Source organism: Natronococcus sp. JC468 (assembly GCF_012163165.1).
Taxonomy (GTDB): Archaea; Halobacteriota; Halobacteria; order Halobacteriales; family Natrialbaceae; genus Natronococcus; species Natronococcus jeotgali.
Genome location: NZ_JAAVUO010000016.1, coordinates 1 through 92185, shown reverse-complemented (window position 1 = coordinate 92185; position 92185 = coordinate 1). Strand labels below are relative to the sequence as shown.

At 67.7% G+C, this 92185-nt stretch carries 89 protein-coding genes, 1 tRNA gene and 2 pseudogenes; 46 read left to right on the top strand and 46 right to left on the bottom strand.

All coding sequences use genetic code 11. The annotated features are described in order from the left end of the window. Positions 1–1501 (bottom strand): annotated as a pseudogene (locus tag GWG54_RS11480) (RND transporter); the annotation flags it as partial. A gap of 174 nt (positions 1502–1675) precedes the next feature. Further along, on the bottom strand, positions 1676–2410 hold the full coding sequence (locus tag GWG54_RS11475; RefSeq protein ID WP_167937901.1) for an MBL fold metallo-hydrolase: 735 nt from the start codon (positions 2408–2410) through the stop codon (positions 1676–1678). An 89-nt stretch (positions 2411–2499) separates the two neighbouring features. Here GWG54_RS11475 and GWG54_RS11470 point away from each other — a divergent pair, with 89 nt between their 5' ends. From GWG54_RS11470 to GWG54_RS11460, 3 genes are all read left to right on the top strand, one after another. Continuing rightward, positions 2500–3561 carry a zinc-dependent alcohol dehydrogenase family protein gene (locus GWG54_RS11470; RefSeq protein ID WP_167937900.1) on the top strand — a complete coding sequence of 354 codons (1062 nt, stop codon included), beginning with the start codon at positions 2500–2502 and terminating at the stop codon, positions 3559–3561. A 235-nt stretch (positions 3562–3796) separates the two neighbouring features. Then, positions 3797–6607 carry an ATP-dependent helicase gene (locus GWG54_RS11465; RefSeq protein WP_167937899.1) on the top strand — a complete coding sequence of 937 codons (2811 nt, stop codon included), beginning with the start codon at positions 3797–3799 and terminating at the stop codon, positions 6605–6607. A gap of 466 nt (positions 6608–7073) precedes the next feature. Next, on the top strand, positions 7074–7586 hold the full coding sequence (locus GWG54_RS11460; RefSeq protein WP_167937898.1) for an Lrp/AsnC family transcriptional regulator: 513 nt from the start codon (positions 7074–7076) through the stop codon (positions 7584–7586). On the opposite strand, the gene GWG54_RS11455 is transcribed toward GWG54_RS11460, so the two are convergent. Beyond that, positions 7583–8650 (bottom strand): mRNA surveillance protein pelota, encoded by a 1068-nt coding sequence (locus GWG54_RS11455; RefSeq protein ID WP_167937897.1) that lies wholly within the window; start codon positions 8648–8650, stop codon positions 7583–7585. The genes GWG54_RS11460 and GWG54_RS11455 overlap by 4 nt on opposite strands. Before the next feature lie 274 nt (positions 8651–8924). On the opposite strand from GWG54_RS11455, the gene GWG54_RS11450 reads away from it, so the two are divergent. From GWG54_RS11450 to GWG54_RS11440, 3 genes are all read left to right on the top strand, one after another. Beyond that, the gene (locus GWG54_RS11450) at positions 8925–9257 is read left to right on the top strand and encodes a hypothetical protein (RefSeq protein WP_167937896.1); all 333 of its coding nucleotides are present in this window, start codon (positions 8925–8927) and stop codon (positions 9255–9257) included. Positions 9258–9332: 75 nt separating this feature from the next. After that, positions 9333–11111, top strand: coding sequence for a nitrite/sulfite reductase (locus GWG54_RS11445; RefSeq protein ID WP_167937895.1), 1779 nt, complete (start codon positions 9333–9335; stop codon positions 11109–11111). Between the two features lie 213 nt (positions 11112–11324). Next, positions 11325–11609 (top strand): DUF6360 family protein, encoded by a 285-nt coding sequence (locus GWG54_RS11440; RefSeq protein WP_209438403.1) that lies wholly within the window; start codon positions 11325–11327, stop codon positions 11607–11609. Here GWG54_RS11440 and GWG54_RS11435 read toward each other — a convergent pair whose 3' ends face one another. Further along, positions 11610–11870: a hypothetical protein gene (locus tag GWG54_RS11435; protein ID WP_008423931.1), complete on the bottom strand. Its 261-nt coding sequence runs from the start codon at positions 11868–11870 to the stop codon at positions 11610–11612. A gap of 146 nt (positions 11871–12016) precedes the next feature. Here GWG54_RS11435 and GWG54_RS11430 point away from each other — a divergent pair, with 146 nt between their 5' ends. The 3 genes from GWG54_RS11430 (at position 12017) to GWG54_RS11420 (ending at position 15500) form a co-directional block, all read left to right on the top strand. Continuing rightward, the gene (locus GWG54_RS11430; RefSeq protein ID WP_167937894.1) at positions 12017–12553 is read left to right on the top strand and encodes a hypothetical protein; all 537 of its coding nucleotides are present in this window, start codon (positions 12017–12019) and stop codon (positions 12551–12553) included. Positions 12554–12626: 73 nt separating this feature from the next. Further along, positions 12627–14372: an asparagine synthase-related protein gene (locus tag GWG54_RS11425; protein ID WP_167937893.1), complete on the top strand. Its 1746-nt coding sequence runs from the start codon at positions 12627–12629 to the stop codon at positions 14370–14372. A 51-nt stretch (positions 14373–14423) separates the two neighbouring features. Further along, positions 14424–15500 carry a thiamine ABC transporter substrate binding subunit gene (locus tag GWG54_RS11420; RefSeq protein WP_167937892.1) on the top strand — a complete coding sequence of 359 codons (1077 nt, stop codon included), beginning with the start codon at positions 14424–14426 and terminating at the stop codon, positions 15498–15500. Between the two features lie 75 nt (positions 15501–15575). Here the strand turns inward: GWG54_RS11420 and GWG54_RS11415 are convergent, their stop codons facing one another. Continuing rightward, positions 15576–15890 (bottom strand): MTH1187 family thiamine-binding protein, encoded by a 315-nt coding sequence (locus GWG54_RS11415; RefSeq protein WP_167937891.1) that lies wholly within the window; start codon positions 15888–15890, stop codon positions 15576–15578. A gap of 111 nt (positions 15891–16001) precedes the next feature. On the opposite strand from GWG54_RS11415, the gene GWG54_RS11410 reads away from it, so the two are divergent. Both GWG54_RS11410 and GWG54_RS11405 read left to right on the top strand, forming a co-directional pair. Continuing rightward, positions 16002–17903: an iron ABC transporter permease gene (locus GWG54_RS11410; RefSeq protein WP_167937890.1), complete on the top strand. Its 1902-nt coding sequence runs from the start codon at positions 16002–16004 to the stop codon at positions 17901–17903. Then, a complete protein-coding gene (locus GWG54_RS11405; RefSeq protein WP_167937889.1) occupies positions 17893–19038 on the top strand; it encodes an ABC transporter ATP-binding protein in 1146 nt (381 codons plus the stop codon). The genes GWG54_RS11410 and GWG54_RS11405 overlap by 11 nt, the downstream gene beginning before the upstream one ends. 48 nt (positions 19039–19086) lie before the next feature. Here the strand turns inward: GWG54_RS11405 and GWG54_RS11400 are convergent, their stop codons facing one another. From GWG54_RS11400 to rqcH, 3 genes are all read right to left on the bottom strand, one after another. Next, positions 19087–19476 carry a hypothetical protein gene (locus GWG54_RS11400; RefSeq protein ID WP_167937888.1) on the bottom strand — a complete coding sequence of 130 codons (390 nt, stop codon included), beginning with the start codon at positions 19474–19476 and terminating at the stop codon, positions 19087–19089. Then, positions 19469–20227, bottom strand: a complete 759-nt coding sequence (locus GWG54_RS11395) for a hypothetical protein (protein WP_167937887.1) — start codon at positions 20225–20227, stop codon at positions 19469–19471. Before GWG54_RS11395 ends, GWG54_RS11400 begins: the two co-directional genes overlap by 8 nt. Positions 20228–21018: 791 nt before the next feature. Next, entirely contained in the window at positions 21019–23169 is a 2151-nt protein-coding gene (gene rqcH / locus GWG54_RS11390) for a ribosome rescue protein RqcH (RefSeq protein ID WP_167937886.1), read from the bottom strand. Positions 23170–23364: 195 nt separating this feature from the next. Here rqcH and GWG54_RS11385 point away from each other — a divergent pair, with 195 nt between their 5' ends. After that, on the top strand, positions 23365–24009 hold the full coding sequence (locus tag GWG54_RS11385; RefSeq protein ID WP_167937885.1) for a hypothetical protein: 645 nt from the start codon (positions 23365–23367) through the stop codon (positions 24007–24009). A gap of 307 nt (positions 24010–24316) precedes the next feature. Here the strand turns inward: GWG54_RS11385 and GWG54_RS11380 are convergent, their stop codons facing one another. The 4 genes from GWG54_RS11380 to GWG54_RS11365 all read right to left on the bottom strand — a co-directional run bounded on the left by GWG54_RS11380 (position 24317) and on the right by GWG54_RS11365 (position 28485). After that, the gene (locus GWG54_RS11380) at positions 24317–25033 is read right to left on the bottom strand and encodes a ferredoxin--NADP reductase (protein WP_167937884.1); all 717 of its coding nucleotides are present in this window, start codon (positions 25031–25033) and stop codon (positions 24317–24319) included. A gap of 91 nt (positions 25034–25124) precedes the next feature. Beyond that, on the bottom strand, positions 25125–25955 hold the full coding sequence (locus GWG54_RS11375) for a thioredoxin domain-containing protein (RefSeq protein ID WP_167937883.1): 831 nt from the start codon (positions 25953–25955) through the stop codon (positions 25125–25127). Between the two features lie 223 nt (positions 25956–26178). After that, the gene (locus GWG54_RS11370) at positions 26179–27201 is read right to left on the bottom strand and encodes an amidohydrolase family protein (RefSeq protein ID WP_167937882.1); all 1023 of its coding nucleotides are present in this window, start codon (positions 27199–27201) and stop codon (positions 26179–26181) included. Between the two features lie 51 nt (positions 27202–27252). Continuing rightward, positions 27253–28485, bottom strand: a complete 1233-nt coding sequence (locus GWG54_RS11365; protein ID WP_167937881.1) for an HD domain-containing protein — start codon at positions 28483–28485, stop codon at positions 27253–27255. A 107-nt stretch (positions 28486–28592) separates the two neighbouring features. Between GWG54_RS11365 and GWG54_RS11360 the strand changes: the two genes are divergently transcribed. Beyond that, entirely contained in the window at positions 28593–28844 is a 252-nt protein-coding gene (locus GWG54_RS11360; RefSeq protein WP_167937880.1) for a hypothetical protein, read from the top strand. 141 nt (positions 28845–28985) lie between these two features. Here GWG54_RS11360 and GWG54_RS21360 read toward each other — a convergent pair. The 3 genes and pseudogenes from GWG54_RS21360 to GWG54_RS11345 form a co-directional block, all read right to left on the bottom strand. Then, positions 28986–29255, bottom strand: a pseudogene (locus tag GWG54_RS21360) (RNA-guided endonuclease TnpB family protein); the annotation flags it as partial. A gap of 101 nt (positions 29256–29356) precedes the next feature. After that, positions 29357–30337: a C-terminal binding protein gene (locus GWG54_RS11350; protein ID WP_167937879.1), complete on the bottom strand. Its 981-nt coding sequence runs from the start codon at positions 30335–30337 to the stop codon at positions 29357–29359. Between the two features lie 74 nt (positions 30338–30411). Beyond that, positions 30412–31581, bottom strand: coding sequence for a Gfo/Idh/MocA family protein (locus tag GWG54_RS11345; RefSeq protein ID WP_167937878.1), 1170 nt, complete (start codon positions 31579–31581; stop codon positions 30412–30414). A 132-nt stretch (positions 31582–31713) separates the two neighbouring features. On the opposite strand from GWG54_RS11345, the gene GWG54_RS11340 reads away from it, so the two are divergent. Then, complete coding sequence (locus GWG54_RS11340; protein ID WP_167937877.1) at positions 31714–32859, top strand: zinc-dependent alcohol dehydrogenase; 1146 nt, start codon at positions 31714–31716, stop codon at positions 32857–32859. Positions 32860–32918: 59 nt separating this feature from the next. Here the strand turns inward: GWG54_RS11340 and ilvA are convergent, their stop codons facing one another. Together ilvA and GWG54_RS11330 are read right to left on the bottom strand one after the other, a co-directional pair. Continuing rightward, on the bottom strand, positions 32919–34151 hold the full coding sequence (gene ilvA, locus GWG54_RS11335; protein ID WP_167937876.1) for a threonine ammonia-lyase: 1233 nt from the start codon (positions 34149–34151) through the stop codon (positions 32919–32921). Next, entirely contained in the window at positions 34148–35467 is a 1320-nt protein-coding gene (locus GWG54_RS11330; RefSeq protein WP_167937875.1) for an amidohydrolase, read from the bottom strand. Before GWG54_RS11330 ends, ilvA begins: the two co-directional genes overlap by 4 nt. Before the next feature lie 123 nt (positions 35468–35590). Between GWG54_RS11330 and GWG54_RS11325 the strand changes: the two genes are divergently transcribed. Further along, on the top strand, positions 35591–36559 hold the full coding sequence (locus tag GWG54_RS11325) for a D-isomer specific 2-hydroxyacid dehydrogenase family protein (RefSeq protein WP_008423893.1): 969 nt from the start codon (positions 35591–35593) through the stop codon (positions 36557–36559). A 4-nt stretch (positions 36560–36563) separates the two neighbouring features. After that, complete coding sequence (locus GWG54_RS11320; protein ID WP_167937874.1) at positions 36564–39785, top strand: FAD-binding and (Fe-S)-binding domain-containing protein; 3222 nt, start codon at positions 36564–36566, stop codon at positions 39783–39785. 131 nt (positions 39786–39916) lie between these two features. Here the strand turns inward: GWG54_RS11320 and gdhB are convergent, their stop codons facing one another. Both gdhB and GWG54_RS11310 read right to left on the bottom strand, forming a co-directional pair. After that, a complete protein-coding gene (gene gdhB / locus GWG54_RS11315; RefSeq protein ID WP_167937873.1) occupies positions 39917–41200 on the bottom strand; it encodes a glutamate dehydrogenase GdhB in 1284 nt (427 codons plus the stop codon). A 1-nt stretch (position 41201) separates the two neighbouring features. Next, positions 41202–42380, bottom strand: a complete 1179-nt coding sequence (locus GWG54_RS11310; RefSeq protein ID WP_167937872.1) for a M24 family metallopeptidase — start codon at positions 42378–42380, stop codon at positions 41202–41204. Between the two features lie 135 nt (positions 42381–42515). Between GWG54_RS11310 and GWG54_RS11305 the strand changes: the two genes are divergently transcribed. The 4 genes from GWG54_RS11305 to GWG54_RS11290 all read left to right on the top strand — a co-directional run bounded on the left by GWG54_RS11305 (position 42516) and on the right by GWG54_RS11290 (position 44892). Beyond that, positions 42516–42875 (top strand): 4a-hydroxytetrahydrobiopterin dehydratase, encoded by a 360-nt coding sequence (locus tag GWG54_RS11305; RefSeq protein ID WP_167937871.1) that lies wholly within the window; start codon positions 42516–42518, stop codon positions 42873–42875. Between the two features lie 273 nt (positions 42876–43148). Further along, complete coding sequence (locus tag GWG54_RS11300) at positions 43149–43655, top strand: hypothetical protein (RefSeq protein ID WP_167937870.1); 507 nt, start codon at positions 43149–43151, stop codon at positions 43653–43655. Between the two features lie 178 nt (positions 43656–43833). Beyond that, complete coding sequence (gene pyrE / locus GWG54_RS11295) at positions 43834–44361, top strand: orotate phosphoribosyltransferase (protein ID WP_167937869.1); 528 nt, start codon at positions 43834–43836, stop codon at positions 44359–44361. A 27-nt stretch (positions 44362–44388) separates the two neighbouring features. Beyond that, on the top strand, positions 44389–44892 hold the full coding sequence (locus tag GWG54_RS11290) for an NUDIX hydrolase (protein ID WP_167937868.1): 504 nt from the start codon (positions 44389–44391) through the stop codon (positions 44890–44892). Between the two features lie 30 nt (positions 44893–44922). Here the strand turns inward: GWG54_RS11290 and GWG54_RS11285 are convergent, their stop codons facing one another. From GWG54_RS11285 to tenA, 4 genes are read right to left on the bottom strand one after another with little or no spacing between them, the layout of a single operon-like run. Then, positions 44923–45564, bottom strand: coding sequence for a class II aldolase/adducin family protein (locus GWG54_RS11285; protein WP_167937867.1), 642 nt, complete (start codon positions 45562–45564; stop codon positions 44923–44925). Next, positions 45561–46262, bottom strand: coding sequence for an HAD family hydrolase (locus GWG54_RS11280; protein ID WP_167937866.1), 702 nt, complete (start codon positions 46260–46262; stop codon positions 45561–45563). The genes GWG54_RS11285 and GWG54_RS11280 overlap by 4 nt, the downstream gene beginning before the upstream one ends. A 57-nt stretch (positions 46263–46319) precedes the next feature. Further along, entirely contained in the window at positions 46320–47075 is a 756-nt protein-coding gene (locus GWG54_RS11275) for a TenA family protein (RefSeq protein ID WP_167937865.1), read from the bottom strand. After that, positions 47072–47731, bottom strand: coding sequence for a thiaminase II (tenA, locus tag GWG54_RS11270; RefSeq protein ID WP_167937864.1), 660 nt, complete (start codon positions 47729–47731; stop codon positions 47072–47074). Before tenA ends, GWG54_RS11275 begins: the two co-directional genes overlap by 4 nt. Before the next feature lie 320 nt (positions 47732–48051). Here tenA and thrS point away from each other — a divergent pair, with 320 nt between their 5' ends. After that, positions 48052–50001, top strand: coding sequence for a threonine--tRNA ligase (gene thrS, locus GWG54_RS11265; RefSeq protein WP_167937863.1), 1950 nt, complete (start codon positions 48052–48054; stop codon positions 49999–50001). 16 nt (positions 50002–50017) lie between these two features. Here thrS and GWG54_RS11260 read toward each other — a convergent pair whose 3' ends face one another. Then, positions 50018–50629, bottom strand: a complete 612-nt coding sequence (locus tag GWG54_RS11260; protein ID WP_167937862.1) for an isoprenylcysteine carboxylmethyltransferase family protein — start codon at positions 50627–50629, stop codon at positions 50018–50020. Positions 50630–50827: 198 nt separating this feature from the next. On the opposite strand from GWG54_RS11260, the gene GWG54_RS11255 reads away from it, so the two are divergent. Both GWG54_RS11255 and GWG54_RS11250 read left to right on the top strand, forming a co-directional pair. Continuing rightward, positions 50828–51535 carry a helix-turn-helix domain-containing protein gene (locus tag GWG54_RS11255; RefSeq protein WP_167937861.1) on the top strand — a complete coding sequence of 236 codons (708 nt, stop codon included), beginning with the start codon at positions 50828–50830 and terminating at the stop codon, positions 51533–51535. A 96-nt stretch (positions 51536–51631) separates the two neighbouring features. Next, positions 51632–52342 (top strand): phosphoribosyltransferase family protein, encoded by a 711-nt coding sequence (locus tag GWG54_RS11250; RefSeq protein ID WP_008423875.1) that lies wholly within the window; start codon positions 51632–51634, stop codon positions 52340–52342. Here GWG54_RS11250 and GWG54_RS11245 read toward each other — a convergent pair. From GWG54_RS11245 to GWG54_RS11215, 7 genes are all read right to left on the bottom strand, one after another. Continuing rightward, positions 52339–52761, bottom strand: a complete 423-nt coding sequence (locus tag GWG54_RS11245) for a low molecular weight phosphatase family protein (RefSeq protein WP_167937860.1) — start codon at positions 52759–52761, stop codon at positions 52339–52341. The genes GWG54_RS11250 and GWG54_RS11245 overlap by 4 nt on opposite strands. 121 nt (positions 52762–52882) lie before the next feature. After that, a complete protein-coding gene (locus tag GWG54_RS11240) occupies positions 52883–53317 on the bottom strand; it encodes a universal stress protein (RefSeq protein WP_167937859.1) in 435 nt (144 codons plus the stop codon). A 164-nt stretch (positions 53318–53481) separates the two neighbouring features. Beyond that, entirely contained in the window at positions 53482–54072 is a 591-nt protein-coding gene (locus GWG54_RS11235; RefSeq protein ID WP_167937858.1) for a 50S ribosomal protein L15e, read from the bottom strand. A 237-nt stretch (positions 54073–54309) separates the two neighbouring features. Continuing rightward, positions 54310–54504, bottom strand: coding sequence for a hypothetical protein (locus tag GWG54_RS11230; RefSeq protein ID WP_008423861.1), 195 nt, complete (start codon positions 54502–54504; stop codon positions 54310–54312). 449 nt (positions 54505–54953) lie between these two features. Further along, a complete protein-coding gene (locus GWG54_RS11225; protein WP_312854279.1) occupies positions 54954–55703 on the bottom strand; it encodes a sugar phosphate isomerase/epimerase in 750 nt (249 codons plus the stop codon). A gap of 83 nt (positions 55704–55786) precedes the next feature. Then, a complete protein-coding gene (locus GWG54_RS11220; RefSeq protein ID WP_167937857.1) occupies positions 55787–56323 on the bottom strand; it encodes a hypothetical protein in 537 nt (178 codons plus the stop codon). 241 nt (positions 56324–56564) lie between these two features. Beyond that, entirely contained in the window at positions 56565–57467 is a 903-nt protein-coding gene (locus GWG54_RS11215) for a serine/threonine-protein kinase RIO2 (RefSeq protein WP_167937856.1), read from the bottom strand. A gap of 259 nt (positions 57468–57726) precedes the next feature. Here GWG54_RS11215 and GWG54_RS11210 point away from each other — a divergent pair, with 259 nt between their 5' ends. Further along, positions 57727–58560, top strand: a complete 834-nt coding sequence (locus GWG54_RS11210; protein ID WP_167937855.1) for a biotin/lipoate A/B protein ligase family protein — start codon at positions 57727–57729, stop codon at positions 58558–58560. 105 nt (positions 58561–58665) lie between these two features. Here GWG54_RS11210 and GWG54_RS11205 read toward each other — a convergent pair whose 3' ends face one another. Further along, positions 58666–58824: a hypothetical protein gene (locus GWG54_RS11205; RefSeq protein ID WP_167937854.1), complete on the bottom strand. Its 159-nt coding sequence runs from the start codon at positions 58822–58824 to the stop codon at positions 58666–58668. Between the two features lie 166 nt (positions 58825–58990). Here GWG54_RS11205 and GWG54_RS11200 point away from each other — a divergent pair, with 166 nt between their 5' ends. The 3 genes from GWG54_RS11200 (at position 58991) to GWG54_RS11190 (ending at position 62028) form a co-directional block, all read left to right on the top strand. Next, positions 58991–59863 (top strand): deoxyribonuclease IV, encoded by an 873-nt coding sequence (locus GWG54_RS11200; RefSeq protein WP_167937853.1) that lies wholly within the window; start codon positions 58991–58993, stop codon positions 59861–59863. Positions 59864–59926: 63 nt separating this feature from the next. Continuing rightward, positions 59927–60721 carry a class I SAM-dependent methyltransferase gene (locus GWG54_RS11195; protein WP_167937852.1) on the top strand — a complete coding sequence of 265 codons (795 nt, stop codon included), beginning with the start codon at positions 59927–59929 and terminating at the stop codon, positions 60719–60721. A gap of 110 nt (positions 60722–60831) precedes the next feature. Further along, positions 60832–62028, top strand: coding sequence for a nitrate/nitrite transporter (locus GWG54_RS11190; RefSeq protein ID WP_167937851.1), 1197 nt, complete (start codon positions 60832–60834; stop codon positions 62026–62028). Here the strand turns inward: GWG54_RS11190 and GWG54_RS11185 are convergent, their stop codons facing one another. Together GWG54_RS11185 and GWG54_RS11180 are read right to left on the bottom strand one after the other, a co-directional pair. Beyond that, positions 62029–62679, bottom strand: a complete 651-nt coding sequence (locus GWG54_RS11185) for a hypothetical protein (RefSeq protein ID WP_167937850.1) — start codon at positions 62677–62679, stop codon at positions 62029–62031. Between the two features lie 73 nt (positions 62680–62752). Beyond that, positions 62753–63226 carry a DUF4442 domain-containing protein gene (locus GWG54_RS11180; RefSeq protein ID WP_167937849.1) on the bottom strand — a complete coding sequence of 158 codons (474 nt, stop codon included), beginning with the start codon at positions 63224–63226 and terminating at the stop codon, positions 62753–62755. A 154-nt stretch (positions 63227–63380) separates the two neighbouring features. Between GWG54_RS11180 and GWG54_RS11175 the strand changes: the two genes are divergently transcribed. Both GWG54_RS11175 and GWG54_RS11170 read left to right on the top strand, forming a co-directional pair. Next, positions 63381–64100: an alpha/beta hydrolase gene (locus tag GWG54_RS11175; protein WP_167937848.1), complete on the top strand. Its 720-nt coding sequence runs from the start codon at positions 63381–63383 to the stop codon at positions 64098–64100. Positions 64101–64157: 57 nt separating this feature from the next. Continuing rightward, the gene (locus GWG54_RS11170; protein ID WP_167937847.1) at positions 64158–65132 is read left to right on the top strand and encodes a TIGR00269 family protein; all 975 of its coding nucleotides are present in this window, start codon (positions 64158–64160) and stop codon (positions 65130–65132) included. A gap of 348 nt (positions 65133–65480) precedes the next feature. Here the strand turns inward: GWG54_RS11170 and ftsZ are convergent, their stop codons facing one another. The 3 genes from ftsZ to GWG54_RS11155 all read right to left on the bottom strand — a co-directional run bounded on the left by ftsZ (position 65481) and on the right by GWG54_RS11155 (position 67547). Beyond that, positions 65481–66653: a cell division protein FtsZ gene (gene ftsZ, locus GWG54_RS11165; protein WP_167937846.1), complete on the bottom strand. Its 1173-nt coding sequence runs from the start codon at positions 66651–66653 to the stop codon at positions 65481–65483. Between the two features lie 2 nt (positions 66654–66655). Next, complete coding sequence (locus GWG54_RS11160) at positions 66656–66835, bottom strand: ribbon-helix-helix domain-containing protein (protein WP_008423833.1); 180 nt, start codon at positions 66833–66835, stop codon at positions 66656–66658. A 199-nt stretch (positions 66836–67034) separates the two neighbouring features. Further along, complete coding sequence (locus GWG54_RS11155; RefSeq protein ID WP_167937845.1) at positions 67035–67547, bottom strand: zinc ribbon domain-containing protein; 513 nt, start codon at positions 67545–67547, stop codon at positions 67035–67037. A gap of 114 nt (positions 67548–67661) precedes the next feature. On the opposite strand from GWG54_RS11155, the gene GWG54_RS11150 reads away from it, so the two are divergent. From GWG54_RS11150 to GWG54_RS11100, 11 genes are all read left to right on the top strand, one after another. Beyond that, positions 67662–67735 (top strand) — tRNA-Tyr (locus GWG54_RS11150). 217 nt (positions 67736–67952) lie between these two features. Further along, a complete protein-coding gene (locus GWG54_RS11145; protein WP_167937844.1) occupies positions 67953–68555 on the top strand; it encodes a hypothetical protein in 603 nt (200 codons plus the stop codon). A 670-nt stretch (positions 68556–69225) separates the two neighbouring features. Beyond that, positions 69226–69612 carry a hypothetical protein gene (locus GWG54_RS11140; RefSeq protein WP_167937843.1) on the top strand — a complete coding sequence of 129 codons (387 nt, stop codon included), beginning with the start codon at positions 69226–69228 and terminating at the stop codon, positions 69610–69612. 69 nt (positions 69613–69681) lie between these two features. Next, positions 69682–70293, top strand: a complete 612-nt coding sequence (locus GWG54_RS11135) for a translation initiation factor IF-2 subunit beta (protein ID WP_167937842.1) — start codon at positions 69682–69684, stop codon at positions 70291–70293. 185 nt (positions 70294–70478) lie between these two features. After that, entirely contained in the window at positions 70479–71117 is a 639-nt protein-coding gene (locus GWG54_RS11130) for an HAD family hydrolase (protein WP_167937841.1), read from the top strand. A 49-nt stretch (positions 71118–71166) separates the two neighbouring features. After that, positions 71167–72123 (top strand): adenosylcobinamide-phosphate synthase CbiB, encoded by a 957-nt coding sequence (cbiB, locus tag GWG54_RS11125; RefSeq protein WP_167937840.1) that lies wholly within the window; start codon positions 71167–71169, stop codon positions 72121–72123. Then, positions 72120–72875, top strand: a complete 756-nt coding sequence (cobS, locus tag GWG54_RS11120) for an adenosylcobinamide-GDP ribazoletransferase (protein ID WP_167937839.1) — start codon at positions 72120–72122, stop codon at positions 72873–72875. Before cbiB ends, cobS begins: the two co-directional genes overlap by 4 nt. Continuing rightward, positions 72875–73435 (top strand): NTP transferase domain-containing protein, encoded by a 561-nt coding sequence (locus tag GWG54_RS11115; RefSeq protein WP_167937902.1) that lies wholly within the window; start codon positions 72875–72877, stop codon positions 73433–73435. Before cobS ends, GWG54_RS11115 begins: the two co-directional genes overlap by 1 nt. Then, positions 73426–74481: a nicotinate mononucleotide-dependent phosphoribosyltransferase CobT gene (gene cobT / locus GWG54_RS11110; protein WP_167937838.1), complete on the top strand. Its 1056-nt coding sequence runs from the start codon at positions 73426–73428 to the stop codon at positions 74479–74481. The genes GWG54_RS11115 and cobT overlap by 10 nt, the downstream gene beginning before the upstream one ends. After that, positions 74471–75499 (top strand): threonine-phosphate decarboxylase, encoded by a 1029-nt coding sequence (locus GWG54_RS11105; RefSeq protein ID WP_167937837.1) that lies wholly within the window; start codon positions 74471–74473, stop codon positions 75497–75499. The genes cobT and GWG54_RS11105 overlap by 11 nt, the downstream gene beginning before the upstream one ends. After that, positions 75487–76242 carry an adenosylcobinamide amidohydrolase gene (locus GWG54_RS11100; RefSeq protein ID WP_167937836.1) on the top strand — a complete coding sequence of 252 codons (756 nt, stop codon included), beginning with the start codon at positions 75487–75489 and terminating at the stop codon, positions 76240–76242. Before GWG54_RS11105 ends, GWG54_RS11100 begins: the two co-directional genes overlap by 13 nt. A gap of 11 nt (positions 76243–76253) precedes the next feature. Here GWG54_RS11100 and GWG54_RS11095 read toward each other — a convergent pair whose 3' ends face one another. Then, the gene (locus GWG54_RS11095) at positions 76254–78074 is read right to left on the bottom strand and encodes an asparagine synthase-related protein (protein ID WP_167937835.1); all 1821 of its coding nucleotides are present in this window, start codon (positions 78072–78074) and stop codon (positions 76254–76256) included. Positions 78075–78313: 239 nt separating this feature from the next. After that, complete coding sequence (locus GWG54_RS11090; protein WP_167937834.1) at positions 78314–80413, bottom strand: cation:proton antiporter; 2100 nt, start codon at positions 80411–80413, stop codon at positions 78314–78316. A 134-nt stretch (positions 80414–80547) separates the two neighbouring features. Between GWG54_RS11090 and GWG54_RS11085 the strand changes: the two genes are divergently transcribed. After that, positions 80548–80964, top strand: coding sequence for a hypothetical protein (locus GWG54_RS11085; RefSeq protein WP_167937833.1), 417 nt, complete (start codon positions 80548–80550; stop codon positions 80962–80964). Between the two features lie 101 nt (positions 80965–81065). Beyond that, positions 81066–81275 carry a hypothetical protein gene (locus GWG54_RS11080; protein WP_167937832.1) on the top strand — a complete coding sequence of 70 codons (210 nt, stop codon included), beginning with the start codon at positions 81066–81068 and terminating at the stop codon, positions 81273–81275. Positions 81276–81277: 2 nt separating this feature from the next. Here GWG54_RS11080 and dhaM read toward each other — a convergent pair whose 3' ends face one another. Genes dhaM through dhaK form a run of 3 tightly spaced genes read right to left on the bottom strand, consistent with a single transcriptional unit; the run spans position 81278 to position 83404 of the window. Further along, the gene (dhaM, locus tag GWG54_RS11075; RefSeq protein ID WP_167937831.1) at positions 81278–81664 is read right to left on the bottom strand and encodes a dihydroxyacetone kinase phosphoryl donor subunit DhaM; all 387 of its coding nucleotides are present in this window, start codon (positions 81662–81664) and stop codon (positions 81278–81280) included. Then, entirely contained in the window at positions 81664–82392 is a 729-nt protein-coding gene (dhaL, locus tag GWG54_RS11070; protein WP_167937830.1) for a dihydroxyacetone kinase subunit DhaL, read from the bottom strand. Before dhaL ends, dhaM begins: the two co-directional genes overlap by 1 nt. A 7-nt stretch (positions 82393–82399) precedes the next feature. Further along, the gene (dhaK, locus tag GWG54_RS11065; protein ID WP_167937829.1) at positions 82400–83404 is read right to left on the bottom strand and encodes a dihydroxyacetone kinase subunit DhaK; all 1005 of its coding nucleotides are present in this window, start codon (positions 83402–83404) and stop codon (positions 82400–82402) included. Between the two features lie 174 nt (positions 83405–83578). On the opposite strand from dhaK, the gene GWG54_RS11060 reads away from it, so the two are divergent. Further along, complete coding sequence (locus GWG54_RS11060; protein ID WP_167937828.1) at positions 83579–83833, top strand: amphi-Trp domain-containing protein; 255 nt, start codon at positions 83579–83581, stop codon at positions 83831–83833. 309 nt (positions 83834–84142) lie between these two features. Here GWG54_RS11060 and GWG54_RS11055 read toward each other — a convergent pair whose 3' ends face one another. Beyond that, positions 84143–85030 carry a sulfurtransferase gene (locus GWG54_RS11055; RefSeq protein ID WP_167937827.1) on the bottom strand — a complete coding sequence of 296 codons (888 nt, stop codon included), beginning with the start codon at positions 85028–85030 and terminating at the stop codon, positions 84143–84145. A 106-nt stretch (positions 85031–85136) separates the two neighbouring features. On the opposite strand from GWG54_RS11055, the gene GWG54_RS11050 reads away from it, so the two are divergent. Beyond that, positions 85137–85859 (top strand): fumarylacetoacetate hydrolase family protein, encoded by a 723-nt coding sequence (locus GWG54_RS11050; RefSeq protein WP_167937826.1) that lies wholly within the window; start codon positions 85137–85139, stop codon positions 85857–85859. A gap of 33 nt (positions 85860–85892) precedes the next feature. Here the strand turns inward: GWG54_RS11050 and GWG54_RS11045 are convergent, their stop codons facing one another. Both GWG54_RS11045 and folP read right to left on the bottom strand, forming a co-directional pair. Then, entirely contained in the window at positions 85893–86552 is a 660-nt protein-coding gene (locus GWG54_RS11045) for a helix-turn-helix domain-containing protein (protein WP_167937825.1), read from the bottom strand. A 184-nt stretch (positions 86553–86736) separates the two neighbouring features. Then, positions 86737–89154 carry a dihydropteroate synthase gene (gene folP / locus GWG54_RS11040; RefSeq protein WP_167937824.1) on the bottom strand — a complete coding sequence of 806 codons (2418 nt, stop codon included), beginning with the start codon at positions 89152–89154 and terminating at the stop codon, positions 86737–86739. A gap of 89 nt (positions 89155–89243) precedes the next feature. Between folP and GWG54_RS11035 the strand changes: the two genes are divergently transcribed. After that, positions 89244–90452, top strand: a complete 1209-nt coding sequence (locus GWG54_RS11035; RefSeq protein ID WP_167937823.1) for a DHHA1 domain-containing protein — start codon at positions 89244–89246, stop codon at positions 90450–90452. Positions 90453–90654: 202 nt separating this feature from the next. Here GWG54_RS11035 and GWG54_RS11030 read toward each other — a convergent pair whose 3' ends face one another. After that, positions 90655–91035 (bottom strand): RidA family protein, encoded by a 381-nt coding sequence (locus GWG54_RS11030; protein WP_008423786.1) that lies wholly within the window; start codon positions 91033–91035, stop codon positions 90655–90657. Positions 91036–91121: 86 nt separating this feature from the next. Between GWG54_RS11030 and GWG54_RS11025 the strand changes: the two genes are divergently transcribed. After that, positions 91122–92078, top strand: a complete 957-nt coding sequence (locus tag GWG54_RS11025) for a succinylglutamate desuccinylase/aspartoacylase family protein (RefSeq protein WP_167937822.1) — start codon at positions 91122–91124, stop codon at positions 92076–92078. The last annotated feature ends 107 nt before the right edge of the window (positions 92079–92185 follow it).

Here is a 92185-nt window from a genome sequence, read left to right as displayed (position 1 = left end):
GCCCCCTTGCCCCCCGCCTTCCGCCGCCCCGGGGAGGGGCTCCCCCGTGGGCGACCGCCCCGCCCGCGGCGATCAGTTCGTGGGGGGCCGCGCCCGACGCCGCGACGGCCGCCGCGAGTTCGTCCGACGGCGTCGCCTCCTCGCGGACCGTCTCGACGGCCCGCTCGTACTCCGCGGCCTGCTCGTCGTCGAGTTCGGCCGCCGCGATCGCCTCCTCGACGGCGGCGTCGCGTTCGCTCGCCGCGGCAGCGGCGGCCACCTCGTCGCCCGCGGCGCTCGCGAGCTCGCGTTGCATCTCGAGTTCCGCGACGTCGAGCAGCCCCTCCTCGAGCGCGCCGCGTCGCTGCTCGAGGGCGTCCTGCTGGGCCCCGGAATCGGCCGCGGTCGCCCGTTCCACCTCGTCGAGTTCGATCTGGGCGCGGAGCGACTCGACGACGCCCTCGTACTCGGCGGCCTGCTCGTCGTCGAGCTCGGCCTCGTTCGCGGACTCTGCGACCGCGGCGTCGATCTCCTCCTCGATGGCGGCCGCCTCCTCGTCGTCGCCCGCGGCGCTCGCGAGCTCGTACTGCGCCTCGAGTTCGGCGACCTCGTCGAGTCCGTCCTCGAGCGTCTGACTCCGGTTCTCGAGGGCCGCCTGTCGGTCCTCGAGCTCGGCCGCCCGTTCCTCGAGGGTCTCGCGTTCCTCCTCCAGCGCCGCGGCGTCGGCCTCGAGCCTCTCGTACTCCTCCTGGAGCACGCCCACGGTCGCGCCGGTGTAGATCTCCTCGCGGGCCGCGGTCAGCTCCTGGTACTCGGGGGGGAGCTCGGCCTGGCGCTCGAGGGTCCAGCGGTTGGACTCGACCTCGCGGGCCTGGGACGCGAACTCCTCGTACTCGGCGGTCTGGTTCTCGTCGAGGTCGGCCTCGCTGGTGGTCTCCTCGATCGTCGCCTCGATCTCGCTCTCGAGGTCGGCCGCCGTCTCGTTGTCGCCCGCTGCCAACGCGTTCTCGTACTCGCGCTGGAGCGCGACGACCTCGTCGAGCCCCTCGGTGAGGGTCTCGTTTCGCCGCTCGAGGGCGGCCTCGCGCTCCTCGAGTTCCGCGCTTCGCTGCTCGAGGGACTCGACCCGTTCGTTCGTGATCGCGGCGATCGCGACGACGTTCTCGACGCCGATGATCGACTCGTTTTCGACGAGGGTCCCGTTGATCGAGTCGTTGTTCCTGATCTCCTGTTGGAACTCCAGCGAGGAGAGCAGCGACTCCTTCGAGAGGGCGTTGCCGTCCTCGTTTCTGTGTATCAGCTGGACGGTGGTCGTATTCTCGTCGCCCTCCGCGGCGAACTCCTCGTCCATCTCCTCGAGGGCCCGTGCCTCCTCGGACTCGCCCTCGAACTGGTCGAGCGAGGAGTCGTCGTCGACCATCGGCGCCCCGGCGCCGACGAGCGCCGTCGTCAACAGCAAAACGACGATGACGATCTTGGAGTGGGACGTGACCCCCTTCGCGATACGGTCCGGGAGGCTCATTCGCTCACCTCCGTACTAACCGCGGTTCGAACCGGGAAGAACATTCTGTTGTTACGATCCTACAAACTCACTGCTTATACCAGTTCGGATCTCGAATCCGCCGCCAGCGGCCGGTATCGGCGTCGCTCTTCGGGGGGCTTTCGGGAGAACGACGCTGTCGTCACGACCGTCGGGCTACTCGATCGAGACCGTCTGCAGGTCCTCTGCGAACCTGACGTCGCCGTCGTAGTGGGCCCCGATCGACTCGAGCATCTCCTCGTGGCGACCGTCGGTGTGGGGGTAGAGATGGGTCAGGTAGACCCGGCCGATCTCCCGGCCCGCCAGCTCGCGGCCGAGCGTGTCGGGGGTTGGGTGGTTCGAGACGTCGACGTCGTCAGGGAACGAGCAGTCGTGGGCCAGGATCGCCGACTCCTCCGCGAAGTTCGCCAGCCCGGCGAAGGCCTCGCTGTCGCCGCTGAACGTGAACAGGTTCCCGAACCGGTAGGCCAGACACGGCAGCGAGTGACGCGTCTCGTAAGCCGAGACGTCGAATCCCGCGACCGAGAACTCGCCGGGGTGGACCTCCCGGAGCTGCAGGTCGAGTTTTCCCTGCATGTACTCGTGGACCGCAAGCAGCTCGTCGACCAGGGACTTCGTTCCCTGCGGGCCGACGATCTCGAGGTGGCCCTCGCCGGCGAGCCACCGCGCTTTCATCAGCGGCAGCAGGTCGGCGACGTGGTCGAGGTGGTGGTGGGTCAACAGCACCGTCGAGACGTTCTCGTAGCCGACCCCGGACTGCTGCAGCCGGTGGAGGACCCCGGACCCGCAGTCGATCAGCAGCGTCCGGCCCTCCTCCTGGAGGAGGACGCCGGTCTGGAAGCGTTCGCCGGTCGGCATCGCGCTGCCCGTGCCGAGAAACGTGACGCGCATACCCGCCCCTGAGATGGCGCACCCGATAAGGCTGGCTCTCGGTCGCCGCATCCGTCACCGATTACTCGCCCGCCCGCGGAGTCGCGGGTATGCGCGCTGCAGTACTCGAGGCCTACGGCGAGGAACTCGCGATCGAGGACGTTGACCCCCCGGAACCCGACCCCCACGGCGTCGTCGTCGACGTCGAGGCCTGCGGGATCTGTCGGAGCGACTGGCACGCCTGGCGAGGTCACGGCGAGTGGGCCGACGACCGGGTCCCGATCGGACAGATCCTGGGCCACGAGCCCGCCGGGACGGTCGCCCGCGTCGGCGACCGCGTGAGCCGATTTGAGCCCGGCGACCGCGTCGCGATCCCGTTCAATCTCGGCGAGGGCTCCTGCCCGCAGTGTCGGAACGGTCACGGGAACGTCTGCGAGGACGGTTACGCGCTGGGGTTCGAGGAGACGGTTCCCGGCGCGTTCGCCGAGCAGGTCGGCGTCCCCCACGCCGAGTTCAACGCCGTGGCGCTCCCCGACGCGGTCTCGACGGTCGAGGCCGCCGCGCTCGGCTGTCGGTACGTCACCGCCTTCCACGCGCTGGCTCACCGGGCCGACCTCGAGGCGGGCGACTGGGTCGCCGTCCACGGCTGCGGCGGGCTCGGCCTCGCGGCCGTCCAGATCGCGGGCGCGCTCGGGGCCAACGTCGCGGCGGTCGACGTCCGCGAGGCGCCCCTCGAGCTGGGGACCGAGCTGGGCGCCGACGCCACGGTGGAGGCGGGCGACGGCGTCGACGTCCCGGCCGATCTCGAGGCCGTCACGGCCGGCGGCGCCCACGTCTCCGTCGACGCGCTGGGGCGGGCCGAGACCTGCCGGAACAGCGTCGACTGTCTCCGGACCCGGGGGACCCACGTGCAGGTCGGTCTCACGACCGATGCCGAGCGCGGCGAGATCCCCCTGCCGATGGACGAGGTCACACGCTGGGACGTCACGATCGTCGGCTCGCGGGGGATGCCGCCGTCGCGGTACGACGAACTGCTGCGGATGATCGAATCGGGACGCCTCGAGCCCGGCGCGCTCGTCACCCGGGAGGTCGCCCTCGAGGACGTCTCGGAGCGCCTGGCGGCGATGTCGGGCTACGGAACCCGCGGTATCGAGGTCGTAACCGAGTTCTGATCGCCGTCCGCTCGCGTTCCGGCGCGCTCGCTGCCGGGCCGTCGAAACGAACGGGAACCGACCGCTCGAGCGCGATCTCGACGTTCGATCCGGCGCTCCCATCGTCGAATCTGTATCCAACCCGAACTCGCATCAGTCGGCTTTCGGACTCCGCCCCGCGAGCGAGCCGGACCCCGGTTTCACTTTCGCTCCGCCAGCCAAACCCTCTTGGGCCGCGCCCGCCCAGCTCGGGGTGATGGACGGGGCCGACGAACTCGCGTTGCCGCCCGACGACGAGCTGCCGTTCGATCCGGACGCCGTCACGATCGAAGACGGCGACGTCTTCGACCTGCTCGAGCCCGCGGTCCGAGAGTGGTGGCTCGAGGCGTTCGGCGAGTACGTCCCGGAGAACGACGGCTTCTTCACGCCGCCCCAGGAGGGCGCGATCCCGAAGATCGACGCGGGAACGAACACGCTCGTCTGCGCTCCGACGGGTTCGGGGAAAACGATGGCGTCGTTTACCGCGATCATCAACGAGCTCTTCCGCCGGAGTCGGGAACGAGACGACGGTCTCGAGAACTCGGTCTACTGTCTGTACGTCTCGCCGCTGAAGTCGCTGGCCAACGACATCCACCGCAACCTCGAGGTGCCCCTCGAGGGGATCGAGTCGATCGCCGAGGAACGCGCGGCGTCACCCGCCGCGGAACGCTCGAGCGGTGAAACAGCGAGGAACGGCGAGGGCGTCGGCGAGATCCGCCACGCGATCCGCCACGGCGATACGGACTCGAGCGAGCGCCAGAAGATGCTCGAGGAGACCCCCCACATCCTCAACACGACCCCCGAGACGCTCGCAATCCTGCTGAACTCCCCGAAGTTCCGCGAGAAGCTCCGGACGGTGGAGTACGTCATCGTCGACGAGATCCACTCGCTGGCGGCGGGCAAACGGGGGACGCATCTGTCGGTGAGCCTCGAGCGCCTCGAGGCGATGGCCGAGGACGAGCTCACCCGGATCGGCTGCTCGGCGACGATCGAACCGCTCTCCGAAGTGGCCGAGTTTCTGGTCGGACGGGACAAACCCGGAGGCGAACCGCGACCCTACGAGATCGTCGACGCCCGCTTCGCCCGCGAGTTCGACATCGAGCTCGAGTCGCCGACCGACGACCTGATCCACACGCCCCGCGAGGTCGTCCAGGATCGCTTCTACGAGCGTCTCCACGAGCGCGTGCAGGATCACACGAACACGCTCGTCTTCACGAACACCCGCTCGGGCGCCGAACGGGTGCTCCACAACCTCCGCGAGCGCTTCGACGCCTACGACGAGGCCAACTCGGCGTGTCACCACGGCAGCCTCTCGAAGGAGGTCCGCCAGGACGTCGAGGGCCGGCTGAAAGCGGGCGACCTCGAGGTCGTCACGTCCTCGACCTCGCTCGAACTGGGGATCGACATGCCCCACGTCGACCTCGTGGTGCAGGTCGGTTCCCCGAAGTCGGTCGCCGCTCTGCTCCAGCGGGTCGGACGGGCGGGTCACCGCGTCGGCCAGACCGTGACGGGGCGGGTGATCGCGCTCGATCGGGACGAACTGCTCGAGTGTGCGGTGATGCTCGAGAAAGCCGAGGAGGGGTTCGTCGACTCCGTTTCGATCCCCGAGGACGCCCAGGACGTCGCCGCCCAGCACGTCTACGGGATGGCGATCGCCGAGATCCGTCCCGAGAGCGAGGTGACGGCGATCCTCAGGCGGGCCTACCCCTACCGGAACTACGCCGAGGAGGAGTGGGAGTCGCTCTGTCGGTACCTCACCGCCGAGTACGCCGGCCTCGAGGAGAAGAACGTCTACGCGAAGATCTGGCGCGACGAGAACGACCCGCCCGACGGCGAGCACCACCACGAGGAGTTTTCCGTCGGCGAACCCCTCATCGGCAAACGGGGTCGGCTCGCCCGGGTGATCTACATGACCAACATCGGGACGATTCCCGACTCCTTTACCTGCGACGTCCGCACCCGCGCGAGCGACGAGTGGGTCGGCCAGTTAGACGAGAACTACCTCGACACCGTAGAGAAGGGCGACGTCTTCGTCCTCGGGGGCGAGCGCTTCGAGTACCGCTACCGCCGGGGCTCGAAGGTGTACGTCGACCGCACGAGCGCGCGGCCGACGGTCCCGTCGTGGTACTCCGAGCGACTGCCGCTGTCGTACGACCTCGGCCGCGAGATCCTGGCGTTTCAACGCCGGCTGCTCGAGCACTACGAGGCGGGCGGGCCCTCCCGCGTTCGGGGCTGGCTGCGGGGGTTCCCGCTCGACGATAACAGCGTGCGGGCGATCGCGCGGCTGTTCGACCAGCAGATCCGGTACGCCGGGGACGAGAGCGTCAGCACCGACGAGCGCCTCGCGATCGAGGTCGAACGCGACCGCGAGGAGTACGAACGCCGCTACTACGTCCACTCGACCTACGGCCGGAAGGTCAACGACGGCCTCTCCCGACTGCTCGCGTACCGCTGTGCCCAGGAGGCGACGGCCAACGTCACGGTCGCCGTCGCGGACAACGGCTTCGCCCTCTCGATGCCGCTGAACCGGAAGATCGACCTCGAGGGGATCTTCGCGGACCTCGATCCCGAGGACGTCCGCGAGGACCTCCGGGCCGCCCTCGAGGGGACCGACCTGCTCCAGCGGTACTTCCGGATCAACGCCACGCGGGCCCTGATGATCCTCAAGCGGTACAAGGGCTACGAGAAGTCGGCCAGCGAACAGCAGGTTTCCAGCGAGATGCTGCTGGGGCTCGCGCAGGATCTCGAGACGTTCGCGGTGATCGAGGAGACCTACCGCGAAATTCTGGAGGACAAGCTCAACGTCGCCGAGATCGAGGGGATCGTCGACGCGATCGATTCGGGCGAGCTGGCGGTCGAGCGCCAGCTGCTGGACTCGCCGACGCCGCGGGCGTTCGGGCTGGCGACCCTGTCGGCCAGCGACGTCGTCCTCGCCGAGGACGAGAGCGCCGCCCTGCAGGCGTTTCACGAGCGCGTGCTCGAGGAGATCGGCGAGGAGTCGCTCCGGCGACTCTCGAGCGAGGGCTGACCGCCGACGGCGGTCAGTTAACTGGAATTAGGCGCTAAGACCCCTTCCTCAAGGAGCAACGCAGGGAGCGAAGCGACCGAGTAGCGTTAACGAGAGCTCCGCTCTCGTCAACGCCTGTGGAGACTGCGCTCCCTGTGGACACTGTTGTGTCTGCAAAGCGCGTTTGTCGAGGGAACCTCGACAGGCTGTCAGACACAGTCTGACAACGTCGTGGAAACAGGAAGCCCCATCTGCTCACGGGCACGAAGCGCCCGTTCGCATGGTCCGTGAGACCTCCGGTCTCACGCTACCCTCACGGAGCGAACCGCGTCAGCTGTAAGCGAGTAGGGTGGGGTAGTTCACCGACGGAAAGGGACGACGGTAATCGCGCCCGTCACTGGACGATCGAAGGTGGCCCGAACGGGCGAGGCCGCCGTCGGCGTGCGAACCGAACACGTAAACAGTGGTAATCACGATACTACGAACCATGAGCGACGCGCCCGACTGGGAGTTCAAGGACCGCGACATCGCGATACTCAGCGAGCTGGCCGAGGATCCGCAGCTTTCCTCGCGGGAGCTGACCGACGTCCTCGAGGACGAGTACGGCATCGACGTCTCCCACGTCACCGTCAGCGAGTCCATTCGTCGGATGCGCAACGAGGGCGTTTTCCGGGAGGCGATCGTCCCCAACGAGGAGTACTACATCTTCGCGCTGTTCGAGTTCAAGTTCAACACCGAGGGCTTCGCCGACGGCTGGCGCGCGGCGATGGAGCACATCCGCGACGACAAACACACCCTCTTTTTCTTCCTCTCAGACGGCGAGTACCAGTGGAAGACGGTGATGATGTTCCGGGATCGCGAGGAGGTTTCCCGGTGGATCCACGACTGTTACTCCGAGCACGGTAACGTCATCGCGAACGTTCGAAACTCGGCGGTCCACAACGTCCTCAAGTTCCGGACCGACCCGGAGATCTACGAGGACCTGGGAGAGGACGCCTAGTCGAGGCGGTAGCGCAACAGCGCCGCGATCCCGCCGAGGTTCGAGAGCTGCTCGCCGGGCGGGAACTCGCTCGAGAACACGGTCACCTCGCCGCCTTTCTGCTCGGCGGTGCGAACGACGTCGTCGACGTCGATCCCCCATTCCCCGTCGGGACCCCGCTCCTGACGGAGTCGGTCGTCGACGATCAGCAGGCGCTCGATCGCGCCGTACTCCGCGGCCTGCTTGACCTCGTCGGGGCCGTAGGCGGCCTTTGCGCCCTGGGCGATACGCTGGGTCAGCTCATCGATGTACTCGGCCTCGCGCTCAATGCGGGTCTCCTGTTGAACGTCCGCGACGGCGCCCCGTTTGAGGACCTCGTGGACGCCGCGGTCGCCGACCGCAGCCGCGTCGACCATCGTCACCTTCTCGGCGACCTCGGGTTCGTTCTCCTCGAGGTACTTGTAGGCGTCCTGTTTGGTGAAACCGGGGCCCGCGAGGATGATCGCGTCGGCGTCCTGGCGTTTCAACACGTCGCCGATCTCCGCGAAGAGCTCCGAGCGCTCGCGGGCGTACTCGCCCTTGCCCGTCGGTCCCGTAATGGTCGCTCGCTCCTCGGTGCCGTACTGGGCGACCGTGTGGACGTGGGCCTGGCCCTCCTCGACGGTCGCGATCGCGACGTCGGGGTTCTCGGTGGCCTCCTCGGCTTCCTCGAGACGGGCCTCCTGGTCGGGTTTGAACCGCTTTTCGATCGACAGCTCCTCGCGTTCCTCGACGTTCAGGGTGTGGTGAAAGCCCAGCTGGTCCTCCCGCGAGCAGGCGACGATCTCGCCGCCGACCCGCAGGCGGTTGGCGAACTTGTGGAATTCGACGGTCTCGACGGCGATAGCGACCCACATGTGCTCGCGCTCGCCGCCCGTATCGCGCATCTGATCGTCGTTGCGCTGGATCCGCCGGGTCGTATCGCCCGCGACGCGGTCGCCGGGCTCGAGGACGTACTGCAGGTGCCAGAGGTCGTCCACGCTCTCGGGGACGACGGTGAGCCGCTCGCGGCCCCCGTCGAGCCGCTCCCGGTCTTTGATCTGCATGGCCGTGCGTTTGCGCGGCGGGGGTAAGTGGGCTGCGATCCGGCGAACGGGCCCTCGAGCGTCCCGGTTCGGTCGTCCGACGTGCGCGCCGACGCGGCGGCGAACGCCGTCGTCGCACGGCTCGTCTATACGGGCAATACTCCCCGCTATCTCGGAGGGCCCGTTTCGCGATATCGCGGCTACGTCGCGCGATTATCGCTCTCGAGCCCGTCACGGGATCGGTAAGCGTTGCCCGGGGCGACGGATGAAGGCCCGTCGGGGCCGCAGTTCGGGCATGGCGATTGCACTGCGGACGCTCGACGACGGCGCGTGGATCAGCGTCAACGACAGCCGTCAGGTCAGCGTGAGCGACGTCTGGACGCTCTCCCGGGGCGTCTTCTGCGAGTGTGAACCGGCGTACGTCCTCCTCGAGGGCTTTTTCGGCACCGGCGTCGACGGCTCGATCGTCGTGGCCGACGCGGTCGGGCAGTGCCTCGAGTGCGGCACTCGCGACTCGATCGACCGCCTTCCCGTCGGCCGGATCGTCGACGGCGAGTTCAAGCCGTACGGTCCCGAGGGGATCCAGTCGACCGGCGACCCCGGCGCCGGCGCGGTGCGGCAAACGTAACCGGAACCCGCGAGAGGCGGGGAGAACTGACGTGAGGAAGGGGTGCTTATGGCGGCGGTTCGTAGCGGGGGATCAATGCCGAGTGACGTCGAGGAGTGGAAGGAGGAGCTCTACGGTACCGATATCCGCGCGGAGATGGAACGATTCGCCGAGGAGGGGTGGGAGGCGATCCCCGACGACGAGCACGACGCCTGGTTCGAGCGCTTCAAGTGGTACGGGCTGTACCACCAGCGCGCCGGCCAGGAGTCCTATTTCATGATGCGGATCGGTCCGCCGGGCGGCGTCCTCGAGCCGGGCCAGTTCCGGCGCATCGTCGAGATCGCCGACGAGTACTCCCGGGGGCCGACCGACAACCCCGTGTTCGGAAACGGCTGGCTCGACGTGACGACCCGGCAGGCCATCCAGCTTCACTGGATCCGCATCGAGGACGTCCCGGAGATCTGGGATAAACTCGAGGAGGTCGGGCTCTCGACGGTCCAGGCCTGCGGCGACTCCTGGCGAAACATCGTCGGCTGTCCCGTCGCCGGCAAGGACAAACACGAGCACGTCGACGCCGACTGGCTGGCGACGGAGCTCCACGACACCTACAAGGAGAACGAGGCCCACTCGAACCTCCCCCGGAAGTGGAAGGTGTCGGTCACGGGCTGTGACGAGGGCTGCGGTCAGGGCGACATCAACGACCTCGCCTTCGAGCCCGCCGAGAAGGAGGTAGACGGCGAGACGGTCACGGGCTACAACGTCCGCGTCGGCGGCGGCCTCTCGCGCAACGAGCCCCGGTTCGCTCGTGATATCGACGTCTTCGCGACGCCCGAGCGGGCCGTCGACGTCGCGGGCGGCATCTCGGCGCTGTTCCGGGACAACGGCGACCGCGACAACCGCTACAACGCCCGCATCAAGTTCCTCGTCGACGAGTGGGGCCCCGAGAAGCTCCGCGAGACCCTCCAGGAGGAGTACGTCGACTTCGAACTTCACACGGCGGGCGAGGACCTGCGGGAGTCGTACTCCTACAACGCCGGCGAGGCCGACGGCAAGCACGACCACGTCGGCGTCCACGAGCAGGTCGACGGCGACTACTACGTCGGCCTGAACGTCCTCGTCGGTCGCATCGGCATCGACGAGGGGTACGAGCTGGCCGACGCCGCCGAGGAGCACGGCTCCGGCGAGGTCCGGCTCACCCAGCGCCAGAACGTCATCTTCACGGACGTCCCCGAGGAGAACCTCGAGGACCTGCGCTCCGAGCCGGTGCTCGAACACTACAGTCCCGACCCCCACCCGTTCCAGCGCGGCTCGATCGCCTGCACCGGGACGGAGTTCTGCTCGCTCTCGATCGTCGAGACGAAGAACCGCCAGGTCCGCTACGCCCGCTGGCTCGTCGACAACGTCGAGCTACCCGAGGGCGTCGAGGACTTCCACATCCACCTCTCAGGCTGTACCGCCTCCTGCGCCCAGCCCCAGATCGCCGACGTCTCCCTGCGCGGGATGAAAACGCGCAAGGACGGCGAACCGGTCGAGGCGCTGGACATCGGCCTCGGCGGCGGGCTCGGCGAGGACCCGCAGTTCGCCTTCTGGGTCGGCGAGCGGGTTCCCGCCGACGAGGTGCCCGGCGCGATCGCGAACCTGCTCGAGAACTTCGCCGCAGCGCGCGACGACGAGAGCCAGAGTTTCCGGGAGTTCGTCGCCGAGCGCGACGACGACGAACTCGCCGAGCTGATCGAGCCCGAGGAGACCGACTACGAGGATCCGTTCATGCACAACACGAAGCGGACGTGGTACCCCTACGCCGAGGACGACGACATGGACGCGAGCCCCGCCCCTGCGAAGGCAGACGGGACTCCGCTCCCGTCCGACGACTGATACGGTCTGCTGTAACGATTTGTCGGCGCAACCGCAAGATGGTTCGCGGTTGCGCCGTCAACGACTTACAGTAGTCCGTATGACCGACGGCCACCACTCGGTCTCGGTTGCTGTTTTCCGGCTGGCCTGCGTAGCCGCGGCAGTCGCTCCGGCGAGGCCCAGTTTCGCGCCGTTGCCGGGCTACCTAAGTGCGTTCGGTCGCTCTCGAGAACCATGGCAGACCGTCTGATGAAAGTCAACGCGTACACCACCCTCGACCTCGTCGACGCCGTCGCGACGGGCCACGAGTTCGAGACGGAATCGCTCGCCGTCGTGAACGCGACGGCCGACAGGGAAGATCCCGACTGTGTCCGCCTGCAGTTCGAACTCGACAACATGACCGAGGAACACCTCCCGGCCCACATGGAGGAGCTCCAGCTGACGCCCGACCAGGCCAGAGATATCGCGAGCGACCTCGAGAAACACGCGGCCCGGGTCGAGGACGCGACCGACGAGTAGTTACTTCAGCTCCTCGAGCGTGTTCTTGGCCTTGTCGACCGCGGTGTCGAACGTGCCCTCGAGTTCCTCGACGGAGCGTTCGACGTGGTAGACTCGCTCCTTGGGTACCCGCCGCACGAGGTCGTTACCGTCGTCGTCGGTGCCGTACGCGAACAGCCAGTGGTCCTGGAAGTAGGCGATGTGGTCGTTGTCGACGGTGGCCCTCTCGACCTCGTCGCTCGCGTTCCGGTAGACGATCGTCGCGGTGCCGAGTTCTGCCATACCGACGCTACCGGGTGCGGCCCGGAAGTCGCTGGCCCGGCAGACGCAATCCGAACGACCAGTCGTCGGAACGGTAGCTCGTCGAATGCGAACGGTTGGCACTGTTAGGCTCCGTGCGTATTGCCGTCGCGAGCCTCCTTCTCGGTATGAATCTTGGACACGTTGCTCGTCTCGAGGCGTTCGGCGATCGCTCGCTGGTCACCCACGCGATCATGGCGCTGTCGTTCGTCGGTGCGATCACCGCGGGGCTGTTCGTCGAGGGCCAGTTGGGGCTGGTCTCCTTCGTCGCCCTGCTCAACTTCACCGCGGGCGTCTGGATCGCCCAGTCGATCCACTCGCTGGGTCACGGCAGTGCGGGCGGCGACTACGACGGGATCTTAAACGAGATCGTCGACCGCACCGACACGACTGAGACCAGCGGACTCGACACCGGCCGGCTGGCCCGCCTGTTCGCGCTGATCGCGGCCGTCACCGCCGTCTCGCTGCTGACGTCGGCCCAGGTGCTCGAGGGAGCGCTGTTCTCGATCGCCGTCGTCGCCGTCGGCAGCGTCGCGCTCGTGACCGCGATCGTGGGCTTCCTGATCGCCCTCGGAACGTCCTACGACGAGTCGATGGGGCGGTGGACGGCCGAGATCGACCGCCAGGATGCCCTGCAAGGCGAACTCGCCGAGAACCGGAAGTGAAGTAGCCTCGGAACGCCCCTTTTCGAGCCCTGGCCGTCGTCGAACCTATATACCCGCCGCCGAACGGACGAGTATGGAGGCGACGCTCCGCCACGACGGCTGGACGCGGACGGACGGGATCGCGGTTCGGGGCCGCGCCTTCGAGGACGATCGATTCCTCGAGGGCGATACTCTCGCCGTCCGCTTTGCGGACGCCAGGGCGGTCGACGCCACCCTCGAGGAGATCGCGTCGATCGGCGCCGACCTCGAGGGCTTTTTCGCCGCCGTCCTCGAGGACAGCGACGCGACGTATCTCGTCGCCGACGGCGCCCGGTCCGTTCCGCTGTACTACGGTACCGGGGGCCCGGTCTCCGATCGCGGACGGCTCGTCCGCGAGGCGCTCGAGGCGCCGACGGACCCGATTACGGAGAGCGAGTTCCTCCTAACCCGGTACGTAACGGGTCCCGAGACGATCTGGTCGGGCGTCTACGCGACCCGGCCCGGCGAGGTGGTTCGGATCGACGACGACGGGATCGATCGGCGAACCTACCGCGACTACTGGCCCGCGGGGCCCGAAGACGAGCGCACGAACGGTTCGGCGAACCCTCGAACAGGCCTCGAGTCGGCCCTCGAGACCGCGCTCGATCGGCTCGAGCGCGTCGCGGGCGACCGCCCGGTCGTCGTCCCGCTGTCGGGCGGCTACGACTCGCGGCTGCTCGCGTCGGCGCTCGTCGACCGCGGCCGCGAGGTGATCGGCTTTACGTTCGGCAGGTCGGGCCACCCGGACGTCGAGGTGAGCCGCGAAATCGCGGCTCGCCTCGGGATCCGTTGGGAGTTCTGTGACTACGACGAATCGACGTGGCGCGAGTGGTACCGCGGCCCGGCCGGTCGGCGCTACGTGCGCGAGGCCTTTGGCGGCGACGCCCTCCCCTTCCTCGCGGAGTGGCCCGCCGTTCGCGAACTGGTCGCCGACGGACGGCTGCCGACCGACGCGCTGTACTGTCCGGGCCACACCGTCGCGACGCCCAGCGAGCGCCTGCCGCGGTTCGTCGGCGAGTGCCGTCGGTCGGAGCCCTCGAGCGTCGGCTGCGGACCCGCCGTGGACGCCGACGACGCGCTCGACCGGGAGCTGGTCGCCCCCGATATCGAGGCCCTCGTCGATTACGTCCTCGAGCGCCACTACGCGTTGTGGGAGTGGGACGATCCGAACTTCGAGGACGCCGCGCGCGAGCGGATCCAGCGCGGGCTCCGTGGCGACCGCGATCCAAGCGCTGTCACGGGGCCCGCGAGCGCGGCCGCAGCCTCCGAGCGCTGGGAGTGGCGCGGGCGGATGGCGACGTTCACCAACGGCGACCTCCGGGTCTACGAGGACGCAGGGCTCGAGTGGTGGCTCCCCCTGTGGGATCCCGTCTACGTTCGTGCCTGGGAGCGGGTCCCACTCGAGGCGCGACGGGGCAAGGGACTCCACGCCGCCCTCGCGCGCGAGCGCTACCGGCGCGCGGCCGACGTTCCCGACGAGCGGGCAGGGCTGACGGACCGATCCCTCTCGCCCGCGGATCGCTACCTCGCGCTGGTTCGCCACTCGCCGGTTCGCCAGTTTACCGAGCGCGGCGGTGACTGGATGCCGCCGTTCCTCGCGCCGCGGTCGACTTGGAGCGAGCCCGGCTCCCACCCGCTTTCGTGGTACGGAGTCGTCGACGACGCGGTCCTCGAGGAACTGCCGGCGTTTCGGAACCTCTACGCGCTGCGGACGCTGGCCGCGACGGGCCGGCTCGACCTCGAGGATGCGTCGGAACCGATCCCCGACGGACCGACGGTTCGGCTGCCGACCGAGGACTGAGCCGGAGCGAAAGCGCGACTCTTACGTACCACCGGCTGTGATCACTCGGTAATGAAACGACGAACGGTTCTCGCGAACGGGGGCGCGGTCGCCGGAATCGGTCTGGCCGGCTGCATCTCACGGGACGGAGACGGCGGGACGACCGGAAGCGGCGACGACGTGCTCCGGGTCGCGACGAACACCGCGTTCGTCGACGCGCCCAGCGACAGCCCCGGCGAGTGGATCGCCGACGAGTTCGCCGACCGGTACGACGTCGAGTTCGAGTGGCACACGCCCGACCAGGAGCTCAACTACTACATCGAGCGACACAACGAGGGCGTCGAGATCGAGCCCGAGCTCTACCTGGGGTTGAACCCTCACGAGGTCGTCCGCGCGGACGACAACACCGACGGCGAGCTGTTCGTCGAGACCGACGAGGACGCCCTCGAGCACGTCGCGAACGTCGACGAGGAACACTACTTCGACCCGCAGGACCGGGTGATCCCGACCTACCGGAGCTTCTGTGCGATGGTCTACGACGGGCGGAACGTCCCCGAGCCCGAGACGTTCGAGGACCTGCTCGAGCCCGAGTACGAGGGCCAGATTGCGGTCTCGAACCCCCAGCGCGGGACGACGGGGCTGCTCTTCTTGCTGTGGACGATCGACTACTTCGGCGAGGACGAGTACCTCGAGTACTGGGAGCAGCTCCTCGCTAACGACGCACGCGTCCTCGACTCCTGGAGCGAGGTCTACGCGCAGTTCGAGGCGGGCGAGATCCCGGTCGTCGCCTCTTACGCGAACGACCGCGTCTACGCCGAGCGCGCCGGAAACGACCTCGAGAAACACCGGGTCGCGCTGCTGCACGACCAGGCCTACGCTAACGTCGCCGGCATGGCCCGCTTCGCCGACGGGACGAACGACGAACTGGCCCACGAGTTCATGGACTTCATTCTCGATCCCGAGGTGCAGGCGGTGATCGCCGAACGAAACGTGACGGGCCCGGTCAACGACGAGACCGAGCTTCCCGAGGTGTACGAGGAGTACGCCAAACGGCCCGACGACGCGCCCTTCTTCGACTACGACGACCTCGACGCGAACCTCGAGGAGTGGCTCGGCGAGTGGGAACAGACCGCCGCCGGAGCCCGCTAAGAGAGCCGTGATCTCGAGAGACGCCACCGAACGGAGCGGGAACGCTGCAGTCGAAAACGGGTCGGAAGCGACGGCTCAGTCGCCGTCGCTTCGAGCGTCCCGACCCAGCTCCGATTCGACGGCGTCGACCTTGTCGCTCGCTGTCATCGACTTCTCGCGTCTGTCGTCGACCTGTACCAGCGTCTGCACCTCGCTGCCCTCGACCGCCCGGTGGGCGGCCCCGCAGGCCGCGAACAGCTCCTCGATGTCGTTGGCCTCGAGCGTCGTCGCCATCGGCGTCGTCTCGTACTCGACGTCGTACTCCTCGAGGGCGTCGATCGCGGCCGCGACGTCCTCGGTCGCGTCGTCATCGGTGATCGGCGTCACGCGGAGCAGTGCGAAAACCGTCATGGGCGTCCGTTCCCCCGGTCGCCACGTAGTGGTTTCGGTCGGCGGTACCACCGGGTTGTCGCCCCGTAACGGGACGCGAGGACGGACGGGCGAGCAGGGGGAGGTGATCGCGTGACCGATCGACGCGAGCCGACGACCGACGGCGGGGTGAGCACGCCCGTCGACCCGGCGACGCCCGGCTCGGAGGCGGAGGGGCGATCGAAGTCCCCGTCGGGAGACGATCCCGACGAACGGCGTCGCGCGAGGGAAATCCGCGACCGCATCGAGCGCCGAGCCGTCGCGCTGTTCGGCGCCGGGACGCTCCTCCTGCTGGTCGCGCTGTTTTACTACCCCGTGGCGACGGTGTTCGTCGAGGCCGCGGTCGTCGGCGGGTCGACGACGCTTGCGGTCTTCCTCGAGCTCCTGCGGGATCCCTTTTATTTCGGCGATTTCGCCCGGCTGTTCGCCGGCGAGTCGCCGATCGCGGTCGCGAGCGATCTGCTCTCTGCCGACCGTCGGCTCGGTATCGTCGGCTTCACGGCCTACCAGGCTGCCCTCTCCACGCTGCTCAGCGTCGCGCTGGGCGTGCCAGCGGCGTACGTCCTCGCGCGCTACGAGTTCCGCGGCCGACGGACGCTGCGCTCGCTGACGGTGCTTCCGTTCGTCCTCCCGTCGATCATGGTCGCGGTCGGCTTCGTCGCGACGTTCGGCGAGAACGGGACGCTCAATCAGGTGCTCGGGCTCGTCGGGCTCGGTCCCGTCGAACTGCTGTTCAGCCTCGAGGCGATCCTCGTCGCCCACGCCTTCTACAACGCGCCGCTGGTCGCGCGGGTGACGACCGCGGCCTGGGAGTCCATCGACGCGAGCGCGATCGAGACCGCCCGCAGCCTCGGGGCGAGCCCGTTCCGCGCGTTCCGGGACGTCGTCGCGCCCCAGCTGTACCCCGCCGTGTTGATGGGCGCCGCGCTAACCTTCGTCTTCACGTTCGGCACCTTCCCGATCGTGCTGGCGCTGGGCGGGTTCGAGCTGGCGACCGTCGAGGTGTTCGTCTACCGGCTGATCCGGGACCTCGAGTACGCCGAGGCGGCCGCGCTGGCGATCGTCGAACTGGTCATCACGCTGGGGATCCTCTACGGCTACCTGCGCTACGAGGCCGCCCACGTCGTCCGCTCGCGAGGCGTGCGCCCGCTCCCGCGTCGCCCGCTCTCGCCGCCCTCCCTGTCCGTTCGCGAGCTGCTTCCGCGGGCCGGGATCGCCGTCTACGCCGCGATCGCGCTGGTCGTCTTCGTCTCGCCGATCGTCAGCATGCTCTACGCCAGCGTCTCGGGGCCCGACGGGCTCACGCTGGATCACTACCGATTCCTGCTCGAGCGCCAGCAAACCGCCGCGGCGTTCCAGGTCCGGCCCTGGCCCGCGATCCGCAACTCCCTGCTGTTCGCCGCGGGCGCGCTCGCGCTCGCCCTGCCGATGGGCGTCGTCGTCTCGGTGCTGACGACCAGACGGTACCGCGGACGGAAGCTCGTCGACGCCGCGGCGATGGCCCCGCTCGCGGTCTCGGGGATCGTCGTCGGGATCGGTCTGCTGCGGGGACCGGTCTTCGGAATCGAGCTCGCGGGCTGGCGGATCGCGATAGGCGGCGCCGCGGCGATCGTCGCCGCCCATGCCGTCTCCTGTTACCCGTTCGTCGTTCGCACCGTCGCGCCGGGCCTCGAGTCCGTCGATCGCTCGCTCGTCGAGTCGGCCCGCGCGCTCGGGGCCTCGCGGGCGCGAGTCCTGTACGACGTCGAACTTCCGTTAGTATGGCCCGGCGTCGTCGCCGGCGCCGCCTTCGTCGTCGCCATCTCGATGGGCGAGTTCTCCTCGACGGTCATCCTGGCGACCGGGACCGACCAGTACACGATGCCCGTCGCGATCGAACGGTTCATCGGCCGTCGGCTCGGACCCGCGACCGCAATGGGCGTCGTTCTGCTCGTCGTCACGAGCCTCAGTTTCGTGGTCATCGACCGCCTGGGGGGTGAGAGCTTTGGCATCTGAGGAGCGGGAACCGTCGCTCGAGCGCCCGAACGCGGCGAGCGCCGAGTCGCCGTCCGAGGATCGACCGATCGCCCTCGAGCTCGACGACGTGACGAAGCGCTACGCCGAGACGACGGCCGTCGACGGCGTCTCGCTGTCGGTTCGAGAGGGCGAGTTCTTCACGCTGGTCGGCCCCTCGGGCTGCGGGAAGACGACCACGCTACGCCTGATCGCGGGCTTCGAATCGCCCACGGCGGGGAGCGTCCGGTTCCACGGCGAGGACGTGACGGGAACCCCGCCCGAGGATCGGGACGTCGGCGTCGTCTTCCAGAACTACGCGCTATTTCCCCACATGAGCGTCGGCGAGAACGTCGCCTACGGGCTCAACTTCGCCGACCCGCCTGGGGGCGTCTCGGACGACGAGCGCGTCCGTGAACTGCTCGAGCTGGTCGACCTCGAGGGGATGCAGGATCGCGAGCCCGATCGGCTCTCCGGGGGCCAACGACAGCGGGTCGCGATCGCCCGCGCGCTGGCGCCAGGGCCCGACGTGCTCCTACTGGACGAGCCGATGAGCGCGCTCGACGCCCGACTGCGCGAGCGACTGCGAATGCAGGTGCGGGCGATCCAGCAGGAACTCGACATCACGACGGTCTACGTTACCCACGACCAGGAGGAGGCCCTGGCAATTTCGGATCGCGTCGCGGTGATGCGGGACGGCACGCCCGAACAGGTCGCCCCGCCCCGCGAGATCTACCGCCGTCCCGGAACGCGGTTCGTCGCCGAGTTCGTCGGCGACAACAACGTCCTCGAGGGGACCGTCGCCGAACTCGAGGACGGACGGGCGCGGATCGAGGTCGGGTCGGAGACGTTCGCGGTCGACCTCGAGGATCGGGCGGTCGCGGTCGGCGACGCGGTCGCGTTCTGCGTGCGGCCCGAGAACCTGCGAGTCGATGCGAACGGAGCGGGCTCGAACGGGCGAAACGCGACAACGGCGACCGTCCGGAGCGCGGAGTTCCTCGGCGAGACGACGCGGGTCCACCTCGAGTGGCGGGGACGGGAACTGCTCGTGCGAACGCGGGATCCGCTGTCGGGCGAGGTCCGCGTCGGGTTCGACCCCGAGGACGCACGCGTTGTCGCGGTCGATCGAACCGCGTGAGATGGTTTCGAGTTCGACTCGCTCGAGGTGACGTTACGTAGAGAGTGCTTAATTATCGTTCTGGGACTGCTGGTTCCAAAGTAACTCATCCTCGGATGAAGCAGGGTTATCGGCTGTCGAATCAGTCGAAGTATCGAACCGGAGAATTGCATAGAAGAGCAGCCCGAGTCCAGCCGCGAACAAGAGGTCTTCACTGACCTGAAGGAGTAAGATCTCGGTGAACGTCAAGCGAGACTTGATCGACAGCCAGAGGAAGTAGACCGGGTCAACGAGCGTCCCCAGGACGATCAGGCCGAACCCCAGGGTGGCAAACCGATACGACGCCTGATCGCTGTTTCGCCGATACGCGAGGAAACTCAGCGCGGTCAAGAGACTCCCAACCGCGACTGCCCCGATATTGCTAAGGACGTACGCCCACAATTCCAGCGTGCTATCCATAGTACGGATCGTTCCAGAAGTGAGGCCAGTCCGCCTTGCTATTCGTTCCCCGACTCGCCTCCTGGTAGGAGTCAGCAAGCCCTTCTAAGAACCCGTCCAGCTTCTCAACAGCGGAGTCGTCACGTTCGAAGATAATCGCGAAGATCCGCTCGAGAACGGGATGGTCATTGAAGGAGACGTCATCAGTGGCGGGGTCAAAATCGATGACGTCGATCTCGTCGAGGGTCGGAAGATGCACGTGGTGCAGCAAGAGGCCGATCTCCTCGGCTGACGGCAGCTCACGATGAGCCGTTTCTGGCAGACGGTGGCGAATCTCGTGTGCCAGTTCGGTTCGCGACTTCGTCTGTTCGGCTTCAAGGACGGTCAGCGTGATCCGACGATATTCGTGGGAAAGAGCTGAGAGTATCGCATCTACATCGTCGGCGTCGATCTTGAGCAACTGTTCGAACCGTGGATCATTGAGTGCCGGGTGCGTCGCAATTTGGACGACGTCATCATCTTCTTTCCACGAAATGAAGTTTGCACTTTCCAGTGCTGGCAGATGGATGTGAGTGAGTTGCACCTGCATCGCCTCGATCTCTGTTGTACCGAGCGACGATGTCTCCTGCTCCGTGGCAGCAAGGTAGGCGGCAAGTTGCTTCAGGGGGAGCGTCGATCCCCACCTGTTAAGGGCGAGAAGGCACTCGCGTCGGTGACGGGACGCGATACACTCGAGCGTCGGATTCCGCAAATAGGTGTCACTCTCGGTCATCACTCCTCTACTCAGTTCCGACGGCTAAATAGCGTTGTCACAGGATAACCAGACCTTCGCGCTGTATCACTCGTTGTCTCTCCTGAATTGGGCGGTCTCTACCGTCCCAAATTGACCAGGCTCGTCGTGCAATATTCGCGCTGTGGGTTCAGCAGTGGTTGTTCAAACTTCTCAACTTCTGTCAGAAGTGGCGTGACTGATTTAGAGGATGGATTCAGCATGATCAAAGTCATGGACGCATACTGTTACCGAGATGGGCCGGTCATCCCCTATCCATTCTTTAATTCGACTCGGAGAGCATGATAGGGTATCGTATCAATATTTTCGACTGCATGGTGAGACTCTGGCTCCATCCATTCGGTCTCTGGCGGGATCAGTACGCGGTTTTGACAGTTATTAGAGACACCGCTGGTCGCTCCGTTACCTACTTGACCTACACGTACCGCTTTCACGCTGGCAACAGGGAATTTCCACGTCCTCCCCAACCGATTTCTGCTCACGGGTGCTGCGCGCCCGTGAGCATGGTCCGCGGAACCGTAGGTTCCGCGCTACGCTCACTCGCTCATCCCCTGTCAGAGTCCACTCTGACAAGCCTTCATTCGCGCTTCTCACGAAGACCTCGCGCAGTTTCGGACGGCGTCTCGCTTCGCTCACCGCCGTCCAATGCGCGCCATCGCAGAAGAAGGGAGTCAATCTGACGATCGTTCGAGTACTGTCTGGCGGTCCGAAGCGATTGCGCTCTTTCGTCAGATCACTCGATTCCGGCCGATGGGGCCGTGGAACGTGCCTCGCTACTCCTCGGCGATCCGGCTGCCACCCGGCGGCATGAAGTGCTGGATGCGGTCCGGACTGGCGATCTTCCGGACGAACGACTCGTCGGCGAACTCCTCGCGGAACCGCCGGTAGAGCCGTTTCGCCGCGTCGGCCTGGGCGTACCGGCCGGGCTCGAGTTCGATCAGCGTTTCCGCCTGGCCCTCGATGGCCGACGGCGGGCCGCCGATGACGCGGGTGTAGGGCTCACACTGGATGCCGACCGCCGCGCCGACGGGCGTGTCGCGGTAGTAGGTGCGATCCCCGCGGATCGCGAAGCCGCCCTTCTCGAGGTACTCGCCGCTCTCGGGGGTCTTGGTGACCTGGTCCGAGTCGACGGCGTAGACGTCGCCCGCGTAGCGGCCGTCCTTCCAGACCGACGAGTACGAGACCGCGAACTGGGCGGCCTCCTCGACGCTCGACTCCGGTAACTCGATGTCCGACGAGGACGCCTCGCTCGGGTCGGTCGCCTTCAGCACCGTGACGGGGCCGCCGTGGGCCTGGGTGTGAAGGACCGTGTCGCCGGGCTCTAAGTACTTCTTGACGAGTTCCTCGTTCTGGTCGGCGTTGCGCCCGCCGATCACGAGGTAGCCGTCGCTGGTGTGGAACCAGCGGAACCGATCGTACCAGGGCTCGTTCTCGCGGATCGGGATCGAGGCCAGCTCGAGCCAGTTCGTCTCCTCCTCTTCGTCCTCGTCGCCGTCAGCCGTCTCGTCGGTCGCCTCCCACTCGTCGCGGCGTCGCTTGGCGTCCTCGAGGTCCTCGCGGGTGTCCTCGATGGCGGCCAGCGCGCCCTCCTTTTTCTCCTCGATGCGTTTGGCCTCGGTGTAGAGGCGGTCGGCGTTTTGCTCGACGCCCTGCCCGGCGTCCAGATCGATCTCCTCGCCGTCGAGTTCGACGGTGACGATTCCGTCGGTGCCGTCGACGTCGACGACCGCCTCGGCGGCCTCGATGCCGCGTTCTTTCCCCTCCTCGAAGCGTTGTTCGATCTCGTCCCACGGGCGGTCCTGCGCGCGGGCCTCCTGGACCGTCGAGAGGATGTCGTCGACCAGCCCGTACTCGGCGTATAGCAACTCGGCGTTCTCCCGCTGGGCCTCGGCCTGCTGCTCGAACCCCTCGATCGCACCCTGCTGTTGCTCGATGATCCGCTCGTGTTTGGCGATCTCCTCCTCGAAGTCGGGCCGTTGCTCGGTCGGATCGGGCTCCTCCTCTTCTTCCAGCTCGAGTTCGAAGAAGTAGTCGTCGAGCGCCGCGAGGAAGCTGTCGGCGCTCTCGGCGGTCAGCCCCGCGTTCTCGTGTTCCTCGAGCGGGAACGGCGTGGCGTCGACGACCGGGCCGTCGCCGGGCTCGTCCGCCTCCTCGTTCTCACCGTCCTCCTCGATCGGCTCCCGGTACAGCCGCGGGTCGAAGTTCGCGTTGCGGACGTCGAGCGCGAGCCGTTCGATCGCCTCGTAGACGCGTCGGTAGTCCTCCTCCGTGGCCTCCTCGATGTCCAGCGCCTTCTCGACGCCGGCGCGGGTGCAGATCTCCTCGGCGTACAGTCCGCCCATGTTGAGCTGGGTCGCCAGCGTCCGGACGACGTCCGTATCGGAATCCTCCATCTCGCGGTCGAACGCCTCCCGCGAGACCGACAGCGGGTTCGTCCGTGAGTCGGGGAACTCGTATCGGGAGCCAGGGACGACGGTGCGCGATTTCAGCCGGACGGTCTCGAGGCAGTCGATCACCTCGTACTCGCCGTCGGTGACCGCGATGTTACCCTGCCCGAACAGCTCGACGATGATGCGGGTGGTGCCGTCGTCGCGCTCGAAGACGAACTCGAGGATGCGGTCGAACTCGAACTGCTCGACGCCGGCGAAGTCCGCCCCCGAGAGGCGGTTGCGAAGCATCATCGCGAACTGCGGCGGTCGGCCGGGGGCGTCGGGCACCCGTTCGGGCGCGACCGTGTGGGCGCGTTTGACCTCCCCGACCTCGATCAGCAACTCGACGCGACCGCGGTCGAAATCCCGCATCTTGAGCCGCAGGAGGTCGTCGCCGTAGAGGTAGGCCTTGTCGACCTTCGCGCCCTCGTAGGTGCCGAACTCCCCGACGAGGGCCGCGAGGTCGACGCTCGTAAGCTCCCGCTTTGGATCCATACCTCTACCTGCCCGGTCCGGTCAAAAAGGCGTGTCGCTCCGGCTCGGCCCGGGCTTTCGTCCCGGTCAGAAAGGCTCATCGGCGCCGAGCGCGTTCCCGCCGAGTATGGACACCGCAGGCTCGCCGTCGAGCGGAACCGACGCGAGGACGGAACGCGAACGTCGACGACTCCGGCCGGACGACGGGGTGGGACGATGAGCGCGCCGCAGGCGCCGGTCTGGACGGACGTCTCGAGGCTCCCGTCGTTTCTCTCACGGCTCGAGGAATCCGGCGGTCTCTCGGTCCGCGCGCTGATCGAGGAGCTCGAGATCGATCTCCCGGTCGACGGCGTCACCTACCACGACCGCGGGATCCGGATCCCCGGCCACGACGCGACGTTCGTCCACGAACCGACGGGTTCGCGCGGTCGCCCGGCCTTTAGCGTTCAACTCGACACGATCGGGCCGCGAAACGGCTGGGCGATCTTCGATCGGACGCTCTCCTGGGACGTCTACCTGCTTCGGGCCGGTGACACCGCGGCGATCGCCTGGCTGAGCGACGAGGAGTACCGGATCGAGGAATCCGACCACTTCGATTCCAAACGCGACGCGATGGCGGCGGGGCGGTTCTCGTTCGGGATCTTCCTCTACGCCGGCGAGGCCTGGGAGGAACAGCAACGGCGGATCCGGAGCACGAACGCGCCGGCGTACCTGCTGCGCGATGACGGCGAGCCGATGATCCCGAACACCCAGTCGGAGTTCTACAACCTCGTCGACTCGACGGTCACGGAGTTCCGGACGAGCGGGGCGGCGCCGGACTACCTCGGGCTGCTCGAGCTCGAGGCTACGGTCGACGGGTAACCGGCTTATCCGGTCTATAATCGTTTTATTCGGACCTCTACCGAACGAGAAAACGGGATCGCGGGCGCGCCGTCGGCGGTCCGCTCGAGGTGGGGGGGAAAGCGTCGAGCGGCGGGAGTGGGGGGATGGCCGACGGCGCGCCCGGATCAGGTACAGCGGGTGTGGCGCTGGTTGTCTGGGGGAGTGATCGATGCCGACGTTCGTCGGCACCTGATGCTTCAGGACACATCACTATAAAATTTTCGTAAGAGATACTATATTTTTAACTATCGATCAGACCTGATTCGAACGAGTCGTGATCCGAGCGTCAGTCCTCGTCGGCCGCGTCGCTTTCCCACCCTTCGGTGAAGATTCGATCCTCGTCGACGCCGGCGTCTGCGAGCAATTCCTCCGTTTCGACGACCATCTCGGGAACGCCACAGACGTAGCAGTCGGCGTCGTCGAGGTCCTCGAGCGCTTCCGGGAGGTGGTCCTGGACGTGTCCCGTTCTGCCGTTCCAGGCCCGATCGTCGTCGGCGTCCGAGAGGACGTACTCCACGGACAGCGCTTCGGTCCCCGCCCGCAGCTGATCGATGCTCTCGCGGAAGATCAGGTGCTCCTGATCGCGCTCGCCGAACACGAGCGTCGCGGCCCCGGTTCCCTCCTCGACGTACTGTCTGACCATCGGGTACAGCGGGGTGATCCCCGTCCCGGTGGCGACGAAGACGGCGTCGCGGTCGGGGTCGCGAAGGTGGAGGTTGCCCTCGACCGGCTCGATCTCGACCTCGTCGCCCGGCGTCCGCTCGTGCATGTAGACGGACCCGGTGCCGTCGTCGTAGCGCTTGATCGTCAGGACGAGCTGGTTCGTCCCCGGTGCGTTTATCGCCGTGTACGGGCGGGCCTGTTCCTCGCCGTCAGCTTCGAAGTGGACCGTCGTGTGCTGGCCCGGGTCGAACTCGAAGCGGTGGTCGTCTGCGACGAGCCGGAACTGTTTCACGTCCGGCGTCATCCGATGGACGTCGGCGACCGTCGTCGTCAGGGTCATACTCCCACCTGCGGGCAGAAGCCATTAAGCAGTGCTGTCGGCACGTGCGGCCCGAAAAAAGAACCCGGTCTGCGCGACTCGGCGTCGACCGTTAGGCCTTCTCGTCGACGGCGGCTTCGATCGCCGCGTACAGCTCGTCGGTCTCCTTCGTCGGCGAGTAGACGGTCCCCTCGACGCTGACCTGCGGGACGTCGTCGACGGACAGTTTCTCGATTTCTTCGACCGTCTCGTCGAGTTCGTCCTGGTAGGCCTCGCCCGCGGCGGCCTCGTAGACCGCCTCGGGGTCGTCGACGTCCGCTTTCTTCGCGACCCGCTCGAGTCGGTCGGGGGTCGCCCACTCCTCGTCCGTGTCGATGTTGATCGCGACGCACTCGACGAACGCCCAGAACTGCTCGGGATCGTGATCCCAGACGGCGAGCCCGGCTCGAGCCAGCCGCGGGCCGTCGTCGCCGTGGAGCACCGTCCCGTCGAGGGAGGGAACCGCGTGAACCTCGAGGTCGACCGTCCCCTTCTTGACGTGGGTCTCGAGCAGGTCGACGAACTCCTCGAGCACGAACTCGGAGGTCTCCGGCGACTTCCAGGTACCGAACAGCTTGATCGTCACCGGGGCGTCCCCCTCGCCGGCGATCGGGAACGCGGACTTCGGGTCGTCCGGCGTCGGGATCGGATCGAGCACGCCCTTCGGCTCCTCGAGTTCGTCCTCCTCGGTGGACTGGTCCGATTCGTTCTCGTCGTCGCCGTTCGCTCCGTTTCCGCCGTTCCCGCTGTTTTCACCGTTTTCGTCGTCGGCTCCGTTGCCGCTCGACGAATCGTCGCCATCGTCGTCACTGGTGAGGAAGTCTGTACATCCCGCCAGCCCGGCAATGGCCGCCCCACTGCCGACCTGCAGTACGCGTCGTCTCGTGCGGTTGTCTTGCGTCACGAGCTCGACTACTTCGTTATCCGGAATTACTACTATTCAGGTAAGTCATCAGTTACGAGGTATATAATTCGCCGAACTTCACTTCTAGTTATACATGCAGCGATAATCGGTCGGCTAACCGACCGAAATGGACCGGTTAATACGGTCACGAACGGTTATACATTATCCGGGTGGGATTGAAAAACGGTCCCGTCGACCGGTATCGGAACCGACTGACCCGGCGCTACGGGTCGAGGACGACCTCACGGACGTCGTCGACGCCAGCGCGACGCACCGTGGCCCGAACCGGATCGCGGGCTCCGACGAGGTTGTCCGAGTCACCGTCGAGGACGAGCAGCTTCCCCGGCGCGCCCGCCTCGAGCGGGCCCCACTCGAACCCCGCGAGTTCGGCGCCGTTGATCGTTGCCATCCGAAGGATCGTCTCGGCCGACAGCTCGGAGCACTTCGCGAGGAACTCCATCTCCCGGAACATCGACGGCGAGTTGAGCATCACGTTGTCGGTGCCCAGCGCGAGCGTCGTCCGCTCGGCAAGTTCCGCGGCGGGCGGGAATCCGACGCCGGTGACGAGGTTCGACCGGGGACAGAGCACGATCGGTACCTCGGCGTCGGCGATCCGCTCGAGGTGGTCCGGCTCGGGGTGGACGACGTGAACCAGGAAGTCGGGCTCGAGGTCGAGCGCGCCGTCGAGGTCGCTCGGATCGCCCTCGCCCGCGTGGATGCCGAACGGTTTGCCTGCCTCGTGGGTCGCGGCCCGTTCGTCCTCGAAGTCGCCGTCGTTGGCGCCGCTGGCGCCGAACCCGTCGCCAGCCTCCATCGCCGCGACCGAGCCGCGGGCGAACGACAGCGCCTCGAGCTCGAGCCCGTCGGCGGCGTCCTCGAGCAGCTCGACGCCCTCGACCCCGCCCTCCCTGAAGTCGAGACAGGCGGCGGTTCCGCCGCGTTGCATGTACCGCAGCGATCGGCCGATCGCGTCCACGAGCTCCTCGCGGGAGGCCTTCCGAAGGAGGCGGTGTTTCAGCCCGTCGGGCGGAGCTACGAGCTCCTCGAGCGAGAGCCCGCCGCCGGCCTCCTTCGCGATCGAGTCGCCGACGTGGGTGTGCGCGTTGACGAACGGCGGCAGGATGACGTCCGAACTGTCGACCGATTCCTCCTCGATCGCCTCGATGCGTCCATCGTCGCTGATGACGATCCGTCCCTCGACGGGCTCGAGCGCCCGCCCGCGGAGGATCGTTCCGGTTCGCTCCATACCGACGAGTCGGCGGGCTCGCCCTTCAACGGTTCGCGTTCCGATCGACGATCAGTCGACGAACTCGTCCAGCGTCGTCTCCACCCCGTCCCGAACCTCCGTGACCAGGGCGCCCTCGATGTCGAGCCCGAGGACGTCGACGGCGGCTCGGCCGACCCGGTCACGGAGTTCCGCGGGCGAGTAGACGCCCAGTCGCCACTGGGAGTACTGGGCAGCCCGCAGGGCGCCGACCAGCGGCGACTGCTCGCCGAGTCGACGCATCTCGCCGTTGACCATCACGCGACTGGTCGACTCGGTCATCGAGGGACGGCTCGGAACGTCGAGGATGACGTGAGCCGGGTCGACGCTCGCCCGCTCGGCGATCTCGCGTTCGAACTTCCGGATCGCCTCGTGGTCGGCCTCGATGATTCCGTCGGGGACGTCGTCGATCTCGGCCCAGACCGCGCGCTTGAACAGGTCCCGGTGATCCAGTCGCCGCGAGAACGCGCTCGTCGCCTCGCAGTTACGCAGCGCGACGATCAGGCCGTAGTCGTCCATCCGCCGGAGCGTCTCGGCATCGATCCCGGCCTCGGGCGCCTCGAGCAGCCGTTCCGCGGCTCGCCGGAGCATCGCCTTGCTGATCCGGGCGACGCTGTGGCTGTACACCGTCGGGTTCATCAGCGCCCGCGCGACCAGCAGGCTCTCTGCGGTCTGGACGTTCCCCTCGGCGAGGACGAGCTCGCCGTCGGTAAACGTCAGCTCCCGGACGAGCCTGCCGTGGTCGATCGTCCCGTAGGGAACGCCCGTGTGGTGGGCGTCCCGCACGAGGTAGTCCATCCGATCGACGTCGAGCTCGCCCGAAACGAGCTGTCCGAACCGCCCCTCACCGGCGACCAGTCCGGCGACGGTCTCGGGCTCGAGGTCGTGTTCCCGGAGGACGTCGCCGACCCGTCCGTCCGCGAGCAGCTCGCGGACGTCGTCGTGGTACCGCCCCGTTCGGCGGTGGGTCAGCGACTCGAGGTTGTGGCTGAACGGGCCGTGACCGACGTCGTGGAGCATCGCCGCGGCGTGGACGCGTTCGGCCTGTTTCCCCTCGATGCCGAGTCCCTCGAGAGCCTCGCAAGCGAGGTGGTAGACCCCGAGGCTGTGCTCGAACCGGGTGTGGTTGGCGGAGGGGTACACGAACGAGACGGTCCCGAGCTGGGCGATGCGGCGCAAGCGCTGTACCTCGGGTGTGTCCAGCAGCGCCCGGGCGACGCCGTGGACTCGGATGTAGTCGTGGACGCTATCCTTGATCGTCGTCACTGTCGTCGCTTCGGCGCGTTCGTACAAAAACCGTGGTACGGAATCCGTCCGCGGTTGAATACGACGAGGGCAATACTTTACGCGTGGCTGCCGTTCCTTCGCACACGATGACGGAACTGACGATCCCACCGGACGCCGACGAGGAGCGCGCGGCACAGCTGGTTCGCGAACACGTCGAGGTCGGCGACGTCGTCGAGGTGCGCAGCGAGGAGTGGGCCGACGAGCGACAGAACGTCGACGTCGAGGGGACGGTGACGGCCCTCGAACCCGGCTACCTCGAGCTCGACGAGCAACCTCCCGGTGAGGGGAGCGTCCGTTACGACGCGATCCACACGATCTCGACGATCGACTCCGCGTAGCGACCGTTGTGCCACTCCAGGCGCTATGACATCCTCCTCGCCGTAAACGGCGAGGCTTCCCACGCATGGGGAATACCAGTTAGTCGTCGTCTCCAGAACCTTCGGTTCTGGCGGGCTGCACGAGACCTCCGGTCTCTGAACGCTGGCAGAGGGTTTCGACTCTTCGTAGGCCGTGAGCGTCATCTGCGCTGGTACGCTCTTCTCACGGTGTCGTTCGAGAGACATACGTCTCTCGTGACCACGAGACGGCTCCGCCGTCTCGGTCGGAGTCGTGGCGGTGTCACAACCGCGCCCATCCCGTGGCGAGTCATCGCGTCCGGCCTTGTCAAGCGGGACGCTCTCTCCCCACGGGTCAATCCGTCGTGCGATATTCGCGGAAGCGTTGATGTCGGCCTGAAACGACGAAACGTGCCCTAAAGGGCGGGATTCTCTCGCTGTTTAAAGATAGTAACCACTGAAAGTCAGTGCGCACCCGATCGGACAACGGCTGGACGATCAGTGTGCAAACCGTTTCAGTTGTTACTATCGTTCGGGCCGTCACCGGTGACCGGGTTCTCGGGTCGCTCGCCGTTCAGAACGCGTGCCACGTCGCGGGCGACGGTCTCGCGGAGGTCGACGATCGACTCCTCGGAGTACCACGCGACGTGAGGCGTGCAGACGGCGTCGTCCCGGCCGACCAGCGGCGAGTCCTCGGGCGGTTCGTTCGGCAACACGTCCAGCCCCGCAGCGGCCAGCTCGTCGTCTTCGAGGGCCGTCGCCAGCGCCTCGTCGTCGACGACCGCGCCGCGGGCCGTGTTCAGCACGACGGCGTCGTCGCCCATCGCGGCGAACGCCTCGGCGTCGAACAGTCCCCGCGTCTCCTCGGTCAGCGGCGTGTGTACCGAGACGATGTCGGAGCGCTCGAGCAGTCCGTCGAACGACACCGTCTCGACGCCGTGCTCGGCGAGCTCGGCGGCGGATCGGTAGGGATCGTACGCGACGAACTCGAGGTCGAACCCCGAGAGTCGCTCGGCGATCCGGCGGGGAATCGAGCCGAACGCCGCGAAGCCGAGGGTCTTCCCTGCCAGTCGGTGGATCGGCGCGCCGACCGTCCAGTCCCACGTCCCCTCGGCGATCGCACGGTCGTACAGTGACGTCCGGCGCACGCAGGCGAACAGGAGCGCGACCGTGTGGGTCGCCACCTCGTCCTGACAGTAGTCGGGGACGTTGACCACGGCGACGCCCTCGTCGGCGGCGGCCTCGAGATCGACCGCGTCGACGCCGATCCCGTACCGTCCCACGGCCGCGACGTCGAGGGTCTCGAGCACCGTCCGATCGATCGGCGCGTACTGGACGAGCAACGCGTCGGCGTCGACCTCCCGGGCCGCCTCGATCACCTCGTCGGCGGTTTCGGCGTCGGCCGAGGCGAGTTCGACGTTCGCGTCCTCGGTGACGCCGCGTTCGATCTCGAGGTCGGGAAAGTCGAAGTCCGTGACGAGAATCGTGTCGGTCATCGATCGGTCGAGTCGTTCGATCGCCCTGCCGATAGGCGTATCGTCCGAGAGATTCGAAAAAAGAGGGGTCGTGTCTACTCGAGGGCGACCCACTCGCCGCGCTCGTCGCTGTCCTCGATCGCCGCGAGGATCCGCTGGGCGGCCAGCCCGTCCTCGAAGCTGGGGTGGAACTCGCCGTCTCCGGCGGTTTCACCGCCTCCGTTTCGAGGCGTCTGCGACGCCTCGCTCTCCTCGATCGCACTGAGGAACTCGTAGTTCTCGTGGACGAACGTGTGCTCCCAGCCGATAACGTGGCCCGGCGGCCACCAGTGGTCGACGTAGGGGTCGTCCTCGTCCGTGACGAGAATCGTCTCGTAGCCGCGGTTCTCGCCCCGACGGAGGACCTCGAGTTCGTTCAGGCGCTCGAGGGAGAACCGGAGACTGCCCTCGCTGCCCTGGATCTCGATCGTGTGGTCGTTCTTGTGGCCCGTCGCGTACCGCGTCGCCTCGAGCGTGCCCATCGCGCCGTTTTCGAACTCGAGCTGGGCCGAGTAGGCGTCGTCGACGGTGACTGGACGAGTCTCGTTTTCACCCTCGACGGGACGCTCGTCGACGAACGTCTGCAGGTGGCCACTGAGCCGTTCGATCTCGCCCGCGTGCTCGTCGTCGCCGACCAGAAAGCGCACGAGGTCGACCGTGTGCGCGCCCAGATCGCCGAGTACGCCCGAGCCCGCCATCTCCTCGTCGAGGCGCCAGGCCCACGGCGCCTCGGGGTCGACCAGCCAGTCCTGGAGGTATCGCCCGCGGACGTGGCGGATCTCGCCGATCTCGCCGTCGTCGATCAGCCGCTTCGCGTACCGGATCGCGGGGACGAACCGGTAGTTGAACGCACAGCCGTTCGGGACGCCGGCCTCGCGTGCGGCGTCGGCCATCTCTGCTGCCTCCTCGAGGGTCGGGGCCAGGGGTTTCTCGCAGAAGACGGGCGTCCCGGCCTCGAGGGCGGCGATCGAGGGCTCGGCGTGGACGTGGTTCGGCCCGAGGTTGTAGAAGACGTCGACGTCGTCGACGACCTCGCTCCAGTCGGTCGCCGTCTCCGCGAACCCCAGCCGATCCGCGGCTTCGGAGAGGGACTCCTCGTCGCGGCCGACGAGGACCTTGCGTTCGACGTCCGGGGCATCCGGGAAGAACATCGGCAGCCGAGCCAGTGCGTTCGCGTGGGCTTTCCCCATGAACCGGTAGCCGAGTACGCCGACTTCGAGGGTCATGCGCGACCGTTCACCACAGGTGTAGTTAGAAGTTTCCGTCTCTCGGCGCGTCGACGCCGAACGCGGGCTCGCGCGTCCGTTGCGAGCACAGGCCGCGCCTTTACTGAACCGGTCGGTGAGGGTTGAGTCGTCATGCAAGCGCTCACCTGGAACGGCGAGCAGGACGTCCGCGTCGAGGACGTTCCCAAACCCGAGATCGAGGAGCCGACCGACGCGATCGTCGAGATCACCGCGACGGCGATCTGTGGCTCCGATCTCCACCTCTACAACGACTACATGCCGGGGATGAACGAGGGCGACGTCCTCGGCCATGAGCCGATGGGCGAGGTCGTCGAGGTCGGCGAGGACGTCGACAACCTCCGGGAGGGCGACCGCGTCGTCGTCCCCTTCACCATCAGCTGTGGCTCCTGTTGGTTCTGTTCGCACGACATGTACTCGCTGTGCGACGAGACCAACCCCAACGCCGACATGGCCGCGGAGTCGATGGGCCACGCGACTGCCGGCCTGTTCGGCTACTCCGAGATGATGGGCGGCTACGACGGCGGTCAGGCCGAGTATCTGCGGGTTCCCCACGCCGACGTCGGCCCCGTGAAGATCGACTCGAACCTCTCGGACGAGGAAGTCCTCTTCCTCTCGGACATCTACCCGACGGGCTATATGGCCGCCGAGAACGCCGATATCGAGGAGAACGACACGGTCGCGGTCTGGGGCTGCGGTCCCGTCGGCCAGTTCGCCATCCAGAGCGCTTGGATGATGGGCGCCGACCAGGTGATCGCGATCGATCGAATCCCCGAGCGCCTCGAGATGGCCCAGGGGTACGCCGACACGCAGGTCATCGACTACTCCGAGGAGGACGTCTACGACCGGCTGATGGACGCGACCAACGGCTACGGGCCGGATGGGTGTATCGACGCGGTCGGCACCGAGGCCCACTCGACCTGCGTCGACACCGTTCCCGACGAACCCGACCGACCGTACGTGATCCAGCAGGCGGTCAAGTCCTGTCGCAAGGGCGGGACCCTCTCGATCCCGGGCGTGTACATCGACGAGATGGACGACGTCCCGATGGGACCGCTGATGAACAAGGCGCTGACCGTGAACACGGGCCAGACCCACGTTCAGGCCTACCTCGACGAGTTGCTCGAGACGATCGAGAACGGCGATATCGATCCCTCCGAGATCATCACGCACACGGGCGATCTCGACGACGGCCCCGAGATGTACGAGAAGTTCAACCAGAAGGACGACGACTGCGTCAAGGTCGTCCTCGAGCCGTAGCGCTCGCTCGCCCGCCGTCGAACGGGCGCCCGAACCGGTACGTTCCGGCGTGGCCTCGCCTACTCGAGCCCCGTCTCTACGACCGAGACGTCCTCGAGTTCCGACAGCGACTCGAGAACACCCCGTAAGTGCTCCGGACCGCTGCCCTCGAGTCCGACCGTCACGGGAACGCGGTTCGGGTGGTCGTCGGGGCCGCGGCGGGCGCGCTCGAGGATGTCGAGTTCCGCGCCCTCCGATTCGACGGTCTTGACGAGGTCGCCGACGGTCGTCGGCCAGCCCGCGACGGCCAGTCGGGCCTCGGCGTAGCGCCCGAGATTCTGGAGGCCAGTTCGGGTCAGCTCGGCGTGCTCGGAGAGGTTAACGTTCCCGCCGGAGACGACGACGGCGACCCGTTCGTCCTCGAGGTCGGTCTCCTCGGAGAGCGCAGCAGCCAGCGGGGCTGCGCCCGCGGTCTCGGCGACCGTCTTCGCGCGCTCGGCGAGCAGGGTGACCGCGGTCGCGAGTTCGCGGTCCGTGACGCCGACGACGTCGTCGACGACCTCGCGGGCGTTCGCGAAGGTGGTCTCGAGCATCCGCGTGTCGGCGATCCCCTCCGCGACGGTGTCGACGTCCGCGAGTTCGTGGATGCGGTCGTTCTCGAGGGCGGGTTTGGCGTGGAGCGCCCCCTCGGGCTGCACCCCAATGACTCGAATACCCGGATCGGCAGCCTTCAGCGCGGTGCCGATTCCCGAGATCAGGCCGCCCCCGCCGATGGCGACGAGGACGGTATCGAGGTCTGGATACTGCTCGAGCAGCTCGAGGCCGACGGTGCCCTGGCCCGCGATGATCGCCTCGTCGTCGAAGGGGTGGACGAACGTCTCGCCCGTCTCTGCGGCCCGCTCGAGGGCGTACTCGTAGGAGCGTTCGTAGATCTCGCCCTCGACGATCACCTCGGCACCGTACCCTCGAGTCGCCTCGATCTTCGCCGCGGGCGTGACCTCGGGGACGACGATGGTCGTCTCGACGTCGAGCAGGTCGCCCGCCAGCGCGACGCCCTGGGCGTGGTTGCCCGCGCTCGAGGCGATCACGCCCGCCTCGCGCTCGCGCTCGGAGAGCTGGGCCATCCGGTTGTACGCGCCCCGGATCTTGAACGAGCCCGCCCGCTGGACGTTCTCGAGTTTGAGCCCGACCGACGCGGCGCCGCTCAGTTCGGCGAACGTCCGTGAGGTATCCAGCGGCGTGCGGTGGACGACGTCGGCGATACGGTCGCGGGCCGCCTCGACGTCCGCCCGCGAGATGCGACCGTCGCTCACCGCGTCCCCCCTGCAGCCGTGGTCGACCGTGACTCCGACGCCCCTCGCTCCTCGAGCGCGCGGATCGTCTCTACGAGGACCGCGGCGCCGTGCTCGAGGCTGCGCTCGTCGACGTCGAAGTGGGGCGTGTGGTGGCTGTCGGGGTGGTCGGTGCCGACGATCAGGTAGGTCGCCAGCCCGCCCTCGTCCTGCACCCGCTCCATCAGGAAGGTCGCGTCCTCGCTGGCGCCGAAGTCGGCGCGTTCGACGACGCGGTCGACCCCCTCGACGCCGCGCGCGATGTCGGCGACCACGGCGGCGAGTTCGGGGTCGCTGTCGGCCCGCGGGGACTTGCTAACGACGTCGAACTCGGCCTCGCAGTCGTGCAGCGTCGCCGCGGAGCGGACGATCCGTTCGAATCGCGATTCGACGTACTCCATCAGCTCGGTCGTCTCGCCGCGGGCCTCGGCCTCCATCCGCGCGTGCTCGGCGATGACGTTGCTCGCGCTGCCGGCCTCGGCGTAGCCGACGTTGACGCGGGTCATCCCGTCGCTGTGGCGCGGAATGGCGTAGATATTTTCGATCGCCGTCCCCATCGCGTGCATGGCGTTTGCCCCCTCCTCGGGCGCCTTGCCCGCGTGGGCCGACTCGCCCTCGATCTCGACGTCGAGGTGGGCCATCGCCAGGGGCTTCTCGATCCCCGCGACGACCTCGCCTGTCGGGTGGTCGAGGCCGACGTGGACCGCCAGCAGGTAATCCAGGTCGTCGGCGAAGCGGCTCTTCGCCATCGGACAGCCCCCGCCGCTGACCTCCTCGGCGGGCTGGAAGAAGACGACCAGCCGACCCGAAAAGTCGCTCTCGGCGATCGCCTCCAGCGCCGCGAGCCCCCAGGTCATGTGGGCGTCGTGGCCGCAGGCGTGCATCGCCCCGTCGATCTTCGAACGGAACCCCTCGGCGGCCGGGAGGTGGTCGACGTCGTCGGCTTCCTCGATGAACAGCCCGTCGATGTCGACCCGCAGGCCGATCGACGGTCCCTCGCCGCGGTCCAGCACCGCGACGGCGCCGGTGTTCCCGCCGGCCATACACTCGAGGGCGTCCTCGTCGGCCCCCCACTCGCGGGCGCGCTCGCGCCAGTCCTCGAGTCGCTTGTCGTCGGGGACGGCCATGCGGTCGGCCGGGTCGTAGGCGTCGGCGCCGACGGCAAGTTCGTCGACGCCGATGCGCTCGAGTTCCTCGACGAGGCGGTACGTGGTGTAGAACTCCCGCCACGCGGGCTCCGGGTGACAGTGGAAATCCCGGCGGACGGCGGACAGTCGGTTCCGGATCGGTTCGCTCATGGGAGTCGATGACTCCCCCCACGAACTTAATTGTACACAATTGTCGTTAACGTCGGCTACACAAAAAGGATAAGGTAGGTGGTGACAATCGTACGCCAACGCGTCGCTCAGGCGTGAACTATCATGAGCAAGCCAGATATCGTCGTCCTCCGCGAGGGGACGGAAGGACTCTCGATGGAATCGTACGCCGAAACGCTGCGCGAGCGCCTCCCCGAGGCGACCGTCGAACTCGCCCGCACGCCGAAGGAAGAACGGGAACTCGTCCCGCAGGCCCGGATCGTCACGGGCGTCACGATCGAGGAGGAGCTGCTCGAGGACGCCGATCGCCTGGAACTGTTCGCGTGTACGTTCGCCGGCACCGACCACGTCCCGATGGACGCGCTGGCCGAGCACGGCGTCGTCGTCACGAACGCGGGCGGCATCCACGCGCCCGGCATCGCCGAGCAGTCGATCGCGAACATGCTCGTCTTCGCACGGAACCTCCACGAGGGGTGGCGCCGGAAATCGAACGGCGAGTGGCGCCACTTCCAGTCCCACGAGTTCACCGACAGCACCGTCACCGTCGTCGGCCTCGGCTCGATCGGCCAGGAGATCGTCCAGCGCCTCGAGGGCTTCGAGGTCGAGACGATCGGGATCCGCTACACGCCCTCGAAGGGTGGCCCGACCGACGAGGTGCTCGGCTTCGAGGAGGACGACGTCCACGACGCCTTCGCCCGCAGCGAGTACGTCGTGCTCGCCTGCCCGCTGAACGATCTCACCCGCAACCTCGTCGACGCCGAGGCACTGGCGACGCTGCCCCCCGAGGCCGTGATCGTCAACGCGGCCCGCGGCGGGATCGTCGACACCGACGCCCTGGTTTCGGCGCTGCAGTTCAACGGGATCCGGGGCGCCGCCCTCGACGTCACCGACCCCGAACCGCTGCCCAACGACCACGAACTCTGGGACCTCGAGAACTGTCTCATCACGCCCCACACGGGCGGTCACACGCCGAAACACTGGGACCGACTGGCCGACATCGTCGCGACGAACGTCGACGCGCTCGAGGACGGGCGCGGATTCGAAAACGTCGTGTTCCGCCCGGACTCGAGTTGATCGCATGGCCAGCGACGACACCCGGTCGGCGACCGATCACGGCGATCGAACGACGACCGACCACAGCGATCAGACCGCGGCGCCCGAGGACGTTCGGTTAGGGCCGCCCGCCGATCCGCGAGCCGAGGATCCCGCCGCCGACCCACGGGCGGACTACGACTACGTCGGCGGTCGGATCGACCGCCCGCGGCTCGTCTCCGATCTCCGGCGGCGAATCGACGGTGAGGTCCGCTTCGACGAGTACTCCCGGGAGCTGTACGCGACCGACGCCAGCGCCTACGAGATGACGCCCATCGGTGTCGTCCTGCCGCGATCGACCACGGACGTCGCCAGCGTCGTCGCCTACTGCGCCGACCGCGAGATCCCGGTGCTGCCGCGGGGCGGCGGGACGAGCCTCGCGGGCCAGGCGGTCAACGAGGCCGTCGTCCTCGATTTCACCACGCATATGGGCGACCTCCTCGAGATCGATCCCGATGACGAGCGGGCGACCGCGCAGGCCGGGGCCGTCCTGGCCGAACTCAACGACGAGATCGAACCCCGCGGGCTGAAGTTCGCGCCCGACCCCGCCGCGGGAAATCGCAGCACGGTCGGGGGCGCCGTCGGCAACAACTCGACGGGCGCCCACTCCCTGCAGTACGGCAAGACCGACGCCTACGTCGAGTCCTGCGAGGTCGTCCTCGCGGACGGCTCCGTCGAACGGTTCGGCGAGGTCACGGTCGGTGAGCTTCGCGAGCGGGCCGATCCCGACGGCTCCCTGTCCGAGCGCATCCACGAGGCGCTCAGGCGGGTGATCGACGAGGAGAGCGAGGCCATCGCCGAGGCGTTCCCGCAACTCAAACGCAACGTCTCGGGGTACAACCTCGATCGACTCGTCGCAGAGGCCTACGGCGAACCCGACGCATTCGACGAGAACAGCGGGGAGTCCGTCGAGATCGACGGCGAACCCGACCCCGACGCGACGGTCAACCTCGCGCGCGTGTTCGCGGGCAGCGAGGGGACGCTGGGCGTGCTCACCGAGGTCACGGTCTCCCTCGAGCCGATCCCCGAGACCACGTCGGTCGCCCTGCTGACCTACGAGGACCTGCTCGAGGCGATGGCCGACGTCGACACCATCGTTCGGACCCACGACCCCGCGGCGATCGAGGCGATCGACGACGTGCTGATCGACCTCGCCGGGCGAACCGAGGAGTTCGCCGACGTCGTCGCACAGCTCCCCGCGGGCACCGAAACCGCGCTGCTCGTGGAGTTCTACGCCGAAAGCGACGACCACGGCCGCGAGCAGGTCGCCGACCTGCTGGCCGACCGACTGCCCGACGAGACCGTCCCGGATCCGACCGCGGACGAGGGCGACGCGGACGCCGCGGGGAACGCGACCGCCTCCGGCGACCCCGTCCGCGCCTTCGACGCGCTCGAGGCCCACGCGCCCGACGAGCGCGCCGAGCTCTGGAAGCTTCGCAAGAGCGCGGCGCCGATCCTGCTCTCCCGTACGTCGGACGCCAAGCACATCTCGTTCATCGAGGACACCGCGGTCCCCACCGAGAACCTCGCCGACTACGTCGCCGACTTCAAGGAGGTGCTCGCCGACCACGACACCTTTGCGAGCTTCTACGCCCACGCGGGGCCGGGCTGTATGCACATGCGCCCGCTGGTCGACACCAAAAGCGAGGCCGGCCTCGAGGAGTTCGAGTCCCTCGCCGACGCCGTCACCGATCTGGTCGTCGAGTACGGCGGTTCGGTGTCGGGCGAGCACGGCGACGGCCACGCCCGCACCCAGTGGAACCGCAAGCTCTACGGCGAGGACGTCTGGGGGCTCTTCCGCGATCTAAAGACGGCGTTCGACCCCGACTGGCTGCTCAATCCCGGAACGGTCTGTGGCGACCACCGGATGACCGAGCACCTGCGGTTCGATCCCGACTACGCGTTCGAGGCCGGCTTCGAGCCCGCCCTGCGCTGGGAGAACGAGAACGGCTTCCAGGGGATGGCCGAACTCTGTCACGGCTGCGGGGGCTGTCGCAGCGAGCAGGAGACCACTGGCGGCGTGATGTGTCCGACCTACCGCGCGGCCGAGGAGGAGAGTCTCAGCACCCGCGGTCGGGCGAACATGCTCCGCCAGGCGATGAGCGGCGATCTCGAGGCCGAGGCCACCGACACGGAGTTCCTCGCCGAGATCATGGACCTCTGTATCGGCTGCAAGGGCTGTGCGCGGGACTGTCCGAGCGAGGTCGACATGGCCAAACTCAAGGCGGAGGTCGAACACGCCGCCCACCAGGACCACGGTGTGGGCCTGCGCGAGCGCCTGTTCGCCAACGTCGATCGGCTCAACGCCGTCGGCTCCGCGCTGGCCCCCGTCTCGAACTGGGCGGCCTCGCTGCCCGGATCGGGACTCGTCGCGGAGAAGACCCTCGGAATCGCCCGCGAACGCGACCTCCCCTCGTTCGCCGACCAGTCGCTCGAGGACTGGTTTGACGCGCGCGGATCGCGAGTCGATCCCGCGGAAGCCGACCGCAAGGTCCTGCTCGTCCCCGACGCCTACACCAACTACAACCACCCCCGAGCAGGGAAGGCGACGGTGCAGGTCCTCGAGACCGCAGGCGTCCACGTCCGCATCCCCGACGAGGTGACGGCGACCGGGCGTCCGGCCCACTCGAAGGGCTTCCTCGACGTCTCCCGCGAGCGCGCGCGGACGAACGTCGAGGCGCTCGCGCCGTACGTCGAAGACGGCTGGGAGGTCGTCCTCGTCGAGCCCTCCGACGCCGTCATGCTTCAGTCCGACTACCTCGACCTGCTCTCGGGCCCCGACGTCGAGGCCGTCGCCGAGAGCACCTACGGGGTCATGGAGTACATAGAGCGGTTCGACCTCGTCGATCGGCTCCCGACCGCCGATCCCGGCGAGTCGCTGACCTACCACGGCCACTGCCACCAGAAGGCGACGAAGAAGGACGGCCACGCGGCCGGCGTCCTCGAGACGGTCGGCTACGAGGTCGACGCGCTCGACTCGGGCTGTTGTGGCATGGCCGGCTCATTCGGCTACGAGGCCGAACACTACTCGCTCAGCCGGAAGATCGGCGACGTCCTGCTCGAGCAGATCGCCGGCAGCGACGGCGAGACGGTCGTCGCCCCCGGCGCGTCCTGTCGGAGCCAGATCGCGGGCTACGACGGCCGCGAGGAACCACCCCACCCGATCGAGAAGGTCTCCGAGGCGCTGTCGGGCGCTCCCGCCCGGTAACGTCTGTCGAGGCCCTCGCCCCGCCACCGAACGGTTCGGCCGTCTCACCGCCGTTCGGTTCGAACGTCGGAACGTCCGACGACGATCCCGTGAGATCGGTCGCTACCGCTGGCCGACGGTCGAATCCGCCGCTACGGCCAGAGCCCGCGGGTCGCCTTCGCCTCCGCGATCCGCGAGAGCGCGACGACGTAGGCCGCGTCCCGCCAGCTCAGGTCCTTGCCTTCGACCTCGGCCCGAACCTCGTTCCAGGCGTCGAGCATCTTCTCCTCCAGTTCCGCGTTGACCTCCTCGAGGGACCACTTGCGGCGGTTGATGTCCTGGAGCCACTCGAAGTACGAGACGGTGACCCCGCCCGCGTTCGCGAGGATGTCCGGAACGACGGGGACGCCGCGCTCCTCGAGGATCGTGTCCGCGGCGAAGGTCGTCGGCCCGTTCGCGCCCTCGACGACGACGTCGGCCGCGATGTCGTCGGCGTTGTCGGCGGTGATGACGTTGCCGATCGCCGCGGGGATCAACACGTCGACGTCGAGTTCGAGGACCTCCTCGTTGGTGAGCGTTTCAGGAGCGTCCTGTTGCATGACCGCCTCGGGTTCCTCCTCGTGGGTCGGGATCGACTCGATGTCGAGCCCGTCGGGGTCGTAGATCGCTCCGTTGACGTCGCTGACCGCGACGACGTCGGCGCCCCACTCCTCGAGCAGGCGGGCGGCGTTGGCACCGACGCTGCCGAACCCCTGGACCGCGACCGTCGTGTCCTCGAGGTCCTCGCCGTAGTAGTCGACGGCCTCGCGGGCGATGATCGCCGTCGAGCGACCGGGCGCCTCCCCGCGGCCGTAGCTGCCGCCGATGACGGGCGGTTTCCCGGTGACGACGCCGGGGATCGTCTCGCCCTGTTGCATCGAGTAGGCGTCCATGAACCAGGCCATCGTCTGGGCGTCGGTGCCCATATCGGGCGCCGGCACGTCCGTCGTCGGACCGATGACGTAGCGCAGTTCCTCGGCGAACCGCCGGGTGAGCCGCTCCTTCTCGTCGTCGCTCAGGGACTTGGGGTCGATCGAGATGCCGCCTTTCCCCCCGCCGAAGGGCAGGTCCATCACGGCACACTTCCAGGTCATCCACATCGAGAGCCCGATACACTCGTCGGCGTTGACCTCGGGGTGGTATCGCAACCCGCCCTTGTACGGCCCCCGAACGTCGTCGTGCTGGGCGCGATACCCCGTGAAGACCTCCACCGAGCCGTCGTCGCGCTCGAGGGGAACCGACACCCGTTCGACGCGTGTGGGGTGTTTGAGCCGTTCGATGACGCCGTCGTCGACGTCGACGTGGGTCGCGGCGCGCTCGAGCTGGCGGCGAGCCGTGACCAGCGCCGAGTCGAGCTGTTCCTCCGGTTCCGTCTCTTCGGGTTGTTGCGTGCTCATCTTACGCTGTGAACAATTTTTGCGGGAACTCCGCAAGTGTTTCGACTCCGTCTGCCGTGACGACGAACGTCTCGCTGATCTCCATCCCGATCTCCTCGGTCCAGATCCCGGGGATCATGTGAAACGTCATGTTCTCCTCGAGGACCGTCTCGTCGCCCGGGCGGATGCTCGCGGTGTGTTCGCCCCAGTCCGGCGGGTAGCCCAGTCCCATCGAGTAGCCGATCCGATCCTCCTTCTCGATCCCGTACTGCGCGATCGTCTCCCGCCAGGCCTCCTCGACGGCCTCGCAGGTGACGCCCGGTTCGGCGGTCTCGAGGGCCGCTTCGATCCCCTCGACGACGATGTCGGCGGCCTCCTCGAGTTCGGCGGGCGGGTCGCCGACGAACGTCGTCCTGGCCAGCGGGGAGTGATACCGGTGGCGACAGCCCGAGAGCTCGATGATCACGGGGTCGCCGTCCTCGAACTCGCGGTCGGTCCAGGTGAGGTGGGGCGTGTCGGTGTGATCGCCCGAGGGCATCAGCGGGACGATCGAGGGGTAGTCCCCGCCGAACTCGTCGGTCCCGCGGATGAGAGCGTCGTAGATCTCGGCGGCGACTTCGTACTCCGGGACTCCCTCGCCGATCGCGTCGATCCCGGCCTGCATCGCGTTCTCCGAAATTCGGGCGGCCTGGCGCATGTACTCGAGCTCCCGGTCGGACTTTTTGATCCGTACCCAGCCGACGAGCAGGGTGGCGTCCTCGAACGTCGCCTCGGGGAGGTTCTCCTGCAGGCGCGTGTAGGACTTCGCGGTGAAGTAGGCGGCGTCCATCTCGAGGCCGATCCGGCCGTCGGCAACCTCGAGTTCCTCGAGGACGCCCGCGATGTAGTCCATCGGATGCAGGTCGTGGGGGGAGTGGACGTGGTCGTCGCTGTAGGATCGGATGTGCTCCTCGGAGAGCCACGTCGTCGCCCGCGCGCCGCCCGCGTCCATCTCGCGGCCGACCCAGATCGGTTCGTCGCGCTCGAGGGTGACGACGACGGCCTGGTGGACGTAGAACGACCAGCCGTCGTACCCCGCGAGGTAGTTCATGTTCGCCGGATCGGAGACGACGATCGCGTCGAGGTCCTCCTCGCGGAGTCGCTCCTTGGTCCGGGACAGTCTGCGTTCGTACTCCCGTTCGTCGAAAATCGTCTGTGGCATGGGACGCTCTACCGGGAAGTCGTGCAGTGGCGATAAAAAATTTGTGTATAATGATTACAGTAACTGTGTACGGATCGGCCCGGTTCGTACGCAGTGGTAGCCAGTTACATGGCGTCGGAAACCGTCCCTGCGCGTATGGCCGAACCCGAACTCGCGGATCGGAAGTGTACCGCCTGTACCGGCGACGAGGATCCCCTCGAGGGCGAGGAGCTGATCCCCCTCTTCGAGGAACTCGATCGGGACGTCTGGGAGGTCGTCGACGAACACCACCTCGAGGGCACCTACGCGTTCGCGGACTTCCGGGACGCGCTGGAGTTTACGAAGGAGGTCGGCGAACTCGCAGAAGAGGAGTTTCACCACCCCGACATCCACCTCTCGTGGGGCGAGGTGGTGATCGAGCTGTGGACCCACAAGATCGACGGCCTCCGGGAGACCGACTTCGTCATGGCCGCGCGGATGGATCGGTTCTACGAGGCGTACGACGATCCGGAGTAGCGCGGTTCGGAGCGAACGCGGTTCAGAGCGAACGGAGTGAGTGAGAACCGCGGCTGCGAGTAGCGCGGGACCAACGGTCCCGCGGACCGTTCGAGCGGGCGCTTGGCGCCCGCGAGCAGACGGGGAGCAAAGCGACCCGCGAGCACGAAGTGAGTGAATCCGTGGAACGGACGGAGTCAACTGGGCTTCAGGAGTAGGTGCAGTAGATCCGAGCCCGTCGCTCGAGCCGGGGTCCCCCGGAAACGGTTAGGGAGCGCGCGCCGTGGGTCGAGTATGGGCATCGACGACACGCTCTCGGCGCTCCCGGACCCCGGGGGCCACAGCTTCCCGGACTACTCGCTCCCGAAGGGCGATCCGGTGATGCCGATCGCGGTCACGCGCGAGGAGCTCCGGACCCTGCTCGAGCTGTACGACACCTTCGCCGCGGTCGACCCGACCGGGCTCGACTCGAACCCGTTTCTGAAGTCGACCACCCGATTCCTCGAGCAGACGTTCGGCACGCCCGTGTACCGCCCCGACGAACAGCTCGTCGACGACGTCGCGGCGATGCTCAACGACTTCTCCGACGACCTCGCGGGCGAGTCGGTCGGCGTCGTCGACGCGACGCCGACCCACCACAAGACGCTGTACTTCTTCCTGACCTCCTGTCGGGCCTACCGCTCGGCGATGCACATCCAGTTCGCGCCCGACGAGGCGGCGATCGACACCCTCTACGAGATCTACGAGCGCGTCGTCGACCAGGAGATGTACCTCAAGCGCCCCCAGACGGTCCTCGAGTAGTATCGAAACCTCGCCGTCGCTCGCGGTGCCGGCGTCGTTCGACGATCGAATCCGTCCCAACCGGAAGGCGGCGACCACCGGCGTCCCGCTCGAGGCGGGGAGCCGACGGCGGTCCCGAAGTTCGGTTCCGCGGTCGGTACCAGACCGCTTATTTCGGTGGGACGCTCCCCTTCCCGCAATGACGAACCAGGAGCTCATCGACGCGTTGCGCGCGGCCGACGCGGTGCAGTTCGGCGAGTTCGAACTCTCCCACGGCGGCACGAGCGAGTACTACGTCGACAAGTACCTCTTCGAAACCGATCCCGACTGTCTGGAGGCCGTCGCCGACGCGTTCGCCGAGCGACTCGAGCCTGACGACAAGCTCGCGGGCGTCGCCCTCGGCGCGGTGCCGCTCGCGGCCGCGACGAGCGTCGCGGCGGGGGCCCCCTACGTCATCGTCCGCAAGCAGCGCAAGGAGTACGGCACCTCCAACCTGGTCGAGGGTCGCCTCGAGGAGGGCGAGGAGGTCGTCGTCCTCGAGGACATCGTCACCACCGGAACGAGCCTGGTCGAGGCCGTCGAGGCGCTGCGCGAGGCGGGTGCGACCGTCGAGCGCGCGCTGGTCGTGGTGGATCGCCAGGAGGGCGGCCGCGAGAACGTCGAGGACGCGGGCCTCGAGATGGAGGCGCTCGTCACCGCCGAGGAACTGCTGGCGGAGCGGGACTGATCCCGTCTCCGTTCTCGAGCAACTGTGATGACCGCCGACGTCCCGCCGTCCGTTCCGCGGGAGCGACAGACGATCCGACTCTCGCCGGCGAACGTGGATTCGTTCCGGGAGTGGACCGTCGAGGGAACCGGACTGACGGCCGCCGCCCGCGTTACCGACTCCGAGGGACGGATCGCGCTCGTAAAGAACAGCTGGTCCGACGGCTGGATCGTCCCCGGCGGTGCGGTCGAACCGGGCGAAGCGCTCGTCGACGCCGCGCGACGCGAGGTGCGCGAGGAGACGGGACTCGAGGCGACCGTCGACGACCCGCTGCTCGTCGTCGAGCAGACGTACGTCTCCGAAACCGAATCCGACGCCACCGTTCGACTTTCGGCGCAGTTCGTCGTCTTCGACGCTCGAGCGAACGGGTCGATTCCCGATACCGAGCAACTGGGCGTCGAATCCGGCGAGATCGAGGCAGCCCGGTGGTTCGAAACGCTGCCTCCCGAACTCCACGAGGACGACCTGTTTCGGCCGTACCTTCGAGGATAGCGACGGGCTGGCGCTGTTCCCTGTCCGCACCTACTGGCCGTAGGACTCGAACTTCTCGAGCACGGTCTCCAACTGCTCGTCGGAGAGCCGCCGCGGCTCGAGCCCCGCGGAGCGCGTCTCGAGGTACAGTCGAGCCAGACTCTCGACGTGGTGGGTGTTCTCGAGGGCGGTCGCTAAGTCGGGCGCCGTCACCACGAGCCCGTGGTTCTCGATGAACGAGGCGGTCGACCCGGCTTCCTCCATCGCTTCGACGATGTTCGCGGCCAGCTGGTCGGAGCCATAGGGGGCGTACTCGGCGACGGGCACTTCCTTGCCGACGGCGACGATCATGTAGTGGATCGGCGGCAGCGGCTGGTGGGCGACCGCCAGCGCCGTCGACCACGGCGAGTGGGTGTGGACGATGGCGCCGACGTCCTCGCGGCGGTAGATCGCCGAGTGCATCGGCACCTCGCTGCTGGGAGCCATCTCGCCCTCGCGCTGCTCGCCGTCGACGCCGACGACGGGCGTCTCGGCGACGTCGAAGCTGTCGTAGGGGACGCCCGTCGGCGTGATCGCGAAGGCGTCCCCGTCGGTTCCCTCCCGCACGCTCAGGTTCCCCGTCCGCGCGGGCGTCAGTTCGGCCAGTTCGGCGGCGTGCTCCACGACCTGTCGGCGCTCGGACTCGAGGATCACGGTACCAGCTCCGTTAGCTCGCCGAAGCCATCTATCCTGTGGTCGGGTTCCCGTCGTCCCTCGAGGGGCTCGTCGGGGTCGGCGTTCCAGAGCACCGTCTCGAGGCCGACCGCGTTGGCCCCCATAATGTCCGCATCGACGTTATCGCCGACCATCACTGCCTCCGATACTCGTCGGTCCAGCCGCGCCAGCGGCAGGGTGAACATGACCGAGCCCGGCTTCTCCCGACCCGTCTCCTCCGAGGTGACCAGAACGTCGATGTGATCCTCGAGCCCGAGTTGCTCGACCTTCGCCAGCTGGATGCGGGTCGTCAGGTTGGTCGTGATCGCGACGTCGACACCGTTCTCCCGGAGGGTCTCGAGGGTCTCCTCGACGCCCGGGAACAGCGCCATCTCCTCGAGGTAGCCCTCCCAGAACGCCTCGCCCAGCGCTAGAGCGTCGCCAGCCCTGGGTTCGCCGGTGTGTTGCTCCACCGCGCGCTTGAAGTAGATGAACCGCTCGTGGGTCGCCGCCGTCCCGGAGAGTTCGCGCTTGACCTCGAGGCGGCCCGCTCGGTAGAACTCGTCGAAGGCGTCGCGGTCGAACTCGTATCCCAGCTCGCGGGCGGCCTCGAGGGCCGCCTCCATCCCGGCCTCCTTGCAGGGCGCGTACGGGTAGAGCGTGTCGTCGAGGTCGAAGAGAACGACGGTCGCCGTCATACGCTATCCGTTACGGCGAAGCAGGAAACGAGTACCGATCGGACAGTCGTCGGCGGGCTACGCGCGGTCGTCGCTCGAGCCGTAACACTCCTCGAAGAAGGCGCCCTCGAGGTCGACGGTTCGGCGGAACAGCCGTTCGACTCGCCGCTGGCGTCGCGGCGAGCACTCTGCGCCGACCGCGTCGAACTGGTCGCGGAGTTCGTCGACGAACCCGACGAACGACCCCACCGCGTGGAGGTCGATCCACTCGGCGTAGTAGAAGGGAAGATCGGTCCCGTCGCTGGGCGGCTCGGTATCTGAATCGCCGTACTCCGTCGCGACCGCGGTGGCCCACTCCCGGTAGATCCACTCCGCGGGAACGAGGACGGCCAGCGTCTCGGCGTACCCGCCCTCTCGAGCCGCACGTCCCAGCAGGTCGACCAGCGCGGCCGCGGTCGGCGAGTGGTCGGGGTTCGTCCATCGCGACTCGGGCACGCCCAGCGCGTCGAACGAGCGCTCGAAGTAGTCGTTCTCCTCGCCCGTAACGGTCTCGAGGAACTCGATCAGCGGGCGCTTCGCCCCGATCCCCGGCGCCTGGCCGACCGCGAACCCGAAGGCTCCGACAAGCGCCTCGAGGAAGGCGTAGTCCTGCACGAGGTAGGTCGCGTAGGCATCCGTCTCGAGCGTGCCAGCACCCAGCTCCCGCGTGAACGGGTGCGTCACCGCGTCGGTCCAGGCCGGCTCCGAGCGCTCGCGAAGCCAGTCGGTGAAGCGGGGGTCGGCGACGGTTTCGGCGTACGCCCCGTAGGACGTCGGCGCGGAAGCGTCGCTCACAGTCCCCACCCCTCCCGCGTGTAGGCCATCTCCCAGAACCGGTACTCGAGTTTGGCGCTCGTCAGGAACGCCTCGCGCATCGCCTCGCCCTCACCAGGGTAGCGGTCGCCGCAGTGATCGACGAACTCGCGACACCAGTCGGTCGCCTCGCGGAACTCGTCGCTCGTATACATCTCGATAAAGGGCGTGTAGCGGTGTTCTTCGGTCGCGATTTCGGTCATGTGCTCGGCGACGTCGAGATACCCCTGCATGCACGGATAGAGCGCCCCGGCGATCTCGGCGATCGAGCCCTCGTGGGCCGTTCGCACGAGAAAACTCGTGTACGCGACGCAGGTCGGGGCCTTCTCGACGCGTTCGAGTTCGTCGACCGAGATCCCGTAGTCGGCGGCGAACTCCCGGTGGAGCTCCATCTCGTGGTCCAGCACCTGGTGGGCGACGCCCAGCAGGTGGGTCATCGTCGCCTCGTCTCGGGCCTTCCCGCCCGCGATCGCGAACAGCCGCGCGTAGTCGAGCAGGTAGCGGTAGTCCTGTTTCACCCAGTGTTCGAACGCGTCCTCGTCGAGGGAGCCCTCGGCGAGTTCGACCACGAAGGGGTGCTCGAGCTGCGCCTCCCAGACGTGACTGCCGTCCTCGAGGAGGTCGTCGCTGAATGACATCGTCGACGTTTCGATCCGAGCAGGGATATAACTGGTGAGTACCATCTGGTTGTCAGAGGGTGGTCCGCGCGTCCGAGTACTCCGGAACCGCGTCGACGGCGATCGTGAACCTCGACTGGGACGGGTGACGGACCATCACAACGCTTTTATCCCGCTCGAGACAACTCGTATCCACGATGGTAGGTGTCCGCTTTACAGGGGCTCTCGCCCGCTTCTAATCATCACCTACCGTTCGCTGCGTCGGACGCAACCGGCCAGCGAGCGGCGTGCGCGGACGCCTGTTCGAACTTCTCACCGAAGTTCCCCAACCGATTACAGCCATGTCAGAATCAGATTCACAGGAACGGATAGCGGTCGTACTGCCAGACGGATCCGAGCTCGAGGTCGACGCCGGCGCGACGGTCGAGGACTGCGCCTACGAGATCGGGCCCGGACTCGGAAGCGACACGATCGCGGGCAAGCTCGACGGCGAACTCGTCGCCAAGGAGGAACCCGTCTACGACGGCGCCGAACTCGAGATCGTCACGGACGGGTCCGACGAGTACCTGCGCGTGATGCGCCACTCCGCGTCGCACTGTCTCGCACAGGCCGTCGAACGCCTCTACGACGACGAGGAGGTCAAGCTCGCGATCGGCCCGCCGACGGACGAGGGCTTTTACTACGACTTCGATAACCTCGAGGTCGACGAGGACGACCTCGCCGAGCTCGAGCGCGAGATCGAGGAGATCGTCGCCGCGGACTACGAGATCGAGCGCGAGGACGTCTCGATCGAGGAGGCCGAACGGCGCCTCGAGGACGAGCCGTACAAGCTCGAGCTACTCGAGGAGTTCGCCGACGAGAACGACCGGGTGTCGTTCTACAAACAGGGCGAGTGGGAGGACCTCTGTGCGGGCCCCCACGTCGACTCGACGGGAGAGATCGGCGTCGTCAAGCTGCTCGAGATCGCGGGCGCCTACTGGCGCGGCGACGAGGAAAACGAGATGCAGACGCGGATCTACGGGACGGCCTTCGAGGACGAGAGCGACCTCGAGGACTTTCTCGAGCGCAAGGAGGAAGCCGAGAAACGGGACCACCGCCGGATCGGCTCGGAGATGAACCTGTTCTCGATTCAGGACGTCACGGGCCCCGGGCTGCCGCTGTATCACCCCGCGGGCAAGACGGTGCTGAAGGAGCTCGAGGACTTCGTCGAGGACCTAAATACGGACGCGGGCTACGACTACGTCGAGACGCCCCACGTCTTCAAAACGGATCTCTGGCACCGCTCGGGCCACTACGAGAACTACGCCGACGACATGTTCATCTTCGACGTCGGCGATGACGAGTTCGGCCTGAAGCCGATGAACTGTCCGGGCCACGCCGCGATCTTCCAGGACCAGTCCTGGTCGTACCGCGACCTGCCGATCCGCTACGCGGAGAACGGCAAGGTCTACCGCAAGGAACAGCGCGGCGAGCTGTCGGGCCTCTCGCGGGTCTGGGCGTTTACGATCGACGACGGCCACCTGTTCATCCGTCCCGACCAGATCCGCCAGGAGGTCGAGGAGATCATGGACATGATCACGGAGGTTCTCGAGACGTTCGACCTCGAGTACGAGATGGCCCTCGCAACGAGACCCGAGAAATCGGTCGGGAGCGACGAGATCTGGGACCGCGCCGAGGACCAGCTCGAGGAGGTCCTCGAGGCCCGCGCCCACGAGTACGAGATCGAGGAGGGCGACGGCGCCTTCTACGGCCCGAAGATCGACTTCGCGTTCGAGGACGCCATCGGGCGCTCGTGGGACGGCCCGACGGTCCAGCTCGATTTCAACATGCCCGAGCGCTTCGACCTGGACTACGTCGGCGAGGACAACGAACAGCACCAGCCCGTGATGATTCACCGGGCGCTGTACGGGAGCTACGAGCGCTTCTTCATGATGCTCATCGAGCACTTCGAGGGGCGGTTCCCGCTGTGGCTTGCTCCCGAGCAGGTCCGCGTGCTGCCAATCTCGGACGACAACCTGGGCTACGCCCACCGGGTCGCAAACGAGTTCGACGACTTCCGCGTCGAGGTCGATCAGCGCGACAGCACCTTGGAACGGAAGATCCGCGCGGCCCACGACGACCGAGTTCCCTACCAGATCATCGTCGGGGACAACGAGGAAGACGACGGCACCATCTCGGTGCGGGACCGCTTCGAGGACCAGGAGTACGACGTCGAGATCGACGAGTTCCGAGCCCACCTCAAGGGCGAGCGCGACGAGCAGCGCACGGAACCGGACTTCCTGCAGGGCTGATCGCGCGCGTCGGCCGTCAGCCGTCGACGTTCGGGTCCGTCTCCCGGTTCTCGAGGAGCGTGCGAACCGTTCGGAACCCGACGAACCGCGGGGTCCGGGCCGCGTACCGCTCGTAGGCTCGACCGTAGCGCTCGCGCAGCCACGGCTCCTCGGCGAACGGCAGCGCGAGCCACCAGCCGAGGTAGATCGCACAGACGACCGCGACCAGCCGCGAGTTCGCGATCAGCGCGAAGCCGACCGTCGCGGCGACGTAGCCGACGTACTGCGGATTCCGCGAGTAGCGGTACCAGCCGCCGGTTCGCAACTCCCCGGCGAGACCCTTGGCCTCCTCGACGCCGAGGTCGAGTCCGGCCGCGATGGCGACCGCGTACCCGGCGACAAACAGCGCCGTGCCGACGGCCAGCGAGGGCGTTCGCGCCAGTCCGAGGCTGTTCCAGTCCAGGTACACGAGCGCGAGCACCGCCGCGTTGAGCGCGTGGGACAGCCCCCAGTGTAAGTAGTACCGTCGGCTCCGCTCGCCCGGGGGCCAGTAGTCGACGAGCCCGAGTGCGCTGGCGACGATCCCCGCCAGGTTGCTCAGGGCGAGCCCGAGGGCGATCGCGAACGCCAGAGGCGTTACCGCCACCATCGAGATCCCTCCGGCCCGGAGCGACGGCTCGGCTCGAGGACGGGGACCCCGACGATCCGATTCGGAGCGGGACGACGGCGCCGCGTTCGGTTCGATCGGCGTGGCATACCGAACCGTCGTCGCTCGACGATACTGGCCGTTCTCGCGGACGGACTAGGGGATTTATATCGGTGTATCGATAGTCGTCGGACGCCGTCGATGAAGTACCTCGACCTGCGGCTCTCCCAGCCCGATCCGATGCTCCACCCGATGCAGCGGTTCATCAGGGAGACGGACGTCGTACGGTACGAGGAGCTACAGGCCTGGAACGTCGACCCGCGGGGACCCGAACTCGAGTACGAGCTGTTTTACGTCGAGGCCGACCGCGAGCCGTACGAGGACGCGCTCGCGGCCGTCGACTCGGTCCGCTGGTACGATCTGACCCCCGTCGACGACGGCGCGTTTTACTGTTACGTCTGTCAGGAGACCCGCGAAGAGGACGTTCGCTGGCGGAAAGCGTTCCTCGAGTTGGATCTCGTCGTCGTCCCGCCGATCGTCTACGATTCCACCGCCGCGTTCGGGATGACCGTCGTCGGCACCGGCGAGAACCTGCGGGCGATGCTCAAGGGTCTCCCCGATGCGATCGACGTCACCGTCCGGACGATCGGCGAGTACGACCGCCGGCACGCCCCGCTGGTCGACGGGCTCACGGACCGCCAGCTCGAGGCGGTCGCGGCCGCCGTCGAGGTCGGCTACTTCGAGGTGCCCCGCGAGGGTAGCGTCGACGACGTCGCCGCGGCGATAGGGTGCGCCTCGAGCACGGCGGCGACGCTGTTACAGAAGGCCCAGGCGCGGGTCATGCGGCGATTGCTGCGTCGATACGGCCGGGGCGACGGCCCTCACGAGTTCGATCGACGCAGCCGCTGAATCGTTCGTTCGCGGGCCGCCTCACCCACGTACGTGGTGTGAACACACGGCAAGACGAATCGAAATATCCATACTTGCAGCATCGTGCACACTAGTATGAACCGCGCCGAGAAGGCCGCCCTCCAGCTGCGGGCGGTCGACGTGTTGCGGATGCTGAAGGAGACGCGAACCTACGACGAACTCGCCGCGGAGACCGGCCTTCCCGCCGGCGACCTCAACCGCTACGTCAACGGCCACGTCCTGCCCGGTACCGAGCGCGCCCGCGAGGTCGTCGACGAACTCGGCCGCGAGGCGCTGGCCGACGAGCTCGGCGCCCGGATCCGTGTCGACGATGAAGGGTACGTCGACAACACGGCGACGGTGTTCGACCAGCCCTTCCTGGATCTCGCCGCGCCGATCGTCGCCAACGCCTACGAGTTCGATCGTCCCGACGTCGTCCTGACCGCCGCGACCGACGGGATCACGCTGGCGAGCGCGCTGGCGAGCTACTACGGCACCCGCTGTGCCTACGCGAAAAAGACCAAGGAGACCGCTGTCGAGGAGTTTATCGAGGCCCGCGAGCGGCTCCAGTCGGGCATCGAGCTCACCTACTACCTGCCGGCCGCGGCGATCGACGCGGGCGAGTCGGTGCTCGTCGTCGACGACCTCATCCGATCGGGCGAGACCCAGGAGCTGTTGCTCGACATCGTCGAAACGGCCGACGCCGACGTCGCCGGCGTCTTCGCGCTCATCGCCGCCGGCGACGACGGTATCGAGCGCGCCCGCGACCGAACCGACGCGCCGATCGGCTCGCTGGTCTCGGTCTAACTATCGGCCTCGAGTTCGTCGAACAGCGCCTCGACGCGCTCCCTGACGTCCTCGCGGATTTCGCGAACTCGCTCGAGGTCCTTCCCGTGTGGATCCTCCAAGTCCCAGTCCCGAACGTCGGTGTCGGCGTCGAGCTCGAGGGTCGAACACCCCATCGTCGCGACGTAGTCGCAGGCCTCGAGCTCCGAGTCGGAGACCTCCCGGGGCGTCCGATCCGAGAGGTCGAATCCCTCTTCGGCCATCGCCTCGCGGACGACGTCGTGGATCGACTCCGCGGGGTGGGTGCCGCCCGAGACGATTTCGACCGCGTCCTCGAGTCCGCGAGCCTCGCGCTCGCGCTCGGCGTAGGCGGTCGCCATCTGGCTCCGTCCGGCGTTTTGTACGCACACCATCGCGACGCGGGTCGGGTCGGTTTCCATACGACCTCCTGCTCGAGGCGCAACCTAACGGTTCGTATGTTCGTCCCTGTGAGAGCTATAGACACGGATACGGGTACGTATGGAAAGCAGGGGTCAGAGAGCGAAACGCTGACTGCGGGCGTCAGCGAACGATCGTCACCGGTACCGGGGAGCGCCTGGCGACGGTCTCGGCGACGCTACCTAACAGGATGCGGCTGGCGCCGGTCCGGCCGTGGCTTCCGATAACGATCTGATCGAAGTCGTTGTCCTCGGCGTAGTCGACGATCGATCGGGAGATCCCGCCGACGATCTTGTCGGTCTCGATCGTGGCGCCGAGTTCGCTGGCGTGGTCGGCCGCGTCCTCGAGGAAGTTCTCGGCTCGAGTCTCGTGGTGGTCCTGGATCTCGTCGTAGTTGGCCATCGCCCCGCCCTCGATCCCCGTCGTCGCGTAGAAGTCGCCCGGATCGAGGACGTGCAGCGCCGTCACCGTCGCCTCGGGGTGTTCCTCGAGCGCGAACTCGAGGGCCTGGGTCGAGCGGTCCGAGTCGTCGATCGGGACGAGAATTCGCTTCGCCATGCCCCGATATACGGTCTCGTTCCGGATAAGTATCCACCACGAACGCTCACGCGGATGCGATTGGTCACGAGGAACGCGGGCGTACCGGCGAACGCGTTTCGGCCGACAGGGCCGAGGCTACCGGCGATGTGGATCGAAAAATCGAGGCCGTGTTCGAACCGATGTTACTTCGCGCGGCCCCGGCCGCCCGTGTTAGACGGTCGGACCTTCTCGGCGCCCGTGCCGCGGTTGTTCAGGCCGCGGTTGTCCTTGCCGGCGTTCGTCAGCCCGCGGAACGCGCGGTTCGTGTGGGCGTCGTCGCAGATCCAGTTTAGGTCGTCGTCGTTCTCGATCGCGGGGTGGTCCGGATCCACGAGGATTGCCTCGAACCACTTCTGCGAGCCGTCCTCGCCGACCCAGTAGCTGTTGAGCACCCGCAGGTTGGGGTACTTTCGAGAGACGCGCTCCTCGCCGATGCGCTGGATGTTCTTGCGTCGGCCGATGCGGTTGACGCCCTGGCGCTTGGTTCGTCGGCCCGCCTTGTGTCGCTGCTTGCGCGCCGTCCCCTTTCGAACGGAGACTCGCACGACGATGATGCCCTGCTTGGCCTTGTAGCCGAGCTCGCGGGCCTTGTCGAGGCGAGTGGGTCGATCGATCCGCTCGATCGCGCCCTGCTTGCGCCACTCCTGTTTGCGCTGCCACTGCAGTTCACCGAGCTTGCCGTCGTCGGGGTCCTTCCACGCGTCCTTGATGTGAGAGTAGAAGCTCTTTGCCATCGTGATCACTGCGGGCGTTTCCTGGTTCAACCCAGCGGGTCGACCCCGCGGATCACATCCCGACCTGTGGACGTCACCGCCGAACAGGTGCCCGCCGGTGCCCGCGACCCAGCGAGTCGTCCCGATCTACCCAGTTCCCGAGTATAAACGCTTCGAACCGCGTCGACGGTGCGGACGCGTTCGGTTCGAATTCACGACGGACCCGCGTTCGATCGTCGGCCCCCGCTTTGGAACCGGCTACGCCGGCTCGAGCAGCTCGTACTCCTGGGAGAGATCGTCCCAGAGCCGATCGACCGATCGCATCGACTCGAGCGACTCGACCCGATCCCGCAGCTGCTCGGCCTCGGCCTCCGAGGTCATCCCCTCGCTGACCGCCTCGTCGACGACGGTCTCGAGTACGTCCCGTTGATACTCGAGTGGTGTCTCGCTCATGCCAGTTCGACACACACTACCGAGCCAGTTAGTTATGCGACCCACTATCACCGTTGCACTGTGACAATAGTTACCGGACACGGCGATCCATCGAAGCGGACGCTCTCAGCAGGCTCGAGGACCGATCGAACCCCGGTCGGGCGCGGGTCTCGAGGCCGCCGGACGTTTTCGCTGTGCAACGTTCGGCTCTCGGTCCGAGACGCTCGAGAGAAGGCCGCTCGAGGCGCCGCCGCAGGGACCTCCGAGGACGGCACCCAGTGACAGTTCGCAAAAATAAACTATTATAAACTTATTACGGGTTTACCAGCGACGGATCGGTCGCCGCGTAACTCCGGACGCTCGTCCGGCCTCGGTTTCGATGGCCGGCCTCTCGTACCGCGTGCGGACGCCGTTCCGACGGGGGCGGCCCGGCCGAACGCGGGTGGCGGGGCCACGGCCGTACTGCGGGACTACAGCTTCCCGAGAACCGCGGCGCCGCGCTCGAGCGAGGCGGCGGGTTCGCGCGGGTCGTCGTGCTCGTAGACGAGCCACTCCGCGCCGGCGTCCGCGGCGGCCTCGGCGCAAGCGCGGACGTCGACGTCACCCTCGCCGATCTCGGCGAACTCGGGGTCGCCGTCGACGCGCATATCTTTCAGGTGAACCGTCCGGATTCGACCCCGAAGCCGGCGGAGACGCTCGACGGGGTCGTCGCCGGCCGCGAGCGCCCACCCGACGTCGAGTTCGATCCCGATATCGGTCGCCTCGAGGAAGCGCTCGAAGGCCGACTCGCTCCCGAGGTCGGCGTACTCGTGGTCGTGGTTGTGGTAGGACAGCGCCCAGCCCTCGTCGGCAAGGTCGTCGGCCAGCGCCTCGAGCCGCGTCGACGTCTCCTCGACGGCCCCGGACGACTCGAACCGGTCCGGACCGAGCCATGGAACGACGACGCCGTCGATTCCGAGGGGTACGTAGGCCTCCCGGACGGCGGCGCGGTCGTCCTCGAGCGTTTCGATCCCGACGTGGGGCGGTACGACGCCGAGTCCGAGCGTTTCGAGCGCCTCGACGACGGCGTTCGGATCGTCGTGCAGCGGGGAGTACTCGCCGGCGAACTGGACGCCGTCGTACCCGGCGTCGGCGACGCGCTCGAGGACGCCGAACGTGGAATCCTCGAGTTCGCGAACGCTGTAGAGGTTGATCGCGGTCTTCGGCATGGGTCGTTCCACGCGCCCTCGGCGTAACGAACTATCGGTTCGGAGACGGCTCCGGCGCGGTGGCGTTGGCCGCCGCGAACGCCGCGCCGTCGCGGCTACTGGTCGGAGGCGGGAACCCGACGACGGATCATCTCCGGTGCGATACCGTTGACCGCCGCGAACACCGCGCCGAGGACCAGCCCGTAGACGAGGTGACCGATCGCGAACAGCAACGCGGCGAACAGCTCACCCGCGAGTCCCGGAACCGGCAGGTACGGGAGCGGAAACGCGCCGACCCCGGCTCGGGTCATCGCGACCGGAAAGATGAGCCCGCCGGCGACGAGCCCGAGCACCGTTCCGAAGACGATTCCCGCGAGGAGGTACTCCCGGAACGTGTTGACGACGTTCTGGATCGGCTGCAGCGAGATTACCGTCGCGAACGCCAGCCCGAACAGCACGCTGAGCAGCAGGTGGATCGCCCAGCCAGCGCCGACGTCCGCCGCCGGAATCGGCGCGAGCCCCCCGAGGAGCTCGATCTGATTCCCGCCGAGGGAGAGGATCAGCCCCATCGCGATGCCGCCGGCCAGCCCACCGGTGAATCCGCCGCCCCAGCGACCGACGCCGTCGATTGTTTGGGAGGTATTGACTGCCATAGTAGAACTACGGCCTCCTGACAAAATAAGCCTGCGGTAGTTCTTCCGGAGCAACAGTCTTTACGTCTGATAATATCTGATCGAGTCCGTTCGACCCGCTTCCTATACCGAGATGGCATTTACGGTCGACTCGAGGCGGATCCGAGCGGCGTCGACGGCGGATCGACGACCGCTCGTTCGGCGGTGTTTCGAACGCCCGCGATCCGTCGGTGCCGTGGGTAAACCGAAGCGGCGTGCGCCGTCACTCGCGGATCGATTCGAAGGAGCCGTCGGCGATCGACTCGGCCAGGTCGTCGCTCGAGAGGTCGTCGGGAACCCGTCGGGGGTACTTGCGTCGGAAGTAGCCGAGCAGGTTCTCCAGATCCCGCTCGAGGAACTCCTCGGCGTTGGCGTGATCGGTCGGCACCGCCTGGGGCCAGTCGAACACCTTCACACCCCCTTCGTTGACGAAGACGTTGTACTCGCTCATGTCGGCGTGGACGTACCCCGCCTCGTACGCGCCGGCGACCTCGCCGACGAGCAGATCGAGGACGCCCAGCACCTGGTCGGCTTCGAGTTTCGCCCGCGAGAGCTCGACCCCGTCCATCTTCTCCATCACGATCGCGTGACGGTTCTGATCGATCGGACGGGGAACGGCGACGTCGGGGTACAGTTCCTCGAGGATCTCGTGTTCGCGCTCGGCCGCCTTGCGCGCGGTGTACATCCAGGAGACGTGCTCCTTGTCCGAGGTGTAGTCGCGTTCCTTGTGGACCTCCCGGAAGTTCGTGTACCCCTCGCGGTGGTACTTCAGCGCCAGGGGCTTGTAGGAGCGAACCTCGTAGACGTCGCTTTCCTTGCCGACCCCCAGCGGCGAGCCGAACTCGCCGATCGTCTCCCGTTCGACGAGCGTCCGCAACGCGAGCGCATCGTACCCCTCGAACTGGAGGGTGTACCCCTCGTACTGGATCGTCTTCTTCTCGACGAGCCCGCGCTTGAGACAGCGCTCGAGGCGGTAATCGACCTCCTCTTCGGTCAGACTGGCGAACTTCGGGAGCTTCTCCCGCTGGACCCACTCCGAGAAGCGCATTCCCTGCTCCACGCCCGAGAGGAGATAGAAGTCCTCTTCCTCGAGCTCCGGCAGTAACTCGGCGACGTTCCGCACCATGTCCCGAAGCTACCCGTTCGGCACGTAAAAACGTCGTGACAACGGCTACGCGGGCCGATCCGGACGCGCCGTCGTCTCGACGGGGCACCGACACGGCCCGTCGGTAAATCGCTAGTAGCGATACGAAACTATAGTAGCCACTGAAAGTCAGTGCGCACCCGATCGCACGACTACTGTGCGATCGGTGTGCAAACCGTTTCAGTTGTTACTATAACGCGTCGTCGGAATCGCTTTCCGCCTCGCCGTCCTGCGCTCGAGCATGACCGCGCTTGCCGACCGCGACTGGCGGCTCATCGCCGACGATGCTCGCGAGGGGGCGACCCAGATGGCCCTCGAGGAGGTCGCCGGCCGAACCGCGATCGAGGACGACCTCCGAACCGTTCGCGTCTACTCGTGGGAGCCGAGCACGCTCTCGCTTGGCTACCGACAGGATCCCGACTCGGTCGACTGGGAGTACTGCGAGCGGGCGGGGATCGACGTCACCCGCAGACAGACCGGGGGCGGAGGGATCTACCACGACCGGTACGCCGACATCTCCTACACGATCGTCGCGCCGGCCGACGAGGTGCCCGGCGACCTGATGGACTGCTACGCGCTGTTTTGTGAGCCGATCCTCGAGGCGTTCGACCGCATGGGGATCGACGCCGACTTCGCGGGCGCCGAGCAGGCGTCGATCTACTACCCCTCCTGTTACCTGCGGGATATCAACCCGGCTCACGACGTAGTCGCGCCCGCGAGCGCGGGAGCGGACGCGAAGAAACTCAGCGGCAACGCTCAGTACCGCCGACGGGACGTCGTGATCCAGCACGGGTCGCTGTCGTACGACCTCGAGCCCGACCACCACGTCGACGTCTTCGACACCGACGTCACTGCCGACACGTTCGTCGATCGCGTGACCAGCGTTCGCGAGCAGACCAGTCTCGACCGCGAAACCGCCGTCGAGACCGTCGCCGACTCCTTGCAGGAGTGGTGTGGAGCGACCGACGGCGAGTGGCGCGAGGACGAACTCGAGGCGGCCCGCGACCTCGCCGACCGGAAGTACGGCGCGGACGCCTGGGTTCGCGAACGCGAGGTCCTCGAGGACGGACGGTAGGACGCGAGTCCGTTCGCGAACGGAGCGTCGAAACTCTCGCCAGTCGGGCAGTGCGGATAAACGGCGGGACGAGTGGGGGACGGCTACGGACAGCGGACAGCCCCCTCACGGCCCGAACAGGAGGACGTAGAAAAACAGCGCGGCAGCGGTACCGAGCGCGGCGTGCCCGGCGATACCCGCGGCCAGCGCGAGCCCGCCCGCGGCGCGGACGATCGGTCGGATCGGTGCTCCGAGGTGCCGTCGTTCGACGTCGGCGATCGTCATTGTGATTCCCCTCGTCTTGCAGTTGGGAACGAACGGGTACAAAATATCGAGTTAATTCTCAGAACCTCGGAGTACGGACCCGACCTATGGGGCCTCCGATCGAACTCCGAAGGGTCGGTCCGGCGACTCCGAAGTACCTATCACCGGGCGATACCCACTCTCGGCCATGAAGGTCGGCGCACACGTCTCGATCTCCGGCTCGCGCGTCTCCTCCGACGACGAAACGCCCCCCTACGACGATGTCCGCAATGCAGTCCACCGCCAGCGCGCATTCGGCGGCAACTGCGGGCAGATCTTCACGACCTCGCCGCAGGTCTGGGCCAAACCCGAGATCAGCGACGAGGCCGCGGCGGGCTTTCGCGAGGAGAGCGACGACCTGCTCGAGGGACCGTGGGTGATCCACTCCTCGTACCTCGTCAACCTCTGTACGCCCAAGGACGACCTCCGCCGGAAGTCCAAAGAGAGCATGCAGGCCGAACTCGACGCCGCGGAGAAGCTGGGGATTCCGTACGTAAACGTCCACCTCGGCGCGCATACGGGCGCCGGCGTCGAAGGCGGGCTCGACAACGCTGCGAGCGTCATCGACGACCTCGAGGTTCCCGAAGACGTGCAAATTCTCATCGAGTCCGACGCGGGTAGCGGCACCAAGCTGGGCGGGGAGTTCGCCCACCTCGCGGGGATCATCGACCGCACGGACGAGGAGATCGGCATCTGCATCGACACCGCCCACACCCTGGTCGCGGGCAACGACCTCACCACGCCCGAGGCCGTCGACGAGACCGTCTCCCGGTTCGACGACGAGGTCGGCCTCGAACACCTCGAGTACGTCCACCTCAACGACTCGAAACACGACGTCGGCACCCACAAGGACGAACACGCCCTCATCGGCGAGGGCTATATCGGCGAGGACGGCATGCGCGCGATCGTCAACCACCCCGACCTGCGCGAGCTGCCGTTCGCGCTCGAGACGCCGACCGAGGACGGGAAGGGCTTCGCCTGGAACATCGAGAAGACGAGGGAACTCCGAGACGACACGTAAACGCACGGTTCGGCGTCGCTCGGAACCGACCCGCTTTTACTCCCGCTGGCAATACGAGGAGCCGTGCGCGAGTTCTCCGAAGACTACCTCGAGCGGACCCGCGAGGGGATGTGGGACGACTCCCGGCGAGCGCTCGAGCCCCTCGCGCTCGGCTCCCGCGAGCGCGTCCTCGACGTCGGCTGTGGCACCGGCGAGCTGAGCCGCGTCCTCGCCGCGGAGGCGGCGGGCGAGGTCGTGGGCTGTGACGCCGACCCCGCGTTGCTCGAGCAGGCTCGCGAGCACGTTCCGGTCGTCGCGGGCGACGCCCTCCGCTTGCCGTTTCCCGACGACGCCTTCGACCTCGTCGTCTGTCAGGCGCTGTTGATCAACCTGCCCGATCCCGAGACGGCGATCCGGGAGTTCGCCCGTGTCTCGAGCGATCTCGTCGCTGCGGTCGAGCCCGACAACGGCGCCGTCGACGTCGACTCGAGCGTCCCCTCGGAGGAGCGACTCGAGGATCGGGCGCGACGGGCCTACCTCGACGGGGTCGGAACCGACGTCGCGCTCGGCGCCGACGCCCGCGACGCCTTCGACGAGGCGGGGCTCGAGGTGCTCGAGACGCGCCGCTACGACCACGAGCGGACGATCGAGCCGCCCTACGGCGACGCGGCGCTGACGACCGCCCAGCGAAAGGCGACGGGCGCCGGGCTGGCCGACGACCGGGAGACGATGCTCGCGGGCGAAATGAGCGGCGAGGAGTACGACGCCCTCCGCAGCGAGTGGCGATCGATGGGACGGGACGTGATCGAACAGATGGAGGATCGCTCCTACCGGCGCCGCGAGGAGATCCCGTTTTTCGTCACCGTCGGTCGGGCGTGATCGGCCCCGGGCTCGAGAGCCGGACGGGAGTCCGTTGTGACGATCGCCGTCCGATAACAAGACTGAAGAGCGCGACCGAAAACCCGTAGACTGGGTGACGATCTCGGTTCGTGCGCTACCTTACGAACGCGAAACGCGCGGTCGCCGACCTCCGGAGCGGCGGACGCGGGAAGATCCTGCTCGCCGTCGCCTTCGGCTGGTTTCTGTCGATCAGCGTTCGGATGATCTACCCGGCGTTGCTGCCCCACATCCGCGGGGCGTACGATCTCACGCTCACGACCGCGGGATTTCTCCTGACGGTCCTCTGGATCGCGTACGCGGCGGGACAGCTCCCCGGCGGCATCCTCGCGGACTGGACCGGCGAGCGTCCGCTGTTGATCGCCAGCTCCCTCCTCGCGGCGACGATGCTCGCGCTCGTTGTCGTCGCGGAGTCGGCGATCGTGCTGTTCCTCGCGACGGCGCTGTTCGGACTCGGAACCGCCCTGTACGGCGTCTCGAGGTTCACCATACTCGACAAGATCTACTCCGACCAGCTCGGGACGGCCACGGGCGCCACGATGGCCGCCGGCGACGTCGGGAACGCGGTGATGCCGCCGGCGGCCGGGTCCCTCGCGGTCGCGGTCGGCTGGCAGTACGGGTTCGGGTTCGCCGTACCGCTGTTCGTGCTCGCCGCGGTCGGGCTCTGGCGGACGCTCCCGAGACGAGAGTCGGCGACGGGGCCGCTACGCGAGGCGCTCTCGCTCGAGGACGTCGTCCCGAGCCTCTCCCATCCGGCGGTGTTCCGAGGAACCATGCTGCTCGTGTTGTGGGCCGTGATCATCCAAGCGTTCATGGGCTTTTACCCGACGTACCTGGTCGACGAAAAGGGCCTCTCCTCGCAGGCCTCGACCGCGCTGTTCGGCTTCTTCTTCGCGCTGGGGATCCTGATGAAGCCGATCGCGGGACGGGCCTACGACAGCGTCGGCGTCCGGATCCCGTTGCTGGCGCTCGTGAGTTCGGCCGGGCTGGCACTCGTCGCGCTCCCGGTCGCGGGGGAGCCGTGGCTGTTCGTCCCGCTGACCGTTCTCGCGAGCACGCTCCTCGGATTCGAGACGATCGTCATCTCCGATCTCACCAGCCGACTGCCGGACGGAACCCGGGGGACGAGCCTGGGTGCCCTCCGCACGGTCTACCTCGCGCTCGGCGCGATGAGCCCGGTCGTCTTCGGGGCGATCGCTGACCGGGGGTACTTCGACGAGGCCTTCCTCGTCATCGGTGCCCTCGCCGGCGTCATCCTGCTCGTCGTGTTCGCTTCGATCGATTACTGATCAAACGACGTCGCCCCGCACCGTCGCCCCCTCCTGTTGCTCACGCCAGGCGTGGACCTCTCGGGCGGCCTCGCTGGCCTCCGTCTCGTCCATTCCGAGCATCTCGAGGGCGGCCGACAGCGTCGGCAGGGCGAGCTCGCTCTCCCGAAGCTTGCGAAACGCCTCGTCGCTTCTCGTGCCGTCGACCCAGAGACACACCCCGCGGGGATCGAGCAGCCGGGTGTAGTCCTCCCGGAGTTTCGCGCCGCGTAACCGCTGAGTGACGTTGTCCTCGAAGCCGGCGTTACAGACCTCGAGGTGGATCGGCTCGTCCTCGCCGAGCAACTGGGCGGCCAGACACTTCTCGGGGGCGGCGTGGCCGTTGGCGTTCGCCCAGAGGTACTCGGGATACTCGGCGGCCCAGTCGGCCCGAACCGACTGGCCGACGCCCTCGATCCCGTACTCCTCGCCGACGTCCGTCGACTGGCTGTCGTCGCGCATCAGCACGTCCTTCGTGAGGTAGACATCGAGCCGCTCAACGGGGTCGAGCCCGAGCGCGACGTCGCCGAACGCCCAAATTTCACGGACGGGAACGGGCGTGCGCTCGCGTTCGACGGTCTCGACCAGCGTCTCCAGCCGGTCGACCGCGGCCTCGCGGGAAAACTCGCTCATGGCGGGGAGTCGGCCCTCGAGTCGCAAAACGGTTTCTCAGTTCGGACTCACGGACTCGAGTCCGTCGCGGACGTCAGGCCGCCTTCTCCCCGTCGGTCGTCACGTACACCGTATTGCGAACCGTCGCGTGGACGGTTCCCTCGCCGTCGACGAGGTCGACGGTGTAGTGGCGGTCGACGGACTCCGTCCCCTCGGTCGCCAGCTCGGCTTCGATCGCCGCGATCTCCTCGTCGGTGATTGTACATCGCGCGTACAGCGTCTTCCGACCCGGTTTCTTGAACCGGATCTCCGCTTCCTTGTCCCAGACGACGTACTCGTCGCCGAGATTTTTGAGGAGCATCATCATGTAGAACGGGTCGACCGCGGCGTACATGCTACCCCCGAAGGTCGTCCCGACGTAGTTCCTCGTGCGCCAGTTTAGCGGCAGTTTCACCCGAACCTCCTGCCAGTCCGGTGCGATGTACGTGACTCGGCCGCCCGTCCGACGGTAGGCCGGAAAGAGGTTGAATCCGAGGCGGTAGAGCCGCGAGCGAAGCGCGTCGAGCATACGCCCACTCGAGGACGCCGCGTGAAAGCCGTTAGCAAACGCATGGCCCGTGTCCGACGGTTGTCGACAGCGAGTCGGAGCGACCGCCGGCCCGCTGACGGGCGGGTCGTGTCAAGAGCGCAGATTTTTACCCGTACCCGGCGAAGGGAAGCGTATGCGACACCGCGTCTTCAACGAGGACGGCGGCGAGGAGCTCGTCTTCGTCATGGGCTGGGGCAACCGCTGGACCCACGAGAACGTCAGCTGGCTGATCGGGAAGCTGACCGACGCCGACTACCGGGTCCACGCCTTCGAGCTCCCGACGAACATCGACGACTTCAAAGCCGACTGGCTCGAGCCCATCGCGGAGTACGTCCGCGACTTAGAGGAGTACCAGCTGCTCGGCCACAGCGCGGGCGCGCTCATCGCCCAGGCGTTAGACGGCGCGGACAACCACGTCTACCTGAGCCCGTTCTGGGGGTACGGCGAGCGCTACTCGGAGCCGCTGCTCGAGGCCGCGTCTCGAATCCCGACGACGTTTCCCTGTCTTCCCGCCGGCGAGATGGACCGAACCGCACTCGGCGAGGAGGCGACCGACCACCAGCTCGCGACGACCCCGAAGTGGGTGTCGCCGGCGTTCGTCCGCGAGACGCGCCACGCCCAGGCGGAACTGCTGACGATCGACCACGACGCCGTCGTCTTCTGCTCGCTGACCGATCCCGTCATCAGCCTCCGCCCGATCGGCGAGCGAGTCCCCGCCGAGCACGTCGTGTTGTACGACGGCGGCCACGAGCTGTTCTCCTCGCCGGGCCGCGAACGGTACGTCGACCTGCTGCTCGAGGCCCTCGCCGAGGGCGCCGCGGCGGTCGAGACCCGGGAGACGGTCCCGGCCTGACGTCTCGGACGGCACGGAGGCGAAACCGACATACGCGCGCGTCGGTAACTGCCGCCGATGGATTGTACCCGGTGTGACGAGGAGGCGATCATGCACGCGGCCTACTCGGGGGCACACCTCTGTCAGCACCACTTTCGGGAATCGGTCGAGAAGCGGGTGCGCCGACGGGTGCGTCGGGACGACCTCGTCCCGCAGGACGCGACGCCCGAGGATCCGCTGACGTGGGTGATCGGCCTCTCGGGCGGGAAAGACAGCGTCGTCCTCACGCGGATCCTCCACGACACGTTCGCCGAAGACCCCCGCATCGAGCTCGTCGGGCTGACGATTCACGAGGGGATCGAGGGCTACCGCGACGAGTCGGTCGAGGCCTGCGTCGAGCTTACCGACGAACTCGAGATACGCCACGAGCTCGTCAGCTACGAGGAGGAGTTCGGGATCCGGATGGACGACGTCGTCGAGGACGACCCCGAGAACATGGCCGCCTGCGCCTACTGCGGCGTCTTTCGGCGAGACCTGCTCTCGACCTACGCGGAGGACCTGGGGGCCGATCTGCTGCTGACGGGCCACAACCTCGACGACGAGGCCCAGACCGCGCTGATGAACTTCCTCGAGGGCGACGTCGCCCAGATCGCCAAACACTTCGATGCAAGCCTGGGACCGCTCTCGGAGCGGGGCGAGCAGTCGGAGTTCGTCCCGCGGGCGAAACCGCTGCGGGACGTCCCGGAGAAGGAGGTCGCCCTGTACGCCCACGTCGAGGACCTCCCCGCCCACATCACGGAGTGTCCCCACGCCAGCGAGGCCTACCGCGGCGAGATCCAGCAGCTACTGTACGATCTCGAGGAGAACCACCCCGGAACCCGCCACTCGATCCTCTCGGGGTACGAGGAGCTGGCCGAGATCGTTGCCGACGACCGCACAGGCGACGCCGAGGACGACGGCGACGGACCGGACCTCCGGGAGTGTGCCGAGTGCGGCTCGACCACCACCCGGGAGATCTGCCGAAAGTGCTCGCTGCTCGAGTCGCTGGCCTGAACGAGAGCCCGAACGGCGACCGTAAGACGACACTCGACTACCGCTCGGATCGCGAGTCGGGTTTGTCGACGACCTCGCCTCGGGCTGGCTCAGCCGTGTCCTCGAGTCCGACGTCGTCACTCGGGTTCGGTACTGCTCGGAAAAGGATCCGCGGAACCGGCGGGTGTGGTGTGTCAGGTGCCGGCGCCGTGTCCGCGGCCGCGTCGATCGTCGCGGCGACCAGTTGGTGGTGTGTCGATCGTGGCCACCGCGTCGAACGATCGCCTCCGCGATCGCACCGTGGTGTGTCGGGTCGGTGCGGTCGCGCGTCGCCGTCAGGTCCGACCGCGGTGTGTCGGGTACGTCGGACTACCGGATGACGTCGACGCCGTTCTGGCGCTCGAGTTCGTTCCGGCCGCCGTCGCTTTTCGCGCCGTGTTTGACGTTGTTGCTCGCGTCGAAGTCGCCGTCGCTGGCGCCCTCGAGGCTGGCGCGGGAGCGGTCGGCTTGCTTCTGGGTCGACGGGCCGAGCACCTGCGCGCTCTGGACCCCGGTCATGATCGCCATGACCCGCACCTTGCCCTTGTAGTTCTCCTGAATCCGGGCGCCCCAGATCACGTTGGCCGAGGCCTCGAGGCGCTCGGTGATGTTGTCGGCGATGCCCTCGGCCTCTTTCAGCGTGAGGTCGGGGCCGCCGGTGATGTGGACCAGCCCGCCGCTCGCGCCTCGGTAGTCGACGTCCAGCAGCGGGTGGTTCATGGCGTCCTTGACGACCTCGTCGGTCTTGTTCTTGTCCTGGGTCTCGCCGACCAACATTACGGCGACGCCGCCCTGGTTCATGATCGTGGACATGTCGGCGTAGTCCAGGTTGATCAGCGACGGCTGGGTGATCGTCTCGGAGATCCCCTTGACGGTCTCGGCGATGATCTGGTCCATCACCGAGAACGCCTTGCCGATCGGGAGGTTCGGGACGTAATCGAGCAGGCGGTTGTTGTCGAGCACGATGATCGAGTCGGCCTCGTTGCGCAGCTTCTCGAGGCCCTCCTCGGCTTTCACCGTGCGGGCGCGCTCGACGTTAAAGGGCGTCGAGACCATCCCGACGACGATGGCGCCCTGCTCCTTGGCGATCTTCGAGACGACAGGCGCGGCGCCGGTACCGGTTCCGCCACCCATACCGGCGGTGACGAACACGAGGTCCGCGTCGCCGAGCACTTCCTTGATCGTGCTCTGGGCCATCTCGGTCGCGCGCTCGCCCATCGACGGATCGCCGCCGGCACCGAGCCCGTTGGTGAGGGACTTGCCCACCAGGATCTTGGTGTCGGCTTCGATCATCTTCAGGTGCTGTTTGTCCGTGTTGATCGCCACGGTCTCGGCGCCGTCGACGCCGATGTTGTACAGCCGGTTGATGGTGTTGTTGCCGGCGCCGCCACAGCCGACGATGACGATCCGGGGCTCGCCGAACTCGTCGCCGTCCATCTCGGCTTCCATCTCTCGGGCCTCTTCCTCGGCGTTCTCGAGGGCGTCTTGAACGATATCCTGCATCGTTACACCTTGGCCCAGTTGCGCTTGCCGCCCTGTTCGGTCCGACCGTCGGACTGTTCGTTGACCATCTCGCGGACGGCCGACCGAATCGCCTCGCTTCGGTTCGGGAACTCGCCCGAATCGACCAGTCGTTCGACCTCCTCGATCTGCTGTTTCGGAATTCGCAGTGTCACACGCTCCATTGTTGTATTCCCCGTTGGGGGTAAGACGGGGTGCGCCCCTGTCAGACGCACCGTGTCTTACGCCAGAGCCGCCCGACATCGGGCGGTTTTCGGCGTTCGTCGCCGGGTGTAAGACAACCGTCTTACGCGACTAATAGCGAGACTGTCGAACATATTAAAACTTTCGTCAGACACGAGCGTCTGTGTATTACACCAGTCCTTATCGCGAGTCGAGCACGTCGGCGGCGGGCGTCCGGCGGCCACAGCTCGGACAGAACGACCAGTCCGAGCGGAGCTCGTCGCCGCAGTCACAGAACAGCCGCCGGGCGGTTTTCTCGCCACAGTTCGGGCAGTAGACGTGATCGGCGTCGACGCCCTCGCCGCACTGCGCGCAGTTGCGCTCGGTCTCACGTTCCGCGGTCGGATCGGTGTCGGACACTGCCGACGCGCGCGCCTTGGTACCGCTCGTGCCGTCCTCGAGCGAGATCGTCACGTTGACGTCCTGTCCACGCTCCGCCGCGGTCCGACGCTCGGCGAGTCGCTCCGTGAGGAGGTCGTCGACGCGCTCGCGGACGAGGTCGTCGATCGCCGTCTCGCCCGTCCGCTCGGGCGAGTCCGACGACTCCTCGAGGTACGCCCGCAGGGCCTCGCGCATGGCCTCGCTCTTGGAGGTCTCGAGCTCCTCGAGACGGGCAACGAGGTCGTCGTCCGCGCGGAACGTGATCTTGCTCATCCTCTCAGATGCCCCGTTGTTATCCCACCTATATCAATTATCTGGTGGGGCGCCTCGGCGACCGTCCCGAATGATAACCCTTATATTTGCCTCGGCGATTACGTTGAGGTGCGCCCGCCCTTAGCTCAGACTGGTAGAGCAGTCGACTGTAGATCGACTTGCCCCCCGTTCAAATCGGGGAGGGCGGACTGGTTTTCCGCGAACCGTCGAACGAAGTGAGACCGTGAAGGGAAAGCATGTCCAACTCTTGTGAGGACTGGCCTATTATGGAGACCTACTTGGAGATCAGAGAGAGGATTCGGGATTCTATTGACGCCTTCCTCATACGACTCCATGGCTTTGAGAGCAGGCTTGAACAGGAATATGAAGTAGATTTATCACCAGCAAATCTTATCTTGACTGGCAATGAGTGCAATAAATTCCATCTTGGCTGATATGAGTGCGATTGCAAATCAATCTATAGGAGTAGCGTTGACTCTAATATTCGCATATTTAGGATGGCGAGCTTCTGCAATACCCGGCGAAACCGATCGAATCAGAAATGTACGAGAGAGGTTTGGAGAGACCGGTAATATCACTTCCTTCTACGCTTTCCGACTTTTGAGAATACAAGTAATCGAGCGAGAGGGGTTCTTGATGAAAGCTGCAAAATACATACCGCCTTTTCCCTATCAGGGTAGAGCAAGCGTATATCTGAGGTTTAACTCCTATGAAGACGCTGGCTTCCCAAGGATTGCTTCGGTGGATCAAATCACAGACCATCCCGATTACAATGGAGAATACCACATAGCCCGAATGACAAAAAATGACTATGGAGATCCCTCTGTTGACATAACTCTTGCAATTGAAACGGGTGACCCAAAAAATACACGGATCCATTCAACATCTTTCTGGCATTCTTCTGGATATAGTGAACAAAGCTCTCCACCAAATGATTACTACAATCCTGACTATTCTTGGAGCGTGGGAGAGGACAAAACCACTGAGGTAGAAGAAGGTGTTCAGTAGAAGATCCAGCTATCCCCGATAGGCTTTGAATCGCTCATCTCGCTCGAGATAAGATATGGTCGAGTAGCCCCTCGTCAGCCATATCGAACTCTTCCGAAACCTCCTCGAATGAGACGACTGGATTGTCCCAGTTGCTCGTCTGCTTGATAACCCATTCCTCGATCTCGGTTCCATAGCGGTATAGCACGTGTCCTTCCGCGCGGTCGCCTCACGACGTTCGTAGTGGCCGTGTTACAGCGCACCGTCTCGCTAACGAGGATCGATCGCTCGTATCCGATCGGTTGAACGCGAGCGAGGATGTCAAGTCGACTAAATCCAACGGCGAAACGTGCGGGAACTCACTACGGGGAGGGCAGACTTCTTCTCGAGCCGATTCGTAGCTGACTGTAGCTCGACCTGTCCCGCGTGGCGACCGCCGCGGCTCGCTTCTCGAGGGACTCGTACCTCGCGACGCTCGAGCGGTCGGTCGAGCGCGCGGCCCCGCCTTTCGCGGGAGCCGAACTGTTTATCCTGATATCTTATATATCAGGACGAGGGACTGTCGTTGGGGTAGGTGGTGGTCACGACACCGCGGCCGGAGCGACGGTCGCGAACGGATGTGGAGCCGTTCTCGCGTCGGCCCGCCCTCGCCGGCCGACCGCTTTTGGTCGGGCCCGTTTTACCGCACGCTATGAGCGACGACGGACCGAGTCGCGACCGCGCACAGGATCGGGCCGAGAAACGCAAGTCCGAACGCGCCGACGGCCCCGAGGCGATCCTCGAGGAGGTCGAGCGCGACCTGGGCTCGCTCGAGTACCCCGTCTCGAGCGAGGAGCTGGCGACGGAGTACAGCAGCGAGCCGATCGACATGCCCAACGAGACCGAGTCGCTTGGCAGCGTCTTCGATCGGCTGGCGGGCGAGCAGTACGACTCGCCGGAGGCGGTTCGCGAGGCCGTCTACGGCGAGATCACGGGCGAGGCCGGCGACGTCCACGAGGCCAACCCCGAGCGCGACCTGGAGGAACTCGATGACGAGAGCCAGGGATCGGTCAGCGAGAGCGGCGGCGACGCCCTCTGAGAGCCGGATTTTTCGGCGCCGTCCCCCGAGAGCAGAACCGATTTACGTCAGCGCCGTTTTGCCTCGGGTATGGATTACGAGTCGAGTCTCGGTCGAGCGATGGACGAAGTTCCGGACATCGGCGGCGACGAAAGCCGCCTCGAGATTCCGGACCCGAACGCCCAGAAGGACGGCGCGTTTACGCGGTTTACGAACCTCGGCGACATCGCCGACGTCCTCTCGCGCGAGGACGAACACCTCCACCGGTTCATCCAGCGCGAGCTGGGGACCAGCGGCAAGTTCGACAACGGCCGCGCCCGGTACAACGGGAGCTTCTCCGAGCAGGACTTCAGCGCGGCGGTCGACGCCTACGTCGACGAGTACGTACTCTGTTCGGAGTGTGGCCTCCCCGACACCCGCCTCGTCCGGGAGAACCGCACCCCGATGTTGCGCTGTGACGCCTGCGGCGCGTTCCGACCCGTGACCAAGCGCTCGGCCAGCAGCCAGCAGCAACAACAGCAGGACGCGGTCGAGGAGGGCCAGACCTACACCGTCGAGATCACCGGAACGGGCCGAAAGGGCGACGGCGTCGCGGAGAAGGGCAACTACACGATCTTCGTCCCCGGCGCCGAGGAGGGCGACGTCGTCGACATCTATATCAAGAACATCTCCGGAAACCTGGCGTTCGCTCGACTCGACTGAACCGCGTCGCCTGACGGGTTTTCTCGCCGATTTCGGCCTCGCGGTAGCGTGTGCGTTCCGCTCGAGGAGTCCGAACGCCGTCCGAATAACGGTTCGCGCGCCCGCGGAAGCCGGAGCCGTCGCGGATCCGGGCCGGACGCCCGCCGACCGCGAGAGTAAAGTCAGCTTGTGCTAGTTACGCGAACGTGGCAGTCTCGTTCGACCTCTTCGGTACGCTCGTCGACGTCGACCAGCCCGCGGCGCCAGCCGATGCCGTCGCCGACGAACTCGCGGCTCGAGACATCGACGTGCCCGCGGACTGGGCCGACGCCTACACGAGTCCGCACGTCGATCCACCCGAGCACGCGGAGGTACCGCTTCCGGCCCACGTCAGCCGCGCCCTCGCGAGCCGCGGGGTCGAGTTCGAGAACAACGTCGTCAGACGCGCGGTCGTCGCGGCGTTCGACCCCGTCGTCGAGACCCGCGAGGGGGCGCTCGAGGCCGTCGCGGCCGCCCGCGACCGCGGTCCCGTGGCGATCTGCTCGAACTGCAGCGTCCCCGAACTTGTCGCCCGGACGCTCATCCGTGCCGACCTCGAGCGGGACGGGTTCGACGCGACCGTGACCAGCGTCGCCTGCGGCTGGCGCAAACCCGCTCCCGAAATCTTCGAGCTGACCGCCACCGAGCTCGGGGTCTCGCCGTCGGAACTGGTCCACGTCGGCGACGACCCCCGAACCGACGGCGGGATCGAGGCCGTCGGCGGTACTGCAATCCTGCTCGAGGACGTCCCCCTTCCCGAGGTTCCCGAGGCGCTGGCGAGCCTCGAGGGAGGTGTCGAACCGTGACCGCGAGCACGAACGCGACCGCGAACGACGCGCGAACGAACCCATCCGTATGACGCTGACGACGGCCGCGCTGGTCGGGTTCGCCCTCGGCCTGGACCGCATAGTGGGGGAACCACCGAACGCGGCTCACCCAGTCGCGTGGCTCGGCCGCCTCGTCGGCGCACTCGATCGCCCCTGGAGCGACGACGACCGCGTCCAGCGATCGCTTGGCGTCCCGATCGCGCTCGTCGTCCCGCTGGTTCCCGCCGTCGCCGCGGGCGGGGCCGTCCTCGCCGCGGCGGCCGTCCACCCCGTCGCGGGCGCGACCGTCGCCGGGCTCGCTCTCTACCTCTCGACCAGCCTGCGGATGCTACTCGAGCTCGCGAGCGAGGTCGTCGCGGCGACCGCGGGCGACCTCGAGACGGCCTGCGACCGCGTTCGGGGACTCGTCGGACGCGATACCGACGAGCTCTCGCCCGCCGAGTTACGCAGCGCGGCCCTCGAGAGCGCGGCCGAGAACCTCGCGGACGGGCTGGTCGCGACGCTGTTGCCCTTCGCCGTCCTCGCCCCGTTCTCGCTGCCCGCTGCGGCCGCGGCGGCCGCCTGGGTCAAGGGCGTCAACACGCTGGACTCGATGCTGGGCTACCCCTCGAAGCCGCTGGGTACCGCGAGCGCGCGGCTGGACGATCTCGTAATGTGGCTCCCCGCCAGGCTGAGCGCCGTCGCGATTGCCGTCGCCGCGGCCGACCCCGAGGCGCTCGCCCGCGCTCGAGGGTGGGCCCGAACCCCGACGTCGCCGAACTCGGGGTGGCCGATGGCGGCGCTCGCCTGCGCGCTGTCGGTCCGGCTCCGCAAACCCGGCGTTTACGATCTGAACCCCGACGCCGCGCTCCCGACGCTCGAGGACGGCGAGCGCGCGACGAGAGTGGTCTTTCGCGCGGCACTGGTCGCGGCCGTGCTCGCGGTCGCGCTGGGGGCCGCCCTCGAAGCAGCCGCACGCACTGCGGGCGCGGGGGTGGTCGCGTGAGGACCTGGCTCGGCGCCTGTCGGGGCGCGCTCGCCTTTCTGACGCGACTTCCCGTCGGCCACCGCGAGGGCGACTGGGACGCGTTCCGCACGCGGCCGGCGACGTTCCCGTTCGTCGGGCTCGTCGTCGGCGCACTGGTCGCGATCCCGCTGCTGACCGCCGACGTCCTCGAGGCACCGACGGTCGCGCTGGCGTACCTGCTCGCGGTCTACGCCGTCGTGGGAATCCACAACCTCGACGGCGTCGCGGACCTGGGCGACGCGCTGGTCGTCCACGGCGACCGCGAGCGCCGACGGGAGGTGTTGAAGGATACGACCACCGGGGTCGGCGCGCTCCTGGCCGTGTCGCTGACCGTCGCGGGGCTCGCGCTCGGCGCCCTCGGCGTCGCCGACCTCCCGCCAGCGACGGCCGCCGGCGTCGCCGTCGCCGCCGAAGTCGGCGCCAGGATCGGGCTGGCCGCGATGGCCTGCTACGGGACCGCGAGCCACGAGGGGATGGGAAGCCAGCTGACCGAGGCCGCAGTTCCGGGGCGATTCGTCGCGCCCGCGGGCATCGTCCTCGGGGCCGCGGCGCTCCTCTGGCCCCGTCCCGCGGCGATCGCCGTCCCGGGGGCGCTCGTCGGGGTCGCGCTCCCCTGGTACTGGGCGAGACACAATCTCGGCGGGATCAGCGGCGACGTCTTCGGCGCGGCCGCCGAGATCGGTCGCGTCGTCGGACTGCACGCGGGGGTGATCGCGTGGACGCTCTCCTGATGTGCGGCGGGAGGGGAACCCGCCTCGAGAGCCCCCGGGAAAAACCGCTGCACCCGATCGCCGGGACGCCGATGGTCGACTGCGTGCTGGCGGGCCTCGAGGCGAGTCGCGTCGAGACGACGTTCGCGGTCGTCTCGCCGAACGCCCCCGAGACGGCCGCCCACCTCGAGCGAACCGACGGCGTCCGGACGATCGAAACCGACGGCGAGGGGTACGTGGCCGACCTGCTTTCGGCCCTCGAACACCCCGCGGTCGAACCGCCCGTGCTCTCGGTCGCGGCCGACCTCCCGCTGCTCGAGGGCGGGGTCGTCGATCGCGTCCTCGCGGCCCACGGCGGGAGCCGGGCCTCGCGAACCGTCTGCGTTCCCGCGGCGCTGAAGCGCCGCCTGGGAGTCGGCCTCGAGACCCGACTCGAGGACGCCCCCCACCTCGCGCCGACCGGGGTCAACGTCGTCGGCACGACGGAGGAATCCATGAGACAGGCGAGCTACGATCCGCGGCTGGCGGTGAACGTGAATCGACTCGAAGACGCCCGCATCGCGGAGGCACGATGCGAGTAGTCCTGGCCGCGGGCGCGACCGAGACGGCGCTGATCGATGGCATCAGCGCCGCGGGCGCCGCGCCGGAGCTGATGGCCCACACGCCCGCGGCCGACGCCGAGATCCTCGCGTACGGCGAGCCGACCGCAGCACCTGTCGTCCCGGTGAGTCCGACGGGCTGTCCGACGCCCGCGGCGGTGACCCGGGCCGTTCGGGAGGCCGTCGGCTTCGACCTGTCGGTCGTCGACGCGGGCCTCGCGAAGCCGACCGCCGCGCCGACGGTCGATCTCGAGGCGGAACCCGGAGCCGACGTTCGCGACCCCGTCGCCGTTCCCGGGGCCGAACGGATCTTCGAACGCGCACGCGAGTACGGACGCGACCTCCCCGACGACGAGCTCCTGCTCGGCGAGACGATTCCGGGCGGGACGACGACCGCCCTCGGCGCGTTGACCGCCCTCGGCGAGTCCGTCGGGGTGTCCTCGTCGCTGCCCGAGAACCCCCTCGAGCGAAAGCGCCGCGTCGTCGAGCGCGGACTCGCCGAAAGCGGGCTCGAGGCGGGCGACTGCGAGGACGCACCCCTGCGGGCGATCCGGGCCGTCGGCGATCCCGTCCAGGCCGCGGTCGCCGGGATCGCCGCGGGCGTGCTCGAGGGCGGTACTCGAGTGGTCCTCGCCGGCGGGACCCAGATGGTCGCGGTCGCCGCGCTCCTCCGACACGCCGGAATCGATTCCCCGCTCGAGGTTGCGACGACCTCCTTCGTCGCCGACGAGCAAGGCGAGGCGCTCCCCGAAGCGTGTTCCCGCCTCGAGTGTGAACTGACCGTCACCGACCCCGGCTTCGAGGGACGCGACCACGTCTCGATGGCCCGCTACTGTGCGGGCGAGGCCAAGGAGGGTGTCGCGATGGGCGGCGCGCTTTCGCTCGTTCCCGACGGCGGAATGGGTGCGGTCAGGGACCGCTTCGAGGGCGTCTGCCGGCGACTCGGGGTCGACGGCGAGCGCGACGACCGCGCCGGCGGACCGAGCGATCGCGCGGCCGATCCTCCGGAGGGGAGCCGTGGATCCTGACGCGATCCGCGCCGCCGAGCGGGTCCCCCACGGCGGCGAGCCCGATCCCAACGTCCTCGATTTCTCGGCGAACACGAACTCCGAGACGCCCGACGGGACGGCGCAGGTCTACCGGGACGCCCTCAAGGAGAGTCGGCGCTACCCCGACGACGCCTCCCCCGACTACCGGGCGGCCGCGGCTGCGTTCGTCGGCTGCGATCCCGAGCGCGTGATCCCGACGCCGGGCGGGCTGGCCGCGATCCGCCTGACGATGGAACGGGTCCTCGAGCCCGGCGACACCGCGCTGGTCCCCTACCCCAGCTTCGGCGAGTACGCCCGCGAGGTCCGACTGCAGGGCGCGACGCCCGCCTTCGTCGGCGTCGACGACGTACTCGAGATCGGTCCCGACGCGCTCGCGGACTGCGCGCTGGCAGTCGTCTGCACGCCGAACAACCCCACCGGCGGGGCGGCCGACCCCGACGCGCTCGCGGCCTTCGCGGCCCGCTGTGGCGAGGCCGGGACGACCCTGCTGATCGACGAAGCCTTCCTCGGCTTCACGGACCTGCCCTCCGCGGCGGCGTTCGACCGCGAGAACGTCGTCGTCGCGCGCTCGCTCACGAAACTGTTCGGCCTCCCCGGGCTGCGGGCGGGATTCGCGGTCGCGAGCGGGCAACTGCGGGACGACCTCGAGACGGCCCGCCGGACCTGGTCGCTTGGCACCCCGGCCGCACGCGTCGGTGCCCACTGCTTGTGCCGGGACGAGTTCGTCCGCGAGACCCGCACCCGGGTCGCCCGCGAGCGTGATCGCATGCGGGAGGCGCTGTCGCCCCGCTTCGAGGTCGAACCGTCCGACGCACCGTACCTGCTGTGTGAGGTGGACGACCGGAGCGTGGAGGAAGTACTCGAGCGCGCCCGCGAGCGGGGCGTCGCGATCCGGGACGCGACGACGTTCCGGGGGCTCGACTCCCACGTTCGGGTGGCGATCAAGGACCGTGAGGCGAACGATCGGCTCCTCGAGGCGCTGGGGTGTTCGCCGTGAGTTCCCCCGCGATCCGCCGACGAGACGGCGTCGTACGGTTCGCCCGTCCGGGCGCGGAGTGGCTCTCGACGGGCTGGAACGGCGGTCGTCGACGGGCCGATTGCGCGTACAACGTCTCGGTGCCCGAGGGGTGGGCCCGGACCGACCTGGGGGCGTACGCCGACGAGCGCCTCGAGCGCGCGGGCTTCGAGGACCCCGGGCCCGTGCTGTTCACCGGCGTCGACGCCGATCACGCCCGCGGCGCCCGCTGCGGTCCGGTGACGGCCTGCGCGACCGCGGGGGTCTCGAACCCCGCAGTGTTACCGATGGTGCCCGCGGGCGGGACGCTGCCGGGCGCGGAGCCGTCGTCCGACTCGCCCGCGGGGACCGTCAACGTCCTCGTCTACGCCGATCGACGGCTCGCCGACGGCGCGCTGGCGAACCTCGTCGCGGTCGCCGCCGAGGCGAAGGCGGCGACGCTGCTCGCCGAGACGGGGTTTCCCGGAACGACGACCGACGCGGTCGTCGCCGGCCACGACCCCGACGGCGAGCCCGCGGCCTTCTCGGGAAGCGCGACGCCCATCGGCGCGGCGACTCGAGCCTGCGTCCGCGAAGCGGTGCGAGCCTCGCTGCGGGCCCGCTACGGGGACGGCGACGACCGCCCGGAGTCGCTCGCGGACGCGCCCTACGGCGTCTCGACCGACGCGCGGGCGCAGGTGTTCGAGCCCGCCCTCGAGGACCCCGACGGCGGGCGAGAACGGTAGGCGACGATCGCTCAGTGCTGGCCCTGTAGCACGGGCCGACTCCGGGCCGACTGGCGTGCGGGCGGCTCGATCGGATCGAGCGCGGTGACGAGGGTCGCCAGCTGGTATCGCTGGTGCGGTCGATGCCCGCTTCCGTCCCACGCGATTCGCTGGATCTCCGCCGCCGAGAAGTGGCGACCGATCCCGTCGGCGTCGTCGACGGCTTCGGCGAGCAGTTGCCGGGAGTGAATCCCAGCCTCGCCGCCCTGGGTCCGCACCAGAGAGAGGACGCGTTCTTTCAGTCGGGGCCGAGCGCCGAGCCAGCCGTAGGCGAACTTCTTGACCCTGTACTCGGCGGAGGTGATCGGGACGCCGAAGTCGACGTACTCGATCTCGGCGAGCTCCCGCGAGAGCAGGGAGAGGAACTCCCGGTACAGCTCGATTCCCGCCTTCTGCTCGGGCGGACAGGCCATCGCCGTCGCGAACAGCTCCGGCGCGTAGAACGGCGTCGTCGTCCAGAGGTGGTGGCGGGTCCGATCCTCGCCGTGGTTGAGCATGTTGATGCCGCGCTCGCGGATCAGGAAGTGAACGTGGGCGCCCTCGAGAGTTCGTTCGGGGTAGGCGTCGATCCGCTCGGCGACGGAGTCGACGAGTCGATCCGCGTCGAGACCGATCACGTCCTCGATCTCGTCCGGCGCGAACTGCTGGTTCGATCGAACGAGCGTCTCGACGAGGTCGGACCTCGAGTCGACCGCCGTCGGCGGGGTCAGGTCTGGGAAGATCTTGTCCCCGCCGTCGCCGGTAACCAGGGTCGCCCCCGGGTAGTCGGCGGCGAGCTGTTCGGCGAAGTCGAGGCCCAGCGCCATGCCGACGGTGTTCATCCCCTGGGTCATCTCCAGGAGGGTCTCCCGGTGGCGCTCGGTCCTGTCGACGAAGTACGACGACCACGGGATTCCGAGTGCGCGGGCGACCTCGCGGGCGACGTTCGCCTCGTCGACGTTGGAGCCGTCCTCTCGTACCGACGTCGCGGCGAGCAGCGTCCCCCCGGTGACGCCGTCCCGTACCGCATCGTAGCCGGCGATCGCTGCGCGCGAGTCGAGCCCACCGCTCAGCGAGACGATCGACGTCTCGGTCGTTCCGGCCCGTCGGCGACACGCCTCGACGAACTGGTCTTTCAACGTACGGGCGTTGTCGACGACGCCCCGGTCGCCGTTCTCGTAGCTGTCGAACCGGAACTCGTGGAGCGACGTGACGTCGTCGCGTGCGCCCTCGAGCAGCGATCCGGGCGGCAACTGTCTGACGCCGTCGAAGGGCGTTCGAGTGCCGAGCGGATAGCCGACCAGCAGCATCTGACCGAGGCCGAGCCGATCGACTCCGACGGGTCGTCCCTCGAGAACCGCCGCGAGTCGACGCGCGACCTTGAGTTCGCGGGTGACGATCGTCGCGTCTCCGATCGCGACCCGATAGGTCGGGAGCCGGCCGAAAGCGTCGTTTACGACCCACATGTTCCCGCTCGAACGGTCGATGACGGTGATGAGAAAGTCGCCGTCCCGCCTCGCCACCCACTCCGCCAGCCGGTCGGTGTTCCCCCCGTCGATCCACGTCGCTACGGTTCGGAGCGCGGCCTCGGTATCGCGGCGGTCGTAGAGTCGTCCCTCGAGAAGGATCGTCCGCTCGTCGGTTTCGACGACTTCGGTCGGGTACGAGTCGTACCCGCTGTACGCGAGCGTCCCCCCGGCGGTCCGAACTACCGTTTCGTGACTGTAGGAATCGGTAAAACAAACGGAATCGAGTACGCGATCGACGATCCCCTGATCGAGAACGTTCCCCCCGACAATAGTCGTTCCAGGCATCCAGTAGTGATTCTTCCCAACCGCTGATCAATTCAATGATTTTTTAATTAATTCGAACAATAATTTTTACTCAGTATAATCACATTTTCTGATATTGTTTTCGGGTTCTCAGCCACACGCAACTCAGTATACCGCCCTCTCGCCGGCCGAGGCGCCCCAGCGTATCGGTTCCGTCGAATCACGGAGCCGCGACGCCGTTCGGCGACGGGCGGACTCCCGGGTGACGCCGATCCCGGTCGCTACTCGAGCCGGAGGAACCGCCGATCGTCCTCGCGCTCCTCGGTCGCGGGGTACATGATCACGAAGTTCCCCTCAGTGAGCCGGGAGATGTGCTTCGGCAGCGTCTGGAGTTCGGGGTGCCAGCCGGGATCGTCCCGGCGGGAGCTCACGCAGACGACGAGGTCCTCGGCTTGCACCGCCTCGCGCAGCCGCGAGCGAAGCGCCGTCCAGTCGACCGCCGACTCGAGCGTCTCGGAAACGCCGGGATCAACGCCCGAGAGCGCGTCCGCGAACTGCTCGGGGTCGTCGCGGACCGCGAGGACGCGGATCGGCGCTCCGGTTCGCTCGGCGAGGAGCTTCACCGTGCGCAGCGCCTCCGGAAAGCCGTCGTTACGGTCGATCCCCGGCGGAAGGATCAGGACGATCCGTCGGGTCGCGTTGAGGGGGTCGTGGACGCGCCCGACCAGCGTCAGCTGGGTGGTTCGGCGCAACACCTGATCGATGGTGTGGCCGAACATCCGCTGTTCCCGCGATCGGGCGCCGTCCCAGCCGATGACCAGCGTCGAGATCCGGTTCTCGAGCGCCGAGCGGACGATTCCCGAGGCGACGTTGTGGTCGACCCGCGCGTGACCCTCGATCGGTACCTCGGCGCCCGCGGCGTACTCCTCGAGGTCCGCGAGCCGGTCCTCGGCCGCGGCGACCTGGGATCGGGTTCGCGCGGTCGACTCCGGCCGAACGACCGAAACCGCGTGCACCGGCTCCCCGACGCGGGGATCACGGATCGCGAAGGCGAGATCCAGCAGCGACTCGGCGTACCGTGACTCGCTGGAAACCGGAACGAGGATCCGCTGTGGGGTCTCGTCGGGGTCGTAGGGTCGTTGCTCGCGGGTTCGGGCGAGGACGCCGCCGGAGCGCTCGACGACGGCGGGACTGACGACGCTGACGACGAGGATCATCACCACGACCGCGTTGATCATCGCGAAATCGAACCCGGGGACGCCGGTCTCGAAGCCGATCTGGACGATCGCGAGCGCGGCCGCGGCCTGGCCGATCGAGAGTCCGAACATGCTTCGGATCTCGTCGCGGTCGTAGCCGTAGAGCCGTCCGGTCGCCCACGCCGCGGCGTACTTCGTCGGAAAGAGCATGACGAGCAACGAGCCGGCGATGGCCAGCGTGTCGGCGCCCGCAAAGAGGACGCGGACGTCGACGAGCATCCCGACCGACAGCAGAAAGAAGGGGATAAAGAGGGCGTTGCCGACGAACTCGATGCGGTTCATCAGCGGGCCCGTCTCCGGAACCAGTCGGTTGAGCGCGAGCCCGGCGAGGAAGGCGCCGACGATGTGTTCGACGCCGACGAGTTCGGCCAGGAACGCACAGAGAAAGAGGACGCCCATGACGAACAGGAACTCGAAGTAGCTCTCCTCCGCGCGGCCGCGGAAGAACCACCGTCCGAGCCGGGGCACGAGCAGCCAGACCCCGACGAAGAAGGCGGTCAGACCGACACCGAGCCGTAGCCAGAACGCGGCGTCGAGCGTTCCGTCGGTGGCGGCGATCACGACCGCGAGCACGAGCAAGGCCAGGGTGTCCGTCAGGATCGTCCCGCCGATCGTCGCGGTTACGGCCTCGTTGGTCGCGATTCCCAGGCGGTTGACGACGGGGTAGGCGAGCAACGTGTGCGAGGCGAAGATAGCCGCGAACAGCGACGCCGCTGCGACGGTGAGATCGAGGACGAAGACGCCGACGACGGTGCCGACTGCCTGCGGGACGAGAAAGGAGAGCAACCCGAAGACGACGCTGCGATCCCTGTACTCGACGAACTGGTCGAGGTTGATCTCGAGTCCCGCGACGAACATCAGGTAGACGAGCCCGACCTCGCCCAGCAGCTGGATCGTCGCGTCGCGCTCGAGCAGGTGGACGCCGTTGGGGCCGATCGCCGCGCCGACCAGGATGATCCCGACGATCCCGGGGAGGCGGTACCGCTCGAGCGCCAGCGGCGCGACCAGAAAGATCACCATCGCGAGCCCGAAGATGAGGATCGGGTCGTCGAACGGGGTTGCGAACGGCGACTCTCCCGCGACAGCGACGACGTTCGGCGCACCCGCGTCCCGCTGGGTCCACATCGTACGGACCGTCGCCCGCCCGACACATCAAGGACTAGCTATTCTATCGCCGGGGTCGGCTCGAACGCGTCGGTCGACGGCTCCGAAGCGACGACTCGCCGCCGTTAACACTGCGGCAGCCGTAGGGCGGATCGATGACAGCCGACGCGGACCCGTCGGCGATCCGCTCGATCGCCGTCTCGAGAGACGACGTCGTCGACGCCTTCGTCTACGGGCGAGAGAACCCCGGCGCGGCGGTCCTCCGGGTGACGCCGCCGTTTCACGGACGAATGCGGGCCCGGATTCACGTCTACCGCGCCGACGACGCCCGCGTAACCGGTGCCGTCCACGTCCATCCCGAGACGCTCCTCGAGGACGACGCGGTCGCGAGCTATCCCGCCCTCGAGGACGAACGCGAGGACGCGTCGTCGGACGAAACCGAACGGGTTCGAAAGCGACACGCCGAGGCGGTCGACGCGTGGCGGGAGCGAGCGCGGGAGGCGATCGCCGAGACGGTCGCGCTCGAGACTCCCGACGGGTCGACGACCGTTTCGGTCAAACCCCTCGAGTAGCCCACCGAGCCGATCGAATTGGACGCCCGATCCGCCGTCCCGCACTTTCACTTTCACTCCGGACGGCTCGGATTGACGTTCCGTCCGCCCGATCGATAGGTATGTCCCAGACCGTGGTGCGGATCGACGCCCGGAGCCAGCGAACCGAGCCGACCGACGCCGCCGCGACGGTCGACTCGCCGCGACGCCGAGTCGACGTCTCCTCGCTCCACCTCGACGAGATCCGGACCTACGTCGAGGCGAACCTCGAGACCGACCGCGTCTCCCTCGAGCGCCGCGGCGCCCGCACGTACCTCGTGGTCGAGGAGTGACGCTACAGCTTCGACACTTCGGCCGCCTCTTCGGCGGCCTCGCGGACCGTCTCGACGGTCGCGGTCGACGACGTCGCCGCCACGGCCGCGTTGAGGGCGCCCTCGAGCACCGGTGCGTCGGCGACGACTGCCTCTGTCGTGTCGGCCTCCTCGATCGCTAGCTCGGCGTTCATGACGGCGCTGCCGAGGTCGACGAGGACGACGACGCCCCCACCATCGCCGGCGACCGCGTCGATCGCCTCGCGGATCGGCCCCGGCGTCGTCCCGACGCGGCCGTCCTCGGTGCCGCCGACGGCCTCGATCCGGGCGTCGCCGCCCATCTCGCGGGCGATCTCGCGGATCCCCTCGGCGGCTCGTCGGCTGTGGGAGACGACGACGATGCCGACCATCAGGGGCCTCCGTCCGCCCCGTCCTCGAGAGCGGGTTCCTCGAGCTCCTCGGGATCGACGTCGGCTTCGGCGTCGACCTCGACGTCGCCGTTCAGGTACTCCTCGGCGACCGCGAGCAGCTCCTCGAGCAGGTAGTACGTGCTCGTCGCGCCGGGATCCTGGTGGCCGACGGAGCGCCAGCCGAGATAGGACGCCCGACCCTTTCTGGCGCGTATCGGCGTCGTGAACGCGACGCCGCGCTCGGCCGCGTCGACGGCCTTGCCCAGCGCCTCGAGGGGGTCGCGATCGTCGACCTCGATCGCCTTCCTGTAGGTGTGGACCGCGGGCGTAACCGCGTCGACCATCGTCTTGTCCCCCACGGAGGCCTTGCCCCGCTCCTCGAGGGTCTCGAGGTACCGTTCGGCGAAGGCGACCGACGACTCGGCGGTGATCCCGTCCTCGAGCTCCCCGCTCGCTTTCATCAGCGACCCGCCGTACAGCGGGCCGGCTGCGCCGCCGACCTCCGAGACCAGCGCGACGCCGACGGTCTTGACCAGCTCGGCGGGAGCGTCGTCGGCGTCCTCGAGTCGCTCCAGGGCGGCCTGGAACCCGCGGTTCATGTTCGCGCCGTGGTCGGCGTCGCCGATCGCGGAGTCGAGTTCGGTCAGGGTGGACTTCTCCGCCGCCATCCGGTCGGCCATCGCGGCCGTCGCCTCGCGGATCGCCTCGGCCTGCGTTTCTCGGTCCATCCGGATCTCAGCCCTCCGTCACGGTCAGTCCCGGCGTCTCGGCCGGAGCGGCCAGCAGCTCCTTCAGCTCGTCGTCGAGCTCGAGCACCGTGATCGAACACCCCATCATGTCCAGCGAGGTCATGTAGTCGCCGACGCGGGTGTTCCAGGTCTCGAGGCCGCGGTCCTCGAGCAGCTCCTGGAGCCGGCGGTTGACCACGTACAGCTCCATCAGCGGCGTCCCGCCCATCCCGTTGACGATGGTTGCGACCTCGGCACCCGACTCGAGGTCGAGGTCCTCGAGGACGGCCTCCGTGAGCCGCTGCGCGATCTCGTCGGCCGACATGGTCTCGGTGCGTTCGGTGCCGGGCTCGCCGTGGATGCCGATCCCCAGCTCGATCTCGTCCTCGCCCAGGTCGAACGTCGGTTCGCCCTTCTCAGGCGTGACACAGGACGTCAGCGCCATCCCCATCGTGCCGACGCGGTCGGTTGCCTTCTCGGCGACGCGTTCGATCTCCGCTAAGTCGGCGCCCCGGTGGGCCATCGCGCCGGCGACCTTGTGGACGAAGATCGTCCCGGCGACTCCGCGACGACCCGACGTGTACAGCGAGTCCTCGACCGCCACGTCGTCGTCGACCACGACGTACTCGACGTCGGTATCCGCCTCCATCTCCGCCATCTCGATTGCGGTCTCGAAGTTCATCACGTCGCCCTCGTAGTTCTTGACGACGCAGAACACCCCCTCGCCGCCGTCGCAGGCCTGGATCATCTCGCTCAGCTGGTCGGCCGTCGGCGAGGTGAAGACCTCGCCCGCGGCCGCGCCGTCGAGCATCCCGTCGCCGATGTACCCGGCGTGGGTCGGCTCGTGGCCGCTGCCCCCGCCCGTGACGATCCCGACCTTCCCCTCGACGGGGGCGTCTGCCCGGACGACGACCTCGGTACCCTCGAGCCGCCGCAGGCCCGAATGCGCCGCGACCATCCCCTCGAGCATCTCGTCGACGACCGCCCTCGGTTCGTTGATGAGCTTCTTCATAGACGACTGTACCGTGTACCCATACCACGATAAGGATTGTTCGACGCGGGCCCCGCGGCTCGGAGCGGGCGGCGATCCGCGCCCGAAACCCGCACGTATTCGGTCGGTACCGTCGGTCTCGGGCCTGCGACTTCGCCGCCAACTTATATACGTCAGCCCGGTGGCAACACGTACATGGCAGAGAAGACGGACTACGAAGAGGACGTCTCGCGCGACGAAGCAGCCGACCTCTTGCAGGACATCGCTCGAGAGATCCGCGGGCAGGGACCGATCGACATCCACGTCGGCAACAAGACGCTGGCGCTGACGCCGTCCTCGACGCTCGAATACGGGATCGAGGTCGAGGAACGATCGCCGATGCTGGGGGGCGACCGCGAGGAGATCACCGTCACACTCGAGTGGGAGGTCGACGACGAGCCGAGCGAATAACGGCCCCACCGTTCGACGCGGCGCTCGAGCGCGGTCCCTCGAGTCGCGGGTAGCGGTTCGAGGACGGGACCTTCTCGGTCGCGCGCTCGAGGGCCCGTATACGACGGGAGGGCCTCGGCTCGCACACCCCGCTGGCTCCCGAAAGAGCTCCCTCGCTTCGTCTTCGCGCGGTAAAACCGCGCGAATGGTCTGCGAGACCTCCGGTCTCGCACTATTCAGTCGTTCTCCCCCTTTCTCGCGGGTCGCTTGCGCTCCCCGCTCGCCTTCGGGAGGATTTCGCTTTGCTCCGCGGCTTCGCCGCTCCGCAGCTCAATTCTCCCCCTTCTCTATCGGCGCTCGAATCAAATTCCCCCACTCGGTCCAGGAGCCGTCGTAGTTGTGGACGTCCTCGTACTCGAGCAGTTCGTGGAGCGCGAACCAGGCGATCGCCGAGCGCTCGCCGACCCGGCAGTAGGTGACGACCGACTCGTCGCCGTCGATTCCGGAGTCGGCGTACAGTTCCTCGAGTTCGTCGGGGTCCTTGAACCGGCCGTCGTCGCGCAGGTTCGTCTTCACCGGGACGTTCGAGGCGCCGGGGATGTGCCCGCCGCGCTGGGCCGTCTCGCCGAGGCCCTCGGGGGCGATGACCTCGCCCGAGAACTCCTCGGGCGAGCGGACGTCGACCATCGGGATGCCGGCCTCGCGAGCCTTGTCGACGTCGTCCTTGTACGCGCGGATGCTCTCGAAGGGACCCTTCGCAGTGTACTCGACGGAATCGAAGTCGGGCTCTTCGTCGGTCAGCGGGTAGTCCTCGTTCACCCAGTAGTCCTTCCCGCCGTCTAAGACGCGGGCGTCCTCGTGGCCGTAGTACTTGAACTCCCAGTAGGCGAACAGGGCGAACCAGTTGGGGATCCAGCCGTCGCCGTAGAAGACGACCGTCGACTCCTCGCCGATGCCGCGGTCGCCGACGACCTGCTCGAAGTCCTCCTTCTTGAGGATGTCCCGCTGGTCCTGATCGGAGAGGTCCTCGTCCCACTGCATCCCGATCGCACCCGGGATGTGGCCCTCGTCGTACCGCGAGGGGAAGTCGCCTTCATCGGGCGATTCGGGGCTGTTCACCTCCACGAGACGGTAGTCGGGATCGTCGGCCTGGAACTCCTCGAGGCGGTCCTCGACCCAGTCGGCCGAGACCAGCACGTCGGTGTCGTACTCGCTCATGCGAAGCGTCCTCCGACGAGCAGCGGGAAAAGGGTAACACGGGTAAAGCCGACACGTCCGAAATCGGATCGGTACACCTACACCGCTGGACTGACGACCACCGCCAATGCGACTCGCGAGAATCGAAACGGCCGACGGACCGGTAACCGGACGGTACGAGGACGGCGTCGTTCGCGCCGACGGCGACGAGTACGAGGTCGGCGTCGACGGCGACCTCCTCCCGCCCTGCGAGCCCTCGGCGATGTACTGCGTCGGGCGCAACTACGCCGAGACGCTCGACCAGATGGAGTACGAGCGCCCCGAGGAGCCCGACTTCTTCATCAAGCCGCCGGCGTCGCTGCTGGCCCACGAAGACCCCATCGAGTACCCCGAGTTCACCGAGGAGCTGACCTACGCGGGCGAGCTCGCCGCGGTCATCGACGAGCGCTGTCACGACGTCGCCGAGGAGGAGGTGCCCGACGTCGTCCGCGGGTACACGATCATGAACGACGTCGACGCGCTCGACCAGCAGGGTCGCACGGCGCGGAAGGCCTTCGACGGCTCCGGGCCGCTCGGACCGTGGCTCGAGACCGACCTCGACCCGCGGGGGATCGACATGCACACCGATGTCGGCGACGAGCGCCGTCAGGAGGCGAACACGGAGCTCATGCTGTTCGACCCCTACGAGATCGTCTCGTACCTCTCGAGGCGCTTTACGTTCCGTCCTGGCGACGTCGTCGCCTTCGGCAGTCCCGCGAACCCGGGACTGGTCGAACCCGGCAACGCCGTCGAGATCACCTACGAGGGCGTCGGCACGCTGCGAAACGAGGTCGTCGACTCGAGCGGGTAGCCGACTCCCTCTCGCGCCGGCTCCGCGACGGGATCAGTCGACGCCCTCGTCGTCCAGCAGCGCCGCGGCGATCAGGTTTCGCATCCCGCGGCGGAGCCGTCCGCTCATCGCGGTCGAGGAGAGTCCGATCTCGTCGGCGACGTCGCTCAGCGCCATCTCCCGGGGTTCGCTGAAGTACCCGCACCGGTAGGCGACCGTCAGCGCCTCCACCTGCTCCTCGGTCAGCCCGTAGGCGACGTTCGTCTCGTTTCGCGGACGACCGTACACCTCGACGATCTCGAAGCTCACGCCGTACTCCTCGGCGTACTCCCAGATCGTGTTCAGCGCCTCCCGATCGGGGAGCTGGAGCCGCAGGAACCAGCCCCGACACTTCGTCTCGGCCGAGGACATGAAGCCGTTGACCCGCGTGACGACCGGACTCAGGAGCTTCGTTCGCTCGGCGTGCTGGATGTAGTAGATGTGGGTCTCCTCGCCCTCGTCGACGAGCTCGAACTCGTCGACGGTCGGATCGTCCTCGAGGTACCCCTCGAGTTCGCCGACGTCGTCGTACTCGAACCGGAACGGGAAGACGTTCGATCCGGGATCGGTGTTGGCTTGTGTCAGGACCGTGATCTGGAGATCCTCGTCGCGTCGAAACGTCGGGACCAAGGCGAGTCGCTCGTGTTCCGCGTACGCTTTGACTGTGATCGCCATCGCTTAGCACTCGGATCGGTTGCGAGGGTGTCGGCGGTCGGCGGTGCGTCCGGCCTTCGGTCTGCCGGCGTCGTTGGGCGGCGTGATCATGTACCATACTGCTCAAGGGAGTCCCATAAGCGTACTGTCGAGCGCTCGTCCGAGTGATCCGCGACCCGGTGTACGCCCCGCGCGGCGCGGGCGACTACCGACCGTTCGTCGCCCGGACGGTTCGAACCGCGGCGTCGTTCGCGGCGACGTCGTGGACCCGAACGACGTCGGCGCCGCGTGCGGCCGCGAGCGTCGTCACCGCGACCGTCGGCGGAAGTCGCTCGCCGGGCTCGCAGCCGACGCGCTCGAACATCGACTTGCGGGAGTGGCCGACCATGAGCGGACAGCCCAGCGCCCGGAACTCCCCGAGCCGATCGAGCAACGCGAAACAGTCCTCGGGCCCTTTGCCGAACCCGAGCCCCGGATCGACGACGATCCGATCCCGATCGACCCCGGCGCGTTCGGCCCGGAGCACCGTCTCCCGGAGGTCGTAGAGGACCTCCTCGACGACGTCGTCGTAGGCGACGCTGCGGTCGGGGTCGACGGGCGTCTCCAGGCTGTGGGTGACGACGAGCGAGGCGTCGCGGTCGGCGACGACGAAGCGCATCTCGGGGTCCTCGAGTCCGGAGACGTCGTTGACGACGTCAGCGCCGGCCTCCAGCGCCGCGTCGGCGACCGCGGCCTTTCGGGTATCGACCGAGAGGGCCACCTCGAGATCCTCGATACGTCGGAGTACCGGAACGACGCGGTCGATCTCCTCGGCGGCCGAGATCGGATCGGCGCCGGGCCGCGTCGACTCGCCGCCGACGTCGATCACGTCGGCGCCGGCCTCGACCATCGCCTCCGCGCGGGCGACCGCGTCCTCGAGGACGTCGTACTCGCCGCCGTCGTGGAAGCTGTCGGGCGTGACGTTCAGCACGCCCATCACCGCCGTCTCCCGGTCCCACGGGAGTCGGCCGCCGTCGCCCTCGCGGTCGGCGTCCTCGAGGACCGCCCGAAGCTGGGTCGCGACGTGGGCCAGTCCGAGCTCGTCGGCCGCGAGCTCGTCGATCAGCGCCCGGAACTGGGCGTCGGTTCCCGAGAGCACCGTCGTCACCCGCCGGGTGGAGGTCTCGGTTCGCGAGAGCGTACAGCTGCCGCCGATCGCCGCGAACGCCTCTCGGACCCGGTCTACCTGGGGCTCGCGCAGGTACGTCTTTACCGTCCGCCCGACGCTCCGTTCGGCGGTCGCCTCGACGGTCGAGGACTCGAGCCCCATCCCCTCGAGGACGGCGCGGGCCTCCCGCTCGGTCGCCGTCCGTTTCGGCACCTGCAGCCGGGACCAGCGGTCGCGCGCTTCCGCGACCGCGTACAGCGATCCCGCGACGAGCACGCAGTCGTCCTCGTCGGCGCGCGAGAGGGCGCGCTCGACCGCCTCGAGCACCGACCCCGAGCGGTCGATTCGCCCCGCGCGATCGCCGACGGCGTCGGCGAGGACGTCGAGCTCGGCGGACCGCGGGACGTTCGGCTGACAGAGGTACGCCGCGTCGGGTGCGGGAAGCGCCGCGGCCATCCCCTCGTGGTCCTTCTCGGTCATCGCCCCGAAGACGAGGTGGAGGTCCTCGAACGCGTAGCGCTCGAGGACGTCCGCGAGCGTCTCACAGGCCCCGGGGTTGTGCGCGCCGTCGAGCACCGTAAGCGGCGCCCTCGAGACGACCTCGAACCGACCGGGCCAGTGGGCCTTGCGGAGCCCGCGCCCGATCGTCTTCGGATCGACGGGCGCGAGCTGATCGGCCAGCGCGGCCGCGACGCCGGCGTTGGTTCCCTGGTGGGGCCCGGGAAGGGGAACGTTCGTCTCGACCGCCCACTCCGGCGCCGTTATCGAGACGGCGCTCTCGATCGGCGACGCCAGCCCCTCCTCGGTCGCGATCACGTCGGCCTCGTCCGGACCGACCGAGACGACGTCGGTTTCGGTCCGGATCGCCTCGAGGGCCGCGCCGGAGGCGCCGGTCACGAGCGGGGCGTCGGCGGGGGCGACCTGGGCCTTGTCGCGGGCGATCTCCTCGATCGTCTCGCCGAGCAGGTCCGTGTGCTCCAGGGAGACGCTCGTGACCGCGCTCGCGACCGGGTCGACCGCGCTCGTCGCGTCGTAGCGCCCGCCGATGCCGACCTCGAGGACGGCGACGTCGACCGACTCGGCCGCGAAGTGCGAGAGCGCAAGCGCCGTCAACGCCTCGAAGTACGTCGGGGCATCCCCGGCCTCGCGGAGCCGTTCGACGGCGTCCTCGAGTTCCGCGACGAGCGCGCAGACCCGGGCCTTCGGGATCTTGCGCCCGTCGACGCGGATCCGCTCGCGCACGTCGTCGAGGTCCGGCGAGGTGTAGAGCCCGACGTCGTATCCCGCCTCCCGGAGGACTCGCTCGAGCATCCGCGCCGTGCTTCCCTTCCCGTTCGAGCCCGCGATCTGGACGCAGTCGACGTCCTCGTGGGGGTGGTCCAGTTCCGCGAGCAGCGCCGCGGTCGTCTCCGTCCCGAGTTTCGGTCGCCGCCGTTGTAACGACTCGAGGGCGGCCATCGCATCGTGGTACTTCATACCAACCGTGGTCCCGGCCCGGACATGAAAGTACTGCCAGTCCGGCCGTCCCGTACGGTTTATACGGGGCTGCCGCCATACTCGTGACGATGACACCGACTGCCACGGAGAGCCGCGCCGCCGCGGAGCCCGCCGTGACCGAGTTCGAGGGGTCGGTTCGCTCCGTCGACGGCACCGACGTCCGACTCGAGGAAACCTACTTCTACCCCGAGGGAGGCGGCCAACCCGCCGATCGGGGGACGATCGACGGGATCGAGGTCGTCGACGTCCAGACGCGGGACGGCGCGGTCGTCCACGAGCTGGCGTCGACCCCCGAGTTCGGCGCGGGCGAAACCGTCGACGGCTCGATCGACGAGGACTTTCGCACGTACTGTATGCGCGCACACACCGCCAGCCACCTGCTGTACGGCGCCGGCCGACGGCTGCTCGAGGACCACGGCTATGGCGGGTTCGACATCGGAACCGAGAAGTGTCGGATCGATTTCGAGACGAGGAACCCCGACGCGCTCGACGCCCGCTCGCTCGAGCGCCTGCTCGCGGAGGCCGTCTGGGACTCCCGGGAGGTTACCTGGCGGGAGATGGACGCCGAGCGGGCCAGGGCCGACGACGAGATCGTCTTCAACGTCACCGAGAACGCCGAACGGGCCGACACCGTCCGGGTCGTCGAGATCGACGGCTGGGATATCGCGGCCTGCGGCGGGACCCACGTCCGGAACACGATCGAAATCGGCCCGATCGCGGTGCTCGATATCTCGAACCCCGGCGCCGACCTCGTCCGCGTCGAGTACGCGGTCGGGCCGACCGCGATCCGAGCCCGAACCGACCGCGCGCGGGCGACGAACCGGGCGGCGCGGGCCCTCGAGACCGGGATCGAGGAGCTGCCCGAGCGAGCCAGCGCCGTCGCCCGGCGCAACGCCGAACTCGAGGACGAGCTCGCCGAACTGCGGAGCCGACTGCTCGAGAACCGACTCGAGGCGCTGGGCGAGGAGGCGACGGAGCGAGACGGCCAGCGGTGGGTCGTCGGCGAGCTCGACGTCGACGGGGTCGGGCCGAACGACGCCGCCGACCAGGCACGGGAGCGCGCCGGCGAGCTCGGGGACGTCGTCGTGCTGACCGGTGTCGACGGGAGCGCGTTCGTCGCGGCGGCGACGACTGGCGAGACGGACGCGAGCGGGATCGTCGAGGACGTCACCGCGGCGTTCGGCGGCGGTGGCGGCGGCGGCGAGACACTCGCCCAGGGCGGCGGCCTCGACGCCGAGCCCGCCGCGGTGGTCGAGTTCCTCCGCGAGGAGTACTGAGGGCGTCGCTGCGTCCTTCGTCGTCATCGTCGTCCGTTCGGCCGCTGAGAGACGGCCGTGGCAACCGCGTCGTATCACCGACTCATCACGTAGAGGTTCGCGGCCGCGAGAGGGGGATCGTCTCGCAGGGACCGACGCCCCGGTTCGCTCGCGGCCGTCGCTGTCGGGCCGGAAGTTCGGCGAGAAGCGGTGCGAGCGGGCGTTACTCGAGCGTCGCGATCGCCTCGACCTCGAGGGCGGCTCCCTTCGGCACCTCGCCGACCTCGAGGGCGCTTCGGGCCGGGGGTTCCTCGTCGAAGAACTCGCCGTAGGCCTCGTTGAACTCCTCGAAGTCGTCGATGTCGTTCAGGAAGATCGTCATCTTGAGGACGTCCGCCATCGAGGCGTCCTCGGCCTCGAGGATCGCTTCGACGTTCTCGAGACACCGCCTGGTCTGGTCGGCGACGGACGCGTCGTCGAGCAACTCCCCGTCGGCGGTCATCGGGAGCTGTCCCGCCGTAAAGAGGACGTCTCCGTCGGTCGTCGCCTGGCTGTACGCTCCGACAGCTTCGGGCGCGTCGTCCGTGTGGATCGTGCGTTTCACACCCCCGTATAGCGCCGGAGCTCTCTTAAAACTCGGTTCCGGGCCGCCGACCAAAGCTACAAGCCGCGGGGCTGGCTCCATCGGGTATGGAACACGAGAGCGTTTCTCATTCCGTCGCGGAGCGAGCGCTCGCGCGGCTCCCGTCGGGATCCGAAGTCTCGGTGACCGTCCACCGCTACGAGGGCGGAGCGGGGCCGACGGCGTACCTCCAGGCCGCACAGCACGGGATCGAGCTCAACGGCGCCGCGGCGCTGCGCCGGCTCCACGACTCCCTGCTCGAGGCCGAACTCGCGGGGACCGTGGTCGCCGTCCCGGTGGTCAACAGCCTCGCGTTCGACCACGGCTCCTACGTGACCCCGCAGGCGGTCGACGCGGTCAACCCGAACTTCAACAGGGTGTGGCCCGGCGACGACGGCGGCACCCTCCAGGAGCGGGCAGTCGCCAGCCTCTGGGAGCTGATCGCGACCGCCGACGTCGTCGTCGACCTCCACAGCGGCACCGCCGACATGCTCGAGCACGTCCGCTTCCAGGGCGGCGAACGCGACTCGCGCCGGCTCGCGTCGGTGTTCGGCGCCGACTACCTCATGACCGATCCCGGGCCGGAGCGCCCTCTCGAGGAGTATACGGGAACGCTCCGGGCGGCCGCGCGGCTGGCCGGAACGACGGCGATCGTTCCCGAACTCTCGAACAGCCGCCAGGTCGATCTCGAGGCGGCCCGACGGGGTGCCGACGGGATCCGGAACGTGCTGGGCGAACTCGGGATGCTCCGCGCGGAGCCGTCCGATCCCCCCTCGCAGACGGTGCTGTACGACGACGGGGGACGCGTCGGGGCCGACCGCTCGGGGCTGTTCGAACCCGCGCCCGGCGTGGCCGTCGGCGACCGCGTCGCCGAGGGGGACGAGCTGGGAACGGTGTACTCGCCCGACACGTTCGAGCGCCGCCAATCGGTCGCCGCGACTGCCTCGGGCGTGATCTACTCGCTGACCCGCGAATCCGCAGTCACCGCCGGCGAGAAGTTGGCCGGGATCGCCGGACTCGAGTGAGGACGACGTCCTCGGCAGGAATCGTTACGTCGGCGAGCAGACGTACCTTTTTCTCGTCGGGTTCGCTCGCAGGGCTCGCTCACCACTCTCTGCTCACGGGCGCTTCG

Bases quoted from the DNA above. Each gene is read 5' to 3' on its own strand.
- GWG54_RS11475 (WP_167937901.1), bottom strand. From the start codon at position 2,410: ATGCGCGTCACGTTTCTCGGCACGGGCAGCGCGATGCCGACCGGCGAA.
- GWG54_RS11470 (WP_167937900.1), top strand. From the start codon at position 2,500: ATGCGCGCTGCAGTACTCGAGGCCTACGGCGAGGAACTCGCGATCGAG.
- GWG54_RS11465 (WP_167937899.1), top strand. From the start codon at position 3,797: ATGGACGGGGCCGACGAACTCGCGTTGCCGCCCGACGACGAGCTGCCG.
- GWG54_RS11460 (WP_167937898.1), top strand. From the start codon at position 7,074: ATGAGCGACGCGCCCGACTGGGAGTTCAAGGACCGCGACATCGCGATA.
- GWG54_RS11455 (WP_167937897.1), bottom strand. From the start codon at position 8,650: ATGCAGATCAAAGACCGGGAGCGGCTCGACGGGGGCCGCGAGCGGCTC.
- GWG54_RS11450 (WP_167937896.1), top strand. From the start codon at position 8,925: ATGGCGATTGCACTGCGGACGCTCGACGACGGCGCGTGGATCAGCGTC.
- GWG54_RS11445 (WP_167937895.1), top strand. From the start codon at position 9,333: ATGCCGAGTGACGTCGAGGAGTGGAAGGAGGAGCTCTACGGTACCGAT.
- GWG54_RS11440 (WP_209438403.1), top strand. From the start codon at position 11,325: ATGGCAGACCGTCTGATGAAAGTCAACGCGTACACCACCCTCGACCTC.
- GWG54_RS11435 (WP_008423931.1), bottom strand. From the start codon at position 11,870: ATGGCAGAACTCGGCACCGCGACGATCGTCTACCGGAACGCGAGCGAC.
- GWG54_RS11430 (WP_167937894.1), top strand. From the start codon at position 12,017: ATGAATCTTGGACACGTTGCTCGTCTCGAGGCGTTCGGCGATCGCTCG.
- GWG54_RS11425 (WP_167937893.1), top strand. From the start codon at position 12,627: ATGGAGGCGACGCTCCGCCACGACGGCTGGACGCGGACGGACGGGATC.
- GWG54_RS11420 (WP_167937892.1), top strand. From the start codon at position 14,424: ATGAAACGACGAACGGTTCTCGCGAACGGGGGCGCGGTCGCCGGAATC.
- GWG54_RS11415 (WP_167937891.1), bottom strand. From the start codon at position 15,890: ATGACGGTTTTCGCACTGCTCCGCGTGACGCCGATCACCGATGACGAC.
- GWG54_RS11400 (WP_167937888.1), bottom strand. From the start codon at position 19,476: ATGGATAGCACGCTGGAATTGTGGGCGTACGTCCTTAGCAATATCGGG.
- GWG54_RS11395 (WP_167937887.1), bottom strand. From the start codon at position 20,227: ATGACCGAGAGTGACACCTATTTGCGGAATCCGACGCTCGAGTGTATC.
- rqcH (WP_167937886.1), bottom strand. From the start codon at position 23,169: ATGGATCCAAAGCGGGAGCTTACGAGCGTCGACCTCGCGGCCCTCGTC.
- GWG54_RS11385 (WP_167937885.1), top strand. From the start codon at position 23,365: ATGAGCGCGCCGCAGGCGCCGGTCTGGACGGACGTCTCGAGGCTCCCG.
- GWG54_RS11380 (WP_167937884.1), bottom strand. From the start codon at position 25,033: ATGACCCTGACGACGACGGTCGCCGACGTCCATCGGATGACGCCGGAC.
- GWG54_RS11370 (WP_167937882.1), bottom strand. From the start codon at position 27,201: ATGGAGCGAACCGGAACGATCCTCCGCGGGCGGGCGCTCGAGCCCGTC.
- GWG54_RS11360 (WP_167937880.1), top strand. From the start codon at position 28,593: ATGACGGAACTGACGATCCCACCGGACGCCGACGAGGAGCGCGCGGCA.
- GWG54_RS11350 (WP_167937879.1), bottom strand. From the start codon at position 30,337: ATGACCGACACGATTCTCGTCACGGACTTCGACTTTCCCGACCTCGAG.
- GWG54_RS11345 (WP_167937878.1), bottom strand. From the start codon at position 31,581: ATGACCCTCGAAGTCGGCGTACTCGGCTACCGGTTCATGGGGAAAGCC.
- GWG54_RS11340 (WP_167937877.1), top strand. From the start codon at position 31,714: ATGCAAGCGCTCACCTGGAACGGCGAGCAGGACGTCCGCGTCGAGGAC.
- GWG54_RS11330 (WP_167937875.1), bottom strand. From the start codon at position 35,467: ATGAGCGAACCGATCCGGAACCGACTGTCCGCCGTCCGCCGGGATTTC.
- GWG54_RS11325 (WP_008423893.1), top strand. From the start codon at position 35,591: ATGAGCAAGCCAGATATCGTCGTCCTCCGCGAGGGGACGGAAGGACTC.
- GWG54_RS11320 (WP_167937874.1), top strand. From the start codon at position 36,564: ATGGCCAGCGACGACACCCGGTCGGCGACCGATCACGGCGATCGAACG.
- gdhB (WP_167937873.1), bottom strand. From the start codon at position 41,200: ATGAGCACGCAACAACCCGAAGAGACGGAACCGGAGGAACAGCTCGAC.
- GWG54_RS11310 (WP_167937872.1), bottom strand. From the start codon at position 42,380: ATGCCACAGACGATTTTCGACGAACGGGAGTACGAACGCAGACTGTCC.
- GWG54_RS11305 (WP_167937871.1), top strand. From the start codon at position 42,516: ATGGCCGAACCCGAACTCGCGGATCGGAAGTGTACCGCCTGTACCGGC.
- GWG54_RS11300 (WP_167937870.1), top strand. From the start codon at position 43,149: ATGGGCATCGACGACACGCTCTCGGCGCTCCCGGACCCCGGGGGCCAC.
- pyrE (WP_167937869.1), top strand. From the start codon at position 43,834: ATGACGAACCAGGAGCTCATCGACGCGTTGCGCGCGGCCGACGCGGTG.
- GWG54_RS11290 (WP_167937868.1), top strand. From the start codon at position 44,389: ATGACCGCCGACGTCCCGCCGTCCGTTCCGCGGGAGCGACAGACGATC.
- GWG54_RS11280 (WP_167937866.1), bottom strand. From the start codon at position 46,262: ATGACGGCGACCGTCGTTCTCTTCGACCTCGACGACACGCTCTACCCG.
- tenA (WP_167937864.1), bottom strand. From the start codon at position 47,731: ATGTCATTCAGCGACGACCTCCTCGAGGACGGCAGTCACGTCTGGGAG.
- thrS (WP_167937863.1), top strand. From the start codon at position 48,052: ATGTCAGAATCAGATTCACAGGAACGGATAGCGGTCGTACTGCCAGAC.
- GWG54_RS11260 (WP_167937862.1), bottom strand. From the start codon at position 50,629: ATGGTGGCGGTAACGCCTCTGGCGTTCGCGATCGCCCTCGGGCTCGCC.
- GWG54_RS11255 (WP_167937861.1), top strand. From the start codon at position 50,828: ATGAAGTACCTCGACCTGCGGCTCTCCCAGCCCGATCCGATGCTCCAC.
- GWG54_RS11250 (WP_008423875.1), top strand. From the start codon at position 51,632: ATGAACCGCGCCGAGAAGGCCGCCCTCCAGCTGCGGGCGGTCGACGTG.
- GWG54_RS11245 (WP_167937860.1), bottom strand. From the start codon at position 52,761: ATGGAAACCGACCCGACCCGCGTCGCGATGGTGTGCGTACAAAACGCC.
- GWG54_RS11240 (WP_167937859.1), bottom strand. From the start codon at position 53,317: ATGGCGAAGCGAATTCTCGTCCCGATCGACGACTCGGACCGCTCGACC.
- GWG54_RS11235 (WP_167937858.1), bottom strand. From the start codon at position 54,072: ATGGCAAAGAGCTTCTACTCTCACATCAAGGACGCGTGGAAGGACCCC.
- GWG54_RS11230 (WP_008423861.1), bottom strand. From the start codon at position 54,504: ATGAGCGAGACACCACTCGAGTATCAACGGGACGTACTCGAGACCGTC.
- GWG54_RS11220 (WP_167937857.1), bottom strand. From the start codon at position 56,323: ATGGCAGTCAATACCTCCCAAACAATCGACGGCGTCGGTCGCTGGGGC.
- GWG54_RS11215 (WP_167937856.1), bottom strand. From the start codon at position 57,467: ATGGTGCGGAACGTCGCCGAGTTACTGCCGGAGCTCGAGGAAGAGGAC.
- GWG54_RS11210 (WP_167937855.1), top strand. From the start codon at position 57,727: ATGACCGCGCTTGCCGACCGCGACTGGCGGCTCATCGCCGACGATGCT.
- GWG54_RS11205 (WP_167937854.1), bottom strand. From the start codon at position 58,824: ATGACGATCGCCGACGTCGAACGACGGCACCTCGGAGCACCGATCCGA.
- GWG54_RS11200 (WP_167937853.1), top strand. From the start codon at position 58,991: ATGAAGGTCGGCGCACACGTCTCGATCTCCGGCTCGCGCGTCTCCTCC.
- GWG54_RS11185 (WP_167937850.1), bottom strand. From the start codon at position 62,679: ATGAGCGAGTTTTCCCGCGAGGCCGCGGTCGACCGGCTGGAGACGCTG.
- GWG54_RS11180 (WP_167937849.1), bottom strand. From the start codon at position 63,226: ATGCTCGACGCGCTTCGCTCGCGGCTCTACCGCCTCGGATTCAACCTC.
- GWG54_RS11175 (WP_167937848.1), top strand. From the start codon at position 63,381: ATGCGACACCGCGTCTTCAACGAGGACGGCGGCGAGGAGCTCGTCTTC.
- GWG54_RS11170 (WP_167937847.1), top strand. From the start codon at position 64,158: ATGGATTGTACCCGGTGTGACGAGGAGGCGATCATGCACGCGGCCTAC.
- ftsZ (WP_167937846.1), bottom strand. From the start codon at position 66,653: ATGCAGGATATCGTTCAAGACGCCCTCGAGAACGCCGAGGAAGAGGCC.
- GWG54_RS11160 (WP_008423833.1), bottom strand. From the start codon at position 66,835: ATGGAGCGTGTGACACTGCGAATTCCGAAACAGCAGATCGAGGAGGTC.
- GWG54_RS11155 (WP_167937845.1), bottom strand. From the start codon at position 67,547: ATGAGCAAGATCACGTTCCGCGCGGACGACGACCTCGTTGCCCGTCTC.
- GWG54_RS11145 (WP_167937844.1), top strand. From the start codon at position 67,953: ATGAGTGCAATAAATTCCATCTTGGCTGATATGAGTGCGATTGCAAAT.
- GWG54_RS11140 (WP_167937843.1), top strand. From the start codon at position 69,226: ATGAGCGACGACGGACCGAGTCGCGACCGCGCACAGGATCGGGCCGAG.
- GWG54_RS11135 (WP_167937842.1), top strand. From the start codon at position 69,682: ATGGATTACGAGTCGAGTCTCGGTCGAGCGATGGACGAAGTTCCGGAC.
- cbiB (WP_167937840.1), top strand. From the start codon at position 71,167: ATGACGCTGACGACGGCCGCGCTGGTCGGGTTCGCCCTCGGCCTGGAC.
- GWG54_RS11115 (WP_167937902.1), top strand. From the start codon at position 72,875: ATGTGCGGCGGGAGGGGAACCCGCCTCGAGAGCCCCCGGGAAAAACCG.
- cobT (WP_167937838.1), top strand. From the start codon at position 73,426: ATGCGAGTAGTCCTGGCCGCGGGCGCGACCGAGACGGCGCTGATCGAT.
- GWG54_RS11095 (WP_167937835.1), bottom strand. From the start codon at position 78,074: ATGCCTGGAACGACTATTGTCGGGGGGAACGTTCTCGATCAGGGGATC.
- GWG54_RS11090 (WP_167937834.1), bottom strand. From the start codon at position 80,413: ATGTGGACCCAGCGGGACGCGGGTGCGCCGAACGTCGTCGCTGTCGCG.
- GWG54_RS11085 (WP_167937833.1), top strand. From the start codon at position 80,548: ATGACAGCCGACGCGGACCCGTCGGCGATCCGCTCGATCGCCGTCTCG.
- GWG54_RS11080 (WP_167937832.1), top strand. From the start codon at position 81,066: ATGTCCCAGACCGTGGTGCGGATCGACGCCCGGAGCCAGCGAACCGAG.
- dhaM (WP_167937831.1), bottom strand. From the start codon at position 81,664: ATGGTCGGCATCGTCGTCGTCTCCCACAGCCGACGAGCCGCCGAGGGG.
- dhaL (WP_167937830.1), bottom strand. From the start codon at position 82,392: ATGGACCGAGAAACGCAGGCCGAGGCGATCCGCGAGGCGACGGCCGCG.
- dhaK (WP_167937829.1), bottom strand. From the start codon at position 83,404: ATGAAGAAGCTCATCAACGAACCGAGGGCGGTCGTCGACGAGATGCTC.
- GWG54_RS11060 (WP_167937828.1), top strand. From the start codon at position 83,579: ATGGCAGAGAAGACGGACTACGAAGAGGACGTCTCGCGCGACGAAGCA.
- GWG54_RS11055 (WP_167937827.1), bottom strand. From the start codon at position 85,030: ATGAGCGAGTACGACACCGACGTGCTGGTCTCGGCCGACTGGGTCGAG.
- GWG54_RS11050 (WP_167937826.1), top strand. From the start codon at position 85,137: ATGCGACTCGCGAGAATCGAAACGGCCGACGGACCGGTAACCGGACGG.
- GWG54_RS11045 (WP_167937825.1), bottom strand. From the start codon at position 86,552: ATGGCGATCACAGTCAAAGCGTACGCGGAACACGAGCGACTCGCCTTG.
- folP (WP_167937824.1), bottom strand. From the start codon at position 89,154: ATGAAGTACCACGATGCGATGGCCGCCCTCGAGTCGTTACAACGGCGG.
- GWG54_RS11035 (WP_167937823.1), top strand. From the start codon at position 89,244: ATGACACCGACTGCCACGGAGAGCCGCGCCGCCGCGGAGCCCGCCGTG.
- GWG54_RS11025 (WP_167937822.1), top strand. From the start codon at position 91,122: ATGGAACACGAGAGCGTTTCTCATTCCGTCGCGGAGCGAGCGCTCGCG.